At 67.9% G+C, this 83,390-nt stretch carries 74 protein-coding genes, 5 pseudogenes and 1 riboswitch; of the genes and pseudogenes, 44 read left to right on the top strand and 35 right to left on the bottom strand.

Annotated elements, in window-relative coordinates; genetic code table 11:
* Window positions 1-187: 187 nt before the first annotated feature.
* From ABFX51_RS31155 to ABFX51_RS31145, 3 genes are all read right to left on the bottom strand, one after another.
* Window positions 188-1,066, bottom strand: a complete 879-nt coding sequence (locus tag ABFX51_RS31155) for a tyrosine-type recombinase/integrase (protein ID WP_346055823.1) — start codon at window positions 1,064-1,066, stop codon at window positions 188-190.
* A gap of 762 nt (window positions 1,067-1,828) precedes the next feature.
* A complete protein-coding gene (locus ABFX51_RS31150; protein WP_346055822.1) occupies window positions 1,829-2,323 on the bottom strand; it encodes a hypothetical protein in 495 nt (164 codons plus the stop codon).
* A 17-nt stretch (window positions 2,324-2,340) separates the two neighbouring features.
* Complete coding sequence (locus ABFX51_RS31145; RefSeq protein ID WP_346055821.1) at window positions 2,341-3,123, bottom strand: NucA/NucB deoxyribonuclease domain-containing protein; 783 nt, start codon at window positions 3,121-3,123, stop codon at window positions 2,341-2,343.
* A gap of 512 nt (window positions 3,124-3,635) precedes the next feature.
* On the opposite strand from ABFX51_RS31145, the gene ABFX51_RS31140 reads away from it, so the two are divergent.
* The 5 genes from ABFX51_RS31140 to ABFX51_RS31120 all read left to right on the top strand — a co-directional run bounded on the left by ABFX51_RS31140 (window position 3,636) and on the right by ABFX51_RS31120 (window position 10,711).
* On the top strand, window positions 3,636-7,703 hold the full coding sequence (locus ABFX51_RS31140; RefSeq protein WP_346055820.1) for an AAA domain-containing protein: 4,068 nt from the start codon (window positions 3,636-3,638) through the stop codon (window positions 7,701-7,703).
* On the top strand, window positions 7,700-8,542 hold the full coding sequence (locus ABFX51_RS31135) for a hypothetical protein (protein ID WP_346055819.1): 843 nt from the start codon (window positions 7,700-7,702) through the stop codon (window positions 8,540-8,542). Before ABFX51_RS31140 ends, ABFX51_RS31135 begins: the two co-directional genes overlap by 4 nt.
* Window positions 8,543-8,743: 201 nt before the next feature.
* Complete coding sequence (locus tag ABFX51_RS31130; protein ID WP_346055818.1) at window positions 8,744-9,067, top strand: hypothetical protein; 324 nt, start codon at window positions 8,744-8,746, stop codon at window positions 9,065-9,067.
* On the top strand, window positions 9,060-10,226 hold the full coding sequence (locus ABFX51_RS31125; protein WP_346055817.1) for a putative T7SS-secreted protein: 1,167 nt from the start codon (window positions 9,060-9,062) through the stop codon (window positions 10,224-10,226). Before ABFX51_RS31130 ends, ABFX51_RS31125 begins: the two co-directional genes overlap by 8 nt.
* Before the next feature lie 2 nt (window positions 10,227-10,228).
* The gene (locus tag ABFX51_RS31120) at window positions 10,229-10,711 is read left to right on the top strand and encodes a contact-dependent growth inhibition system immunity protein (protein WP_346055826.1); all 483 of its coding nucleotides are present in this window, start codon (window positions 10,229-10,231) and stop codon (window positions 10,709-10,711) included.
* Between the two features lie 111 nt (window positions 10,712-10,822).
* On the opposite strand, the pseudogene ABFX51_RS31115 reads toward ABFX51_RS31120, so the two are convergent.
* Both ABFX51_RS31115 and ABFX51_RS39730 read right to left on the bottom strand, forming a co-directional pair.
* Window positions 10,823-11,170 (bottom strand): annotated as a pseudogene (locus ABFX51_RS31115) (relaxase domain-containing protein); the annotation flags it as partial.
* Between the two features lie 137 nt (window positions 11,171-11,307).
* Window positions 11,308-11,535: a uracil-DNA glycosylase family protein gene (locus ABFX51_RS39730; RefSeq protein ID WP_428832516.1), complete on the bottom strand. Its 228-nt coding sequence runs from the start codon at window positions 11,533-11,535 to the stop codon at window positions 11,308-11,310.
* A gap of 323 nt (window positions 11,536-11,858) precedes the next feature.
* Between ABFX51_RS39730 and ABFX51_RS31110 the strand changes: the two genes are divergently transcribed.
* Complete coding sequence (locus ABFX51_RS31110) at window positions 11,859-13,019, top strand: epoxide hydrolase family protein (protein WP_346055816.1); 1,161 nt, start codon at window positions 11,859-11,861, stop codon at window positions 13,017-13,019.
* Window positions 13,020-13,561: 542 nt separating this feature from the next.
* Here ABFX51_RS31110 and ABFX51_RS31105 read toward each other — a convergent pair.
* The 3 genes and pseudogenes from ABFX51_RS31105 to ABFX51_RS39725 form a co-directional block, all read right to left on the bottom strand.
* On the bottom strand, window positions 13,562-13,780 hold the full coding sequence (locus tag ABFX51_RS31105; RefSeq protein WP_346055815.1) for a hypothetical protein: 219 nt from the start codon (window positions 13,778-13,780) through the stop codon (window positions 13,562-13,564).
* Window positions 13,781-13,964: 184 nt separating this feature from the next.
* A complete protein-coding gene (locus ABFX51_RS31100; RefSeq protein WP_346055825.1) occupies window positions 13,965-14,114 on the bottom strand; it encodes a hypothetical protein in 150 nt (49 codons plus the stop codon).
* 64 nt (window positions 14,115-14,178) lie between these two features.
* Window positions 14,179-14,490, bottom strand: a pseudogene (locus ABFX51_RS39725) (Chromate resistance protein ChrB); the annotation flags it as partial.
* 127 nt (window positions 14,491-14,617) lie between these two features.
* Window positions 14,618-14,843, top strand: a riboswitch (cobalamin riboswitch).
* Between the two features lie 97 nt (window positions 14,844-14,940).
* Here ABFX51_RS39725 and metE point away from each other — a divergent pair.
* The 4 genes from metE to ABFX51_RS31080 all read left to right on the top strand — a co-directional run bounded on the left by metE (window position 14,941) and on the right by ABFX51_RS31080 (window position 18,605).
* The gene (metE, locus tag ABFX51_RS31090; RefSeq protein WP_346055814.1) at window positions 14,941-17,205 is read left to right on the top strand and encodes a 5-methyltetrahydropteroyltriglutamate--homocysteine S-methyltransferase; all 2,265 of its coding nucleotides are present in this window, start codon (window positions 14,941-14,943) and stop codon (window positions 17,203-17,205) included.
* Window positions 17,202-17,696 carry an acyl-CoA thioesterase gene (locus tag ABFX51_RS31085; RefSeq protein WP_346055812.1) on the top strand — a complete coding sequence of 165 codons (495 nt, stop codon included), beginning with the start codon at window positions 17,202-17,204 and terminating at the stop codon, window positions 17,694-17,696. Before metE ends, ABFX51_RS31085 begins: the two co-directional genes overlap by 4 nt.
* 51 nt (window positions 17,697-17,747) lie before the next feature.
* Window positions 17,748-18,137 (top strand): alcohol dehydrogenase catalytic domain-containing protein, encoded by a 390-nt coding sequence (locus ABFX51_RS39720; protein ID WP_428832517.1) that lies wholly within the window; start codon window positions 17,748-17,750, stop codon window positions 18,135-18,137.
* A gap of 210 nt (window positions 18,138-18,347) precedes the next feature.
* On the top strand, window positions 18,348-18,605 hold the full coding sequence (locus ABFX51_RS31080; protein ID WP_346055811.1) for a hypothetical protein: 258 nt from the start codon (window positions 18,348-18,350) through the stop codon (window positions 18,603-18,605).
* Here the strand turns inward: ABFX51_RS31080 and ykgO are convergent.
* Entirely contained in the window at window positions 18,596-18,718 is a 123-nt protein-coding gene (gene ykgO / locus ABFX51_RS31075; RefSeq protein ID WP_346055810.1) for a type B 50S ribosomal protein L36, read from the bottom strand. The two genes, ABFX51_RS31080 and ykgO, sit on opposite strands and share 10 nt — an antisense overlap.
* Before the next feature lie 314 nt (window positions 18,719-19,032).
* Between ykgO and ABFX51_RS31070 the strand changes: the two genes are divergently transcribed.
* Window positions 19,033-19,515, top strand: coding sequence for an MBL fold metallo-hydrolase (locus ABFX51_RS31070; protein WP_346055809.1), 483 nt, complete (start codon window positions 19,033-19,035; stop codon window positions 19,513-19,515).
* A 659-nt stretch (window positions 19,516-20,174) separates the two neighbouring features.
* Window positions 20,175-20,495, top strand: coding sequence for a hypothetical protein (locus ABFX51_RS31065; protein WP_346055808.1), 321 nt, complete (start codon window positions 20,175-20,177; stop codon window positions 20,493-20,495).
* 327 nt (window positions 20,496-20,822) lie between these two features.
* Here ABFX51_RS31065 and ABFX51_RS31060 read toward each other — a convergent pair whose 3' ends face one another.
* Window positions 20,823-21,281 (bottom strand): MarR family winged helix-turn-helix transcriptional regulator, encoded by a 459-nt coding sequence (locus ABFX51_RS31060; protein WP_346055807.1) that lies wholly within the window; start codon window positions 21,279-21,281, stop codon window positions 20,823-20,825.
* A 92-nt stretch (window positions 21,282-21,373) separates the two neighbouring features.
* On the opposite strand from ABFX51_RS31060, the gene ABFX51_RS31055 reads away from it, so the two are divergent.
* Window positions 21,374-22,435, top strand: coding sequence for an SDR family oxidoreductase (locus tag ABFX51_RS31055; RefSeq protein WP_346055806.1), 1,062 nt, complete (start codon window positions 21,374-21,376; stop codon window positions 22,433-22,435).
* A gap of 204 nt (window positions 22,436-22,639) precedes the next feature.
* On the opposite strand, the gene ABFX51_RS31050 is transcribed toward ABFX51_RS31055, so the two are convergent.
* Window positions 22,640-23,374: an SDR family oxidoreductase gene (locus ABFX51_RS31050; RefSeq protein WP_346055805.1), complete on the bottom strand. Its 735-nt coding sequence runs from the start codon at window positions 23,372-23,374 to the stop codon at window positions 22,640-22,642.
* A gap of 95 nt (window positions 23,375-23,469) precedes the next feature.
* On the opposite strand from ABFX51_RS31050, the gene ABFX51_RS31045 reads away from it, so the two are divergent.
* Window positions 23,470-23,868, top strand: coding sequence for a MerR family transcriptional regulator (locus tag ABFX51_RS31045; protein WP_346055804.1), 399 nt, complete (start codon window positions 23,470-23,472; stop codon window positions 23,866-23,868).
* Here the strand turns inward: ABFX51_RS31045 and ABFX51_RS31040 are convergent.
* From ABFX51_RS31040 to ABFX51_RS31020, 5 genes are all read right to left on the bottom strand, one after another.
* The gene (locus tag ABFX51_RS31040) at window positions 23,777-24,241 is read right to left on the bottom strand and encodes a tyrosine-type recombinase/integrase (RefSeq protein ID WP_346055803.1); all 465 of its coding nucleotides are present in this window, start codon (window positions 24,239-24,241) and stop codon (window positions 23,777-23,779) included. The genes ABFX51_RS31045 and ABFX51_RS31040 overlap by 92 nt on opposite strands.
* Before the next feature lie 120 nt (window positions 24,242-24,361).
* On the bottom strand, window positions 24,362-25,909 hold the full coding sequence (locus tag ABFX51_RS31035) for a flavin-containing monooxygenase (protein WP_346055802.1): 1,548 nt from the start codon (window positions 25,907-25,909) through the stop codon (window positions 24,362-24,364).
* Window positions 25,906-27,426 carry a class I adenylate-forming enzyme family protein gene (locus ABFX51_RS31030; protein WP_346055801.1) on the bottom strand — a complete coding sequence of 507 codons (1,521 nt, stop codon included), beginning with the start codon at window positions 27,424-27,426 and terminating at the stop codon, window positions 25,906-25,908. The genes ABFX51_RS31035 and ABFX51_RS31030 overlap by 4 nt, the downstream gene beginning before the upstream one ends.
* Window positions 27,426-27,881, bottom strand: a complete 456-nt coding sequence (locus ABFX51_RS31025) for a hydantoinase/oxoprolinase N-terminal domain-containing protein (protein ID WP_346055800.1) — start codon at window positions 27,879-27,881, stop codon at window positions 27,426-27,428. Before ABFX51_RS31025 ends, ABFX51_RS31030 begins: the two co-directional genes overlap by 1 nt.
* 33 nt (window positions 27,882-27,914) lie before the next feature.
* Window positions 27,915-28,679: an SDR family NAD(P)-dependent oxidoreductase gene (locus ABFX51_RS31020; RefSeq protein ID WP_346055799.1), complete on the bottom strand. Its 765-nt coding sequence runs from the start codon at window positions 28,677-28,679 to the stop codon at window positions 27,915-27,917.
* Between the two features lie 168 nt (window positions 28,680-28,847).
* Here ABFX51_RS31020 and ABFX51_RS31015 point away from each other — a divergent pair, with 168 nt between their 5' ends.
* Window positions 28,848-29,456 (top strand): TetR/AcrR family transcriptional regulator, encoded by a 609-nt coding sequence (locus tag ABFX51_RS31015; protein WP_346055798.1) that lies wholly within the window; start codon window positions 28,848-28,850, stop codon window positions 29,454-29,456.
* 99 nt (window positions 29,457-29,555) lie between these two features.
* Window positions 29,556-30,404, top strand: a complete 849-nt coding sequence (locus tag ABFX51_RS31010; protein ID WP_346055797.1) for an alpha/beta fold hydrolase — start codon at window positions 29,556-29,558, stop codon at window positions 30,402-30,404.
* Window positions 30,405-30,540: 136 nt separating this feature from the next.
* Here the strand turns inward: ABFX51_RS31010 and ABFX51_RS31005 are convergent, their stop codons facing one another.
* Together ABFX51_RS31005 and ABFX51_RS31000 are read right to left on the bottom strand one after the other, a co-directional pair.
* On the bottom strand, window positions 30,541-31,605 hold the full coding sequence (locus ABFX51_RS31005; protein ID WP_346055795.1) for an alcohol dehydrogenase: 1,065 nt from the start codon (window positions 31,603-31,605) through the stop codon (window positions 30,541-30,543).
* 48 nt (window positions 31,606-31,653) lie between these two features.
* Complete coding sequence (locus ABFX51_RS31000; RefSeq protein WP_346055794.1) at window positions 31,654-33,096, bottom strand: NAD-dependent succinate-semialdehyde dehydrogenase; 1,443 nt, start codon at window positions 33,094-33,096, stop codon at window positions 31,654-31,656.
* A 483-nt stretch (window positions 33,097-33,579) separates the two neighbouring features.
* Here ABFX51_RS31000 and ABFX51_RS30995 point away from each other — a divergent pair, with 483 nt between their 5' ends.
* The 3 genes from ABFX51_RS30995 to ABFX51_RS30985 all read left to right on the top strand — a co-directional run bounded on the left by ABFX51_RS30995 (window position 33,580) and on the right by ABFX51_RS30985 (window position 37,707).
* Window positions 33,580-34,275, top strand: coding sequence for an IclR family transcriptional regulator (locus ABFX51_RS30995; protein WP_346055793.1), 696 nt, complete (start codon window positions 33,580-33,582; stop codon window positions 34,273-34,275).
* Between the two features lie 700 nt (window positions 34,276-34,975).
* Window positions 34,976-36,613, top strand: a complete 1,638-nt coding sequence (locus ABFX51_RS30990; protein ID WP_346055792.1) for a flavin-containing monooxygenase — start codon at window positions 34,976-34,978, stop codon at window positions 36,611-36,613.
* 269 nt (window positions 36,614-36,882) lie between these two features.
* Entirely contained in the window at window positions 36,883-37,707 is an 825-nt protein-coding gene (locus ABFX51_RS30985; protein ID WP_346055790.1) for a mycofactocin-coupled SDR family oxidoreductase, read from the top strand.
* Between the two features lie 1,129 nt (window positions 37,708-38,836).
* Here ABFX51_RS30985 and ABFX51_RS30980 read toward each other — a convergent pair.
* The 6 genes from ABFX51_RS30980 to ABFX51_RS30955 all read right to left on the bottom strand — a co-directional run bounded on the left by ABFX51_RS30980 (window position 38,837) and on the right by ABFX51_RS30955 (window position 45,985).
* Complete coding sequence (locus tag ABFX51_RS30980) at window positions 38,837-39,850, bottom strand: NADPH:quinone oxidoreductase family protein (RefSeq protein ID WP_346055789.1); 1,014 nt, start codon at window positions 39,848-39,850, stop codon at window positions 38,837-38,839.
* A 285-nt stretch (window positions 39,851-40,135) separates the two neighbouring features.
* Window positions 40,136-41,074: an HpcH/HpaI aldolase/citrate lyase family protein gene (locus ABFX51_RS30975; protein ID WP_346055788.1), complete on the bottom strand. Its 939-nt coding sequence runs from the start codon at window positions 41,072-41,074 to the stop codon at window positions 40,136-40,138.
* Window positions 41,071-41,523: a MaoC family dehydratase gene (locus ABFX51_RS30970; RefSeq protein ID WP_346055787.1), complete on the bottom strand. Its 453-nt coding sequence runs from the start codon at window positions 41,521-41,523 to the stop codon at window positions 41,071-41,073. The genes ABFX51_RS30975 and ABFX51_RS30970 overlap by 4 nt, the downstream gene beginning before the upstream one ends.
* Before the next feature lie 59 nt (window positions 41,524-41,582).
* Complete coding sequence (locus ABFX51_RS30965) at window positions 41,583-42,737, bottom strand: acyl-CoA dehydrogenase family protein (protein ID WP_346055786.1); 1,155 nt, start codon at window positions 42,735-42,737, stop codon at window positions 41,583-41,585.
* 73 nt (window positions 42,738-42,810) lie between these two features.
* Window positions 42,811-44,757 (bottom strand): AMP-binding protein, encoded by a 1,947-nt coding sequence (locus tag ABFX51_RS30960; protein WP_346055785.1) that lies wholly within the window; start codon window positions 44,755-44,757, stop codon window positions 42,811-42,813.
* Window positions 44,750-45,985, bottom strand: a complete 1,236-nt coding sequence (locus tag ABFX51_RS30955) for a CaiB/BaiF CoA transferase family protein (protein WP_346055784.1) — start codon at window positions 45,983-45,985, stop codon at window positions 44,750-44,752. Before ABFX51_RS30955 ends, ABFX51_RS30960 begins: the two co-directional genes overlap by 8 nt.
* A gap of 371 nt (window positions 45,986-46,356) precedes the next feature.
* Between ABFX51_RS30955 and ABFX51_RS30950 the strand changes: the two genes are divergently transcribed.
* The 4 genes from ABFX51_RS30950 (at window position 46,357) to ABFX51_RS39715 (ending at window position 50,263) form a co-directional block, all read left to right on the top strand.
* On the top strand, window positions 46,357-47,064 hold the full coding sequence (locus ABFX51_RS30950) for an IclR family transcriptional regulator (protein WP_346055783.1): 708 nt from the start codon (window positions 46,357-46,359) through the stop codon (window positions 47,062-47,064).
* Window positions 47,065-47,676: 612 nt separating this feature from the next.
* Window positions 47,677-49,062 (top strand): MFS transporter, encoded by a 1,386-nt coding sequence (locus tag ABFX51_RS30945; protein ID WP_346055782.1) that lies wholly within the window; start codon window positions 47,677-47,679, stop codon window positions 49,060-49,062.
* A 50-nt stretch (window positions 49,063-49,112) separates the two neighbouring features.
* The gene (locus ABFX51_RS30940; protein ID WP_346055781.1) at window positions 49,113-49,586 is read left to right on the top strand and encodes an acetyl-coenzyme A synthetase N-terminal domain-containing protein; all 474 of its coding nucleotides are present in this window, start codon (window positions 49,113-49,115) and stop codon (window positions 49,584-49,586) included.
* A 107-nt stretch (window positions 49,587-49,693) separates the two neighbouring features.
* Window positions 49,694-50,263: an ADP-ribosylglycohydrolase family protein gene (locus ABFX51_RS39715; RefSeq protein WP_428832515.1), complete on the top strand. Its 570-nt coding sequence runs from the start codon at window positions 49,694-49,696 to the stop codon at window positions 50,261-50,263.
* Window positions 50,264-50,847: 584 nt separating this feature from the next.
* On the opposite strand, the gene ABFX51_RS30935 is transcribed toward ABFX51_RS39715, so the two are convergent.
* Window positions 50,848-52,215, bottom strand: coding sequence for an amidase (locus tag ABFX51_RS30935; RefSeq protein ID WP_346055780.1), 1,368 nt, complete (start codon window positions 52,213-52,215; stop codon window positions 50,848-50,850).
* Between the two features lie 185 nt (window positions 52,216-52,400).
* Between ABFX51_RS30935 and ABFX51_RS30930 the strand changes: the two genes are divergently transcribed.
* The 5 genes and pseudogenes from ABFX51_RS30930 to ABFX51_RS39710 form a co-directional block, all read left to right on the top strand.
* On the top strand, window positions 52,401-52,742 hold the full coding sequence (locus tag ABFX51_RS30930; protein WP_346055779.1) for a hypothetical protein: 342 nt from the start codon (window positions 52,401-52,403) through the stop codon (window positions 52,740-52,742).
* Window positions 52,743-53,132: 390 nt separating this feature from the next.
* Entirely contained in the window at window positions 53,133-53,378 is a 246-nt protein-coding gene (locus ABFX51_RS30925; protein WP_346055778.1) for a hypothetical protein, read from the top strand.
* A gap of 410 nt (window positions 53,379-53,788) precedes the next feature.
* Window positions 53,789-54,490, top strand: coding sequence for an SDR family oxidoreductase (locus tag ABFX51_RS30920; RefSeq protein ID WP_346055777.1), 702 nt, complete (start codon window positions 53,789-53,791; stop codon window positions 54,488-54,490).
* Window positions 54,484-54,876 carry a hypothetical protein gene (locus ABFX51_RS30915; protein ID WP_346055776.1) on the top strand — a complete coding sequence of 131 codons (393 nt, stop codon included), beginning with the start codon at window positions 54,484-54,486 and terminating at the stop codon, window positions 54,874-54,876. The genes ABFX51_RS30920 and ABFX51_RS30915 overlap by 7 nt, the downstream gene beginning before the upstream one ends.
* 169 nt (window positions 54,877-55,045) lie before the next feature.
* A pseudogene (locus ABFX51_RS39710) lies at window positions 55,046-55,216 on the top strand (short-chain dehydrogenase); the annotation flags it as partial.
* Here ABFX51_RS39710 and ABFX51_RS30910 read toward each other — a convergent pair.
* Both ABFX51_RS30910 and ABFX51_RS30905 read right to left on the bottom strand, forming a co-directional pair.
* Window positions 55,210-55,344, bottom strand: a complete 135-nt coding sequence (locus ABFX51_RS30910) for a hypothetical protein (RefSeq protein ID WP_346055775.1) — start codon at window positions 55,342-55,344, stop codon at window positions 55,210-55,212. The pseudogene ABFX51_RS39710 and the gene ABFX51_RS30910 overlap by 7 nt on opposite strands.
* Window positions 55,345-55,569: 225 nt before the next feature.
* Window positions 55,570-56,712 carry an AraC family transcriptional regulator gene (locus tag ABFX51_RS30905; protein ID WP_346055773.1) on the bottom strand — a complete coding sequence of 381 codons (1,143 nt, stop codon included), beginning with the start codon at window positions 56,710-56,712 and terminating at the stop codon, window positions 55,570-55,572.
* On the opposite strand from ABFX51_RS30905, the gene ABFX51_RS30900 reads away from it, so the two are divergent.
* Window positions 56,683-57,462, top strand: coding sequence for an NAD(P)H-binding protein (locus tag ABFX51_RS30900; protein WP_346055772.1), 780 nt, complete (start codon window positions 56,683-56,685; stop codon window positions 57,460-57,462). The genes ABFX51_RS30905 and ABFX51_RS30900 overlap by 30 nt on opposite strands.
* 58 nt (window positions 57,463-57,520) lie before the next feature.
* Here the strand turns inward: ABFX51_RS30900 and ABFX51_RS30895 are convergent, their stop codons facing one another.
* Both ABFX51_RS30895 and ABFX51_RS30890 read right to left on the bottom strand, forming a co-directional pair.
* Window positions 57,521-58,627 (bottom strand): MFS transporter, encoded by a 1,107-nt coding sequence (locus tag ABFX51_RS30895; RefSeq protein ID WP_346055771.1) that lies wholly within the window; start codon window positions 58,625-58,627, stop codon window positions 57,521-57,523.
* Window positions 58,628-59,220: 593 nt separating this feature from the next.
* Entirely contained in the window at window positions 59,221-59,607 is a 387-nt protein-coding gene (locus ABFX51_RS30890; RefSeq protein ID WP_346055770.1) for an aldehyde dehydrogenase family protein, read from the bottom strand.
* 50 nt (window positions 59,608-59,657) lie between these two features.
* Between ABFX51_RS30890 and ABFX51_RS30885 the strand changes: the two genes are divergently transcribed.
* Entirely contained in the window at window positions 59,658-60,050 is a 393-nt protein-coding gene (locus ABFX51_RS30885) for a substrate-binding domain-containing protein (protein ID WP_346055769.1), read from the top strand.
* On the opposite strand, the gene ABFX51_RS30880 is transcribed toward ABFX51_RS30885, so the two are convergent.
* Complete coding sequence (locus ABFX51_RS30880) at window positions 60,043-60,711, bottom strand: GntR family transcriptional regulator (RefSeq protein WP_346055768.1); 669 nt, start codon at window positions 60,709-60,711, stop codon at window positions 60,043-60,045. The two genes, ABFX51_RS30885 and ABFX51_RS30880, sit on opposite strands and share 8 nt — an antisense overlap.
* Before the next feature lie 17 nt (window positions 60,712-60,728).
* Window positions 60,729-61,232: a VOC family protein gene (locus ABFX51_RS30875; protein WP_346055767.1), complete on the bottom strand. Its 504-nt coding sequence runs from the start codon at window positions 61,230-61,232 to the stop codon at window positions 60,729-60,731.
* Between the two features lie 114 nt (window positions 61,233-61,346).
* On the opposite strand from ABFX51_RS30875, the gene ABFX51_RS30870 reads away from it, so the two are divergent.
* Window positions 61,347-63,527 carry an alpha-ketoacid dehydrogenase subunit alpha/beta gene (locus tag ABFX51_RS30870; protein ID WP_346055766.1) on the top strand — a complete coding sequence of 727 codons (2,181 nt, stop codon included), beginning with the start codon at window positions 61,347-61,349 and terminating at the stop codon, window positions 63,525-63,527.
* Between the two features lie 26 nt (window positions 63,528-63,553).
* Complete coding sequence (locus tag ABFX51_RS30865) at window positions 63,554-64,834, top strand: dihydrolipoamide acetyltransferase family protein (RefSeq protein ID WP_346055765.1); 1,281 nt, start codon at window positions 63,554-63,556, stop codon at window positions 64,832-64,834.
* Here ABFX51_RS30865 and ABFX51_RS30860 read toward each other — a convergent pair.
* Window positions 64,831-65,832, bottom strand: a complete 1,002-nt coding sequence (locus ABFX51_RS30860; RefSeq protein ID WP_346055764.1) for a LacI family DNA-binding transcriptional regulator — start codon at window positions 65,830-65,832, stop codon at window positions 64,831-64,833. The two genes, ABFX51_RS30865 and ABFX51_RS30860, sit on opposite strands and share 4 nt — an antisense overlap.
* Window positions 65,833-66,018: 186 nt before the next feature.
* Between ABFX51_RS30860 and ABFX51_RS30855 the strand changes: the two are divergent.
* From ABFX51_RS30855 to ABFX51_RS30830, 6 genes and pseudogenes are all read left to right on the top strand, one after another.
* Window positions 66,019-66,534, top strand: a pseudogene (locus ABFX51_RS30855) (NAD(P)-dependent oxidoreductase); the annotation flags it as partial.
* Window positions 66,532-66,981 carry an NAD-binding protein gene (locus ABFX51_RS30850; RefSeq protein ID WP_346055824.1) on the top strand — a complete coding sequence of 150 codons (450 nt, stop codon included), beginning with the start codon at window positions 66,532-66,534 and terminating at the stop codon, window positions 66,979-66,981. The pseudogene ABFX51_RS30855 and the gene ABFX51_RS30850, both read left to right, overlap by 3 nt.
* Before the next feature lies 1 nt (window position 66,982).
* Complete coding sequence (locus tag ABFX51_RS30845) at window positions 66,983-68,236, top strand: M24 family metallopeptidase (RefSeq protein ID WP_346055763.1); 1,254 nt, start codon at window positions 66,983-66,985, stop codon at window positions 68,234-68,236.
* A 10-nt stretch (window positions 68,237-68,246) separates the two neighbouring features.
* Complete coding sequence (locus tag ABFX51_RS30840) at window positions 68,247-69,710, top strand: NAD-dependent succinate-semialdehyde dehydrogenase (protein WP_346055761.1); 1,464 nt, start codon at window positions 68,247-68,249, stop codon at window positions 69,708-69,710.
* Window positions 69,711-69,715: 5 nt separating this feature from the next.
* Entirely contained in the window at window positions 69,716-71,032 is a 1,317-nt protein-coding gene (locus tag ABFX51_RS30835; protein WP_346055760.1) for an amidohydrolase family protein, read from the top strand.
* A 12-nt stretch (window positions 71,033-71,044) separates the two neighbouring features.
* The gene (locus tag ABFX51_RS30830; protein ID WP_346055759.1) at window positions 71,045-72,658 is read left to right on the top strand and encodes an amidohydrolase; all 1,614 of its coding nucleotides are present in this window, start codon (window positions 71,045-71,047) and stop codon (window positions 72,656-72,658) included.
* Between the two features lie 68 nt (window positions 72,659-72,726).
* Here ABFX51_RS30830 and ABFX51_RS30825 read toward each other — a convergent pair.
* The 3 genes and pseudogenes from ABFX51_RS30825 to ABFX51_RS30815 form a co-directional block, all read right to left on the bottom strand.
* Window positions 72,727-73,180: pseudogene (locus ABFX51_RS30825) on the bottom strand (transposase); the annotation flags it as partial.
* Window positions 73,181-73,599: 419 nt separating this feature from the next.
* Window positions 73,600-74,205 (bottom strand): hypothetical protein, encoded by a 606-nt coding sequence (locus tag ABFX51_RS30820; RefSeq protein ID WP_346055758.1) that lies wholly within the window; start codon window positions 74,203-74,205, stop codon window positions 73,600-73,602.
* 312 nt (window positions 74,206-74,517) lie between these two features.
* Window positions 74,518-75,357, bottom strand: a complete 840-nt coding sequence (locus ABFX51_RS30815; RefSeq protein WP_346055757.1) for a hypothetical protein — start codon at window positions 75,355-75,357, stop codon at window positions 74,518-74,520.
* A 204-nt stretch (window positions 75,358-75,561) separates the two neighbouring features.
* On the opposite strand from ABFX51_RS30815, the gene ABFX51_RS30810 reads away from it, so the two are divergent.
* The 6 genes from ABFX51_RS30810 (at window position 75,562) to ABFX51_RS30785 (ending at window position 83,336) form a co-directional block, all read left to right on the top strand.
* Complete coding sequence (locus tag ABFX51_RS30810) at window positions 75,562-78,387, top strand: AfsR/SARP family transcriptional regulator (protein ID WP_346055756.1); 2,826 nt, start codon at window positions 75,562-75,564, stop codon at window positions 78,385-78,387.
* 96 nt (window positions 78,388-78,483) lie between these two features.
* Window positions 78,484-78,819, top strand: coding sequence for a hypothetical protein (locus tag ABFX51_RS30805; protein WP_346055755.1), 336 nt, complete (start codon window positions 78,484-78,486; stop codon window positions 78,817-78,819).
* A complete protein-coding gene (locus tag ABFX51_RS30800; protein WP_346055754.1) occupies window positions 78,819-79,166 on the top strand; it encodes a hypothetical protein in 348 nt (115 codons plus the stop codon). Before ABFX51_RS30805 ends, ABFX51_RS30800 begins: the two co-directional genes overlap by 1 nt.
* A 77-nt stretch (window positions 79,167-79,243) precedes the next feature.
* Window positions 79,244-80,146: a hypothetical protein gene (locus ABFX51_RS30795; RefSeq protein WP_346055753.1), complete on the top strand. Its 903-nt coding sequence runs from the start codon at window positions 79,244-79,246 to the stop codon at window positions 80,144-80,146.
* A gap of 55 nt (window positions 80,147-80,201) precedes the next feature.
* Entirely contained in the window at window positions 80,202-80,702 is a 501-nt protein-coding gene (locus tag ABFX51_RS30790) for a hypothetical protein (RefSeq protein ID WP_346055752.1), read from the top strand.
* Window positions 80,703-80,705: 3 nt separating this feature from the next.
* Entirely contained in the window at window positions 80,706-83,336 is a 2,631-nt protein-coding gene (locus ABFX51_RS30785; protein WP_346055751.1) for a M48 family metalloprotease, read from the top strand.
* Window positions 83,337-83,390: the final 54 nt, after the last annotated feature.

Here is an 83,390-nt window from a genome sequence, read left to right as displayed (position 1 = left end):
TGGGGGCATCAGTCATACCGAACCTGGCGACCACAGCTCCTTGATCAGGAACCACGAAAAAGGTAACGGGTGGCTGGGTGCCGCAGGGGTTTGTTGCTGCCGGTTCCGGCGGTCGGCGAGATGGTCGTGGCAGGAGAAGGGCCCGCCGTTCCCTGCTGGGGGCGGCGGGCCCTGAGGGGTGGCGTGGTCAGGCGGCGAGCAGGAGGGGCTTGGGTATGGCCGCGCCGTGGTTGTCGCGGAGGCTGGTGAGGGCGTCGAGCCAGCGTTGCTGGAGTGTGTCGAGGATGCGGGCTTCGACTTCGGGGGCGACGTGGGAGTAGATCTCCCGGATTTCGTCGGGGATCTCGTGCCCGAGGCGGCGTGCTTGGCCGACTTCGGGGATGCCGTCGGCGATCATCCAGGTTTTGTGGCCGTGGCGTAGTCCGTGGAAGTGCAACCCTGGCACCACCGGCTGGACCCGGACCCGCGGTCGGACCCGGTCGAGGTTGCCGTCGGCGGCGGGCCGCATCACCCGCCGCGAGAAGTTCGACCGTCGCAGCAACTGGTGGTCGGCGGTGACGAACACGTGCGGGTGCTGGTGGGTGTCGAGGAACGCGCGTAGCAGGGTGATGAGGAACGGGGGCAGGGTGATGGTGCGGGCGGAGGCGGCGGTCTTGGGTGGGCCGAGTTCGAAGTGCCCGTTGATCTCGTGCAGCGCCCCGATGTCGGGGTCGATGACGATGACCCCGTCGTCGAGGTGGGTGTTGATGCGTTGGAGTCCGGCGAGTTCGCCCCAGCGGGCGCCGGTCCAGGCGGCGGTGATGATCAGGATCGCGGCCCACAACCCGACCAAAGCGATGGCTTGGAGGGCGATCGCCACGACTTGCTCGGGGGTGGCCCAGAGTTGTTCGGGTCGCCGTTGGTGCCGGCGGCGGCCGCGTCGTCGGGGCTGGATGGGGTTGGCGGGGATGAGACGTTCGTCGGCGGCGTCGGCGAGCATCATGGTCAGGATCTTCACGATCGTGGACACTGTGCTCGGCGCGTAGCCCGCGGCGCGGAGTTTTTTCGCCCACGCGTGCACCTGCATTCCGGAAATGCCGTTCAATCCGGTGGTGCCCCAGCGGGGGAGGATGTGGTTGTTGGTGAGGCTGGTGTACTGGGCGAGGGTGGCGGGGGGCGAGGTCGATGGAGTCGAACCAGGTGACCGTCCACTCCTTCATCAGGAGAGAACCGGCCTGCGGGTCCTGGAACGCGCCGCCCCGCTGGTCGGCGTTGATTTCCTCCGCCTTGTTCTCGGCTGCCATCTGCGCCGCCTACAGTCGGCCACCACGTACACGCATCCGCCGACTACCACAAGTAGCGCTGGCCGCGGAGGCCATGGGAACCCAGGCGATCAGCGACAGGGGCAGGGTGCCCGAATTTCACGCCAATTTCTGTGGGGCAATCCTGGGGCACGGCGGCGCGCGCTCCGGCGCTGCAGCCCGCCGGACGCCAGCTTGGTGAATGCAGGGACAGCGGCAAAGCGTCGACGGGGACACCGAGGAGTTCACACTCGGCCCGCTAGCCTGACCGGACGTGGGGAACGCGAGAATGGCCGCAAGCTCGGCGATTGCCTCCGGTACTGCCACCACACACCTCCAGCAGCCGAACACGCACAGGAGGCGCTCACGTGAGAAAGCCGCAGCGAACGCGAATTCATCGAACGCTGTTCGGATAGCGAGACGGCATGAGCGCTGTCCGGTCGAGCCAGTCAACCTCACCCTGTGATGACCGCGCAGGCAGCGCCGCGCAAACACGGTGAGGTTAGGGCATTTCGGCGGCCGTATTCACCATCGCCTGTGCCTTGGGTTCATTTCAGGAATTGGGCGTAGTTGTCGGGGCCGTGTACGACGGCGGGTTCTAGGCGGTCCGGAACGGGCCAGATCTCGAGTAGGTGGTGTTCGATCGGCTCGGGAAGTTGTTCGGGCGCTTGTGACGCGGCCATCCGACCTCGAACAGAGAGCCGGATGCGGCTCCAGCCGGCAGGGACCTCGAGGTCTGTGGGGTCTGCGCTGTTGTAGGTGTCGTGGATGCGGAGTTGGCCGTCGCTGCAGTCGAGCGACCATTCGGCGGCCATCTCCCAGGTGGTGTCGACCTCGGCTGGTTGCCGCTCGTAGCGGCGGATCGTGAGATGTACTGGTCCCCATCGCGTTCCGCAGAGCACCGCGACCCAGTTGTCTTCACCGACGAACAGGCCGTCTTCGCTGCCCGGCCACATGTTGTCGATGCCCGGTAGTGAGCGGAGGTGGTACTGGCCATCCCGTACGGGGACGGTCAGTACCACCTCGGATGACGCATCAGTCACTCGTCAGTCTCCGGTCCTCACCATGCTGAAGTTCCATCGGCCAGGACGGCCTGGACGTAGAACTCGTTGTTGTCGAGGATACGGTAGTAGTCGTAGTAAGCGCCGGTAAGTCCGCCTTGACTGTCGTTGGCCGACTGCGGTACGACACGCGTCGAGCGGTCACCCGGGGCCGCTCCATTTCCGCCCTGCTTGGTTGATGCGAGAGGGTATTCGTCACATGACTCGCCCGGGCCGGTGACGACGCTGCCGCACGAGATCGCGCGGTTGTTGTCGATCGCCGCCTGATCGGTGATGCGGTTGAGAACGGAGCCATACGGGCTGCCCCAGTGGCTCGGGAGGTTGCGGATGGCATCGAAGACGTGCTGTGCGACAGGGCCCACCGCGGGGTTGTCGCGCGTGTCGTACAGGACGTAGGAAAGGCCCTGGTCGTCGACACATCCGGCGCCGTAGCGGTTGGGGAGATTGTCGCATCGGCCGAACAGCGTGTTGGCCTGGTGGTCGGCGAGGGTGACGGCGTTTCCTGGGGTGTTCAACCTGATCGCGGATCCCAGATTGCCGTTCAGCGACAGAACCTCATTGTACAGCAACGTGTCCGGGTACTGGGTGTACCACTTGCTGATGTGGGTTCCGTTGCCGAGAACAATTGCCTCGTTTTCGCCATTCGAGTCTTGGAGCTGCGAAGTGGTGCACTTGTCGGGGTGGCCGTAGCATCCCGTCCACATCGTGCCGGTGATCCCGCTCGCGAGGGTGCCCCATGCGCTGGTGACGGGGACAAGCTCGATTCGGGGCCCGGCATCCACGCGAGCAAGACCACCAGGCCCTCACAGCAGCTGAACAGCGTCAGTGTGGGGCTGAGACGAGCGACGCGCAGCTCGCTAGCGCGCCTGGGTATTTCCCCCACCGAGGAGACCGCGATGAAGTGTCTGTCCCGGGAAAGTCGCAGCTAACCGAACCGCCGGAAACACCGATCACGGGATAGACCGCCTAACTCTAGGCGGGCCCATCAGGACGCATCGAGCTGGGACGTGAAGTTCGCGTCAGATGTAGCTTGCTAAAGGTTCCAGGGCGAAGGTGCGAACATGCGCATTCGCGGCGGAGTGTGTGTATTTCCCGATTAGTGGCAATCGTGCGAAGGAGGGTCGTCTTCAGGTACCTTGTTGCACTCGGTGTCGCGCCTGCTCCGGTCGTGCGCCTCCAAATCCCCCAAACGGACGCTGACCTGTGCCGCCCTCTTCGCAATACTGATCTGCTCGCCAGTGCTCTGCGGGCTCGGCGTTCGCGCCGATCGCAGCGTTCGAAGGGGGAAGGGCAGGTGGCGATAGGTGCCGACCGTGCTCGGATCGACCTTGTCGGAGCCAAGGCGGAGTCGTGGGCGGACGACCTGATCGACTTCGGTCCCAACAACACACTGCTGTACTACCGCGACAGCAAGACGTGGAGCCTCGACCTGACCGATGGTTCTCCTGAGGTCCTCGCGCAGTTGCTCGCGGGGCGTAAAACCAGGCTCGACACCTTGGTAGCCGCTGGTGAGGCACACGCGGCTGCCTGTCAGCGCGCCCGTAACCTGCGCCGCAGGATGCTCACCTTCCAGGAGGAGCAGGGCATCGACGACGTGGGCAAGCTGGCTCACGGCCTGTTCTTGCTGCAACCGACGTCGACCAAGGGCACGACGCCGGTCAAGCCCCTGCGGGCGCCTCTCGTCCTTCAACCACTCACAATCACGCCTCGCACTGCTGCAGAGACCGATTACGTGCTCGAGCTGGTCGGAGCATCTGAGGTCAACCCGGTGCTGCTGTACGCGCTCAACCGCCAGCACGGCATCGACCTCGACGTCGAACAGCTCACCGATGATCTGAACGCCCTGCTCGAGGCGGATGATGACCGTTCGACGCACGCCGGACTCGTGTACCGGGCGCTGAGTGACCTCGTGTCCGAGCACGGCCGCACGGCTGAGTTCGAAGAGCGGCTGCTCGCCAGTACGTTCAGCTTCGACAAGCTGCCGATGGTGCGAGAGCTGAAGGACTGTGCCGAGCTCTTGGCGGAGCATGACGTCATCGCCGCGACGGCGGGTTACGAACCGGCCAGGCGCCAGCTCCGTGACGCGGCCGGCGGGTATCGACCGGTCGAACCGGACGAAGTTGCCCTCAGGGACGAGTACCTCGTCCTCGACGCGGACTCCTCGCAGCAGCGCGCTGTCAATGCGGTGCTGGACGGGCAGCATGTCGTGATCCAGGGGCCGCCGGGGACCGGCAAGAGCCAGACGATTGCCAACATCATCGCCGCCGCGGCGGCGAGGGGCTGGCGCGTGCTGTTCGTCGCGGAGAAGCGAGCCGCGATCGAGGCGGTCACCAACCGCTTGGAGCACGTCGACCTGGGACATCTGGTATTCGACCTCCACCAGCAAAAGATCGACAAGCGGCAGGTCGCTCAACAGGTGTCGGAGTCGCTGGACAGAGCGAGCAAAGAGCCACCTGCGGACGCCAACGGCCTGCACGAGCGGCTGACCGAACGGCGGGGCCACCTGTTGCACCACGACGTTGCGCTGCACGCCGTGGTCGAGCCGTGGGGCATCAAGGCGTTCTCCCTGTACGACAACCTCCTGGCCCTACCGGCCGAGAGTGGGAATCCGGTGCGTTTCCGTGGCGCCGAGCTGCGTGACCTGCACGGCGACGCCGTTCGGCGGGCCGAAGACGATCTCGTGAGGTTCGTCAACTCGGACGGACTCCGCTTCCACCGCGGCCAATCCGCCTGGTCGGAGTCGGACATCCGCACGTCCACGCAGGTGCAGAACGTGATCGTGCAGCTTGACGAGCTGCACGCCAGGACGTGGCCGGATGCGCAGGACCGGATGCGTCGCCTCACCGGGCAGGTCGGCCTGCGACGCCCTACGGACCTCCCGGGTTGGGAACAGGTCTTGGAACTGCTGCGTCACGTCGAAGGCACGTTGGCTCTGTTCGAGAAGGACGTCTTCGGCGACGAACTCGAGGACTACTGCTTCGCCACCGGGGACCGCAAGTGGCGGTCAGCCAACCCACGGTCGCTGAATTGGTGGCAGCGGTACAAGGTTCGCAAGGTGGCCGCGGCGCTCCGCAAGGCCGGGAAGTGCGATCGGCGCACGCTGCACGCGGATCTGAGCGCGGCGCTCGCCCAGCGCAACCGCTGGCAGGAGATGGCGGCGGGAGGAGGTGCTCCACAAGAAGTCATAGGTCTTGCCGAGACGCTTGAAGAAGTCGCCAAGGCCCGTGACCAACTGGCCGCCGTGGCGATGGGAGCGCGGCTGACCGCTTCCGACCAGTGGTCGGAAGACGAGGTGACAGCGCACGTGGGACGGCTGCACGAGGAGCGGGACTTCCTCTTCCAGGTCCCGATGCTGAACGAGCTGACCGATCGGCTCACCCGAATGGGGATGTCGCGCTTCCTCGACGTCCTGGCCGAGCGGAACGCGGACGCCGAGCTCGCGCGCAGCATGTTCCGCTACTCGTGGTACAGCTCTCTGCTCGACGAGTACCGGCTGCGCATCCCCCACCTTGGGCAGTTCGCGGGGCTGCACCACTCCCACATCGTGTCCGAGTTCCGGGAGCTCGACACCTCCCACTTCCAGCTTAACGCCCAGCGCGTGCGCCGACGCGTCGCCGAGAGGCTGCGTGAAGCGCGTGACGCGCACCCGGACCAGAACGACGTGGTCCGCGCCGAGGCGAAGCGCAAGCGGGGCCACATGCCCCTGCGCAAGCTGGTCGCCAAGGCGCCGGACGTCCTGCTCGCCGCACGCCCGTGCTGGGCCATGTCCCCGATAGTGGTCAGCAGGCTCTTGCCCGCGCAGCGGTTGTTCGACCTGGTCGTCTTCGACGAGGCCAGTCAGGTGGAACCGCAGGACTCGATGACCTCCATCATGCGCGGCAGGCAGCTCGTCGTCGCGGGGGACGAGCGTCAGTTGCCGCCCAGTGCCTGGTTCCGGACAGCCCTCAGCAGCGGTGATTCGGACAACGACGAGGACGACGACCAGGCGGATACGCCTCAGGTCCGGGATTTCGAGTCCATCCTCGCCTGCCTGAGCGCCTTCATCCCGAGCACCCTATTGCTGGAGTGGCACTACCGGAGTCAGGACGAGAGGCTGATCGCCTTCTCCAATAAGGCTTTCTACCAGGGCAAGCTCATCACCTTCCCCGGTTGCCAGGCCGTGAGCCCCCTGTCGTTGCACCAGGTCGACGGCCGGGTGGCGCCAGGGCGTGACGGGTCCGCCGAAGCCGAGGTGGACAAGGTCATCGATCTGGTGCTGACGCACGCCCGTACCGCTCCCGAGGACACTCTCGGTGTCATCACGATGGGCGGCAACCACGCCAAGCGCATCGAACTCGCCCTCCGGCGCGCCAATGCCAGCCACAGCGAGCTCGCAGAGTTCACCGGGCGCATGCAGGGGGCCGGACGTCGACTGTTCGTCAAGAGCATCGAGCAGGTCCAAGGTGACGAACGCGATGCGATCGTCTTCAGCCTCGGCGCGGCCAAGGCGATCAACGGTCGGCTCCACCTGACTGCCTTCGGCCCGCTCAATCGCCAAGGGGGAGAACGGCGCCTCAACGTGGCGATCACACGTGCGCGGAAGCGGATGGACATCGTCGCTTCGTTCTCCCCGCTCGACATGCCCACGACCGGGATCAGCGTCGGCGCGGACCTGCTGCGCCAGTACCTGGAGTTCGCGGACAACGGTGGCTCACTGGGCCTCGTCGGCGCGCGGGGCACGCAGGAGATGAACGGCTTCGAGTGGAGTATCCACGACGCCCTGGTCGATGCCGGCGTTCCGGTGACCCCCCAGTGGGGTGTGGCCGGCTACCGGGTCGACTTCGCGCTGGGGCACAGGGACCAGCCCGGTAGGATGGTGCTGGCCGTCGAGGCGGATGGAGACACCTATCACCGGTTGGGCAGTGCTCGTGACCGTGACAGGCTCCGTCAGGAGCACCTGGAACGCCTCGGCTGGCGGTTCCACCGTGTGTGGGCTAGCGAGTGGTTCCGCGATCGAGTCACGCAGACCGCGATGATCGTGGAGAGCTGGGAGAAGGCCATGCTCGACGCTGAACGCGGCGCTGCCTCTTCTCCGGCGACGACCGCGCCCCCACCGAGACCACAGCAGATCGCCGTCGAACGCGGTCCTCGCCCGGCATTCCTCTCGGCACCACGACGGTCGAAGATCGACGACTACTCGGACCGGGAGTTGGTCGAGCTGTGCCTGTGGCTGCTCACCGACCGGTTGCAGGTCGATCGCGACACCCGCATCGGCGAAGTCATTGACGAGATCGGTTTCCGCAAGCGCACGGCCAAGATGGAACAGCGCATCGGCAGCGCCCTGGTGCGCGCTCAGCAGTTCGTCGACGGACAGGGAGCATGATGTTTCCGCTGGATCCCAAGACCGTGGAGCGGGTCGCCAGGATCGTGGTCGGCCGGGGTACTCCGTACGAGCGCACGGGACGCGAAGTCGAAGCGCTCCTCCGCAACTCCGGCTGGATCGACCCGCCTGACTACGACGGCTCGGCCAAGGTCGGTTGGCTGGTCGACGCCCTGGTCGAACGCGAGAACGCGCGAACCGATATTGAACGTTTCCTGTGCCGGTTGTGCGATCCCCTCGAGTACCCGGACGGCATGGCGACAGCGGATGACGTCCGTCGGGCGGTCAACGAGGTGCTCGAGCTGGAGAGGCTCGAGGTCAGCCACGTCGATGGTCGGCCGGTGGTCGGAGAGCTGGGGAGCAACGGCACGGTCAAGGTCGTGCTTCACGTCGAGGACGTCGAGCAGCGGCTGCGCAAGCTGATCCGTGAGGAAAAGTTGATCCAGATGCTGGTCTCGCGGGTCAGGGAAAGCCAGTTCGCGGAGGCGAGCGGCTCGTACCTCCTCGCCCTCTTCGGCATCGGCAGCTTCGTCGAAGGGCTGCTCTACTCGGTGTTGACCAGCCGGTACCCTGAGTTGGCTCGAGAAGGATTCGCTGGTCGGAACGGCAAGATCCGGGCTGATCGTGCTGGTCTCGAGCTGCTCCTCGACACGGCTCATGATCGAGGGCTGGTCCAGCTTGACGCGAAGGACTTCATGCGCCCCGTGCGGGAGTTCCGCAACTACATCCACCCGCGCAAACAGTTCGAGACGGACTTCACCCCGGACGGAGACACGGTCGCCATGTGCTGGACGCCGGTGCAGGCGCTGCTGAACGATCTCGACAAGCTCATCGACTCCTAAGGGGCGAATGGGGTAACTGCGTAGTCCAGGGCGCAGCCGACGATCGGCAGCCTTTCCCTGAGCGGGCAGGTGGTACCAGGGAAGCCTTTGCTCGTGTCGGTCGGCTCCGCTGGCGGCCTTCGCGTCGCGACTGCCTTGCGCCGGGTGCCCCCTCTCGGAACAATGGCTGGGCACGATGTGTAATCGACAGGGTACTCAGCGATGCTGGACGGGCCGGGTTTTCATGTTGACGTCGACAAGCTCGACGAGGCTGCGCGGGGCGTTCAGGACAGCGTGCACGACCAGGACACCTTCCAGCTCCGTGGGCTCTGTGGGGAACCCGAGATGTACGGGCACGCGGGTGTCCACGATGCCCTGATGAACCTGTGTGTCCGATGGAGCGATGGCCTTGATGTCCTGGCGGAGGACGCAAGGACGATCGGGGATGCTTTGTCCAGAGTCTCGCGGGCTTATCGCGTGGTCGATGCGAACGCTGCCCGGTCGCTTCCGAACGACCCTGGCCTGGGGGCGGTCGAGGGTGGCTGAGCTGGGGGAGACTCAGGATCCGCTGCAGCTGGTGCCGGGGAAGCCTGAGGCGATCGACGAGAACGTACGTGTCCTGCGTGCGCGTGGTGAGCGGGCGAACTGGGCGGGTGAGGGGCTGCTCGCGATCGACACCGGTGCCTGGGAGGGGCCAGCTGCGCAGACATTCCGAGACAAGTTCAGCTACGAGTCGGCGAAGTGGTTCAACGCGGCCGACTCGCTTTCGGGCGCCGCCAATGTGCTGGCCGAGTATGCGGACACTCTGCGGTGGGCCCAGGGGCAGGCGATCGAGGCTGTGGATCTCTGGAATCAAGGACAGGCCGCGACCCAGCAGGCGAAGAGCGCTCATGACACCGCTGCCGCGGAGGCCGCCGCAAACAACCAGCCTCCGCCGCCGTTCATCGATCCGGGGGAGTCGGCGCGGCAAGCCGCGCGGGACACACTGGGCCGGGCGCGGTCGCAGCTACAGGAGGTGGGTGATCGGGTTGCGGGCTTCCTGCGGGACTACGCGGCGGATGCGCCGCAGGATTCGAGCTGGCTGGACGACGTCGGTCACTTCTTTCTTGATGTCGGCACGCACATCGTCAACGACGTTGCTTCGTTCGGCAACGCGATGCTGCATCACCCCGAGGATGTCCTAGGTGCCCTCGGCGGTTTGGGCCTGACTGTTGCCAGTGGAGCCGGGGTGGCAGGTGGTGTCGTCCTCAGCGCGACCGGAGAGGGCGCTGTGGTGGGAGTGCCACTGGCGGGTGCCTCGGCGGCCGGCGTGGCGACCGGCGTCGGCACGATGACCGCGACAATCAGTGATCTCGGGTCGCACGCTGGGGGCGACGATCGGGTGGAGGTGATCAAGCCCCGGCGGGAGTCGAGTACACCGACCAAGACGGATCGGCTGAAGGAGCACTTGACGGACAAGGATCTCGACGCTGCACGGCGGGAGCTGAACGGCGAGATCGTCAAAGAAAAGGGCAGTGGCGTTCCCTACGATCACATCAAGGAAGTCCGGGAAGCCCAGGACGGCCTGGCCAACCGCATCAACCGGATCAAGCAGCTGCTCAGTGACTCAAGGCTCAAACCGGAGGAGCGGCCGGATCTGGAGTCGGAACTGTCGGAGGCCAGCCGTCTGCTGGACTACACCGAGCAGTGGGTTCCCCGCGGCTGATCATGGTCGGCTGGTTAGGATCGGTGTTCGGAAAGGGAGGTCAGGCGGCGTTGCGAAATGACGAGGTTCGAGACGATTTGTCGCTCGAGCAGATCGAGGACGAATACTGGGGCGAGGCGCCTGCTGACGCGACTCGTCTGATCAGGACTGTCCACGATGTGCGTCGCAAACCGCTCGGACAGTTGGGCGCCGAGGACTATCGTGTGTTGCTGCTCCAGCAGGTCGGTGTCGAGGTTCTGGTGCCGCGTGCCTTGACGCAGCTGGAACGTGAACCGCTGTGGGAGGGCGACTTCTACCCCGGTGATGTCCTCTCGGCTGTCCTGCAGTTGCCGGAGCAGTACTGGCACGCGCACCCTGACCAGCTCGCGAGACTCTCCCGGATCGTGGCGACTTTGGGTGACGCGACGGAACTCGATGCGGTAGGCGCACCAGGCGGCTCGCTCCGCGCTCGCGTCGACGAGTTCCATCACCGTGTCGGGGTTTAAGCCCGCCCCTGAACCGGCCCGCCGCAGCTCGGCCCGAATTTCGGCCGAGATCGGGGCACCGACCGGGCGGTCGTACTCGCGGTTGTAGTCCTTGTAGGCCTGCGACACCGTGCTGCGCAGGTGATCCAGCTGCGAGTACTGCGGAAACCGGCGGCCCAGCCGGGTCGCTCGCGGGGCCTGGTGCGCGGTGGCGCCGCCGGCGATCATCTCCGCTTCGATCGCGTCGGCGTGCGGATGCTGGCCCTCACCGAACAGCGCGTTCATCTGGGCAGGAGTGACCGCGCCGGAGAGCTCTAACGCCTGCGCTCCGCCGCCGAACCATTCGCCTGCCGGGTAACCACGGGAGAGGTAGTGATCACTGAGCAGCTCGGCGGGTTTGACCCGCCGGTCGCGATCCGCGCACGCAACCGAATTCGTGAGGTGCTCATGACCACCAGGACTCAGCTTCCGCAAGCCCATCATTAGCCCGTGCCCGACCGATCCTCTCCGTCTGCGGTCCGAACTGTGCGCGGGGGAAGCCGAAGGCTGTCCGGTAGCCCGTCACACCGAGTATCGCGATCCATTGCGGACTGATCGCCTGGACGCGCTCGGCGAGGTCATGACCGCCGGCGAGGAGTTCCGCGCCGGACGATACTGGTGATTCCCATGCCCCAGCCCAGTAACAGTCGCTCTTCGGCCGGGTGCAGCACTCGCGGGGTGAACCCCGCGCGGTAGAGGGCGGGCCAGAATCTGTTGCCTGCGCCGTGGAAGCTGTGACCGGCCGCCGCGGATCTTCGGCCCGGGTTGATGCCGACGAAGACGACGTGGAGTCTCTCGGTGAGCACGTCGGGTAGTACGGCATCGGCGGAGCCGCTGAGCTCGGCTCCGCCTTCGACGGGCCCGAATGATGGGGCGAGGCATCTTCGCCCAGCGCAATCTTGAGCTCACCGGACTGGTCCTGGTCAAGCGGGGACGCGCGCCCGAGTCGAATGACGCGATTGCATTGTAGACAGAAGGCGCTCGAATATCACGACGTGCTCACGCCGTTGCTCGCGGTCGCAGCGTGCACGGTATTGGTCTCCGAATGTCGGATATGTGCAATTACACGAGTCAAGGCCGCATTCGCGCATTCGCGCATCGAGCGGTTCTCTCCACTACAGTTGTGGACGTGACGGAGATCGAATCTTTTCCGGTGAACATTCCCGAACACGACATCGAGGACCTGCAGGAGCGCCTGGGCCGTGTCCGGCTTCCTGAAGCGGAGACGGTCGAGGACGGTACGCAAGGTATCGGCCTGGACCACTTGCAGAGCCTGCTGGACGTCTGGCGAGCGCACGACTGGCGATTCCTGGAACGGAGGTGGAATGCGATACCGCACTACCGCACCCGTTTGGACGGCTTGGACATCGCGTTCTGGCATGTGCGCTCGCCCGAGGCGGCTGCCTTTCCCTTGGTGCTGACGCACGGCTGGCCGGGCTCGGTCCTGGAGTTCGAGAGCGTCATCGGGCCGCTGACCGACCCGGTCGCGCACGGCGGTGCCGCCGAGGACGCCTTCGACGTGGTCATCCCGGCGCTGCCGGGCTTCGGCTTCAGCGAGCGGCCCCGGGAACGCGGCTGGAACCCCGGCCGCACCGCGCGGGCCTGGGCGGAACTGATGACCAGGCTCGGGTACGAGCGCTTCGGGGCGCACGGCGGTGACTGGGGCGCGCCGGTGAGCATCAACCTGGCCCGCCTGGAGCCCGAGCGGGTCGCCGCGCTGCATTTGACCATGCCGTTCGCGTCCCCCCTGCCCGAAGACCTGGCCGCGGCGGACGACGCCGAAAAAATCATGATCGCCAAGCGTGACAGCTTCATGAGGACCGGTCCCACCCATGCGATCGTCCAGAGCGTGTTCCCGCAGACACTGGGCTACTCTCTGCTCGACTCTCCGGCCGGGCTCGCCGCGTGGCTGGGCCAGGCGCTGGTCGACTTCTCGGACAGGCGGCCCGAGGCGGGCGGCGGCGTCAGCGTGGCACAGCAGGTCGACAACATCGCCCTGTACTGGTTCACCGGCACCGGAGCCTCCGCCGCACGCTGGTACTGGGAGGCGGCGCGGGCGACGCCGCGCAGCGCACAGGCGCAGAACGAGGAGACGGTGACCGTGCCCACCGCCTTCACGCTGTTTCCCGGCGAGCCCTACCCGACCGCCCGGCGTTGGGCGGAACACCGTTACCACGACATCATCAGCTGGAACGAGATGGAGTACGGCGGGCACTTCGCGGGCTGGGAAAAGCCCGGCCCGCTGGTCAGCGAACTCAGGAACGCCTTCCGTCAGGCCCGCGATCATTAGGGGGACCGTATTGAAGGACGAGTCAAAGGTGACGTGACGGTTGCCTGGCGACAGGGCCTCCTTCGCGGACCTCAGGGCGGGGTACGGCGTCGTTCCGAGTCGGCGGGCCGCGTCCTGAGCGTCCACAGGAAATCATCGCGGGTCGCCGAATGCACGGTTATGCCTGTATGTCTGGTCCGTGCCGACGCCCCTGGGTTGAAACGAGGGCTTCAAACCCCGTTTACCACTCACGACTCCTATGAGAAGTTCTCAAAGTGGACATCTCGGCCCTACTTCGTGTCCCGTGTAGGTAGTCGATGAGATGGCAGGCTCCTTTGCGTGCACAATCTGTCGCCAACTCGCCTGAGCTCGGAACGCGTCCACTGTGGCGTTGATTGCGTCTGACGCGCCGGACGCCACACTGGATGCATGCGAACCAACTCGCCCCCTGTCCCGCGAGTTGGCCGTTCCTGTCCCGATGGCAACACATGAGGTTCACGCCGAACGGCGGACAGGGGCTTACGAAGGTGCCACCGCACACTGTTGTAGAAACGCACCAACTGTCAATCGCGGCAACGAGTTCCGACTTCCCGGTGCAGGCATGCCGGTAGTAGTGCTCGTGTTGGGACGTCGGCCAGAACGAATCCGCCGGCCTGTTGTCCCAGCAGATCCCGGTCGCGCCCATCGGCCGGCGTGCCCTGCGCCGTACCGAGAATCGCGCGCTTCGGTGAGGCGGCGCCGGTGGTCTCGGCGAGCTTGTCGGGGCCGGCGCACTTGGCCATCAGAGCGAGTCGAGCTGGTTCTTCTGCATTGCGGCAAAGTTCGCCAGAGAACGAGTTCAGCGCTCATACTCGGGGGTGCGTGAAACGACGTGACAACTCCACACCTCGCGTCGTGCGTCGGTCGGCCGCCGCACCGGATGCAGCGAATGAAGGTGACGCCGACTGATCCGGTGACCGCGTGTTTTCATCGGCCCGCGGCGTCCGCGTCGCCGTCTGCGGCGAGCGAGGCGGGGGCTCGGCCGTGGATCAGTGCGGCAGCCCGGTAGCCGACCACCACGCACGGAGCCATGGTGTTTCCCGAGGTGATGCGAGGGAGGACCGACGCGTCCGCGATACGCAGGTTCTGCGTGCCCCGGACTCGCAGTTCGTGATCGACGACGCGCCTGCTCGTCGGCCGGCTCCTGCCGCAGTTCCGGCTGTCGTTCCAGCACCTCGGCGTACTCCGCGTCGCGGGCGGCGTTGCACTCGGCGACCACGGCCTGTTCCTCGGTCGGCTCGATGAACGCCATCGACAGGATCGGGGCGGTGCCGCCCTGGTGGCGAATCCGGCCGGCCAGCCAGCGCATCTGCGTGGCCACCTCGCGCCGGGCGGGCAACAGGCGCACCGACTGCTGGAGGTAGAGCACGCCCAGCGTGCGCAGCGAACCCGCGGCTTCGGCGGTGGAGGCGCTGATCCGCAACCAAGAACTTTCGCCCGGTTCGTGCGTCACACCGTATGAGACGCACGTCACAACATGCAGGTAAAGACAGGTTGGGGAGGGTCGGGCACTGTTCCTCGCCGAGAGTCACGAGCCTGGTGAGGTGGATCTGTTCACTTGCCCGCCGAACCGGGGGCACTAGACTGGCTGCACCACTGGTTCGCCTGGGCGCGGTGACGCGTGCGGGTGAGACAACAGGGAACCCGGTGTGAATCCGGGACTGCCCCGCAGCGGTATGTGGGAACGAAAGCCGTCACCACGCGAGTGGTCCAGCACTGGACGCAGCGGCGTCCGGGAAGCGACGGCCGGTAGGTGCGAGTTGGGCGCCCACGAGTCCGAAGACCTGCCCGTGGTACGCGCGCCGACGGCGCGCGTGAGTCCGGGCCTCGCGGGATGGGCACGACCGAAACGCGGCTTTCTCGCGTGCTCGGACTCGGTGGACGAGCTCGCGAGGAGAGAGCTGTGACCGATATCGGCACCACGGTGCTGGGCTACCCGAGGATCGGCCCGGACCGAGAACTCAAGCGCGCCCTGGAACGCTACTGGGCGCACAAGATCGACGAAGCCGCGTTGCGGGAAACCGGCCGGGAACTGCGGGAACGAACCTGGCGTGACCTGGCATCCGCGGGGTTGGACTCCATTCCGTCCAACACGTTCTCGCACTACGACCAGGTACTCGACACCGCCGAGCTGTTTGGCGCGCTGCCCGAACGGTTCACCCGCCTCGGGCTGTCGCCGCTGGACACGTACTTCGCCGCAGCTCGTGGCGTCCAGGACGCGCCCGCGCTGGAGATGACGAAGTGGTTCGACACCAACTACCACTACCTTGTCCCGGAAGTCGGTCCGGACACGACGTTCACCCTCGCCGGGACCAAGCCGGTCGACGAGTACCGCGAGGCGAAGGCGCTGGACATCGAAACGCGGCCGGTGCTGGTGGGGCCTGTGACGTTCCTGCTGCTGGCGAAGTCCACGACCAAGGACTTCCGGCCGCTCGACCTGCTCGACACGCTGCTGCCCCGCTATGTCGAGCTGCTGCGACGGCTGCATGCCGAGGGCGTCGAGTGGGTGCAGCTCGACGAGCCGGCGTTCGCCGCGGACCGCACCGAGGCCGAGCTGAACGCGCTGATCCGCACCTACCACTGGCTTGCCGACGAGAGCGAGCGGCCGAAGATCCTCGTCGCCGGCTACTTCGGTCACCTGGGGCGTGGGCTCGGCGTGCTGGCCCGTTCCCCGATCGAGGCGGTGGCCGTCGACCTGGTCACCGACGGATCCTTTGTGGACGCCGTGGCGGCAGAGCCGGCCTTGCGTGACAAGGAGGTCCTGGCCGGAGTGGTGGACGGGCGTAACGTTTGGCGGACCGACCCGGACCGCGCGCTCGCCCACGCCGCCACCTTGATGGGTGTGGCGGGCAAGGTGAGCGTCTCGACGTCGTGCTCGCTGCTGCACGTGCCCTACGACGTCGAGCGTGAGGCCGGGCTGCACTCACGGCTCAAGGGCTGGCTCGCCTTCGCCCGCCAGAAGGTCGACGAAGTCGTGCTGCTCGGCAAGGCACTGCGCGGCGACGACGTCGAGCTTTCCTCTGCGCGGCAGGCGATCGCGGACCGCAGGGCGGCGACCGCGCTCGCCGACGAGGAGGTCCGCGCCCGGATCGCGGCGATGCGGCCCGAGGACGCCGTTCGCGCGCCGTACGCCGAGCGCGCCGCGGCACAGCAGGCCGCGCTCGGACTGCCGCCGCTGCCGACCACGACGATCGGCTCATTCCCGCAGACCACCGAGGTCCGCAAGGCTCGTGCGGCGCACAAAGCGGGCACCCTCGACGAGGCCGCATACGGGTCGGCGATGCGTACCGAGATCGAGCGCGTGGTCCGGCTGCAGGAGGACCTCGGCCTGGACGTGCTGGTGCACGGCGAACCCGAGCGCAACGACATGGTGCAGTACTTCGCCGAACTGCTCACCGGATTCGCCACAACCGCGCATGGCTGGGTGCAGTCCTACGGCTCGCGCTGTGTTCGCCCGCCGATCCTCTACGGCGACGTCTCCCGTCCGGCGCCGATGACTGTGGCCTGGGCCCGCCACGCCCAGAGTCTCACACCCAAACCGGTCAAGGGGATGCTCACCGGCCCGGTCACGATCCTCGCCTGGTCGTTCGTCCGCGACGACCAACCCCTTGCCGACACCGCCCGGCAGGTCGCGCTCGCCGTTCGTGACGAGGTCCACGACCTGGAAGCGGCGGGCATCCGGATCATCCAGGTCGATGAGCCGGCACTGCGCGAACTGCTGCCGCTGCGTAAAGCCTGCCACGACGAGTACTTCGCCTGGGCGGTGTCGGCCTTCCGGCTGGCGACCTCGGGGATCGCCGACTCCACCCAGATCCACACGCACATGTGCTACTCGGAGTTCGGCGAGGTGCTGCCCGCGATCGACGCGCTCGACGCGGACGTCACCAGCATCGAAGCGGCGCGCTCGAAGATGGAGGTGCTCACCGACCTCTCCGCCGCCGGCTTCGGCCGCGGTGTCGGGCCGGGCGTGTACGACATCCACTCCCCACGCGTTCCGGACGTCGAGGAGGTCTGCACCTTGCTGCGCACAGCCGTCGCCACGGTGCCTGCGGACCGGTTGTGGGTCAACCCGGACTGCGGCCTGAAGACCCGCGGCTACGCCGAGGTCGAATCCGCGCTGCGCAACCTGGTCGCCGCCTCGCGCGCGGTCCGGAAGGAGTTGGTGTGAGGGGCAAGCCGACGTCGGCGTCGAGGCTGACGCTCTCGCAGATCATGGATGACCACGACACCAACCTCATGGGCACCGTGCACGGCGGGGTGCTCATGAAGCTGGTCGACTCGCTCGCAGGCGTGGTTTCGGCCCGGCACTCCGAGGGCGCGTCGGTGACCGCGGCGATCGACGAGATGGTGTTCCGCGTGCCAGTCCGGGTCGGAGACGTGCTGCACCTGCACGCCCAGGTCAACTGGACCGGCCTCACGTCGATGGAGGTCGGCGTGCGCGCCACCGCGGACCGCTGGGACCGCTCGGTGCCACCGGTGCACGTGGCCTCCGCCTACGTCGTGCTGGTCGCCGTCGACGACGACGGCCGGCCGCGTGCGGTACCGCCGATCGTGCCGGAGACCGACGAAGACCGTCGCCGCCACGCCGAGGCCGGGATCCGCCGCGCCCATCGGCTTGCCCGGCGCGCCGCGATCACCGCATCGCGTACCGTCGCCTGAACCCCTTGGTGTGCGGGGTACTCCCCGCACACCAAGGACCAAGCGCACGTCCTGCGCATCGTCGACAAGCCGGTTCGCGAACCCGCCGGCGAGGTCCGCATCCGGATCGAGGCCTTCGACGTCAACCGGCTCGACGAGCTGACGCGCTCGGGCTCCTCGCCGCGGCCCGTCCGGTTGCCACACGCCCGCCTGGGCTGCGAGGGAACGGGCACCATCGACACCCCCGGCCCCGGCGTCGACGAGTTCGCCATCGGCGACGCGGTGGCGTACTCCACCGCCTACGGTCGAGGAGCTGTTCCCCGCCGGGATGCTGGACGCGATGTTCGACGCCTACCTGCATCTGGTCGGCCGGCTGGCGGACTCCGACTGGACCGGCTCGGCTCAGGCGCAGCTTCCCCCGCTACAAGCGCAAACACGGCTGCGGGTGAACGACACGGCTGAACCGCAGGACGAGACCCTGCTGGACGTACCGTTCTTCCGCCACGCCGCCTGCGCGCCCGGTGCCCCGGCGGTGCTCGGCGCGTCGGGCGAGGTGCTGTCCTACGGCGAACTGGCCGAGCGCCCGCTGGGGGTCGCGGGGAAGCTCCGCGACCAGGGCGTCGTGCCGGGGACCGGGTCGCGGTCTGCCTGTCCAAGGGACCGGACCAGGTCGTGGCCGTGCTCGGGGTGTTCGCCGCCGGCGCGGCGTACGTACCGGTGGGCGTCGACCAGCCCGCCGCGCGCCGGGACCGCATCCTCGCCACCGCCGGAGTCCGCGTGGTGCTCGACGATGTGGCGTACACCGCTGCACATTGCGGACACGCGGGAGCAGGCTGTCGCCGAGTTGCGCGAGACGATGCCGGGCTGGCCGGCGGACGGCCTGGCGGGCTACCACTTCGTTCGCGTTCTCCTGCCTGTGGTCAGCCCTGACGAGCCTTGTAGCGGGGATTCTTCTTGTTGATCACGAAGACCTTGCCGTGTCGCCTGACGACCTGAGCACCGGGCTTGTTCTTGAGCGAGCGCAGAGACTTCCGCACCTTCAACGCATCCTCCAGGAGGCAGGGTCGGCCAGCCGTCAACAGGCTAGTTATTGATAACCGTTTTCAACAGTATCACGAGTGGTCTTCCGGGCGTCAGGTGGTGTGGCCGGCCCCTCGGTCGTCGGCGCCACTTCGATATCGGGCTCTCCGTTCAGCAGAGCGGAGAGGAGGCGGATCAGAGCGGCGTTGTGTGCCGTGCGCCAGGCGAAACCCGGGCCGCGAAACCGGTAGGCTCCGCCCGCGAAGATCACGAAGTTCGGTCACGCCTGCGTGCGGGTGGAGCACGCGGACGGCATTCTCGTGATCGACCCCGGGGAGTGGACCGAACCGGAAGCCGTTGCCGGAGCGGACGGGTCCTCGTCACGCACGAGCACTTCGACCACATCGACGTGCGCCACCTGGCCGGGCTCGACGTCCCGGTGTGCGCACCGGCGGGGGCCGACATCCCCGGTGCCGACTTCATCGAGGTCTCCGACGGTGACGACTTCGTGGCCGCGGGATTCCCGGTGACCGCGATCAGCAGCGAGCACGCGACGGTCTACGGAGGGCAACCCGTCTGCCCGCACCTCGGTTACCTGCTGGCCGATGCGCTCTACCACCCCGGTGACGCACTACGAGTGTCCGGCCGTCCCGTGCGGACGTTGCTCCTGCCCGTCCACGCCTCGTGGCTCAAGCTCGCGGAGGCCGTGGATTTTGCCGCCGCCGTTCAACCGCAGGTCTCACTGGGGATCCACGATTCCTGCCCGCCGAACCGAAGAACCTCGAGATCTGGCTGCCACAAGCCGAGATCACCGAGCTGATCGCCCTGCGCACCGACGCCCCGGTCGACGCTCCCACGCCGCCCGGCCGACGATGGCTGCACCACGGCAGCTCGCTGAGCCACTGCGCCGAGGCCGCGAGCCCCACCGGAACCTGGCCCGCCATCGCCGCCCGGCTCGCCGGCGTCGAGCTGACCAACCTGGGCTTCGGCAGCAACGCACTGCTCGACCCCTTCGTCGCCCGCGCCATCCGCGACGCCGGCACCGACCTCATCAGCCTCAAGATCGGCGCCAACCTCGTCACCAGCGACCTGATGCGACTGCGCGCGTTCGGCCCGGCCGTGCCCGGCTTCGACGCCACCACCCTGCGCTTCCGCACCCTCGGCACTCCGGACGACCTGGGCCACGGGCGGCTCAGCCTCAGGATCGTCCGCGACGAACTCGCCCGCATCACAACCGAACGAGCCGACCCCCACCTCCACTACCTCGACGGCCGCACCCTCTACGGCCACCAGGACTTCGCCGAACTCCCACCGCCCGACGGGCTCCATCTCGACGACGCCGGCTACCAGCGCGTGGGAGAGCGCTTCGCCCAATTCGCCTTCAACGGCCCCTTCGCATGAACCTCGACAGCCGCCGCCCAGCCCACCCACTACGCGGACACGCCGGCATCGAGTCGACAACGGCGAGAGTGTCGCCACGTGGTGCCGCCTTCCGTTTGGCTGCGCGAGGGTTGGTCCCGCAGTGTCTACTCGGGATCGGGATTGAACAACCGTTCACCATCGTTCCCGCCGAGCAGCGGCATCGGTGGTGCCGAGATCGGTTTGAGGCACTGGGTCGTCCTGCCTTCCGCCACGGATGGTCTGGTAATGGTTGACCTGGTGCGTGATGCGGGTCAGCCGGAGGGCGTCGGCACGCTTGTCGCGCAAGCACTAGAGGGTGTGATCGATGCCTTCGATCTCACCGAATCCGCAGATCAGGCATATACCGAGCTCCTCCACTGTGGATTGCCGTCACCTTGATCAACGGCACTTGGTGCGGTCAACTGAACACTCGCGTCGACCAGGCGGATGTCGTGCTCGCGGAGCAAGGGAAAGAGTGCAGTGCTGGACCAGTCTTCCGGCGGTGCTCCGGTCGGTGAGTAGTTGTAGCCCAGGCTCCAGACGGCGAGAGCGTCGGAACGGTGTCGTTCGCTGGTCCGGATCCTGGCCGAAGAGTTCCTCTACGCGCACGGTCTGGCTCAGCGAAGCCCACCGCACCGCAGCCCTCCGCGACCTTCGTCGCCGACACCTACGCCGCCGTGCGCGGCTTCGCAGTCGGGCGTGCATCGCGTCCGGTTCGGTGCCGGGTCACGCCGGTTGCTGTGCCTGACCGTCCAGGAGCTTGGTGAGCAACGCCTGCAGCTGCCGGCGTTCGGATGCGGTCAAGGAGCTCAGCAGCTCGTCCTGAACGGCGTCGGAGTGCTGCTGGATCTCGGCCAGGTACGTCAGGCCGGCGTCCGTCAGGACCACGATGTTGCGACGCCGGTCGGCGGGATCGGTCTCCCGCCGGATCCGGCCGGTCTTGTCGAGGCGGTTGACGACGCCGTTGACGTCGTTGCGATCCATGCCCAGGAGACGGCCGATGTCGGCCTGGCTCAGCGGCCCGCGGTCGTCGAGCGCGGCCAGGACCGCGTAGTCGGCCCGGGCAGTCAGGGGCAACCCCCTCGCGAACAGCCGCGCGCCCAGCGTCGAGACCTTGCTCACCTGCCAGCTGACCAGCGCTTGCAGCCTGACCGGGATTCGCGTGCCGTCATTCGTCTCGTCCACCCCGCCAGCATATCCGTTGGGCTTCCCAACGGTTGGTGTATGGTCGAATGGTGGTCGTTGGGAGTCCCAACGACCTGACCCGAGGAGGCCGCGTGGTGTCCACGAACCACCACAAGCTCGACGTTCACGACCTGTCCGGCAGACGGGTGCTGGTCCCGGGCGGAACCGGCGGAGTGGGAGAAGGTGTGGTCCGCAGGTACCTGGCCGCCGGCGCCGACGTGGTCGTGCCGACCAGGACCGAACAGCGCGCGGAGGAGTTCCGCAAGGTGCTCGGTGATGCCGCGACGGCCCGCCTGCACCTGGTCGTGCACGACTACACGTCCTTCGCCGGTGCCGAGGGACTGGCCACGGAGATGGCACGCAACCTCGGCGGCATCGACGATGTCGTCGCCCCGATCGGCGGCTTCTGGTCCGGTCGCCGTCTGTGGGAGATCGATGAGTCCGATTGGCAAACGGCGTTCGTCGGGCTGGCGACCGCGCACGCGGCCGTCATGCGGGCGTGCGTGCCGCACCTGAGTCCCTCGGGTGCCTACTGCGTGGTCGTGGGCGAGTCCGCGGTGACGCCGGTGCCCACCGCCGGCTTGGTCAGCATGGAACAGTCGGCGCTGCTGATGATGCAGCGGGTGCTGACAGCCGAGCTCGGCGGTGATCGCCGCGTGTTCGCCTTGGTGCTCGGCCCTGTCCGCACCCGTTCCGCGACCGCCGCCGGCCCGGGCTGGGTCACCGCGGACGAGGTCGGCGACGTCGCTGTCGCGGCATCGGCGGGAAGCCTGGCGGGTCGGGAAATCCAGCTGCGCGACCAGGGGGACGTCAGCCGGGCGATCGCCGTGCTTCGGAACGGCAGATCGCGCGCCGAGGCCGTGGTCACGATGTCGACCATGCGCCCGAAGCCGGGCCGGGAGAGCGAGCTCCTCGACCTGCTGGGCGAACTGGCCACGCAGATCCGCGCCGAACCAGGGTGCCTGCGCTACTCGGCGCACCTGACGCGTGCTGCCGATCACCCGACGGTGCTGATCCTGATGGAATTCGAGTCGAGCGAGGCGTTCGAGGCGCACAGTGCGCGCATCGCCGAGCAGGTCCCGAGGATAGGCGCGCTTCTTGAGACTCCGCCCGCACCGCCCGCGTTGTTCGGATCGGACATGACCACCGCTTGAGGCTCGTGATCATCGACCGGTGGGCCCTCTTCACCGGAACCGGCGAAGAGGGCCTAGGCGCAGGACGAGAGGCCGGATCGAGGCGGCAGTGCGCGGACGGGCCAGGCTCATGACGCCCGACCACCGGATCCCGGGGTGGCCGCGACCGAAGCCGCCGCCACCCCGCGCCGTGACCGGCCGGGCCGGTCGCCAGGTCCAGGTCGATCACCGGGGCTCGGTCGTCTGCCTCTCGATTGGGCGGGGGGCCGCTGCGTAGAACTCGGCCGGGTCCTGGGCGAGGCCCGCCTTGACGGTGCGGCTCCACTCGTCCACCAGGACTTCGACGACGCCGTCCGCCAGTCCGTCGAGAGCGGCCCCGACGACTTCGCTCGGCTTGAGCTTGGCCCCGTCGTAGTCGCTCGTCATGTCGGTGTCGGCGGTGCCGAGGTGCACGCCCAGCACCTGCGTGCCCTGATCGGCGAGCTCGACGCGCGTGCCGGCGGTCAGGCTCCACTCCGCCGCCTTCGCGGCCGAGTACGACGTGGCCCCGCCCCAGGAGAACCAGGACAGTACCGACAGGACGTTGATGATGGCCCCGCCCTCGTTGCGGCCGAGGATGTCGGCGAAGGCGCGGGTGACGGCCAAGGTGCCGAAGAAGTGGGTTTCCATCTCCCGGCGCACCTTGGCCAGATCGCCTCGGATGAGGTTCTGGCCGGTCGCGATGCCCGCGTTGTTGACGAGCAGGGTCACGTCCCCCGCCTGCTGGGCGGCCCGCTCGATGCTCTCCCGGTCGAGCAGGTCCAACGCCAGGGGCACGACGCCCGGCGTCGTGATGGTGCTGGTGTCGCGCGCGGCGGCGTATACCTTCTTGGCGCCCCGCTCCCTCAGCTGCTCGACGAACTCCCGGCCGAGGCCGCGGTTCGCCCCGGTGACCAGGGCGACCGATCCCACGATGTCCACAATGGCGTCCTTTCCTGTGGTGGTTCCGATCGCACGCTAGAATCTGACACGTATGTCAGGTTCAATGAGAAGTGGCGGAGGTCATAGTGTCCGAAGTGGATTCGAGGATGCGCATCGGCGAGCTGTCCGCCCGCACGGGCGTCAGCATCCGCTCGCTCCGGTACTACGAGCAGCGCGGCCTGCTGACCTCCACTCGGACGACGGGCGCACATCGGTTGTACAACGCGGACGCGGTGGCCCGTGTGCGCTTGCTGCGCCAGCTGTTCGACGCAGGCCTGTCGAGCGAGACGATCGCCGCGCTGCTGCCGTGCGTCGACACCCCCTCGGAGGACATCACCGTGGAGACGCTGGAGGTGATGCGAAACGAGCGGGAGCGGATCGATGCGCAGATCTCCGCCCTGCTCACCACTCGCGACCACCTCGACGCACTGATGGCCAGGGCCGCGGACCACCTCGCCCGGCAGCGGGGAGACGCACTCGCCGCCACGGCCTGAGCACCTCCCCGGGCTTCAGACCGGCTCCGGCCGCGATGGCGAGCGAGGCGGCGCTGTGCCGGAGTTTGTGCGGGGTCAGTCCCTCCACGTTGAGCTTGGCTGCCTTGACCGCCGCGTTGAACTCGCGCACCCGACAGTTGTTCGCCTGCAGGGAGTGGCCTCGTGCGGTGCGGAACACCAGCTCGTTGTCCGGCCGGTTGCCGATGACTCGCTTCAGCTCGGGCACCAGGGAGGCCGGGATCGGCACGGTGCGCCGCTTGCCGGTCTTCGGCAGGCCCTCATGCTGGACGCCGTTGACCTCGTAGAAGGTCGTCGCGATCCGCAGGCGCCTCTTCCCTGCCGCGGCGAGGACGCTGTCCTGGCCCTCGATCACCGCGGTCCGGACGGCCTGGGGACAAGGACAGCCCGCGCTCGGCCCCCGCGCGGCCGAGGTCGGTGATGACGGCGGCCTGCGCTCCGGCAGCGGCCGGCTTGTGGGCCGGCGCGGCGCCAGTCACGACCGCGACCGCCTCCTGCGGGCGGAACGGGATCCCCGCGGTGTCCGCACCCGATAGTCCGACATCCTGGCTCGCCTGGTGCGACGCCAGAACGCGATCGTCGTGTCGGGCCACAGGACGGTGTTGCGCCCGGAGCGGGGGTCCTGGTACCAGCTGCGGCAGCCGCCGGTCTGCCACACCGTGCCGGCCATGCGGGAGTCGAGCCAGTCGTTGAACGAGTCCTGCACCTCGGGCCGGACCTCCATGCACTCGGCTCCCCGTCGCCGGAGCTTGCGGAGGCTGTCGACGATGTAGCGGGCCTGCGACTCGATCATGAACACCTGCGAGTTGTGGCCCAGTCCGGTGTTCGGCCCGACCATGAGGAACATGTTCGGGAACCCGGCGACGACGGTGCCGAGGTAGGCCTGGTTCCCTTTGCTCCAGGCCTCCGCGAGGGTGAGGCCGTCGCGGCCGACGATGTCGATGCGAACGGTGTTCTGGGAGTCGAAGCCGGTGCCGTAGATGAGAACATCGGCTGTGGTTTCCGCGCCGTCCTCCCCGACGATGGCGCGGGGCCGGACCTCGGCGACCCCGCCCCGGCGCACGGCGACGTGCGGCCGCGTCAACGCGGGGTACCAGTCGCTGGAGATCAGGAGACGTTTGCAGCCGATGGTGTAGTCCGGGGTCACGATCTCGCGCAGTTCCGGGTCCGGCACCTGCTTCTGGATCAGCCGACGCGCGAGTACGGCGGTCTTCTCCATCGCGGCCGGGTCGGTGACGAAGCCCGCGGCTCGGTTCTCGTGGATCCAGAACAGCCGCTCCCGCACCCACCAACGGTAGGGCGGCACCCAGCGCGCCAGCCTGCGATGCCGCTCGTCGAAAGGACGGTCCGCCTTCGGCACGATCCACGGCGGGGTTCTCTGGAAGATCGTCAGGGCGGCGACCTGATCGACGATCGCGGGCACGAACTGGATGGCGCTGGCACCCGTGCCGATGACCGCGACTCGTTGACCGGTCAGATCCACGTCGTGGCGCCAGGTCGCCGAATGGAACACCGGGCCGTCGAAGGTCTCCACGCCGGGCAGATCCGGATAGGCCGGATGGTGCAGAGGCCCGACCGCGCAGATCAGGAACCGCGCGCGATAGCTGTCCCCGGTCGAGGTCAGGATCTCCCAGCGGCCGTCCGCTTCGACCCAGCGTGCCCGCTGCACGCGCTGCCCGAACCGGGTGCGGTCGATCAGACCGCGACGCCGGGCGACGCCACGCAGGTAGTCCAGGATCTCCGGCTGGCCGGCGAACAGCCGGGTCCAGTCCGGTTTCTGGTCGAACGAGTAGGAGTACAGCGGCGAGGGGATGTCGCAGCCACAGCCGGGATAGCTGTTGTCCCGCCAGGCCCCGCCGACGTCGTCGGCGGCTTCGAGGATCCGGATGGAACGCACACCGGCCTTGTCGAGCAGCGCCGCGACACCGAGCCCGCTGAACCCGGCGCCGACGATCACCACATCGACGTGGTTGACGGCCGGCACCTCGATCCTGGCCCCGGTCGCCTCGGCTGCGGAGGTCATCGAGCTCCTTCTGTGGGCGCCGAACCCTCGATGAGCCGGCGTTTGAGGACCTTCCCGGACGGGTTGCGGGGAAGTTCACTGGCGAAGCGGATTTCGGCGGGCACCTTGTAGTCGGCGAGCGAAGCGGCGGCATGGGCGCGCAACGACTCCACGGTCGGCGTGTGGCCTGGCCGTGCCACGACGACCGCACACACCCGCTCGTCGAAGATCGGGTCGGGTACCCCGACGACGGCCACCTCGGCCACGTCCGGGTGGGCGGCGAGGACGGTTTCCACCTCGAGGCTGTAGATGTTCTCACCACCCCGGATGATCATGTCCTTCAGCCGGTCGAGGACACGCACGAAACCGTCGGCGTCGACGCTGCCCACGTCTCCGGTGTGCAGCCAGCCGTCGACGAACGTCGAGGCGGTGGCGTCCGGGTTGTTCCAGTAACCGCCGACGACCACGGGCCCCCGGACACACAGCTCGCCGACGGTGTCTCGGACATCCCGCGGCCGGCCGCCCTCGACGGAAATCGCGACTTCGACCCCGGCGACCGGCTTCCCGACGGTTGCGGTGTGGGAGAGGTACTCCTCGCCTTGGGTGTAGGTGACGATCGAGGTCGCCTCCGTCAGTCCCCACACGTTGCCGAGTTCGAGCCCGGGCAGTCGCCGGGAAACCTCGGCGGGGAACGCCTCGGGCACCGCGGAGCCGCCCATGACGAACAGGCGCAACGCGGACAGGTCGGAGGCGGTGTCCTCGGCCTTGAGCAGGATGAGCCGGAGCATCGCGGCGACTCCTGCGAAGAACGTGATCCGTTCGCTGGTCACCAGCTCCACCGCGGTCTCGGCCTTGAACGCGGGGGTGAACACGCAGCACGCCCCCGCGGTGAAGAAGCCGAGGAACTGGGAGACGGTCCCGGTCGCGTGGAACATCGGCGCCGCGATCAACGTCCGCTCGCCCACAGCCGCCCCGAGCCGCTCCTGCACGGTCCCCGCGTTGAACAGCAGGTTCGCGTGCGTGTGCATGGCCCCCTTGGGGCGGCCGGTCGTCCCCGACGTGTAGAGCAGGTGCGCCGTGTCGTCCAGGGTACGAGCGTGCCCCGGCAGCGTGCCCGGATCGACCTCTTCTCCGGTACCGGCCTCGGCCAGGAGAACGTCCGTGGTGACGATCCGGTCGGCGAACGCCGTCGGCACGCGGGCCGCGAGGGTGCCATTCGTGACGATCACCGTGGCACCGCTGTCGGTGAGGATGTGTTCGAGTTCCGGCTCGGCCAGCCGGGTGTTCACGAGCACGACGATCGCCCCGGCAAGTTGTGCGCCGCAGTAGCCGATCGCGTACTGCCAGCAGTTGGGCAACAGGATCGCGACGCGATCGCCCGGCGCGACCCCCCGGGTCAGGAGCCTGGCCGCGACGACGGCGGCGCGGCGCAGGGCGTCCTGGTGGGTGATCCGCACGGGCCCGTCCACCAGCGCCTCCCGCGTGCCGTGGACGCCCGCGACTTCGACGAACTTCGCCGCCAGGTTGCGTGTTGCCATCACCGCCGCCCTTCAAGGATCCTGTCGCGCAGGGCCTCGTCGCCGTCCCGCAGGATTTCGGTCTCGATCCGGTGGCCCGTGGCCGGGCACAGGTACTCGCGGTAGCGCTCGGGTCCCGGCTCCCGCACGGGCCGTTCGAGAACCGCGCCCGGCACCCGGCCCGACCCACGCATGATCCGCAGGGCGTCCTCGTGACCGGCCGTCGTGACCAGGCCCACCCGGGCACCCGCTCGCTCGAGCACGGCGTTCGTGTCGTGACCGAACCGGCTGGTCCGCGTCAGCAGAGTGGACAGGTCGAGCCCCTCGGCGTCGGCGAGCCGACCGGGCCCGGTCAGCACGCCGGACACCGGATCGTCCTTTGTGGACGATCCTTTTCCGGTGTGGTGGTTGCCGTTCTGGTCGACGAGTACGCAGTCGGTGAATGTGCCACCGATGTCCACCCCGATGCAGTACACCCGCAACTCCTGATTCTGAAGACCGAGAAGGGATCAGCGGTAGAACCCGCCGAGGGTCAGGCCGGCGCCTCCGTCGAGGCGCAGGATCTGGCCGGTCGTGTAGCCGGCGGCCGGGGAAAGCAGATACAGGACCGAGCCGACCACCTCGCCCAGGGTGGCGACCCGTTTCAGCGGCACCGAGGCGAGCAGCCTGTCCCGTGCCGAGGCCGGCATCGCGAGCACTTTCGGGGTCGCGAACAGCCCGGGCGCGACCGCGTTCACCCGGATCCCGTCCGAAACCCACTCGGCCGCCAGACTTCTGGTCAGGCCGAGCACACCCGCCTTCGCGGCCGCGTAGGACGCCTGGCCGGGCAAACCGTCCTGCGCGGCGATCGAGGACAGGAAGACCAGCGACGACGTTCCCGCCGCCTTCAACGCGGGATACGCGGCCTGCGCCACGACGAACTGCGCCAGGAGGTTCGCCTCGACATCGGCCCGGAAGGCCGCCAACGGGAAGGTGTCCGCCCGATGGATCGTGTCCACGATTCCCGCGCCGCCGACCAGGGCGTCGATCCCGCCGAGCAGGTCCGCGGCCTCCTCGACAGCGTGCCGCGCGGCGGCGTCGTCGGTGAGATCGGCTTCGATGAGCGGCACGCCCGACGTGCCCGTCGTGCCGGGCCGGTCGATCCCGGCCACGGTGACGTCGAGGCCGGCCAGCACTGAGGTGAGCTCGCGACCGAGACCACCGGCGGCACCGGTGACCACCACGCGGCTACCCACGGAAGGCGTCGTCGACCATGCCGAACCCCACTCTGCCATCCGTCACACCCTTGTCATCAGGCTGGTGTCGATCGCACGATCGACACGACACTAGGACGGCATCCGCCGGGCGGTCAAGGGGTTTCGCCGATGTGTCGATCAGCCGGTCGGCATACGACTGGTTTCGATTACCATCGGCGACCTTGATGTTCGCAGGAGGGCACGTGCATGGCCAGGAAGAAGTCGCTCGACAACGGACCCGTGCTGCGGGGGCGGATCCTCGAAGAGGCCAGTCGGCTCTTCTACGAACGGGGCTACGCGGCCACGTCGATCCGGGACATCGCGGACGCGGTGGACATCTCGTCGTCGACGATGTACCACCATTTCGCGAACAAGCAGGACGTGCTGCACGCCATCGTCTCGCGGTTCATGACCGACTTCGTCGACGCAACCGTCCCGGTACTCCGCGACCCCGCGTTGAGTCCGACCGAGCGCATCCGGCGGGCGGTCTGCCTGCACATCGAGATCAGCGATGACCGCCGCCCCGAGCTCCTCGTCGGCAACCCCATCCGGTACGCGCTCAACCCGAAGCAGAAGGAACAGGGCATCAAACTGCAGTCCGCCTACCACGACGCGGTGCGGGACACCATCGAGGAAGGCTGCCGCAGCGGAGAGTTCAGCGTCCGGGACGTCTCCATCACGACCATGGCTGTGCTCGACATGCTCAACGGCGTCCGCGAATGGTTCGCCCCGAGCGGGCCCCTCACGCGATCCGAACTCATCGATCGCTACGTCGAGATCGTCATGACCGTGCTGGGTGCGCGGTCCGCGCGGTAGCCGCCCACCACGGTGCTCTTGACCGCCGGACGATCGCGGCTACAGTGTCGATCGGTCAATCGACACAAGCGGGCCGCTTACGGCTTCAAGGAGGAAGCGATGACCGGTTCACCCAGTCCTCTCGTTCTGGTTCACGGCTTTTACCACGGATCGTGGTGCTGGAGCGAAGTCGTGCTCGAGCTCGCGGCGAGCGGCCGGATCGCAGTCGCGGTCGACGTGGCCGGTCACGGCCTTCGCGCCCGCCTGCCGCACGCGGCGAACGTACGTCCCTTCGACTCGGCCGCGTTCGCCAGCGAACCGTCGCCGATCGCCGAGGCGGGTCTCGACGCGGCCGCCGACCTGCTGATAGAGCAGATCACCCGGGTCGGTCACGGGGCCCCGGTGACCGTCGTCGCGCACAGCATGGGCGGCGCCGTGCTGACCCGTGCGGCTGAGCAGGCACCGCAGCTCATGGCCCACCTGGTGTACCTGACCGCGTACATGCCCGCATCGGGTGTGCCGTGCATTGCCTACCCATCGCTGCCGGAAGCACGGGAAAGCCAGTTCATGCCCCTGCTCGCCGGTGACCCGCTGGCCATCGGCGCGATGCGCGTGGACACCGGCACCGACGACCCCCGGCTCCGCGCCGGCATCCGACAAGCCTTCTACGGCGATGTCGACGAACACGTCGCCGCGGCCGCCACCGCGCTCCTCAGTTGCGACGCGCCGACCGCGATGGCCACCGAGAGCACCACCCTCACCCAGAGCGGCTGGGGGTCGATCGGCCGCACCTTCGTGACGTGCAGCCAGGACCGCACGATCCCGCTCGCCTTGCAACGACTGTTCATCACTCAGGCCGACGAGGCGTTCCCGGCCAACCCGACGCGCGTGGTCGAGCTGGAGTGCTCACACGCGCCATTCCTGTCGATGCCCGGCAAGGTCGCGGAGATTGTCGCGACCCTCCCTTGAGCAACAGCTGAAATACCCTGCCCTGCCGGTGATCTCATTGGCTCACCCGAGAACATGATGGCCAGGGCCAGCAACTGAAACCGCGACACACCCGGCAGCATCCCAGTCAACAACCACCATCATTGTCAGACACGTCCTAGGGCACGAGCACGAATCGCCCGACCACAGAACCCGAGCGAAGCTCGTCCATGGCTTGGGGGGCTTCGTGCAATTCGCGGGTGTGTACCGGGATGTCGGGAAGTCCGTGGGTGCGGACGAGGGTAACGAGCTCACGCAGTTCATCGAGTTTCCCGATATAGGAACCTTCGATGCTGATTGAGCGCATTGGTATGAGCGGTACCTGCACTCGGGTGTCTCCGCCGAGTAGGCCGGCGATCACAATGCGGCCTCCCTTTTCGATCAGCCGGTAAGACTGGGCGAACGTTGCTCCGGCTCCAACGACGTCGAGAATCGCCAGCACCGGCCCACCGACGGCGGCTCGGATCTGCTCATCGGCGTCCCTGTCCGTTGGGTCGATCGCCGCCCGCGCTCCCGCCGCAAGGGCGGCGGACCGGCGTTCGGGGTCGATCTCGACGACGACGGGACGGGCCTTGCCCATGACGGCGAGCAGACCCACGGCCATCAGTCCGAGCCCGCCCGCACCGAAGATCACCAGTGGCTCCTCGTCGAGTTCGCTGCCGAACTTTCCGATCGCACTGTAGGTGGTCAGCCCAGAGCAGGTCAGCGGGGCGGCCCGGGCAGGGTCGAGGTCTCCGAGGTCGATGAGGTAGCGCGAGTGGGGCACGAGCACATGCTCGGCGTATCCACCGTCACGGTTGACTCCAAGAAAACGGGAATTGCTGCAAAGGTTTTCGTACCCGCGAACGCATCGCGGACAATCACCGCAACCCACCCATGGGCATACAAGGACGTTCTGTCCGATCGTTGCGCCGGTGGCGTCTTCTCCACGCGCCACGACGACGCCGGAGATTTCATGGCCCGGTGTCACCGGGAAGGTGACCCGTTGTCTGAACGAGAGGTGCTCGCCGCCACCGAGGTCGTAGTAGCCGTCCTGCAGATGCAGATCGCTGTGGCACACCCCCGCTCCGGTGACTCGAACGAGGACTTCGGATCCGGTCGGGGCGTCGATTTCGTGCTGTGTCAGCGTCGGCGGGGTACCGAAGTCGTGGAGCTGAATGGACCGAGTACGGTAGGCGGTCATCTCGTCCTTCGAAGAGCTATTGATCGGAGGGTGCGGGCAGGTGGATTCTCACGCGACGTGATTGATGTACTTGTGGTGCTGGTATCCATCGAGGCCTTCGTATCCGCCCTCGTAGCCGTATCCGCTGTCCTTGAGGCCACCAAAGGGGGCTTCGATGCTGGAGACGGAGAAGGAGTTGATGCCGATGCCGCCGGCCTGCAGTTCTTCGCCCATGGCCATGGCGGTGTCGGCGGACTGTGTGAAGACGTATCCGGCCAGTCCCACGTCCAGGCGATGCGCCTGGGCGAGTGCGTCTTCCACATCAGTGAAGGAGTTGACCAGGGCGACGGGGCCGAATGGCTCTTCGTTCATGGCTCGGGCGGTGATGGGCGCATCGGCGATCAGGGTGGGCTGGAAGAAGTTGCCGGTGGTACCGATGCGGTTGCCGCCGGTGACGATCTCAGCTCCCTGTGCTGCGGCGTCATCGACGAGTTCGCCGACTGCGACGAGGCGACGACTGTTGGCCAATGGACCCATCTGCACGCCGGGATCCAGGCCTTCGCCGACTTTGAGTTCGGACATGGCCTGGCCGAAGCGGGCCACGAACTCATCACGGATGGATTCGTGGACGATGAAACGGGTGGGGGAGGTGCAGACCTGACCGGCGTTGCGGGTCTTTCCGGCGACGCAGGCGGCGACGGTTTTATCGAGGTCGGCGTCGGCAAAGATGACGACTGGTGCGTGGCCGCCCAGTTCCATGGTGCTGGGCTTGGCATACTGCGCTGCGAGTCCGGCGAGGTGCCGTCCTACTGTAGTGGATCCGGTGAAGCTGATCTTACGGATCGCCTTCGCGGCAATGAGGTGGCGAGAAATCTCCGAAGGCACACCGAGGACGACGTTGAGGGCTCCGGCGGGAAGGCCGGCGTCGTGCAGAGCTCGCGCGATGGCCACGGTAGGGCTGGGGGTTTCTTCTGCGGGTTTGCTGATAACGGTGCACCCCGCGGCGAGGGCGGCGGCGATCTTGCGGGCGGGCAGCAGGATCGGAAAGTTCCACGGTGTGAGGGCGAGCACGGGTCCCAGCGGCTGATTGATCACCATTTGGCGCTGACCGGAAAATCGTGCGGGCATGGTGCGCCCGTAGGAGCGCAAGGCCTCGGCTGCGAACCATTCAAAGGTTTCGGCGCTGAGGGCGACTTCCAGCTCGGCTTCTGCCAGCGGCTTGCCCTGTTCCCTGGTCAGCTCGCGAGCGATGGATTCGGTGCGCTCACGCAGCAGTGCGGCGGTTTTGTTCAGGATGGCGGACCGCTCGACGGCGCTGGTGCGTGACCATCCGCGGAAGGCTTTGTCGGCAGCGTTCGCGGCGTCGTCAAGATCCTGGACGCTGGCGCGCGGTGTGCTTCCCAGTACCTCATCGGTGGCAGGATTGATGAGATCGTTGACGGTACCCGCGCCGCCGTCCCGCCACTGTCCGGCGATGAACAGCTGAGCCCGCAAGTGATCAGATGCGCTCATGGTGAACCCTCTCGGAGTTGGCGGACGCGGCGGACGGCCCTGTCGGGCTGTGTATGTGGCCAGGACTTGGTGGGTGGTGCGAAGTGATGCACCGGGGGCTAGCCCTCCCGGTTCCGGTATGCGAACTGGTGTGTCTTATATATGAACATCTGAGGACGATAGGCCGACGACTTGTGCCGGGTCAAGTGTCCTCGGCAACGTTCACCTGGGTCTTGTGCTGGTTGGCCCTCGGTCTCGAAACGCTGATCAGGTGTGGTACACAGGTCGCTCGCGAACACCGACTTCACCCGGCTGGCGTCCAGTCGCGGGGGTCGGCTCGTTGACCGCGCTTCGGTGGGGCCGGTGAAGCGTTCTCCGAGCCGGAGACCGGTACGATGCCACTCGATGGCATGGTGCTCAGTTGGTCGGGCGCGGTAGAACACAGCACAGGACAGGAAGACAATGACGGGGCCGACTTCAAGTGGTTCGCAGGAGCACCGGACCGTGTCACGAGTAACCGGAATTCTGGAATTCGTTGCACGATCCGAGAGCAGTGTCAGGCTGGCGGACCTCGTCAACGAGCTCGACGCGCCCCGCTCGTCGATTCACGGACTTGTGCACGGGCTTGTCTCCACCGGGTACCTGCAAGTCGCCGAAGACGGTCGCTACACCTTGGGCAACGCCGTCCGGGCATTGTTGATCAATCCGTCCGCCCAGGACCAGCGTGTACGCGCCGCGATGGAAGCACTTCATCTGGAATTCGACGAGACGGTGACATTGGTGATGTCGGCCGGCGACTATGTCATATATACCGAGGCCATCGAATCCTCACACGTCGTCCGGTACACTCCCGTCCTCGGAGTGCGACGACCCCTGTATCCCACCAGTGCCGGGAAATGCTTCCTCGCCCACGCGCCGGAAAAATACCGCGAAAAATACCTCAATCGCCACATTCCCACCGTCGCCAAACGCTCCCAAGTGCTCGAGGAACTCGAAAAAGTCCGCGTTGACGGCTACGCCGTCAACGCGGGCGAGACCCTTCCTGACCTGCAGGCTGTCTCTGCCCCCGTCTTCGACAACGAACGAGTCTCCGCCGTCATCACCGTCGCCGGACCCATCTCCCGGATCTCCGGCAACATCGACGAGATCATCCGCGAAACCCGCGACACCGCAGCAAGAGCGAGCGTCGGCCGAGAATAGGAGTGGGGGCGGTAGGTGTGTCCTCTGGATCATGTCGCCCCGATCCGCTGCCGATAGAGGGAAGGCATCCTCAACCGCGTCGCTCCAAGCGCTGGCCGCTGCGACAGCACCCCGGCTCGTCAACGGAGTCGTCCGTACCTTCGAAGGCTTGTCCCAACGCGGGATTATCGGGTTGTTCAAGCCTGAGGTAATCGATAAGGATCGGTAACGCGGGAGACCACGCGATCGCCGTGTTCTCCGCCCTCGCGGCCGGTATGGACTTGACCGCGTGTTCCCCCGGGTGCCGCCGCGTTCACGCCGAGCGTCGAACGCGGCCTCGCTGCGCGCGGGTGCACCAAGGAAACCACTCTGATCACTCTCGGTTCAGGACTACCCCGACCCGCCTGTCGCCTCGATGCCCGGAGCATCGGCTATCAGGGCAGGCACCCACGGTTCCGGCCTTTGGCGTTGTCGTTGAGCTTCCTTGCCGGCTATGCCGATCAGACTCGGACCGACCGAGTTGACGTGACGCAGACCATGTCGTAGTCTCCCTGCTGTCCGTATACAAGACGTTAAACAACGTATATACGAACAGATCGACTCGGTGTGGACCCGCCGACGCTTGTCTCCCAGGGGTGCAGGGCATGTGAGCCCAACCGGCCTCGGAAATCCCGAACAGCTGCACGAGCGCGGCACCCAGGCATGTGGAAAGGACGTCACAATGGTCGCTGCCGAAGGCAAGTCCGCGGTCGCGGAAAATCGAAGCCAGGCGGTCGATGTGGATGTGGTCGTGATCGGAGCCGGCTTCGCGGGCTTGCGTCACCTCTATGATCTACGGCAGCAAGGTCTTTCGGCCCGATGCTTCGACGAAGCGCCGGAGATCGGGGGTGTGTGGTACTGGAATCGGTACCCGGGTGCCCGGACCGACAGCCAATCGTGGATCTTTGCCTACTCGTTCTCCGAAGAGCTCCAGAACGATTGGACCTGGAACGAGCGATACACCCCCCAGCACGAGATATACGCCTACCTCAATCACGTCGCCGACAGGTTCGGCCTCCGCGATCAGGTGACACTCGGCACCCGTGTGGCCTCTGCCCGTTACGACGATGAGCGCGAGCTGTGGGTCGTCACCACCGACAGTGGCGAAGAGGTCACCACACGCTTCGTCGTCAGCGCGACCGGACCGCTCTCGGCGGCGTACAAGCCTGATTTCAAAGGGGTCGACGACTTCCGGGGCGAGTGGTACATGACGGCCCGCTGGCCGGAGGATGACGTCGATCTGTCGGGTAAGCGGGTGGCGGTGATCGGAACCGGCGCGAGCGCCGTCCAGCTCATCCCGACGATTGCTCATACCGCTGCCCACGTGACCGTTTTCCAGCGCACCCCCAACTACGTCATACCGGCACGCAACGCGACTCTTCACGAGAACGAGCGTGCGAGTATCCGTGAACGTTATCCCGATATCTGGAAGCGGGCCCGGGAGCAGGTCTTCGGGTTCGACCTCGGCCTGGCCGGGCGGACATTCGATGATGTCACCTCGGAGGAGATGCAACTCATCCTCGAACGGGGATGGGAGATCGGTGGTTTCCATTTTGTGTTCGAGACGTTCGATGACGTGTTCACCGACGAGCGCACCAACGAGGTGGTCTCCGAGTTCATCAGGAACAAGATCCGTACCATCGTCAAGGACGAGGCCACTGCTGAACTGTTGTGTCCCAAGGACTACCCGTTCTGTGGGAAGCGTCCGCCCCTCGGGCACTTCTACTACGAGACCTTCAACCGGGACAACGTCTCACTCGTCGATGTGAGTCAAGAGCCGATCTCGGAGATCACCGAGACCGGAGTCAAGGTCGGCGAGCAGGTGCATGAGGCCGACGTGATCATCTTCGCGACCGGATTCGACGCCGCGACCGGCGCGATCACCCGAATGGACATCCGTGGGCGCGGAGGGGTGTCGATCGCAGACAAGTGGAAGGACGGTCCTTCCACCTATCTCGGGGTAGCCGTCAACGACTTTCCGAACCTTTTCATGATCTTGGGGCCCCACGTGCCGTTCGCGAACGCGCCGGTCGTCATTGAGGACGCGTCCGAGTGGATCGCCAACCTCATCGGATATATGCGCGACCGGGATCTCACGGTGAGCGACGCGTCGGCAGAGGCATCGGACGAGTGGCGCGACACGCTGACGGAAATCCTGAATGACACCGTGGTGGCGAAGGGCCGGAACAACTACTTCCTGGGCGACAACATCCCCGGGAAGGCACACGCGCCGCTTTTCTACCTCGGTGGTGTCAAGCGCTATCGCGACGCGCTTCTCAAGGAGTCGGCGAACGACTATCCCGGCTTCGCCATGTCCTGATCTGGCAAGCAGCGACCGCGTAGCGAACAGACGTTTCGCACCAAGCGTGGCGCACGAAGTGAATACCGAGCGGCGGCAGAGCGTCCAGCCTTCCGCCGCGACCGCGATCGGACAGTGACTGGGGCTGAGTCCGCCCGGCAGATCACGGGAACACCTCTGCCCATGGACGCCGGAGTCGCTGTGAAGGCCAACCAGCGCCCCGGCAATCCCCCTTACCTCCCTTGCGGGCTGCGAACGCTGGTGAGAAGAAGAATTGGAAGGAAATTCACATGAGTCACAAGTTGGCAGGAAAAGTGGCGCTGGTGACCGGCGCGGCACGGGGGCAGGGGCGGAGCCACGCGGTCCGCCTCGCTGAGGAAGGCGCCGACATCATCGCCCTCGACCTGTGTGAACAAATCGATACTGTTCACTATCCGCTGGCCACGCCGGAAGACCTCCGTGAGACCGTGGCGGCAGTGGAAGCGACCGGCCGGAAGATCGTCCACAGCCAGACCGACGTGCGGGATGCGGATGCGGTCAACCGTGCGGTTGCCGAAGGGATCTCTCAGCTCGGTCGGCTCGACGTCATCGTGGCCAACGCTGGCATCGCTCCGCAGTCCGTGCGTGAGAGCGATCAGTATCAGACGTTCCTCGACACCGTCGCGGTCAACCTGACCGGTGTGTACAACACCGTGCACGCCGGCGTTGATCAGCTCATCGAGCAGGGCGAAGGCGGCTCGATCATCCTCACCAGTTCAACCCAAGGGCTCAGCGGGCGAGGCGGCAACGGGAGCGGTGCACAGGACGGATACACCGCTTCGAAGCACGGCGTCCTCGGTCTCATGAAGACCTGGTCATTCTGGCTCGCGCCGAAGCGCATCCGGGTCAACGCGGTGGCACCGACCGGGGTGAACACTCCGATGGTGAACAACGACGTCGTCCAGGAATGGCTCGCCGAGGACCCGGACGCAGCCGGGGTGCTGGCCAACCAGATGCCGATCCCGGTCATCGAGGCATCGGACGTGAGTAGCGCCGTCGCGTGGCTCGCGACCGACGACGCGCGGTACGTGACCGGCGTGGCATTGCCGGTCGACGCCGGTTTCCTCATCAAGTAGCTGCCTTTCGCGGCGATCTGACAGCTCGTCATCGCGGGCGAGTGTCGGGATGCCGGTGCCGGGACCGCGGGCGATCGAGTCGACCCCGCGACCGACGGGATACTCGCCCCACGCCACGCTTCAGCACGAAGGATCTGGACGATGCGCTCGGCCGCGGGCTCGTCGTTCCGGATCTGGTGTCGCACCCCGGCGGTTCAGCGGGCAGCAGTGCTCCACCATGCGGCCGTTGTGCTCCGCGCGCGTTCCGAGTATCGCAACTGTGATCACTCTCGAACGGGGGAGACCGCTCAGTGAGTCCGCCGGGCGTTCGAGTGGTTTCGTGTCGGAATCTCGAGGGCCTGGTGGGAAATCAGCTTCGCGAAGGCCCGCGCTTGAAGAGGGCACCGCCGCTGGAGCCGAAGGCCACCGCACGGCGCGGCCGCACTGTGCGGTGGCGGCGGTCGCGTCCCTGGCCCTGCTCACCGGCACGCACCCCGCACACGAGCGTGTCTTCGGCCCCAAAGTGCCCCACCCGGCGGTGCTGGAAATCTCCCGCGCTTCGGCGGCCCGGCTGGAACTCGTAAAACCAGCCGCCGCAAGCTGTTCTCGATCGCCACGTACGCGGCCCGCACGGGCCGGTCGAGCACCCACCTCGCCGCACTGGATGCGCAGACTTTCGACGTTCCAGGCACCGCGGCTGCCGACACCGTGCTACCCCGGCTCGCGGAGAGCCGGAAACGTTGCTGGCGCAGCGGAATCCTCGACGCGCACCACTGTTCCCCGGGTCCCGACTCTCACCCGGCACCGGAGTGAGGACCGCCGGCCGCATCCTCCTCGAAATCGGCGACGCCTCGGCGTTCAAACCTCCGCCCCGTCGCGACCGACGTCCGATCCTGCGCCAGTATCAACGACGAGCACCCCAGAACCCGCAACCGCAAGCTCAAACGCGCGTTCTCCCTCGCACCTTCGCAGCCCTGTCCAACCCAGCCTGGGCAGTCCCGCGTTGGTGGAGGGCGTTGCGCGGGGCTTGCTCGGGCAGGTCGGTGTGGAGGTGGTCGGCGGTGGCCCAGCCTCAGGAGACACGGTATCCCTTGGCAACCGGTGTCCCCTAGGCGTGCCCGGAGGGGTCACTGCTTGGTCCCGCTGTGGCTCACGGCTCGACCACGCAGCCGCCCGTCACATCACCGGCCAGCCGAGCGAGACCAGCGTCCCGAATGCGAGCGAGTGGATATCGATGGGACACGAAGGGAGTCACTAGGCCCTGTGCGACCCAGTCCAGGATGGCAGCGGTGCGTGGGGGGCGGATCGAGGGGTCGCGGAAGGTATGGATCACCATCGGTGACCCCATTACATGCAGACCTTTCATCTGCATGATGTTCGTCGGGAGCGTGTTGGCTCCGTCCGAGCCCCCGCGGCCGCCTCCCTGAGCGACGGTCGTGTTGGCAGCCCAGCCCACGATGACCAGCCGTCCGCCGAAGGCGAGCGACCGCATCGCCTCCAGGCCGGTGGGGCCGCCCACGGTGTCGATGACGACGTCTGCGCCGACGCCGCCAGTGAGCTCCTTGACCTGGTCGCGGAAGCGGCCCGGGTCTGACCCGGGCGTATGGATGGTCGAGTCGGCGCCCCAGTCGTGCAGCGTTCGGAGCTTGTCCTCGGAACGGCCGGTCACGATGACCTTCGCGCCCAGAATTTTCGCTGTCTGGATCGTCGCCATGCCGGCTGCGCCGGATGCGCCGGTGATGAGGACGACCTCACCGGCTTGTAGCCGGGCGCGGTTGACCAGCGCGTAGTAGGCGGTTTCGTAGTTGACGAACAGGTTCGCGCCCTGCTCGTAGGAGAACGTGTCCGGGATCTTGTGGAGTGCGCCGGCAGGAGCGACCGCATAGGTCGCCCAGCCGCCGTTTACCTGGTACGCACCGGTGCTTCGAGGACCCGCCTGCGTGAAGTCGTTGACCACGCGATCGCCGACGGCGAACTCCGCCGCGGCGGCACCGCCCACGGCGACGACCTCGCCGCTGTACTCCATCCCGGGGGTGAAGGGCGTGCGGGGCTTGTGCTGGTACTGGCCGCTGAGCATCAGCAGATCTGCGAACGTGACACTGCTGGCACGGACACGGACGAGGACTTCGTCAGATTGGATCTCGTACTTACCAGGGTCGGTCACGACTTCGAGAACGTTCTCCAGTGCGTCGCGCTGAGATTCCGCAAATCGGGGGAGGGAGACCCGGAGCCCAGGAGGGACGGTTACACCTGCCACGCGTGTTCCTTTCAGTGCAGGGAAATCCAAAGATCGCCCGGACTACCCTGCGGATGATTCCTCACCGGGGTTGATCGCAGCGGCGAGCAGGAGCTGCTCGATGGCCTCGGAGTCGACCGAGCGTCCAGGACATGTCGTCGACGGTTGGGACGTCGAGGTAGCGATGGTTGCCCGTCGTTGGCGGCGGTGCGCTTACCTACGGCCACTCGTCCGTCCATTCCCGGCGCTGCGCGCCCCCGACAAGATATGACGTGCCTGTCGTAAATGGGGTGCATCCAACATCCGGCCATCGAGTGCCACAACCCCGGTATCACCGGTGCCGAACGCCTCGATCACACGCCGGGCTTGCTCGAGTTCGGACTCCGACGGGGTGAAGGCGTCGTTGATAGGACCGACTTGGGCGGGGTGGATCGCGATGCGGGCGGTGAAGCCTTCGGCGCGAGCATCGCGGGAGTCGATCGCCAGGCCCTCGAGGTCGGCGATGTCGACGTAAAGGGTCTCGATGGCGTGGACGCCTGCTGCTGCCGCAGCGAGCAGTGTGGCCGACCTGGCCAGGCGATACGCGTCTGCCCACCGGCGGTCGGGCCCCCGGTTGGTCGCGGCCCCGAGCGAGGCACTGAGGTCCTCGGCGCCCCAGGTGAATCCATACACCCGATCCAGTTCCGCGTGCCGGAGCTCGCCGAGCCGGAGCACGGCGGTGGGGGTCTCCGTGACCACCGGGATGATCTTGACCGATCCTCGGGCAAGTCCGTATGCCGCTTCGAGGGCATCGAGGTGGTGGGTGAGTGTGGTGAGGTCTTCGGGACCGTCGATTTTGGGGAGCATGATCCCGGCTGGGGCGTAGCGCACTATCGCGGCGAGGTCGTTCAGAGCGAGTGAGGTGCTCAACGGATTCACCCGCACCCACAGTGCCGGGCTCTCAGGGCCGGCGTTTCGCTGCAGGTGTGTCGAGGTGATGTCGCGCGCGGCTTCTTTGTGGCTCGCGCTGACCGAGTCCTCCAGGTCGATGATCAGCGCGTCGGCGTCGGACTTCGAAGCTTTTGCCAGCTTCTTCTCGTCGTCGCCGGGAACGAAGAGAAGCGATCGCAGAGGTGTATCGGGTGCTGTTGGTGGTGTCACGGCCTCGGTCATCGGGGCCGCCGCCGCTGCAGACCGGTGCGTTTGCACGACGCCACCAGTTCGTCGTTCTGGTTGAACGCGCGATGCAGGAAAGTCACGATGCCCTGGTCGGGGCGTGACCGCGAATCCCGGAGGTCGATGACCTCGGTCGTCACTCGAATCGTGTCGCCGTGGAACACCGGAGCGGGAAAGCGGACTTCGTCCCACCCGAGGTTGGCGACCGCGGTACCCAGGGTTGTGTCTCCGACCGAGATGCCCACCATGAGTCCGAGGGTGAAAGCGCTGTTGACGATGCGCGTCCCGAACTGCGACGACTCCATGTACTGCTCGTCGAGGTGCAGTTGGGCCGGATTGTGGGTCATCGCGGTGAACAGCACGTTGTCTGTCTCAGTGACCGTGCGGCGGATCGGGTGGTCGAATGTATCACCGATGGCCAGGTCGTCGAACCAGAGTCCAGCCATGCCGGCCTGTTCCTTTCGCTGGGTGATCGGCCGTCATGACGGCCGCGTGACAGGAGTTTTCAGTAGCTTCGCGGTAGGCCGAGGACATGCGATCCGAGGTAGTTGAGGATCATTTCCTGGCTGATCGGTGCAATCCGGGTCAGGCGTGCTTCCCGGAAGTACCTGGCCACGTGATACTCCTCGGAGTACCCCATGCCGCCGTGGGTTTGCAGCGCACGGTCAGCGGCCTCGAACCCGGCGTCGGCGCACAGATACTTGGCGATATTGGCCTCGCGGGCGCAGGGCATCCCGTTGTCATAGAGCCACGTCGCTTTACGCAACATCAGCTCGGCGGCATCGAGGCGCGCCAATGATTCCGCCAGTGGAAACTGGATGCCTTGGTTCTTGCCGATGTGGCGGCCGAAAACCTCGCGTTCGTTGCCGTATTTCACGGCCGTCCGCAGGGCCGCTCGTCCGATGCCGAGTGCCTCGGCGGCGACGAGCATTCGTTCGGGGTTGAGGCCGTCGAGGATGTAGCGGAACCCCTCGCCCTCCTCGCCGACTCGATCCTCGATGGGCACCTCGAGGTTGTCGATGAACAGCTCGTTGGACGTGACCGCATTGCGTCCCATCTTGCGGATAGGGCGGATGTCGACCTTCGAGCGGTCGAGATCGGTGAGAAAGAGCGTCATCCCGTCGGTCTTGCGGGACGACTCGTCGAACCTCTGTGTTCGGGTCAGGAGCAGGATCTTCTCCGACTCCATCGCCTTGGAGATCCACACCTTGCGGCCGTTGACGAGGTAATGGTCGCCCTCCCGCCGCGCGAACGTGGTGATCTTGGTGGTGTCGAGTCCGGCGCCGGGCTCCGTCACGCCGAAGCACACGTGCAAATCGCCGCTGGCGATCCGGGGCAGCGTGCGCTGCTTGAGCTCGTCGCTGCCGTGGACGATCACTGGATGCATTCCGAAGATCGACAGGTGCATCGAACTCGCGCCGTTCATCCCGGCGCCCGAGGCAGCGACCTGCTCCAACAGGATCGAGGCTTCGGTGATGCCGTATCCGTGGCCGCCGTACTCCTCGGGAATGGTGATTCCGAGCCATCCTCCTGCCGCGAACGCCTGGTAGAACTCATGGGGAAACTCGTGTGCGGCGTCCTTTTCGTCCCAGTATCGATCATCGAACTTGCCGGCGAGGTCGGCGACGGCGTCCCGGATTGTTGCCTGGTCCTCGGTCAATGCGAAATCCATGTATTACGCCCGTTCTCTGTGCATGGGTTGTGGCAGAGTGATTTGTCGCAGAGATTCATGCTCACCGGTATGCGTCGGCGAGAGCAGCACGTATGCGGTCCAGCGCCGCGGGATTCTCGGCACTCGACAGGTCCCCGGGGTCGGCACCTGTCGCGACTGCGCGGACCGCGCGCCGCATGATCTTGGCCGAGCGTGTCTTGGGAAGTTCCGGCACGGCGATGACCTCGTTCGGCGCGAACGGTTTTCCGACCTGTTCGGCGACAGCGGCACGGAGTTCGGCCGAGACGGATGCGGCGTCGGCCCCCTCGCGAGGAACCCAGAACACCCAGACAGCTTCACCCTTTTTCGGGTCAGGCACCCCGATCGCGGCTGCTTCGGCCACTGCCGGGTGTGTCGCCAGCACCGACTCCACTTCTGCCGGTGCCAGGCGTTTACCCGCGATGTTCATCACGTCGTCGGACCTGCCGAGGAGGTACCACGCCCCATCCTTCGAGTCGACGAGTGCGAAATCTCCGTGGCACCACACCCCGTCGAAGGTGGACCAATACGACTGCAGATACCGGTCGTGGTCGCGCCATACGCTGCGTGTCATGGATGGCCATGGGGTACGGCACACAAGTTCGCCTACGTCGCCGCGCACCGACTGGCCGTTGCCATCGACAACGTCGACGTCCATGCCCAACGACGGTCCGCCCAGTGAGCAGCTGGCGATCGGCTCCACCGGATACGGAGCGAGGAACGACCCGCCGACCTCGGTTCCACCCGAGATGTTGATCACCGGCACCCGGCCGTCGAAGACCTCCGCGGCGAGCCAGTCGTAGGAATCGGGGTCCCAGGGCTCCCCGGTGGAACCCAGGGTGCGCACTGACTTCAAGTCGCGGCTCTTGATCGTCGAAAGGGGAGTGTCGCGCAATGCCCGAACGAGGGTCGGCGACAGGCCGAGTGTCGAAATCGAGTGCCGCTCGACGAGGTCCCACAGACGTAGAGTGTCGGGGGCATCAGGTGATCCCTCGTACAACACCAGCGTCGCGCCGTTGGCGTGCGCCCCGACGATTGTGAACGGTCCCATCACCCAGCCCATGTCGGTGACCCAGCAGACCCGATCGCTCGGCACGACGTCGAAGGAGTAGGCCATCTCGGTGGCGACCTTGACGGTGAACCCCGCGTGTGTGTGAACTGCCCCCTTCGGCGTGCCAGTCGTCCCCGAGGTGTAGCCGAGCATCAGCGTCTGCATTGCGGGAAAGGCTCGTGCCGTGTCGTGGACTTCCTCGCCGGCCAGGAGTTCGGACCAGCTGGTGACTGCGAGACCCTCGGCATCGAACGTGACCCTTGTGCCGACGTTGGCCACAGTGATGACCGAGGTGACCGAGGGCGCGGCGGTGACCGCTGCCGCCATCTCCGCGGCCATGTCGACTCTTCGTCCTCGCCGGATGGTTGCGTCAGCGACGATGACTGCCGAAACTCCGGCGTCGTTGAGACGTGCGGCGATCGCCGGCGCTGCGAATCCCGAGAACAGCGGCACCACGACGGCTCCGATCCTGGCCGCCGCGTAGAAGGCGATGACTGCCTCCGGGATCATCGGAAGGTACAAGGCGACTCTGTCGCCCTCTTTCACGCCAACACTGTTCAGGCCTGCAGCGAGCGCGGCGACCTGACGCGACAGCTCGGCGAACGAAAGCTCCTCGACGCGGCCATCCTCCGCTTCGTGAACAATCGCGGGACGGATCGAGTCCGCCCACCGAGTGAGACACGCATCGATGATGCTGAATTCACCGTCGACAAACCAGTCCGAATTCTCTATGCCTCGGGAGCTGTCGAGGACCTGGCGGTAGGACGTTCTGAACGGGATGGCGAGGTCGTCGACAGCGGCATCCCAGTACCACCGCACATCGGCTACCGAACGGCGACGCAGTTCTGTGAGGGAGTCGATGCCATGACGGTTCGCCAGGCGTGTGACGTTGGCGTCAGCGATACGCTCGGGGCTAGGTCGCCAGACGTAATCACTCATGCGGTGCCTCTTCGCCATTCGAATTCGGGCTGTCCTGCCGGACTACTCGCGCGGACAACAATTGGTCGATGGTCACTTCGTCGTAGCCAAGAGAGGTCAGAACCGTGTGGGTGTCTGCCCCCTTGGCTCGAGGAGTTTCCCGGACCGACGCCGGTGTGTCGGTCAACTTGATCGGAAAGCCGATGCCGCGGTAGTCGCCCCTCTCCACGACCATCTCGCGGTGACGGACGTGCGCATCGTCAAAGACTTCGCGGACGTCGCGGATCGCCGACGCCGGCACCCCGCGGGCAAGGAGGTCCTGTGCGAGATCGTTCTTCGTCAAGGGGGCGATCTTCTCCGACAGCAATTCGCTGAGAACTTTCAGGTTCTCGAGGCGGTCGGCATTGGTGCGAAAACGTGGGTCGTCCGCTAGGCCGGGCACGCCGAGTTGGTGGACCAGGGTGCGGAACTGGCGATCATTGCCTATGCCGATGAATACCGCTCCGTCGGACGCCTCGAAGGTGTCATAGGGCGCCACCGTCGGGTGAGCGGAGCCCGTCCGCACTGGTACCCGCCCGTCGGCGAGAGTGGAAGCCGAGTGTGGATGCAACAGTGACACCGCAGTATCGATGAGCGTGCAGTCCACCACTTGCCCGCGACCAGTTCGCTGACGAGCGTTGAGCGCCAGCAAAATTCCACTGAACGCATAGATCCCGGTGACCATGTCCACCACCGGGACACCGACCCGCAATGCTGGACCTTCGGATTCGCCGTTGATGCTCATCAAGCCGCCGTAGGCCTGAGTGACGGCATCGTAACCGGGCATCCCACCCATCGGCCCGTCGGCGCCGAATCCGGTGATATGGCAGACAATCAGGCGTGGGTGACGCTCCAGCATCTGCTCGTCGGAGAACCCCCACCGGGCCAGCGTTCCTGCCTTGAAGTTCTCCACCACCACATCGGTGTCCTCGAGTAGTCGCTCGAGCACCTGATGCCCTTGAGAGGTCCGCAGGTCCAAGCAGACGTTGCGTTTGTTGCGGTTGATCGCGTTGAAGTAGGCACTCATGTCGTCTGCCACGAACGGAGGACCCCACCGTCTTGTGTCGTCCCCGTCAGGTGGCTCGACCTTGATCACGTCTGCTCCGTGGTCGCCGAGAAGCTGACAACACAGTGGGCCGGCCAGGACACGTGACAGATCGAGGACCCGTAGCCCGACGAGACTTCCGCCTGTCCCATCACGATTACTCATGCGGCCACCACTCCGTCGTATATCGGAACGTCAAGGACGTATATGCGACAGTGTCTGTCGTGGGAGTGGTCCCTGTCAACCAGGCGGCAGTGCGCACGTGAAACCGTGCCGGCGGCCGTTGAAGGTGGGGTCGGTGTTGCGGCGGCGGGTGGGCAGGAGTTTGCCGTTGTCGACGAGGGGTACGTGCACGGCGCTCGTCGGTTCGGGGGAGCGACGCCGCCAGCCCGCGCTAGCCTGGGGCGCCCCAGCTTGTCCGTATATGCGGAGGCGATTCGTATATCCGGGAAGAGCAGGGTCGTCGCACAGGTGCGTCAACGCGTTCCGGCTACACTCAGCGCGTGCCACCTCGTCATCACCGCACTGTTGATCGGGTGATGGCCATCCTCGAGATGGTCGCTCCGGTGCGTCACGGACTGTCGCTGGCGGATCTCGCCGAACGCCTGGGTGCCCCGAAGAGTTCTGTGCACGAGCTGGTGAATGGACTCGTGGCCACCGGGTACCTGGTCGAGCGCGATCACAGGTTCGGCCTCGGCTCGGCGCCGTTCATCCTGACTCTGAACGGAAACCGCGTGGCGGCTCAGGACATCGATCGCGAGCTTCTGCCGCGCATTCACAAGGAAGTCGGCTGCAGCGTCCTGATCGGCATCCAGGTGGGAATGTCGCTCGTGTTCGTCGACCACATCGGCGATGAGCCCGCGCTGGAGTTCGCTGCCCGCAACCACAGTCGCCGGTCGCTGTACGGGTCCGCGTCGGGAAAGATCATCCTGGCGAACCTGCCGGTGCGGGAGATGGATTCGCTGTTGTTGTCGGCGTCGTCCGCCGAGCAGTCCGAGGTGGACCGCTTCCTCGCCGAGCTGCCTGAGATAAGGGCGACCGGCCTTGCCTACAATCCCGGTCGCACTGTGCCCGGCATCTACTCGGTGGCGACCGCGCTGCGACGCTCCGACGGTGAGCTGATCGGCGCCGTGTGCGCGCTCGGTCCCGCCGACCTCCAGGACTCGCTGCCCAAAATCGGACGTCGAATTCAGGAACTGCTCAGTGATGGGCAGGTCGATCCGGGTGAGTCTGTGCGCCCCTAGGCGATGCTCGGCCACGACGTTGAATGGCGGCGCGCCAGGTCGGTCATTGCGGCCGAAGTCCTCGCCGCGGCGGACTCGCGTCGACGGTCTGGCGGGAAGACGGAACTCGTGCTGCCTGACTGGCCCGGACAATCGGCCTGACGTGGTCCCTGTGCGCCGCCGCGCCTACGCCCTGGCTCGGGCCTGACCACAGGTAACGTCGCCAGAACGCACCGCGGCCCCCGCCGCTGAGCCGCCTGCCACGACCTTGAGGGCCACCTCAACTGGACAGTTCCGATCCGGTCATCTGCTGGCGGACGTGGTGTCGACGGCTCGTCAGCCCGCGGCCGGTACGGGTGGGCATCGAGAAGGGCTACAGCGGCTGGCCGAGTCGGGCGTTCGCGGCGTTCGACCCAGCTTCGCAGGCCGTGCCGGCACGGCCTGCCGGCCGATCTTGGACCTTGACGCCCCGAATCCGTGGCCATAAGGTTGCGACCGGTATTTACGGACGCCTATCCGGAAATACGGATACCGGGTAGGCGATGGGGCTGGCTGCGGCTCTGGAATGCGCGGCGCCCCTTGCTTGTGGCCCAGGTGGTCAACCCGGCCGATTCCCCCAAGGACGGAGGACCCATGCGTATCGACGACGTTGCCGTACGCATCGACCGATTGCAGCGCTGGCCGTACTCGCCGCGCGTGCTCTTCATCGCCGGCGTCAGCTTCTTCTTCGCCTACTTCGACATCGGCAATATCGGCAGCGCTCTGCCTGCCGCCCTGAAAGCCCTGCACGCGACGACGGCCAGTGCGACCACGGTCGTCAGCGTCGGGCTCTGGGGCTACATCGTCGGCGGTCTGATCAACAGCGTGGTGGCCGACCGGTACGGCCGCCGCGCGGGCCTTCTGATGGCGACCGCTCTCTACGGCGTCGGTTCACTGGTCAACGCGCTGGCTCCCTCGATCGAGGTCTTCACCATCGCGCGTTTCGTCTCCGGGCTCGGTATCGGAGCGACGCTCGGGGTCATCAGCACCTACATGAGCGAGCTCGCGCCGGCGGCGAGCCGGGGGCGCTACATGGCACGGACGACGCTGCCCGCACTCGTCGGCTATGCGCTGGTCCCGATCATGTCGGTGTGGCTGATTCCCACATTCTCGTGGGGGTGGCGGGCCATTCTCGTTGTCCCGGTGGCCGGCGTCGTGATCTTCATCCTTCTCTACCGGTCGCTGCCGGAGTCGCCGCGATGGCTCGTCCTGCACGGGCGTTCCGCGGAGGCGGAGAAGATCCTGCGAGCCGCGGAAGTGCGGGAGGGGCTGGATACTCCGGTGCTGTCGTCGCCGACCGGGACGCAATCGCCGGAGCCCGCACGCGACATCCGGGTTCTCTTCAGCCGTCGTGTCCTCCCGTGGATGCTGCTCTTTTTCGTGATCTGGCTGTTGAACTACCTGCCGGTGTACGCGGTCGTCGGCCTCGGTACCACGCTGCTCACCGAGCACGGGTTCAGTCTTGCCAAGAGCCTGCAGATGACGCTCGGCTCGAGTCTCGGCATCGTCCTTGGTGGCCTGTTCGCGATGTGGGTCGCCGACCGGGTACCGCGGAAGGTGCCGGCTGCGGTCGTCTCCGGCCTCGTCGCCGTGTGTCTTGGGCTGGTGGCCATCGCGCCGTCCAGTCCGGTCATCTTCGCCGCCTACTTCCTGGTCGCGTTCCAGATCGGCATCTTCGCTCCCTTGATGTACCTCCTGACGGCGGAACACTTTCCGACGGCGGGCCGCACCACGGCCATGGCGCTGTGCAACGGCGTGGGACACGTGGGCGGCGCGATCGGCCCCTTCATCGTTCTTGCGCTGTACCGGGCTGCCGGCTTTTCCGCGGTATGGGTCTTCCTCGGGGCCCTGTTCCTGCTCCTCGCCGTCACCACGCTGGTCGCCAGGAACACCACGGGCAAGGCGTTGGAGACCGTGACGACCGAACCGGGCGTGGAATCCGGGACCGCACCACCGGTGCGGCCGGACCGGGTTTCCTGACCGCCCTCTTTTGAGATTTTGAACGCGCACTCGGGTACGACTGATCAACGATGATCTGCGTTTCCCGGCTGTGGAGAACGGAGAAGGAATGGCCGATCATGACGCCTCCTCGGATGCATATACCGTTCAATGCCCGTGATGCGACCGGCCGGGGGAACGAGCCCGAGGTCTGTTGGCGGCCGGACGCGTCCCAGTGCTCAGGAACGAAGATCGAGGCGTTCCGCCGCTGGCTGTCGAGCAGCTGCGGCGTTGAGACCTCCGGTTATGACGACATGTGGCGATTCTCGATGGCCTCGCCCGCCGAGTTCAGCGATGCGGTGTGCGAGTTCGTCGGCGTCGTCTGGCGCGAACGCGCGGTTCAGGTGCTCTCCGGCACGAGGATGCTGGGGGCGCGCTGGTTTCGCATGGGCACGATCAACTACGCGGAGCACGCCCTGTCACTTGGTGTGGTTGGGGGCATCGAAGGCCGACGGGGAGCTGGCGGTCGTCTTCAGACCGCGAAGACGGGTTCGCCAGTGAACTGACCTGCGATGAGCTGAGGTCGAAGGTGAGTAGCGGAGCAGGAGCGAAACTGGAGCGCGCTGTATTGCCGCACCGACTCAGAACAGTCTCAACGTGCCGCAACTGCCCCATGCCGCGCATGGGATTCTCTATTACCGCAGGTCAGCGGCTTGCTTGTGTCACACTGGGGGTCAAGGGGTCGCAGGCCAAGCCTGGCGTGCCATGGTTCGGTAACTTCTTTGACGGCTGGACCAACGCGGGCGGAAACGGTGCGGCCATGCGGATCCAGCCGCATGTGTGGGCGGCGAAAAGCCTTACTTCGCCGGACCAATACTGGTCAGACATTTTCCTCGATTCGATCAACACGCACGGGAATCCACGTGCAATTGCCGGAGCTTTGCTGCATGGCGCGGCGTTGGGAAGGGCGATCGAGTCAGGCGCTGTGCCAGGACCTGATGAGTGGAACAACCTCCTGGAGGTATGCCAGGATGCATTGCGCATTGCTGTTGAGCATCCGAACATCTCTGCGGTCTGGTTGCCGAATTGGGAGCAGCAAACCGGACCTGCGCAAACAGGTTCGATGGGCGATCTTGTTTTCTGTCCCAACTGGACAGTGCTGTCGCCGACTGGAGCGCAGTCCCGATCTGGGCGAAATAGGTTGACGTGTTTGCTCCAGGTCCAGCACCCGGTGGGGTGGTAGTCCACAAGACCTTTTGCTCGCCCGCTGACACGTCGGTGACGCCGTCTGGCACGACGCCCATGCCGTGCCCGCCACAGGCGGGCATCGTGCATTTGTCCGCTGGCACGTGTGTGATCGCGGGCGGGCCGTGGCCGCCCGCTGCATCGCTCGGCGTCGACTGAACGGGCGGTGGTGTTTTGATCCCATGCTGCTTGATAGGTGCCAGGCACCCGGTAGCTGGTCACCAACCTGTTCCCATCCTTGTGGTGCCCTCGGCGGGAGCACCAAAGGATCGGAACAGGGCTTAACTGCGGATTCGTACCGGAAGCTTGGTTGTGGAGGCGTACTTCGCGCTGGTGCGACCAGATGTGTCAGGAGGCGGCGGAGGGTAGGTGCTGACCCGCTCGGCAGGACCAGTCGTTACGGACACGCCTGAGCTCCGCGTACGGTGAACGTCCGCGTCTGCCGAATTGCGGATGTCCGTTCGACGCTGAGGTCGTTCTTCGTGCGGTATCAGAGTCCGCGTCTGTAGCGCGCTTCTCGTTCCTCTTTTGGTCAAGACACGGTTGGGAGACCGGGCGGGGCTGGCCGGCCAGGACGGCACGTCAGGGCTGGAGCGGCGGGCGACGGTCGCGGACCGGGCTGACCGACTCGAGTCGTTCGGCCAGTGCGAGGAGGTCGTTGTCGGCCCACCACGTGCCGACGAGCTGGATACCGATAGGCAGGCCGCCCGCGGTCGTCCCGAACGGCAGCGAAACGGCGGGCAGGCCGGTGAGGTTGAATGGCACCGTCGCTCGCATGACGTTGCGGGCTGGCACTTTCTCCCCGCCGGCAACGTAAGTGGATTGCGCATGCGGCGGCGCCGGGGTCGTCACCACCGGGCAGACGAGCACGTCGTAGGCCTGGAACCAGTGCGTGAACACCGACCTCAGCTGTTCCACCTCGCGCTCGGCGGCGAGGTAGTCGGCGATCGTGACTTCGGGTGCCTGGAGCGTCCGCGCGATCACCGGGTGCAACTCCGCCTCCCGACCGGCTGTGACGCCGCGCAGGTAGGGCAGCATCTCGGCGGTGAACAGCGTCGCCGAGATCCGCGTGCAGTCGTGCTCGGCGAGCCACGGGATGCCGATCTGCTCGACCGGGAAACCGAGGCCCGACAAGGCCGTGGCCGCCGCGGCCACCGTGGCGGCCACCTCGGGGTCGATCGGGCCGAACGCGTCGGTGGTCCAGCCGATCCGGACGGGCCCGCCGCGCCGGGCGGCGGCGGGCAGGGCGACCGCGTAGGGGTCCAGCCCGTCGGGGCCTTCCAACAGGGACAGCGCCAGGCGCAGGTCGCGCACGCTGCGCGCCATCGGGCCGGTGTGCCACCACCGCCGCAGTGCGTGCGGGAAATGACCGGTGCACGGCACCCGGCCGTGGGTGGGTTTGATCGAGGCGATGCCGGTGTCGTGGGCCGGTCCGCGCACGGAGATCGCGACATCACTGCCCAGGCCGAGCGGCGACAGACCCGCCGCGATGGCCGCGGACTCGCCACCGCTGGAGCCGCCGGGGGTGCGCTCGGGGTCGTAGGGGTTGAGTGACCGGCCGGCGACCAGGTTGTCGGTCTCGGTCCAGTACGACATCTCCGGCAGGTTGGTCTTCGCCAACGGGATGCCGCCCGCAGCCCGCAGCCGCGCCACGGCGGTGGCGTCGGCCTCCGGCACATGATCGGCGAACAACGACGATCCACGAGTGGTCCGCACGCCCTCGGTGTCGAACGAGTCCTTGATCGTGAACGGCACACCACCCAGCGGCCCGGTACGCGGGCGAGCTGCGGCGGCGAGGGCCTGCTCGCCCAGCACGGTGACGAACGCGTTGACCCGCTCGCCCAGCGCCTCGATGCGATCCAGATGCGCCTGCACGACCTCGACCGCGGTCACCTCGCCGACGGCTATCAGGCGCGCCAGCTCGGTCGCGTCGAGCCAGACCAAGTCCATGGTGACCATCATCGATGATCGTGCTGAGGGGAGCCAGCACCCGTCGTCGGCGCCCCGAGCCGCGCAACGCGGCGGCGAGACCGTGACCGCCGGTGGCGCACGATCGGTCACCTGATGGACTGTCTCGGCTTGAGCCCCCGCCGGTTCGTCGGACTCGGCCGGACCCCGGGCGGGAGCACCAAAGGATGGGAACAGGGCTGAACAGCGGTTTTATGGCGGCAGTCTGGTGGTCGAATGCCCACCACCCGGAGCTGTTCGAGGTGACCGGTGCAGACGCCTGGAAGGAGTTCCTGTTGCTGCCCGTGCAGGAGGCGCCGCCGGCGTCAACCCGGACAGGTCTGTGCCGAGGCCGGCCACACCGACCGCGGACCGACGGGACGGGAGAGCGCACATCCAAGCGGGCGACGACACCGTTCATGCTGGTGAAGCCTGCCGCCCTCGGCCAGCCCGCCGAGGTCGATCGGGGCGAAACCGAGGTCGGTGAGCAGTGTGCTCAGTGTCTTCTTGGCATCGGCGTCGTCGCCTGAGACGAACAGGACGCGGTTCCCACCGGAGATGCGGGGGTCGGCGCCCAGGTTTGCGGCACCGATGTGGTTGAGGGCCGATGCCGCGCCGCTACGGCAAGAGCGCGGCCGGAACGGCGCAGCATGCGGCTGGGAGAACGCGTCTAACGGCGTGCCTCGTCCGCTGAATGGCGGGTGCTGGTGAACCCGATGCGCTGCGCGGATGCACTGTCCGAGGAATTCGGCATCCGCGCAGCGCACATTACAGAGGTACTACCGAGCCGCAGCTGTGTTGGATGGGCCCTTCCGAGGGGACGAACGGGAGATTGGAGATGAGCACATCTGGTTGAGACTGGGAGCCGGCTGTCAGGGCAGGCGGATGGGCTGGTGACACCACTGTGCTGTGCTTCGAGTATGGCCTCTGACGAGTTGGCTCCCGAGCAGCGGCGGCTTCGTGCGCAGATCGCCGCCCACGCTTCGTGGGCGAACACCGACCATCGCGCGGCCCGCACCGCAGCGGCGCACAAGCTCGACCCGGACGGAGTCCTGTCACCCGGGGAGCGTGCCCTGCGTGCCGAATCCGCACGCAAGGCCTACTTCCTCGCGCTGGCCTTGCGCAGCGCCAAAGCCAGCGCGAGGCGCAAGAAGAACACCCCGTAAAAAGGGGAATCGCAACGAGTTCGCCCGCCGACCGCGCCCAGCGCGCTGCCATACCGAGTGCGCGCTTGTGGAATCGGCGTGTAAAGATATGGTCTTTCCGGCGCAAATACCTCACACCTCGGGCGGATCGCCCTGGGCAGGGAATCAGCCTCCCAAGCCCCGCAGGTGCAGAGGCTGTCGCCGATCCCGAGCCCCTTCAATACCCTGAGTCTGGACTGTTGGACGATTTTACCGGCGATCTCGAAAGTCGGCGGGCTTGATGCGTGCCCGCGCGGTACGCAACACGGCGGCCAGCTCGGCTTTGTCCACGAACACCATCCTGCCGAAGATTCCGGCGGTTGGGATGGGACTGGCGATCCCAGGCGTCAGCGGTCCTGGCCCAGGACCGCACCGGCGGTGAAGCTGGGCTCATGGCAACGACGACTGCCCTGGTCACCGGGGCGAACAAGGGGCTGGGCCGGGAGACGGTGCGTCGGCTCGCGGCACAGGGGTGGGACGTGTTCCTCGCGGCTCGTGACACCGAACGTGGCAGTGCGGCGGCGGCGGAGCTGGACGTGCGGTTCGTCCAACTCGACGTGACCTCCGATGAGTCCGTCACGGCGGCCGTGGAGACCGTGAAGAGGGCGGTGGGCAGGCTGGACGTGCTCGTGAACAACGCGGGCGTCGGCGTGCCGGCGACCCCGCCGGGCGACACGCGGGTCGCGGAGCTGAGGGACGTGTTCGAGGTGAACGTGTTCGGTCCCGTCCGGGTGACCAACGCGTTCCTGCCGCTGCTGCGTGCCGCCCAGCACCCCAGAATCGTGATGGTGTCCAGCGGGATGGGGTCGTTCACCTTGGCGAACGACCCACGCTGGTCCGGACTGGTGCTCCCGCAACTCGGCTACCCGGCATCGAAGGCGGCACTGAACATGATCACCAGCCAGTACGCTCGAGCCCTGGACGGTGTCAAGGTCAACGCCGTGGAGCCCGGCTACACCGCGACCGACCTCAACGGCCACGCTGGATTCCAGACGGTGGCCGAGGGCGCCGACGCGATCGTCGAACTGGCCGGCGTCGGCCCGGACGGTCCGACCGGTGGGTTCTTCGACAGGAAGGGGACAGTCCCGTGGTGACCGGCATCCTCTCGCTCGGGCTGCACCCGAGCGCCGTCGACTACAGCCGTTACCCCGGCCTCGACGAGGAAAGGCTGACGGCCCGGATCGCGGCGGGCGAGGCGGCGCTGCGCGAAGCGGGATTCGACATCGTGCCCTGCCAGGTCCCCGCCGACCCGGGCGAGGCGGAGACCAAGGTCCGCGAGTGTGTCGCCGCCACCCCGGTCCGGGTCGCGATGATCGGCGCGGGGCTACGCATGGCGCCAGAGCACACCCTGCTGTTCGAACGGCTGGTGAACCTGCTCACCCAACTGGTCCCCGGTATCGCGTTCTGCTTCAACACCTCACCGGAGACCACCATCGACGCGCTGCGCCGGTGGGTGCGCCCATCGCCACGCTCGGCATGACACTCCGGTCGAGTACTGAACAGGGCGTTCCGAAGCAGGCGCGGTCTTCAGGCCGCTGCCTCGCCTGCCTGCCTGCGTGCGGTACCGGCCCGGCGTGTTGCCGGGGGTGCGGCAGAAGGCTCTGCTGAACGCGGCCACCCTCGACGTCCACGTCTACGGCACCCTGGCGATGATCCGGGCGTTCGCGCCGGTGCTGGGCGGCAACGGCGGCGGCGCGATCCTCAACGTGCTGTCGAACCTGTCGTGGCTGAGTTACGACGGGAACAACGCCTACGCCGTCGCCAAGTCCGCGCAGTGGAGCCTGACCAACGGCGTCCGGCTGGAGCTGGCCGGTCAGGGCACGCTCGTCAGCGGCGTGATCTTCGGCCCCACCGCGACCGAGACCATGCGCACGCACGCGAGCGACGCGGTGATGAACGATCCGGTGGACATCGTCCGGACCGCGCTGGACGGGATCGAGGCCGGCACGACCGAGATCATCGCCGACCGGTTCGGCGCGGAGGCGAAGGCCGCGCTCTCCTGGCCACCCTGCGGATTCGTCCTGCAGACAGTCGCCCACGGCTCGCAGGAGGGCAGGCCGACGTGTGGTCGCGTTCGCGGCGTTCGCCGGTGGGCAAGGCCGGGTTGTGTCTGCCGAGCCTGGCGATGGTCCTCGTGGGTGGGGTCCCCACGGAACCGGCAGCGCCGCCGGATTCACGTGCGGAGTTGGCCATCGCCGTGGCGACCTGCACCCGCACGGTCCTCGCCGGGGCCGGGAATCAGGGACAGGTCTGACCGTCCGTCCGCGGAGCGCGCCACGGCGGCCCGCCACCGGCCCGGTGGGAGCCCGTACCGGCGGCGGAAGGCCGTGGCGAAGGCATATTCGTTGCGGTAGCCGGCGTCCGCGGCGATGCGGGACAGGGGAGCGTCCGTGCGGATCAGGGCGTCCTTGGCGCGCTGCATACGCAAGGTCGTGAGGTAACGAGCTGGTGATTGCCCGACTGCTGCCGTGAAACGAGCGGAGAACGCGGCACGTGACATACCGGCGACGTGAGCCAGCGCCGGCACGTCCCAATGCTGGGCAGGGTCGGCGTGCATCGCTTCCAACACCGGGCGAAGACGGTGATCCGCCGCCGCGCGGTACCACGCCGGCGGCTCAGCGCCCGGCTGAGACCACCAGGCACGCAGGGTGTGGACGAGGTTGACGTCCAGCAACCGGTCCAGGAGCGTTTGTTGGCCGAGGCCGCCGGCCGCTGCCTCGGCGGCGAGCAGCTCGATCGCGGTGGCGTGCGCCGGTGTCAGCTGCGCTCCCGGGATGACGACGACGCGTGGCAGCGCGTCCAGGAGCGCCTCACCGACAGTGCCTTCCAGCACGTACGCGCCGCAGAGGATCGTCGCGTCGGTCGCGCCGGCGTCGGAGCCGCGGTGACGGGCTTCCGCAATCGGCTCCGCAGCGGCGCCCGGGTGACTCACGAGGCGGTAGGCCGCACCTCGGCGAACCAACGCGACATCCTTCGCGCGCAACGGCGCGGGGGGTAGGTCCGGCGACTCCAGCAGGGCCTCGCCTTGCAGCAGGAGGTGCGCGGTGAGCGGCCGCCTGCCGCCGAATTCCAGCCCCCACGGTGCCCGGCGACCGAGCACGGAGAAGACCGCGCCGCGAGCTCGCGCCTGGGCTAGATCGTCAGCGAGGATGTCCACCCGCAGAGCGTAGACGAACGCGAAGGAAATCTGGACAATCACGGATTGTTTGTCCAGCTTGGCCGCGCTTACCGTCAAAACATGGGTACTTTCCTCATCCTCGGAGGCACCGGCAAGGTGGGCCGGAGAGTGACACGCGTCCTTCAGCGCGGTGGACACGGTGCGCGCCCGGCCAGCCGGTCGGCGGCGCTTCGCTTCGACTGGCGGGTCCCCGAGACGTGGGCGACCGCGGTGCAGGACATCGACGGGTTGTTCGTGGTCGGGCCCGGCTCGGCGACCGACTGGAGTTCGCTGCTGACCTCGTTCTTGGACGTCGCGTCCGCCGCCGGGGTCCGGCACGCGGTCCTGTTGTCGGCCCGCGGCGTCGAGTTCCTGCCGGACGGCAACGTGGCGCGTGCCGAAGAAGCGCTGCGCGCCGGTCCGGTCCCGTGGACGATCCTGCGGCCGACCCACTTCGCCCAGAACTTCACCGAGGCCATGTTCACCCCGGTCGAGGGACGCGTCGTCGCGCCCGTCGGAGACGGCGCGGAACCGTTCGTCGACATCGAGGACATCGCCGTGGTCGCTGCCCACGTGCTCACCCACGGCGTTGCGGCCGGGGACACCGTGGACCTGTCTGGTCCCGCCGCGATCACCTTCGCCCGGGCCGCGCAGATCCTCTCCGAGGTCACCGGGCGGCCCATCACTTTCCGCGACGAGCCCGACGACGACCACATCGCCGCGCTACGCGCCGCGGGCACGCCGGAGGAATACATCCGCTGGCGCCTGGCGATGCTCACCGGCATCCGGCGCGGTGCCGACGCCTATCTCAGCGACGGCGTCTCCCGCCTGCTGGGCCGGCCGGCCACCGGGTTCAGCACCTGGGCACGGCGCGAGGCCCGGGAGGCGCTGGGGGCGGGTGGCAGGTGAGAGCTGGTCCCCAGGCTGGGTCCGACGAAGCCCGGTTCGCCGCGGTCCGGTGTGGCTGTCATCCGCGCGTCGTGCCGGGTGCCGCGGGGGCGGGCCTGCCCACCGGTGTGGCTTCGTTGTCCTTGGGCAGCGGGATCATCGTCAAAGCGGAAAGCACGAAGAAGCCGGCGCACACGACCAGGCCGGTCGGCAGACCGTAGCCGCCCGCGATCCCGCCCAGGGCCAACGGGGCGAAGGCCGAGACCCCGCGGCCGACGTTGAAACAGAACCCGGCGCCGCTCGCGCGCACCCGTGTCGGGAACAGGGCACCCAGGTAGGCCCCGAACAGCGCTCCGAACGAGGTCAGGAAGGCGAACAGCGGCCCGATCCACATCAACACGCTGTGGTTCCTGGTGAGCACGTAGACCGGCAGGATCACGGCGGACGCGACCAGGGTCAGCATGATGGTGGGCTTCCGGCCGATCCGGTCGGCCACGTACCCGAAGACGTTGTAGCCGACGAACATCGCGGCGTTGTTGGCGGCGACCAGCAGCGCGACGAGTTTGATGTCGAGGCCCCGGCCGGTCAGGAAGGTGGGCAGCCAGGTGTTGACGCCCCAGAACCCGACCTGGCACAAGGCCACGACAGTCGTGCCGATCAGGGTGATCCCGCGCAGCGGCGGCGCGAAGATCTCACCGATCCCGACCCTCGCCCGGCGCCCGTCGCCCGCGGTGTCGGCCCGGCGCTGCGTCAGCCAGGTCGCGGACTCCTCGACGGTGACCGCGACGACGATCACCGGGACCAGTACGGCGGCGCCCAGCACGACGAACATCAATCGCCAGTCGGGCAGCAACAGCGAGCCGATCAGCGAGGCGAGCACGCCGCCCACCGGGAACGCCGCGATCACGAAGGCGACCGCCCGGGCATGCTGGCGCTCCGGCCACGCTTCCACGACGAGCGTCGAGACGGCGCTCCACACGCCGCCCAACCCGAACCCGGCGACGAACCGGAGCGCCAGCAGCGGCAAGAAGCCGCCGGGGACCGCCAACAGGGCCGTGAAGAGCCCGAAGACCACCAACGATGTCAGCAGGGTCGCCTTGCGCCCGTAGTTGTCCGCGAACCAGCCGGCCGACAGACTGCTGAGGCCGATACCGAGCAACGTCGCCGTCGCCAGCCAGCCAGCCACCCTGTACCGCGCTCAGATGCAGGTCCGAACGGATAGCGGGAAGCGCGACCGTCAGTGCGACGAGCTCGATGGCGTCGAAGGTGTAGGCGAGGAAACAGCTCGCGAGCACCGTCCATTGGGAACGGTCTGCCATGGTTGACTCCAGTGTCTGGCGCGGCGGGGACCGCGCGGGTGGGGCGGCGACGGAGAACGGGCCGGGTCGGCGGCCACGGGCGTACTGCAACCGGTTGCAACCGTGCGATACCGATGCCTTGTTGTCAACCCCCGGCGAGCACTGATGTTCTTGGAGGACAGGTCGCAGGTATCGTAAATCTGGCGACGGAAAGCTGCGACCGGTTGCAGTGGTGTCGCAAGCGGTCGCAAGGGGCGCACTGGTGGACCTGGCGGCTGCGTGGGCCGGACTAGATCGCGGCGCCGATCGCTCGCGAGCCGGGTCGACCACAGCGCGTCGTCGTTCGGAACCCACTAGCCCGGAGCGAGCTGTCCGGGTGTCCCGGTCGTCGCCCGCGGCGAAAGCCGGGTCGACCGCGGGAGCGAGGGGTGTCGGTGCGGCCGTGGCGGCGCCTGAAACCGCCACGGCCGTTCGCTTCGGCTCAGTTGAGCTTGAACGGGTCGCGGGTGTGGCCGGCGAGATCCACCCACACCGCCTTGGTGTCGGTGTACTCGCGGACGGCGTCGACGCCGCTCTCCCGGCCCCAGCCGCTGTACCCGTTGCCACCGAAGGGCACGTTCGGGGCCACCATCCGGTAGGCGTTGACCCACACGCTGCCTGCGCGCGGCTGGTGGGCGACGCGATGCGCCTTGCGCACGTCGTCGGTCCAGACACCCGCGCCCAGCCCGTACCGGGTGGCGTTGGCGATCCGGATCGCGTCGGCCTCCGCGCGGAACCGCAGGACCGACAGGACCGGGCCGAAGACCTCCCCCTGCGCGATCTCCATGTCCGGGCGCACCTGCGTGACGATCGTGGGCTGGTAGAACAACCCGCCAAGACGCCTGTACCCGGTTGGGGCTCCCCAAGCGCGGCTGTCCGGTGCTGCACGGGTCGTCCTACGACGCGCAGTGGGGGGAGTCCGCGACGAACGTGGTGCTGGACCGGCATTCCGGGGTCACCGCCATCTTCACCGGAGGTTCGCGGGCGGCGCTCGGTGCGCTGAAGGCACTGCGCGACCGCGGCCTGTCGGTTCCGTCGGACATGTCGCTGGTGGGTCTCCTCGGCCCGGACTGGCTCGACGTCACCAATCCGCCGCTGACCCGGTATGTCCTGCCGCCGGCCGAGATGAGCACGATGACCGCCCGGCTGCTGCTCGAACGCCTGCAGCATCCGCGCGGTGCGGTGCCGGCGGAGCCGAACGTCATGCGCTTCGAGGGCAGGCTCGTCGTCCCCGATTCCACGGCGCCGCCGCGAACGCACGAGCTCAGCTGACCTGGAAGACCTCGGGGTGCTGGGCGAGCTCGACGCGCGTGCGCCGGATGTGCAGTTCCAGGATGCGTTCGGCGGAGGTGTGGTCGCGGTCGCGCAGGGCCTCGATGAGCAGCCGGTGCTCGGAGCCGATGATCCAGCGGCGGCGGTCGCCGGTGAGCCTGGTGAACGCGCGGCGGTAGTGCTGGGTGGTGTCCCACAGCCGCGCCACGATCGAGGCCAGCTCCTCGGCCTGGTGGTGGCGGTAGGTGGCCCAGTGCAGTTCCCGGTCGAGCACGAGGAATTCCTCGACGTCGTGCGCCTGCTCGATCCGGTCCTGCAACCGGGCCAGTTCCGCGATGTCGTCTTCGGACAGGCGAGGAGCGGACTCGGCGAGCAGCAGCGGCTCCACCCGTTCGCGGATCTTGTAGCTGAGCTCGCACTCGCGCCTGTCCATGCTGGTCACCCAGGCGCCCTGGTTCGCGCGCAGGGTGACCAGCCCGCGCGACTCGAGGATGCGCAGCGCCTCGCGCACCGGCAGGCGGCTGGTGTGCAGCTCGTCGGCGAGCTCGTCCTGGATGATCCGGGTGCCGGGCGGCAGTGTGCCGTTCAGGATGCGCTCCCGGATCTCCTCGGCGATGCGCTGGCTCGCGACGGCCGCCGGCACGCCAGTGCGAGCTGTCACCCTCGGCTCCTTCCGGGTCAGGCGAAGGCCTCCGGGTCGTGGTCGAACGCCTTACCGTGCGGGTAGGACACTAGCTCACACTGCAGGCCCCACGGCGACAGGAAGTACACCCAGCGCTGCCCTTCGTGCGGTCCCTTGCTGGAAGTCGGTTCGCCGAGCACGCGCAGGCCCCGGCGGCGCAGGTCGGCGATCGCGGCGTCGAGGTCCTCGACGTAGAACGCCAGGTGGTGCCCGCCGATGTCGCTGTTGCGCGGCGGCTCGAGCCGCTGGCCGGGTGCCTGGTACTCGAAGACCTCGAGGATCGCCTGCCCGCCGAGCCGGTAGAAGTGCAGCCGCGGTACCACGGTGCGTTCGTGCACGGCGAGGTGGTCGCGCATCCAGCTGCCGTGGTCGTCGCGCAGCGGGCCGAGTGTGTACAGGTACTCGCAGCCGAGGACGTCTTCGAAGAACTCACGGGCCTGATCGAGATCGGGCACGGTGATGCCGAAGTGGTCGACGCGGGTGAGGCCGGGAAGCGGCACGTGGTCTCCAATGGATCCAATTTAGCTTGCATTTGCTGAATCTAGCGCGCATAGTACGGCAATGAGTCGCTAGTTGGATCCATCTGACGAGAATTCTGTCTTCAAGGAGCATTGATGCCCACCCGTGAGAACCTGGCTGCCGCCGCCCCTTGGGTCGAGCTGGCCACCTCGGCCGAGGACTGGGACGGCGCGGACCCGGACCTGCTGCTGCGAATGCTCGGCCAGGCGTTGTGGATCCGGGCGTTCGAGGAGTACGTGCTGGAGCTGGCCGGGCAGGGGCTCGTGCACGGGCCGGCGCATTCGAGCGTCGGGCAGGAGGGCGGGGCGGTCGGCTCGGTCGTCTCCCTGCGCAGCGACGACTACGTCAACGGCTCGCACCGCGGACACCACCAGTTCCTGGCCAAGGCGTTCGGACACGTCATGTCCCGCAAGTCCGGGGTGCTGCCCGAGCTCGACGACGAGGTGCGCACGGTGCTGCGCCGCACGCTCGCCGAGATCTGCGGCCTGGCCGAGGGATTCTGCCGCGGTCGCGGCGGTTCGATGCACCTGCGCTGGCGCGAGGCCGGCGCGATGGGCACCAACGCGATCGTCGGCGGCGGCGTCCCGCAGGCGGCAGGCTTCGCGTTCAACCAGCACCGCGCGGGCACCGACGCGGTGACGGTGACCTACTTCGGCGACGGGGCGGTGAACATCGGCTCGGTGCTGGAGACGTTCAACCTCGCCGCGGCCTGGCGGTTGCCGGTGTGCTTCTTCATCGAGAACAACCAGTACGCGGTCTCGACATCGGTGGCCGAGGCGACCGCGGAGGCGCGGCTGTCCGGCCGGGGCCCGGGGTTCGGGATCCCGAGCTGGCGCGTGGACGGCATGGATCCGCTGGCGGTGCACCTGGCCATGACCGACGCGCTGGCGCACATGCGCGCCGGGAACGGCCCGACGATCGTGGAAGCCGACGTGTACCGGTACTTCCACCAGAACGGGGCTTACCCTGGCAGCGCCTTCGGCTACCGCGACAAGGCCGAGGAGCAGGCCTGGCGCGACCGCGACCCGATCGAGCTCCTGGAGTCGCACGTGCTCCGGCGTGGACTGTCCACTCCGGAGGAAGTGGCGGCCGCCCGCGAGGACGTCACCGCCGCGCTGCACGAGATCGGGGACGCGCTGCTGGAGGCGGTGCCGGACGGCAAGCCGGGGCAGCGGCGGATCAAGGCCTCGGCGTGGCCCGACCCCGGTTTCGTCGACGTCGGCGTGCGCGGTGATCTCAGCGAGCTGGCGGGAAGCCGGTACGAGGAAGCCGGCACGTTCTCCGGTGAGCTCGGGCAGCGGCGGTTCATCGACGTGGTGAGCGATGTGATCGCCCGCCGGCTGGAAACCGACGAGCGCGTCGTCGTGCTGGGCGAGGACGTCCACCGGCTCAAGGGCGGCACCAACGGCGCGACCCGCCGCGCCATCGAGGTCGCGCCCGAACGGGTGCTCGGCACACCGATCAGCGAGAACGCGTTCACCGGGCTCGGCGGTGGAATGGCGCTGGACGGGCGGTTCCGGCCGATCGTGGAGTACATGTACGCGGACTTCATGTGGGTCGCCGCCGACCAGCTGTTCAACCAGGTCGCCAAGGCACGCCACATGTTCGGCGGCGAAAGCCCGGTGCCGTTCGTGCTGCGGACGAAGCTCGCGGCGGGCACCGGCTACGGCTCGCAGCACACGAACGACCCCGCTGGCGTGCTCGTGACGGCCCCGGGGCTGCGCGTGATCGCGCCGTCCAACCCCTTCGACTACGTCGGCCTGCTCAACACCGCGCTGGCCTGCGAGGACCCGGTCGTGCTGCTCGAACACGTCGACCTCTACACCTCGGCCGGGACCGCCCCGGTGTCCGATGTGGACTACCGGCTTCCGGTCGGCAAGGCGGCGTTGCGCCGGGAAGGCGACGACCTGACCGTGATCTCGTACCTGTCCATGGTCGGCCACTGCCTCGAAGCGCTCGACCAGGTGCCGCAGTTGCGGGCCGACCTGATCGACCTGCGCTGGCTGGACCGGGCGAGCCTGGACTGGGACACGATCGAACGCAGTGTGCGCAAGACCAACCGGGTGCTGATCGTCGAGCAGGGCGCGCGCGGGATGTCCTACGGCGGCTGGCTCGCCGACGAGATCCAGCGCCGCCTGTTCGACTGGCTCGACGCGCCGATCGAGCGCGTCACCGGCGGGGAGGCGTCCCCGAGTATCAGCAAGGTCCTGGAGCGGGCGGCGATCGCCCGCACCGAGGAAGTCGTCACCACCCTGCGCGACATCGCCGCTCACTGACGTCGAGACAACGAGGAGTCCCAACCATGGCGACGCTGCTGCGTATGCCCGAGGTCGCGGCCGGCGCGACCGAAGCCGTGCTGTCCGAATGGCTGGTGAAGGAGAACGACCCGTTCCGGTCGGGTGACCCGATCGCGCTGATCGAGACCGACAAGGCGTCGGTCGAGCTCGCCGCCGAAGAGGACGCGACGATCCTGCGCGCTCTGGTGTCCGCAGGCACGTCGGTCGAGGTCGGCTCACCGATGGCGGTGCTGGGTGCCGAGGGGGAGGAGGTCGATGACCTCGACCGTGTCCTGGCCGGCCTCGGTGTCGCCGAGACGCCCGCGCCGGCCCCCGCCCCGGCCCGGCGCGAAGTGCCGGAACCGGAACCCGTCCCGGCGGGACGCGAGGTGCCGGAACCGGCTCCGGCCGGGAGCGCGCGACGCGTCTTCATCAGCCCGCTCGCGCGCAAGCTGCTCAAGGAAGCCGGCCTGACCCCGCAGCAGGTACCGGGCACCGGTCCCAACGGCCGGATCGTCCGCCGGGACGTCGACCTGGCGATCGCCGCCGCGCGGCAGCAGGCCTCCCCGCCGCCCGCGCCCGCCGCCCCGTCCTCGGCCACCGCGCCCGCCGAACCGGTGGCCGGGGACGGTTTCCAGGAGATTCCCCATTCCCGGCCGCGCCGGGCGATCGCCGCCCGGCTCACCGAAAGCAAGCGGACGGTGCCGCACTTCTACCTCAAGCGCACCGCCGGCGTGGACGCGCTGCTGGCGCTGCGGCAGCGGCTCAACGAGGTGTCCGCGACCAGGATCTCGGTCAACGACCTGGTGCTTCGCGCGGTCGCGCTGGCGCACCAGGAGGTTCCCGAGGCGAACGTCGTGTGGACCGACGACGCGCTGCGGCGGTTCGACTCGGTCGACATCGCCGTCGCCATCGCGTCCGAGCGGGGGCTCGTCACGCCGGTTCTGCGCGGGGTGGAAAAGACCGCGCCGAGCGCGGTCGCCGCACAGGTGCGGACGTTCGCCCGGCAGGCCGACGAGGGCACCCTGCGCCAGGGTGATCTCGAGGGCGGCTCGATCAGCGTGACGAACCTCGGCATGTACGGCGTCGAGGAGTTCTCGGCGATCATCAACCCGCCGCATTCGGCGATCCTGGCCGTCGGTGCCGCCGCCAAGGTCCCGGTCGTGACCGACGGTGCCGTCGGGATCGCGACACAGCTGACGCTCGTGCTGTCGGTCGATCACCGTGCCATCGACGGGGCGCTCGCCGCCCGCTGGATGGCCGCGTTGGTGCGGACCCTGGAAGAGCCACTGCGGCTGGTCGCCTAACGCGGCGGTGCCGTCGACCCGCGTACCACCAGGTGCAGCGGGAGCGTCACCGTCTTCGGGGCGCGGTCCGGGCGGTCCAGCTGCTCCAGCAGCAGCTGGGCCGCCTCCGCGCCGAGCCGGTGGTGCGGCACGTGCACCGTCGTCAGCGGAGGCACGAGCTTGTCCACGAAACGCATGTCGTTGAACCCGATCACGGAGACGTCCTGCGGGCAGTCCAGTCCGCGTTCACGCAGCACCTGCAGCGCGCCGAGGGCGATCATGTCGTTCCCGGCGACGATGCCCGTGCTGCCGGGATGCTCGTCGAGCAGTCGTCGCGCCGCCTCGGCCCCCGCTTCCTCGGTGTAGGAGGCGCACTCGACCACCGGCGCGCACTCCCCGGCGTGCTGCCGGAAGGCTCGCGCACGCACCGAACCCGTCGACATCCCGGCAGGTCCGGCGAGGTGCGCGAGCCGCCGATGGCCCAGGTCCCGCAGGTGCTCGACCGCCGCGGCGATACCGGCCGCGTCGTCGCCCGTCACGGCCGGGAACAGCGGAACGTCGGTCGAGCGGTTCACCAGTACGACCGCGATGCCCTGGTCGTGTGCGCGCGTCAGCAACGGGTCCTCACGGCGGGCGGTGGCGATCAGGAAACCGTCCACCCGCCGGGACAGCAGCGCGTCGAACTGGGCGCCGGCGCGCTCCGGGTCGTTGTCGGTGTTCGCCAGCAGCGCGGTGTAGCCCTGGTTGTCCAGCGCGTCCTCGATACCCCGCACCACCAGTGGGAACAGCGGGTTGGTGAGGTCCGGCACGAGCACGCCCACCGTGGCCGACCGGTTCGTGCTGAGGCTGCGCGCCACGGTGTTCGGCTGGTAGCGCAGCCGTTTCGCCGCCGTCAGCACCCGGCGCGCCGTCGCCGCGTTGACCTGTCCGCTGGTGCGCGGGTTGAGGGCGCGGGACGCGGTCGCCTTGTGGACTCCGGCGAGCTTGGCGACGTCGGCGATGGTGGGCGGTTTGTCCATGCGCCCATCATACGGATCGTGCAACCGGTCGCAGAATTACGACTGGGGTTTTGGAGGGAACTTCTTGACAACGTCAGCATGCGGGGACCAGTCTGGGATGCAACCGGTTGCAGTGGCTGAGTCAGGCAGTGGGCAGCTTCGCCCGGTAGCCGGGCTGCGACCGGGTGCGAAACCGCAAACCAATCGCTCCGTCGAGGAGGACGAACCATGGGCTACCGCCCCACCGAGCGCCCGAAGATCGGGTGGATCGGCACCGGCCGGATGGGCTTCCAGCTGGCCACCCGGCTGCTCGAAGCCGGCCACGACGTGGCCGTGTACAACCGCACGCGTGCCAAGGCCGAGCCGCTGGCCGAGCTCGGCGCTTCCGTTGTGGACAGTCCCGCGGACCTGGCCACCCGGGACGTGGTCTTCGTGATGGTGTCCGCCTCGGCGGATCTGGCGGCGGTGACCGCCGGCGAGCACGGGGTGCTCAGCCGGGCCGACGCGGCACCGGGGCTGATCGTGGACTCGTCCACGGTGTCCACCGAGGCCAGTGCCGAAGCCCGCGCCGCGGCGGCCGGGCGTGACACCGGCTTCCTCGCCGCGCCGGTGAGCGGCAACCCGAAGGTCGTGAAGTCGGGCAAGCTGACACTCGCCGTCTCCGGACCGCGCGAAGCTTTCGACGCCGCGCGCCCCCTGCTGGAGTTGCTGGGCCGGGGCGTGACGTACGTCGGCGACGGCGAGGTGGCACGCCTGGTCAAGATCGCCCACAACGTGTTCCTCGGCGTGGTCACCCAGTCCCTCGCGGAGATCACCGTGCTGGCCGAGAAGGGCGGTACCAGCCGCGCGGCGTTCCTGGAGTTCCTCAACAACTCGGTGATGGGTTCGGTGTTCAGCCGGTACAAGACGCCCGCACTGGTGAACCTGGACTTCACTCCCACGTTCACGATGCCGTTGCTGCGCAAGGACTTCGACCTCGGCCTCGCCGCGGCCCGGGACCTGGAGGTGCCGATGCCGGTCGCCGCCGCCACCGCGCAACTGGTGTGGGAGGCCATCGGCGCGGGCTCGCGGGAGAACGACTTCGCCGAGCTGCTGCTGGAGCAGGCGCGGCGGTCCGGGATCGAGCTCAAGCCCGAGCACGCGACCGTCGACGACGGGCTGGAGGCCTGAGATGACGGCGGTCGCGAACGTGCGCCCCCTGCCCGCGCCGGGCCACGGCGGGGTGGATTTCGAGCAACGGGTGGACTTCGGCCGGCTGCGCGACTACCGGATCGGCCGGGCCAGGGCCGCGCTGGAGTCCTCCGAGTGCGGGGCCTTCCTGCTGTTCGACTTCTACAACATCCGGTACGTGACGCAGACCTGGATCGGCGGCGCGCTCGGTGACAAGATGACCCGGTACACGCTGCTGACCCGCGGTGGCGAGCCGGTGCTGTGGGACTTCGGCTCCGCCGCGAAACACCACCAGCTGTACTCGCCGTGGCTCTTGCCGGAGAACTCGCGCGCCGGGATGCTGGGGCTGCGCGGAGCGATCGCGCCCGGCGCGGGCCTGATGGAGTCCGCGGTCCGGGAGATCAAGGGCATGCTCGTCGACGCCGGGCTGGCGGACCAGCCGGTGGGCGTGGACATCGTCGAGCCACCGTTCCTGTTCGAGATGCAGCGGCAGGGGCTGACGGTGCTCGACGCGCAGCAGCTGATGCTCGACGCCCGGCAGATCAAGTCCGCCGACGAGATCACCCTGCTCACCCAGGCCGCGGCGATGGTCGACGGTGTCTACCAGGACATCGTCGAGGTGCTCAAGCCGGGCATCCGGGAGAACGAGATCGTCGCGCTGGCCAACAAGCGGCTGTACGAGATGGGCTCGGACCAGGTCGAGGCGATCAACGCGGTGTCGGGGGAGCGCTGCAACCCGCACCCGCACAACTTCTCCGATCGCCTGATCCGTCCCGGCGACCAGGCGTTCTTCGACATCATCCAGTCCTACAACGGCTACCGGACCTGCTACTACCGCACGTTCGGCGTCGGCAGCGCGACCGGCGCCCAGCGCGACGCCTACACCAGGGCGCGCGAGTGGATGGACGCGGCCATCGAGGTCGTGGGTCCCGGCGTCGGGACCGACGAGGTCGCCCGCGTCTGGCCGGCCGCCACCGAGTTCGGCTTCGACAGCGAGATGGCCGCCTTCGGCCTGCAGTTCGGGCACGGGCTCGGACTCGGCCTGCACGAGCGGCCGATCATCTCCCGGCTCAACAGCCTCACCAACCCGGTGGAGATCCAGCCCGGGATGGTGTTCGCGCTCGAGACCTACTGCCCGGCCGCCGACGGGTTCTCCGCGGCGCGGATCGAGGAGGAGATCGTCGTGACCGAGCACGGCGCGCACGTCATCACCAAGTTCCCCGCGCAGGAACTGTTCATCGCCAACGAGTACTGACAGGAGTGCCGTGAAGACCATCGACCCCGACTCGATCGTGAAGGCGGTGCCGGTCGAGCTGTTCATCGGCGGCCTCTGGCGGCCCGCCTCCGACGGTGCCCGCATCCGCGTCGCCGATCCGGCCACGGAGCAGGAGATCGCCTCGGTCGCGAGCGCCTCCGTCGCCGACGGGCTCGACGCGGTGACGGCGGCGTACGAGGCCGGACCGGGCTGGGCGGCGACCGCCCCGAGGAAGCGCGCCGAGATCCTGCGCCGCGCCTTCGAGCTGATGACCGGACGCGCGGACGAGCTGGCCGCGCTGATCGTGCTGGAGAACGGCAAGACACTGGCCGACGCCCGTGGTGAGATCGCCTACGCCGCGGAGTTCTTCCGGTGGTACTCCGAAGAGGCGGTGCGCGGCACCGGCACCGTCCAGACCGCGCCGTCGGGCACCAACCACATTCTCGTCCTGCGGCAGCCGATCGGGGTCAGCGTCCTGGTCACCCCGTGGAACTTCCCGGCCGCCATGGCGACGCGCAAGATCGGTCCGGCACTCGCGGCGGGCTGCACGGTGGTGCTCAAGCCGGCGAGCGAGACCCCGCTGACGGCGCTCGCGATCGCCGGGGTCCTCACCGAGGCCGGCGTACCGGCCGGAGTGGTGAATGTGCTGCCCTCGGCCCGTTCCGGGGCGGTCGTGCAGTCCATGATGGACGATCCACGGGTGCGGAAGGTGTCGTTCACCGGGTCGACCGAGGTCGGCAGGCGGCTGCTGGCCGGCGCGGGGCGGACCGTGGTGAGCTCGTCGATGGAACTGGGTGGCAACGCGCCGTTCCTCGTGTTCGCCGACGCCGACCTCGAAGCCGCCGTGGACATCGCGATGGTCGCCAAGATGCGCAACGGCGGGGAGGCGTGCACGGCGGCGAACCGGTTCTACGTCGAACGTCCGGTGGCCGAGGAGTTCACCGCGCTGCTCGCGGCGCGCATGGGTGAACTGCGGATGGGCCACGGACTTGACGAGGGGGTGACGCTCGGCCCGCTGGTCAACGCCGAATCGCGGGACAAGGTGGCGGACCTGGTGGCGCGGACGGTGGCGCTCGGGGCCACCGCGGTCACGAGTGGTTCCACTGTGGACGGAGCTGGGCACTTCTACCCGCCGACCGTGCTCACGGGCGTGCCCGCCGGCGCGCCCGTGCTGACGCAGGAGATCTTCGGACCGGTCGCGCCGGTCGTCGCGTTCGACGAGGAGGCACAGGCGGTGGCGCTGGCGAACGACACCGAGTACGGGTTGGTGTCCTACGTCTGCACCGGTGACCTGGCGCGCGGACTGCGGGTCGCGCAAGCACTCGATTCCGGCATGGTCGGCCTCAACCGCGGCGTCGTCTCCGACCCGGCCGCGCCCTTCGGCGGCACCAAGCAGAGCGGGATCGGACGGGAAGGCGGGCACGAAGGGATGCTCGAGTTCACCGAGTCCAAGTACATCGCGGTCGAGTGGTGAACGCGGTGACCACGAGAACCCTCATCACCGGCGGCGTCGTCTTCAGCGTCGACCCGGAGATCGGCACCCTGCCCCGTGGCGACGTGCTCCTCGAGGACGGCGTGATCCGCGCGGTCGCGCCGGAGATCCCGGTGACCGACGCCCGGATCGTCGACGCGACGAACCGGATCGTGCTCCCCGGCCTCGTCGACACCCACCGGCACCTGTGGCAGGCCGCCGTCCGGCAGATCGCCGCGGACTGGACGCTGGGCCAGTACGTCGAGCAGATGCTGCTACAGCTGGGCCCGAAGTTCACCCCGGACGACGTGTACGTCGCCGATCTGCTCGGCGCGATCGAAGCCCTGGACTCCGGGATCACGACGATCATGGACTGGTCGCACATCATCCGCACACCCGAGCACGCCGACGAGGCGGTGCGCGGGCTTGCGGAGTCCGGTATCCGCGCCGTGTTCGGGTACGGCAACCCCTGGTCGCCACAAGCCGGCTGGTACCGCGCGGACGTGGTCCGGGTCGCCGAGCGCTACTTCCCGGCGAAGGACTCGCTGCTGACGTTCGCGATCGCCAGCCTCGGCCCGGAGTTCGGCCCGGTCGACGAAGCCCTGATCGACCTGGAACTGGCGCGGGAGCTGGACGTCCGGTTGTCCACGCACGTCGGGGTCGGGCTGCTGGGCCAGGCCCGTTCGGTGAGCGAGCTGCACCGCCGTGGCCTGCTGGGTCCCGATCTGATCTACGTGCACTGCAACACCTGTACCGACGAGGAGCTGACGATGATCGCCGACTCGGGCGGCCACGTCTCGCTCTCGCCCCGGGTGGAGATGCAGATGGGGCACGGCTACCCGGCGACCGGCCGGGTGCGCGCGGCCGGACTCGAACCGAGCCTGAGCGTGGACGTCGTGTCCGGCGTGGGCGGCAGCCTGTTCGCCGAGATGCGCGGGACCCTCGAAGCGGAGCGGGGCTGGCAGAACCACCTCGCGCTGAGCCGGGGCGAGACACTGGCGGAGCTGACGATCACCGCGGCGGACGTCGTGCGCATGGCGACCATCGAAGGCGCCCGCGCGCTCGGGCTCGACGACCGGATCGGCTCGCTCACGCCGGGCAAACAGGGTGATCTCATCCTGCTCGACGTCGAGCTGCCGAACCTGTTCCTGGTGAACCACCTGCCCGCCGCCATCACGCTGGCCGACAGCCAGAACGTGGAGGCGGTGTTCGTGGCCGGTGAGCAGGTGAAGGCGGGCGGCCGGATGGTGCGGCACGACCTGCCCGCCCTGCGCGAGCGGGTTCGTTCCTCTCGCGACGGCTTGGTGAAGAACTGGTCTCTGTAGAAAGAAGGACACGTGGCTGACTCGACGAAGAGCGCCGCCGACGAGCTCTACGTCAACGGTCCCGTCTGGACCGGCCCGGGCCGGGAGGTCACCGCGCTCGCCGTGCGCGACGGCCGGGTGCTCGCGTGCGGTGAGGACGCGCGGGAGCACGCCGGTCCCGGCACCCGGATCGTGGACCTGCAGGGGCACCGGCTGATCCCCGGCCTGATCGACGGGCACCTGCACGCCGCCCGGGCCGGCGCGACCTGGACGGCCGAGCTGCACTGGACGGGAGTGCCGGACGTGGCGAGCGCGCTCGCCACGATCAAGGCGGCCGCGGGGGACCGGCCCGCGGGGGAGTGGATCCGGGCGATCGGCGGCTGGCATCCCTGCCAGTTCGCCGAGTCGCGCGAACCCACCCGTGCGGAGCTCGACGCCGTCGCCCCCGACCATCCCGTGTACGTGCAGGCCCTCTACGAGGTCGCCGTGCTCAACTCGGCCGCGCTACGCGCCACGGGCCTGGACCGGCAGGCCGGCGATCTCCCCGGAGGCCGGGTGGAACGTGATCCGGTCACCGGCGAACCGACCGGGCGGGTGCACGGGATGGGCGCGTTCACCCATTGCCTCGACGCGATGACGGCGCCGGCCCCCGGCGAGCAGCTGCGCTCGACCGCCGCGATGTTCGCCGACCTGCACGCGGCCGGTCTCACCGGAATCGTGGACGCGGGCGGGTTCGGGATGGGCCCCGAGCGGTACGACCCGCTGTTCACGCTGTGGCGCCGCGGGGAACTCTCCATGCGTACCCGGTTGTTCCTGTCCGCGGTCGATCCCGGGCGGGAACAGGCGCAGCTCGACGGCTGGTTGCGGCACGCGCAGACCCGGTTCGGGGACGGGCTGCTGCAGGTGCTCGGCATCGGGGAGGTGGTCCACTTCGGCTGCCACGACTTCGAGGGCCTGGAGGACTTCCGGATCAGCGAGGCGGCCGCGGCGCAGCTGTACGACATCAGCTACGCGACGGCGGCGCGCGGCTGGCCGATGAACATCCACGCCGTGCTGGATTCCTCGATCGACGTGATCCTCGACTGCTGGGAAGCGGTCGACCGGCTCATCCCGTTGCGCGGGCTGCGGTTCAGCCTGTCGCACGCGGACCGGATCGGCGCCCGGAACCTCCGGCGGCTGAAGGCTCTGGGCGCCGGGATCGTGCTCGACGACCACCAGGTGTTCAAGGCGGCGGCGTCGGAAGCGGCGTGGGGCGCGGGGTCGATGGCCGCGGTCCCGCCGGTCGCCGATATCTTCGCCGAAGGGATCCCGGTGGCCGCCGGAACGGACGCGAGCCGTGCTTCCTCTTACAGTCCCTGGCTTTCCCTGTGGTGGCTGGTGGCCGGTACCTCCCTCGACGGTGTGCGGCGCCGGTCCACGCGGCACCTGTGCAACCGTGAGCGCGCGCTGAACGCCTACACCGCCGGCAGTGCGTGGCTGAGCTTCGAGGAGGCGGACCGGGGGCACCTGCGGCCCGGCGCCAGAGCGGACTTCGCCGTCCTCAGCGACGACTACTTCACCGTGCCGGTCGAGCAGATCCCCGCGATCTCGGCGGAACTGACCGTCGTCGGCGGGAAGGTGGTGCATTCGACCGGCGCGGTGGGATGAGGGCGGGAAAAGCCGGGCGGCGACCGGGGAAGTGTGCCATCCGCGCGTCAGCTACCGCATGAGGAGGACGGACGGCACCGTGGCTTGCCGACCGCACCTCGGATCGAGGGGATGGGGTCGATCAGCGGAATCAGTTGGGTGACGTCGTTGCGGTGACCGCCGGTGAGTGTGACCGCGAGCGGGGTGCCGTGGGTGTCGGTGATCAGGTGATGCTTGGAGCCGAGTGTGCGGCGATCGACCGGGCTGGGGTCGGTGTGGGCCCCTCTTTGAGGGCACACAGGTGGGTGGAGCCGACCAGCGCGGCCGACAGGTCCAGCAGCCCGGCGGCACGCAGCTCGGCGAGCAGGCGTTCGTGCAGTTGCTGCCAGACGCCGGTCTCGTGCCACTCAGTCAGCCGCCGCCAGCAGGCGGCACCCGAGGCACCGAACAGTGCAGTGGGCAGCCGGTTCCCCCAATCCCCGTGCGTACCACATACAGAATGCCTTCCAGCGCCGCCCGATCGTCGGCACGCTTGCGACCCGGACATGCGCACGAACTCACGCGCGCCGGACCGTTCCACAGCGGAAAGGTAGGCGTGTTCCTCCGACGCCGACGCGTCCGGGCCGCCCGACGACTTCAGGACGAACACGGGCCGTGTCACGGCGCCAGTGACGGAGAGGTCGTGTCCGACGGCCGCGACGCAGGTGGGCGAAGGAGAGATACGCGGGGCACGTTCGACGATGCGAAGGTCTTCGGCAAGGGAGCTCCCCGCGTCGTCGTAGAGAGTTTGCACGAGTGACCTGCCACCTGAGACGGCGAGGCTGCGGGCGTAGTCGACGTCGTCGTTGCCGACCAGCACACCGCCGACGACGGCTTCCAGCTGAGCGCGGAAGCCATAGGCCGGGGCGATCGTGGTGGCCGTTCCGGCGATCAGGTGGTCCGCCAGCTCCCAGGCGTCGTCGTCACACGGCGCCTCCCGGGCCGGATCGGACCAGATGGGCACGGAACCGATCGTGGCTGCCAACGCGGGCCGTACGGCCCGCGGCGCTTTCCCGGCCGCGTTCGATCATGTACCCGAGGGCGGTGATCTTGCCGTCGACCGACGGGGCCTGGGCCAGCGCCAGTGGCCGGTCACCACCAAGGAGGTGCGACACGACGAACGCCATGTCCAGACCTCGAACGAACGCGGCCAGCACACCCGCGCCGCCACCGTCCGTGGGGAGGGAACCGATGAACGCGTCCGGCTCACGTTCGACGAGAAGGCGTGCGAGAACCCCTCCCATCGACCCGCCCATGACGATGGTGCCGCGTGGCGGAACGCCGAACAGGTCGCTGAACGCGCACACCGCCTCGGCATGATTGGCGATGCCTCGCGACAGGTCCCACCCACGGACGTCGCGGCTGTGGCGGACCGAGCCACATCCCTTGGCGGCGAGCCATGACTGGAACGCCACGTCGACGGGGTCGTTCATCAGGTCCGGTTGCGATACGAGGTAGCCGTTCCACTCCGCAGGACACACCAGCTCGCAGGGCGATCCGTCGTCGAGGAGGATCTCGGTCTGCCGCATCGCTGTTCGACCGGTCACCGGCGACGAAGTGAGGCGGTTTCGGTTTGGGCCAGTGCCCGTCCGTGATCGCACGGGCCCTGCCGTTCATCGCCTCGGCGCTGAGTTTCACCGAGGCAGGGTCACGTGCCGAGAGCCGGTCGGACATGGCGCTGATCGCGGCGGCGATCTCCGAGGTCGTGAACGAGCCACAGTGCCCCGCTGCGTGTACATAGACCTGGTCGAGCAGTGCGGAGCAGCCGGCTTCGTCGACGACGTCCGCGTAGGCGGATGTCTGGGTCACGGTGGGAGCGAAGTCCCCGGTGATCGACACGGTCAGCACCGGGACACCGATCGTGCCGTCCGGCGTGAGATTGCGTTCCATGTATGCGACGGCGTCGCCGTCCGCCTCGATGCGGGGCTTTCCTGGAGGCGGTCGAGATCGTCTTCGAGCACGCATCCCTCCCTGTCGTAGGCCGCGCGCACTAGATCGGCGGAGCCCGAGCGGGCCAGTTGCACGGCGTAGTCGATACCGGTGTTCCAGGAGAAGTTGCCTCCCGCACGGCGCTCGAGATCGAGCCGCGGCGAAAACGCGACGCAAGGGAAGACGTCGGCCTGGTTGGCGAGCCTGCCGGTGATGTCGTCGGGGGCGGGCTCGGGATGGGCAGCGGCGGACCGGGACGACAGCGCGTTGTCGGTACTCCACGTGGGAATCTGTGCCACCGCCGAGGCGAGCGCCGGCCGGGCCCGGCCCTCGCGGGTATGACGCGCTCGTTCGACGAGTGCACGCCCGATCGCCAGTCGGCGCGTGTCTTCGACGGTCACGTCGGCCAGTTCGATGTCCTCTTCGGGAAAGCACAGGCGGGCGAACACGAACGCCGCGTCCAGCCCCTGGTTGAGCATCGGGATCGGGCCGGCCACCGAAGCGCACATCGGCACCGCGGCGCCGATCGCCTCGGGCGCCCGCTGTGCGAGGGCTGCCGCGACGAGTCCTTCCAGCGAGTGTCCCGAGGCGACGGTGTGTGCCGGATCGCCGAGGATGTGCCGTTCGGTGACGTCATCGAAGCCATCGACGGCCTCGGCGCGGAGGTCACGACGATCGAGGCCGCGCGGATCTGCCTGCCCTGGGTTCGCACGCGGCGTCGGGCCGGGCGTGTACGTGGCCGCGGTGGCCATCACCGATTCGCCAGAATGAGGAGCTGAACGGAACAGGCGCGCGTTCGGCGTCGGCGAGGGCCGCCGCCTCGACCCGACGACAGCGGACAACCAACCGAAAGACACGAGCCAACGTCCTGTCCTGCCGATGGGCGGAAGATTCCGTCAAGAAGCCGACGGCGATACCATATTCGGGATCGTGCCGGCGCTGCCCCAAGGGACCGAATGACCCGCTCTCAGTTCTTCTTGTTGGGCAAGGTCGAAGCGCAGCACGAGGGCCGGCGTCTCCAGCTGGGGCGGCGGCGCGAGCGGGCGTTGCTCGCATTGCTGCTCCTCGAGCCGGAACGGGTCGTTGCCGCCGAACGGCTGGCCGACCTGCTCTGGGACGGCGATCCACCGGACTCCGCGCGGAGCGCGCTGCACACACACGTCTCGCGCCTGCGAAACGTACTGGATCCGGCCCGGGACGGGCGACTTGGCGTGCGCCTGCACTCGCGGGACTACGGTTACGTCGCCGAGGTCGATCCGGAGTCGGTGGACGTGCATCGGTTCACCGTTCTGGTCCGGTCCGCTCGTGATCTGGCCGGGCCACGGGAGCGTGCCGAGACGCTGCGAGCGGCGCTATCGCTTTGGCGTGGGCCGGCTTTGCAGGAGTGCGGTTCGGAGCTGTTCCGGCGCCGGGTTACCGTGCCGCTCACCGAATTGCGGCTGCAGGCGACCGAATCGGCCATTGAAGCGGAACTGGAATGCGGACGGCAGCACGAGCTGATCGGCGAGCTGACCGCGTTGACGACGGAGTTTCCGACACGGGAAACCCTGTGGGCGCAGTTGGCTCTGGCGCTGTACCGCTGCGACCGGCAGGCTGACGCATTGGACGCGCTCGGGCGGGCTCGGGAGAAGCTGGTCGTCGAGTTCGGCCTGGACCTCGGTCCACGGCTGAACCGGCTGCGGCAGCAGATCCTCAACTCCGACCCGGCACTGCGCGGCGGGACCCCCGCCGCCGTCCGTGCCCCGGTCATCCATCGCCAGATCCCCGCGGACATCGCGGATTTCACCGGCCGCGCCGACGAGCTGCGGCACCTGCTCGAACTCGCGGACCGTGCCGCCGAAACCGGGCGCGCGGGCCCCCCGAGCATCTTCGTTGTCGAGGGTATGGGCGGCGTTGGCAAGACCCGGCTGGCCGTGCGGCTCGCGCACCAGCTGGCGGGCCGCTCGCGGTTCGATGAAATCCAGCTGTGGGCGGATCTGCACGGCTTCCACCCCGAGCGGCCACCCGCCGAGCCCGCCGCGGTACTGGGAAATCTTCTGCGGCTGCTGGGGGTGGCCGCGCACGATGTGCCGGACGACCTCGAAACCAGGGCCGCGCTCTTCCGTGACCGGCTGGCCGGGCGCCGGGTCTTGATTCTGCTGGACGACGCCCGGTCCGAGGAACAGGTCCGTCCGCTGCTGCCGGGTGCCGGGACCTGCCAGGTCATCATCACGACCAGGCGTACTCTGACCGGGCTGGACGGTGCGCACTCGGTCCGCCTCGGTTCCTTCAGCTCCGGTGAAGCCGTGGAGCTGCTCCGCCGCTACGCCGGCGACGAACGCGTCGAGCACGAGCCGGCGGCCACGCTCCGGCTCGCCGAACTCTGCGGCAATCTACCCTTGGCCGTCGCGGTTTCCGCGAGGCAGTTGCGTGCCCGGCCGAACTGGCGGATCAGCGAACTCGTCGCCCAGCTCGAAGCAGGCGCGGGGCAGCTGGGCAGGCTGTCCCCGGCCGCACGCGCGGTGCGGGTGGTTTTCGACCTGTCCTACCGCGCTCTGCCGTCCGCGCACCAGCGGCTGTTCAGGCTGCTCGCGGTGCATCCTGGCCACGACTTCGCGGCGCCTTCGGTCGCGGCACTCACCGGCTGCACGGTGCCCGAAGCCCAGGCGGCGTTGGACGACCTGCTCGACGAACACCTGCTGCTGCCGGAACCCGGGGGCAGATACGGCATACACGACCTCGTTCTGCACTACCTCACCGAGCAAACCCGTCGGCACGACCCGGCCGCCGACAGGTGGCGAGCGCTGGAACGGCTGACCCACCACTACCTCCACCGGGCGCAGCACGCGACCTTGCTGATCCACCCCACCGAAACCCGGCGGGTCGGAGCGATGACCGGGAAACCACCCTGGCCGACGGCGGCTGAAGCGGTCGCATGGGCGGAAGCCGAGTACGACAACTTGCTTGCCACCGTGCACCGCGCCGCCGAGGCGCCGGGAGCCGTCCCGGCACTCGCGCTCCAGCTGGTCGCCGCGCTCTACCGGCCGCTGGCGAACCGCGGCCACTCCACGGACCGCATCGCGCTCAACCAGTGCGCCGTGCGCATTGCTCGGCGCACGGCGAACCGGCACGCCGAAGCGCTCGCGCTGGAGGACCTCGGCACCCTCTGCGGCCAGGTCGGGCTGGTGCGGGATTCCCTTGCCTACAGCCAACAGGCGCTGAAGCTGTGGACCGAACTCGGCGACGCGGCCGGCAGGCAGGGCTGCCTCGCCGATCTCGGGAATTCCTATCGCCAGCGAGGAGAATTCGAGAAGGCGGTCGACCACCTCGAACGCAGCCTCGCGATCAGCCGCGAATCCGGCGACCGGCGTGGGGAGGCGTCCGTGCTGAACTACCTCGGCCTGACCCACCAGGGCACCGGCGACTTCGCCCGCGCGATCGACTGCCTTTCCCGGAGCGCCAGTGTGTTCGGCGAAGTCGGTAACGCCCTCGGCGAGGCAGTCGCGGTCGCCAACCGGGGCTGGGCCTACCAGCGTGCGGGCCGGCCCCGCGAGGCGATCCCGTGCCATCGACGTAGCCTTGCCGTGTTCGACGGTCTGCAGGACCACTACAACGCGGCCGAACAACACTGGGCGCTCGGCCAGGCCTCGCACGCGCTCGGAGACCTGCCCGCCGCACGCGTCCACTGGCACACCGCCATCGCCATGCTCCGCCGCATCCAGGCCGTCGACGAACAGGAAGCCGCCCGCCTCTTCGCCCAGGACGTTCCCGAAACCCCGGAACTGATCCGCCTCAACACCTGAGCCTTGGCAAGGGTTTTGGCAAGGCAGGCGCGGCACAGTAGTCCCCGCCGGCCCCGGAGGGGCGGCGCCCAGCTTCGAGCAGACCCGGGGGGACCAATGACCCGCCCTGACCAGTGGCGACTTCCGTTGCGAGCGGACATCCTGCGTGCGGCCGCCCTACGCCCGCACGCGCCCCCACGCCTGCTCCGCGCCGCCGACGCGGTTCTGGACGGCAAGTTCACCTGGGAGGAGGTCGCCAGCGGCCAGTGCGCCCACCCCTTCGCCCGCTCGTTGTTCACTCCCAAGGCGCAAGAAACGGTGTGGCCCCTCCTCCAGCAGGTTGCCGACGAGCTGACCCCGCCCCCGGAACTCCGAGTCCGCCGCCCGCCGCCTGCCGATGACGACGAGGATGACGACTTCAGTTTCCGGACCTACCGGGTGAAAGGGCCCTGATGACAGGAAATTCCGGCCCCGGTTTCTACGCGGACCCCGAAGGCATCAAGGGGATCGCGAAGCGGCTTTCGGATGCCGCTGAGGCCATGCGAGCCAATGCCGACGAGATGGTGCTCGACTGCATGTTCGGCACCGCGAACGAGGCCGGCACGACTTCGGGACCGTGCTCCGTTTTCGGTGCCCGCACCCCGGGTGGCGCCCGGCTCGGGCAGAAGTTCGACGACCTGATCGGCGAGCTGGCGAGTTATGGTCGCGCGCTGGCCGGCTCGATGAGCACGGCCGCCGACCAGCTGAGCAGAACAGGCGACATCTACGTACAGACCGACTCCGACGTCTCCGGAAACTAGGAACAGCCTTGTCTTTCCCTCCAGTGCCTGCCGGGCCCCAAGATCTCAAACCGCAGCTTTTCTCGGACTGTTATGACGTGCTCGCGCGGAAGATCCGTGACGAGACGCCATTGGCGTGGAAGCCAGGACTGATGCCGGGCATGGCCTCCACGCCCGACTACGAGACCCAGGAGAAATGGATCGAAGAGGCCGAGGCGAACCTGGCGCTGTGGCTGGACTACGCGTGTGACGGCGACTTGACGCTGATTCCCGGCCGTTCCGCCGGCCCGTGGAAGGTTCTCTCGGACCACGGTCACCGGCTCTATCGCGATGCCGCCATCAAATGGGAAGTCGCCGTCAAGGATCTGGAAGAGGTCTGGAAGGGCCAAGGGCACGCTGCGGCGGAGGAGTACCTGGATGACACCCAGAAGCTCGTGGAGGGCTTTTGCCCGGCCGTGGACGGCAGCGATTCCGGGCTGATCACGCAGGTGGCCCTGGCCCTGCAGGATGCGTACGCCACGGTGAGCGCGTTCAAGATGGATCTGTACAAACTGGCCAAGCAGGCTTCGGACCAACTCGACGACCTGGATCACGGCTCGGGTGAGCTCGCCGGCGTGGCGCTGATGGTCACCGGGCTCGCCATCGAAGCGATCGGGTCCGTGGGCCAGGCGTCGAACTCCGTGTTCGGGCAGGCCGGCGGCGGAGTGGCGACGGCACTGGGCGACTTGGTCTTCCAGGCGGGGAAAACGAAGTTCGACGCCGAACAACCCGTCGGCGGCGGAGACCCGCAGGCGATCATGGACTCGCTGGTGAAGGCCACCAAGAAGGCGGCCGAGGACTACTCGACCGCGGCCGAAAAGGTCGGCAACTCCAGTCTCAGCAGGGTCTGGCGCGTGATAGACGGCATGCGGACGAACTCGATCACGCCCTTGCGCCCGGCAGCGGCGCCCGAGTCGGCGGTGGCCCCGTCGGCCACGCTGTCCGGGCTCTTTCCCAGCTGAGGCGCCGGGTGAGCCGCAATCAGCCGGAAGTCGTGTGCTATGGCGAGGAAGATCGATGAGTGACATCACGTCCCCGGTTGCGCTGAGGGTGCGGGACCTCGTCCGCGACGTCGTGACCGAGGTCGCCCCGGAGGAATTGCCCGTGGTCGAGGGATTGCTCCAGTTCGATGACGACACGGTGGTCCGGCGGCTGCGGCGCGGGAACCGGCTGAGGGAACCACTGGGTTTCGGCCTGGGTGAGATTGCGACGCTGGTGACACCGGCACTCTGGCTCGTCCTCGACGAGGCGGGACGCCGGTTCGCCGGAGCGGCGGTCGAGAGCGCCGGAAAGCGCTTGCGGGCGGCGTGCCGAGCACTGCTGCGACGTCGATCGAAGCCAGTGACCGTGCCCTTGCTCACCCGCGAGCAAGTCGCCGATGTCCGGCACCGTGTACTGGAATCCGCTGTGCGCAACGGGTTGACGCGGCCGGACGCGGTCGCGCTGGCGGACGCGGTGGCCGCCCGGCTGTTCCTGCCCGAGCCGGATGGCACCGACGGTGATCCGGCCGACTCCTAGCGAATGGACTCGGCGGCGCTCACCCGCGCGACGATCGATCCCCGTGTTCTGGTGGCGGGAACGACCATCCGGTTCCTGCTCCTGCTGGTGTTGTTGCTGATCAGCATCGTTTCGATGGCGTCCTTCCTGATCGGCAACGGGATCTTCGGAACCTGGGAGAACGGCTGGGGGTGCCTGCTCGCCGCCGGTGCCGATCCGAACTCCGGGGACTTGCTGTCCGTTGCATCGGACCCAACGCAGAACGCCGCCTACGTCGCGTGCGTGGCACGGTTCGCGTCGAGCCCACCATGGTGGCTGGTGCCGGCCTGGTTGCTGCTGGTGGTGCTGGCAGCGGCCATCCTCTTCTGCGTCCTCCCGGCCTGGCGGGGCCGACGAGGCCGGGTCGTTCCGCTGGATCTCCTCGACAGCGGCGTCGAACTGGACCGCGAACTCTCCATGCTGGTCGAGACCGCCGGGCTCGCCCGATCGCCGCGGTTCGTCGTCGCTCCGGCCGCGGCCACGACCAGTGCGGTGGTCTACGGCCGGTTCCGGCGGCATACGGTATGTCTGCACGGCGGTCTTGTCGCCCGCAGATCCACCGACCCCGGCGGCTTTCGCGCGGTGGTCCTGCATGAACTGGCCCATATCCGCAATGGTGATGTCGGCCTCACCTACGCGACCGTCGCACTCTGGCGTGTGTTCTTCGTCGGCGTGCTTGTTCCTTACACCTGGGGAATGGTCAGGATCGTCCTGTCACCGTCCAACTTCTGGACCGGCGGGTTGCCGGTCGTGGTCCGCGGCGTCGCATTGGCCACGGTCATGGTCGTGCTGGTTTACCTGGCCCGTGCCGACGTGTTGCGCAACCGTGAGATCTACGCGGACCTGGACGCCCTCGGCTGGGGCGCCGATATCCAGCGATGGCGGAGAATGGCCACGCCACACGCGGCCAGAAGCAGGCTGGCGTCGTTCACGGAGTTGTGGCACTCCCATCCGCGGTGGCACCTTCGTCACGCATCACTGCTCGATCCGGCGCCGCTGTTCGGCATGCGGGCGTTTCCGATGTTCCTCACCGGCGTCATCGCCGCGCTCGTCGAATACCAGACGGTGCTCGTGCCGTCGCTTGTTTCCTCGCGCTTGACCGTGGTGCTGGTGATCGCGGGCATCGCGGCCGGGATCGTGGGAACGAGCGCGTGGCGCGGGGCGAGCTACTCGCTGCTCGTTTCCGGCTCGCACCCCTCCGGCGCGCGGGCGGGATTGTGGCTGGGCACGGGATTCGTCGCCGGCGAACTCGTCACGAACGCGACCACGATGAACACTTGGCTGCCGCGGCAACCGGAAACACTGCTGCTGCCGGTCATCGCCTCGGTCGTCTTGACCTGGTGGGCCACCGAGTGCGCCCACCTGTGGTCGCTCGCGTGGCGGGGGCGTGGAGCGCGACTGATCGTGCTGGCCGGGGTGGCGGCCCTGTGGCTCGTCTTCGCCGCGGCGTTGAGCTGGTGGGACGCGTGGGGCTACATCTTCGCCGACGGATGGCCCTATCCAGCGAGTGCGACCCGGCAGTCGCTGGATCAAATGTTCCCAGGTCCCGATGGCGGGCATTCGGTCACGGTCTCGGCGATCGCCGCGCTGGGCATGTCGCTGGAATCGCTGGTCTCCCGCCCGCTCGGGCTCCCCGGCTGGGCGTCCACGGTGATGTGGAGTTATCCCTTTCTGGCCTACCTGGCTGCTTCGGCGACGAAGAGGCAACGCTGGCTCGACAGGCTCGCAGGCGGCGAAGACCGGTGGCCGCGGCAGGAAGCACCACCTGCCCGGCCGGTCGTCGTGACGGGCGTGATCGGAGGTGTGCTGGGTTGCGCGGGCGCCGGGCTGGTGATGGTGTACCTACATCCCGGCCGTCCCGCGTTGAGCCAAAGTCTGCGCTACGAGCTGATTTTCCAGGCATGGGCGCTGGTCGTCCTCGTCGGTGTGGCAACCGCGACGGCGGCCGTGATGGTTTTGCGGGTTCAGGCTTTCCGGCTCGTCGCGGCGATGACCGCGGCGCACCTGGCGTTGCTGATCGGTTTCGCCGGTGCCGCCGTACTCGTCGCGCTCGACGGTTGTCTTGGGCCGATGAACATCCTGGGACGAAGGTGTCATGCACTGCCCGAAAACGGCTGGTTGTTCGTGAGCTCTCTGCTGCCCCTGGCTTTGGTACTCACGACGATCACTACGTCCGTGGTGGCATTGACCCGTGTGGGCGTCCGGAACCGGAAGTTCACCCGGCCGCTTGGAGCGTCCCGTGGGCCGAAGAGAATTCGAGTGTCCATTATGGTCATCCTCGTGGTGATCGCCGCCGGGATCACCGCCGCGGTGGAACCTCCCTTGGCAGGGCGCGTATCCGCAGACGGATCCGAAACGAGTACCGGCGGCCTGATGCCGGCTCCGGGCACTGCTTCCGGCAGGCCGTCTTCGCCGAAAATCCTCGCGCTTCAGGTGTACTGGTGGGGCAGATACGGCGGATTGCAGTCGCTTCGGGACGTGAACGACGCACTCGGACGTTTCACGACGGCGTACCAGGAGGCCACCGATGGTCCGGAGGCCGGTATCGTCAAACGGGACAACTTCCGGCCGGCCTGTTCCGGTCTGCAACGGGCCACGCAGGGCGCCAGGACTTAGAGCTTGTCTCACTTGGTGAGTTTCTTGTAGCAGGTGATGGCGGCTCCGAGGGTG

This window comes from Amycolatopsis dongchuanensis, assembly GCF_039542405.1.
Taxonomy (GTDB): domain Bacteria; phylum Actinomycetota; class Actinomycetes; order Mycobacteriales; family Pseudonocardiaceae; genus Amycolatopsis_E; species Amycolatopsis_E sacchari.
Note: the sequence above shows the minus strand (reverse complement) of the source record. Positions and strands in the feature narration are given on the sequence as shown.

Coding starts and splice junctions, on each gene's coding strand:
- ABFX51_RS31020 (WP_346055799.1), bottom strand. CDS start 28,679: ATGGCAGAGTGGGGTTCGGCATGGTCGACGACGCCTTCCGTGGGTAGC.
- ABFX51_RS31155 (WP_346055823.1), bottom strand. CDS start 1,066: ATGCAGGTGCACGCGTGGGCGAAAAAACTCCGCGCCGCGGGCTACGCG.
- ABFX51_RS30975 (WP_346055788.1), bottom strand. CDS start 41,074: ATGACCGAGGCCGTGACACCACCAACAGCACCCGATACACCTCTGCGA.
- ABFX51_RS30945 (WP_346055782.1), top strand. CDS start 47,677: ATGCGTATCGACGACGTTGCCGTACGCATCGACCGATTGCAGCGCTGG.
- ABFX51_RS30925 (WP_346055778.1), top strand. CDS start 53,133: ATGGCCTCTGACGAGTTGGCTCCCGAGCAGCGGCGGCTTCGTGCGCAG.
- ABFX51_RS30935 (WP_346055780.1), bottom strand. CDS start 52,215: ATGGACTTGGTCTGGCTCGACGCGACCGAGCTGGCGCGCCTGATAGCC.
- ABFX51_RS30800 (WP_346055754.1), top strand. CDS start 78,819: ATGACAGGAAATTCCGGCCCCGGTTTCTACGCGGACCCCGAAGGCATC.
- ABFX51_RS30930 (WP_346055779.1), top strand. CDS start 52,401: ATGGGAACAGGGCTGAACAGCGGTTTTATGGCGGCAGTCTGGTGGTCG.
- ABFX51_RS31130 (WP_346055818.1), top strand. CDS start 8,744: ATGCTGGACGGGCCGGGTTTTCATGTTGACGTCGACAAGCTCGACGAG.
- ABFX51_RS30940 (WP_346055781.1), top strand. CDS start 49,113: ATGATCTGCGTTTCCCGGCTGTGGAGAACGGAGAAGGAATGGCCGATC.
- ABFX51_RS30810 (WP_346055756.1), top strand. CDS start 75,562: ATGACCCGCTCTCAGTTCTTCTTGTTGGGCAAGGTCGAAGCGCAGCAC.
- ABFX51_RS30870 (WP_346055766.1), top strand. CDS start 61,347: ATGCCCACCCGTGAGAACCTGGCTGCCGCCGCCCCTTGGGTCGAGCTG.
- ABFX51_RS31005 (WP_346055795.1), bottom strand. CDS start 31,605: ATGACCGCCTACCGTACTCGGTCCATTCAGCTCCACGACTTCGGTACC.
- ABFX51_RS30970 (WP_346055787.1), bottom strand. CDS start 41,523: ATGGCTGGACTCTGGTTCGACGACCTGGCCATCGGTGATACATTCGAC.
- ABFX51_RS31015 (WP_346055798.1), top strand. CDS start 28,848: ATGGCCAGGAAGAAGTCGCTCGACAACGGACCCGTGCTGCGGGGGCGG.
- ABFX51_RS30860 (WP_346055764.1), bottom strand. CDS start 65,832: ATGGACAAACCGCCCACCATCGCCGACGTCGCCAAGCTCGCCGGAGTC.
- ABFX51_RS30845 (WP_346055763.1), top strand. CDS start 66,983: ATGACGGCGGTCGCGAACGTGCGCCCCCTGCCCGCGCCGGGCCACGGC.
- ABFX51_RS30805 (WP_346055755.1), top strand. CDS start 78,484: ATGACCCGCCCTGACCAGTGGCGACTTCCGTTGCGAGCGGACATCCTG.
- ABFX51_RS31120 (WP_346055826.1), top strand. CDS start 10,229: ATGGTCGGCTGGTTAGGATCGGTGTTCGGAAAGGGAGGTCAGGCGGCG.
- ABFX51_RS39715 (WP_428832515.1), top strand. CDS start 49,694: ATGCCGCGCATGGGATTCTCTATTACCGCAGGTCAGCGGCTTGCTTGT.
- ABFX51_RS31135 (WP_346055819.1), top strand. CDS start 7,700: ATGATGTTTCCGCTGGATCCCAAGACCGTGGAGCGGGTCGCCAGGATC.
- ABFX51_RS31010 (WP_346055797.1), top strand. CDS start 29,556: ATGACCGGTTCACCCAGTCCTCTCGTTCTGGTTCACGGCTTTTACCAC.
- ABFX51_RS30865 (WP_346055765.1), top strand. CDS start 63,554: ATGGCGACGCTGCTGCGTATGCCCGAGGTCGCGGCCGGCGCGACCGAA.
- ABFX51_RS30990 (WP_346055792.1), top strand. CDS start 34,976: ATGGTCGCTGCCGAAGGCAAGTCCGCGGTCGCGGAAAATCGAAGCCAG.
- ABFX51_RS30790 (WP_346055752.1), top strand. CDS start 80,202: ATGAGTGACATCACGTCCCCGGTTGCGCTGAGGGTGCGGGACCTCGTC.
- ABFX51_RS30820 (WP_346055758.1), bottom strand. CDS start 74,205: ATGCGGCAGACCGAGATCCTCCTCGACGACGGATCGCCCTGCGAGCTG.
- ABFX51_RS31030 (WP_346055801.1), bottom strand. CDS start 27,426: ATGGCAACACGCAACCTGGCGGCGAAGTTCGTCGAAGTCGCGGGCGTC.
- ABFX51_RS31105 (WP_346055815.1), bottom strand. CDS start 13,780: ATGGCCAAGTGCGCCGGCCCCGACAAGCTCGCCGAGACCACCGGCGCC.
- ABFX51_RS30985 (WP_346055790.1), top strand. CDS start 36,883: ATGAGTCACAAGTTGGCAGGAAAAGTGGCGCTGGTGACCGGCGCGGCA.
- ABFX51_RS30785 (WP_346055751.1), top strand. CDS start 80,706: ATGGACTCGGCGGCGCTCACCCGCGCGACGATCGATCCCCGTGTTCTG.
- ABFX51_RS31035 (WP_346055802.1), bottom strand. CDS start 25,909: ATGACCTCCGCAGCCGAGGCGACCGGGGCCAGGATCGAGGTGCCGGCC.
- ABFX51_RS30960 (WP_346055785.1), bottom strand. CDS start 44,757: ATGAGTGATTACGTCTGGCGACCTAGCCCCGAGCGTATCGCTGACGCC.
- ABFX51_RS31000 (WP_346055794.1), bottom strand. CDS start 33,096: ATGAGCGCATCTGATCACTTGCGGGCTCAGCTGTTCATCGCCGGACAG.
- ABFX51_RS30955 (WP_346055784.1), bottom strand. CDS start 45,985: ATGAGTAATCGTGATGGGACAGGCGGAAGTCTCGTCGGGCTACGGGTC.
- ABFX51_RS30815 (WP_346055757.1), bottom strand. CDS start 75,357: ATGGCCACCGCGGCCACGTACACGCCCGGCCCGACGCCGCGTGCGAAC.
- ABFX51_RS30920 (WP_346055777.1), top strand. CDS start 53,789: ATGGCAACGACGACTGCCCTGGTCACCGGGGCGAACAAGGGGCTGGGC.